General features: G+C 53.8%; 107 protein-coding genes, 2 tRNA genes, 1 other RNA gene and 1 pseudogene (1 of these 111 running past the window's edge). 46 read left to right on the plus strand and 65 right to left on the minus strand.

The window, feature by feature from the left end; translation table 11 throughout:
• Window positions 1-56: 56 nt before the first annotated feature.
• The 10 genes from pflB to F3J30_RS17160 form a co-directional block, all read right to left on the minus strand.
• On the minus strand, window positions 57-2,351 hold the full coding sequence (pflB, locus tag F3J30_RS17115; RefSeq protein WP_014071858.1) for a formate C-acetyltransferase: 2,295 nt from the start codon (window positions 2,349-2,351) through the stop codon (window positions 57-59).
• A 15-nt stretch (window positions 2,352-2,366) separates the two neighbouring features.
• Window positions 2,367-3,575, minus strand: a complete 1,209-nt coding sequence (tdcD, locus tag F3J30_RS17120; protein ID WP_166718009.1) for a propionate kinase — start codon at window positions 3,573-3,575, stop codon at window positions 2,367-2,369.
• Between the two features lie 30 nt (window positions 3,576-3,605).
• Complete coding sequence (gene tdcC / locus F3J30_RS17125) at window positions 3,606-4,937, minus strand: threonine/serine transporter TdcC (RefSeq protein ID WP_166718010.1); 1,332 nt, start codon at window positions 4,935-4,937, stop codon at window positions 3,606-3,608.
• Between the two features lie 11 nt (window positions 4,938-4,948).
• Entirely contained in the window at window positions 4,949-5,938 is a 990-nt protein-coding gene (gene tdcB / locus F3J30_RS17130; RefSeq protein WP_014071861.1) for a bifunctional threonine ammonia-lyase/L-serine ammonia-lyase TdcB, read from the minus strand.
• Between the two features lie 122 nt (window positions 5,939-6,060).
• Entirely contained in the window at window positions 6,061-6,981 is a 921-nt protein-coding gene (gene tdcA, locus F3J30_RS17135) for a transcriptional regulator TdcA (protein WP_014071862.1), read from the minus strand.
• Between the two features lie 689 nt (window positions 6,982-7,670).
• Window positions 7,671-8,050, minus strand: an RNA gene (rnpB, locus tag F3J30_RS17140) — RNase P RNA component class A.
• A gap of 32 nt (window positions 8,051-8,082) precedes the next feature.
• The gene (garK, locus tag F3J30_RS17145; protein ID WP_166718011.1) at window positions 8,083-9,228 is read right to left on the minus strand and encodes a glycerate 2-kinase; all 1,146 of its coding nucleotides are present in this window, start codon (window positions 9,226-9,228) and stop codon (window positions 8,083-8,085) included.
• Window positions 9,229-9,289: 61 nt separating this feature from the next.
• Window positions 9,290-10,180: a 2-hydroxy-3-oxopropionate reductase gene (garR, locus tag F3J30_RS17150; protein ID WP_014071866.1), complete on the minus strand. Its 891-nt coding sequence runs from the start codon at window positions 10,178-10,180 to the stop codon at window positions 9,290-9,292.
• A gap of 31 nt (window positions 10,181-10,211) precedes the next feature.
• Window positions 10,212-10,982: a 2-dehydro-3-deoxyglucarate aldolase gene (gene garL, locus F3J30_RS17155; protein ID WP_166718012.1), complete on the minus strand. Its 771-nt coding sequence runs from the start codon at window positions 10,980-10,982 to the stop codon at window positions 10,212-10,214.
• A gap of 15 nt (window positions 10,983-10,997) precedes the next feature.
• A complete protein-coding gene (locus F3J30_RS17160; RefSeq protein WP_166718013.1) occupies window positions 10,998-12,332 on the minus strand; it encodes an MFS transporter in 1,335 nt (444 codons plus the stop codon).
• A 414-nt stretch (window positions 12,333-12,746) separates the two neighbouring features.
• Between F3J30_RS17160 and garD the strand changes: the two genes are divergently transcribed.
• Entirely contained in the window at window positions 12,747-14,318 is a 1,572-nt protein-coding gene (garD, locus tag F3J30_RS17165; protein ID WP_014071869.1) for a galactarate dehydratase, read from the plus strand.
• Window positions 14,319-14,363: 45 nt separating this feature from the next.
• Here the strand turns inward: garD and F3J30_RS17170 are convergent, their stop codons facing one another.
• Window positions 14,364-15,167: a DeoR family transcriptional regulator gene (locus F3J30_RS17170; RefSeq protein ID WP_014071870.1), complete on the minus strand. Its 804-nt coding sequence runs from the start codon at window positions 15,165-15,167 to the stop codon at window positions 14,364-14,366.
• A 251-nt stretch (window positions 15,168-15,418) separates the two neighbouring features.
• Between F3J30_RS17170 and kbaZ the strand changes: the two genes are divergently transcribed.
• From kbaZ to F3J30_RS17225, 11 genes are all read left to right on the plus strand, one after another.
• Window positions 15,419-16,714 carry a tagatose-bisphosphate aldolase subunit KbaZ gene (kbaZ, locus tag F3J30_RS17175; protein ID WP_166718014.1) on the plus strand — a complete coding sequence of 432 codons (1,296 nt, stop codon included), beginning with the start codon at window positions 15,419-15,421 and terminating at the stop codon, window positions 16,712-16,714.
• 20 nt (window positions 16,715-16,734) lie between these two features.
• Window positions 16,735-17,208 carry a PTS N-acetylgalactosamine transporter subunit IIB gene (agaV, locus tag F3J30_RS17180; RefSeq protein WP_014071872.1) on the plus strand — a complete coding sequence of 158 codons (474 nt, stop codon included), beginning with the start codon at window positions 16,735-16,737 and terminating at the stop codon, window positions 17,206-17,208.
• 10 nt (window positions 17,209-17,218) lie between these two features.
• Window positions 17,219-17,998: a PTS N-acetylgalactosamine transporter subunit IIC gene (gene agaW, locus F3J30_RS17185; RefSeq protein ID WP_166718015.1), complete on the plus strand. Its 780-nt coding sequence runs from the start codon at window positions 17,219-17,221 to the stop codon at window positions 17,996-17,998.
• Window positions 17,988-18,866 carry a PTS N-acetylgalactosamine transporter subunit IID gene (gene agaE, locus F3J30_RS17190; RefSeq protein WP_024906386.1) on the plus strand — a complete coding sequence of 293 codons (879 nt, stop codon included), beginning with the start codon at window positions 17,988-17,990 and terminating at the stop codon, window positions 18,864-18,866. The genes agaW and agaE overlap by 11 nt, the downstream gene beginning before the upstream one ends.
• Window positions 18,867-18,882: 16 nt before the next feature.
• Entirely contained in the window at window positions 18,883-19,317 is a 435-nt protein-coding gene (gene agaF, locus F3J30_RS17195; RefSeq protein ID WP_166718016.1) for a PTS galactosamine/N-acetylgalactosamine transporter subunit IIA, read from the plus strand.
• Window positions 19,314-20,447 (plus strand): N-acetylglucosamine-6-phosphate deacetylase, encoded by a 1,134-nt coding sequence (gene nagA, locus F3J30_RS17200; RefSeq protein ID WP_166718017.1) that lies wholly within the window; start codon window positions 19,314-19,316, stop codon window positions 20,445-20,447. Before agaF ends, nagA begins: the two co-directional genes overlap by 4 nt.
• A gap of 247 nt (window positions 20,448-20,694) precedes the next feature.
• The gene (locus F3J30_RS17205; protein ID WP_166718018.1) at window positions 20,695-21,849 is read left to right on the plus strand and encodes an SIS domain-containing protein; all 1,155 of its coding nucleotides are present in this window, start codon (window positions 20,695-20,697) and stop codon (window positions 21,847-21,849) included.
• 13 nt (window positions 21,850-21,862) lie between these two features.
• A complete protein-coding gene (gene kbaY / locus F3J30_RS17210; protein WP_148243359.1) occupies window positions 21,863-22,735 on the plus strand; it encodes a tagatose-bisphosphate aldolase subunit KbaY in 873 nt (290 codons plus the stop codon).
• Between the two features lie 116 nt (window positions 22,736-22,851).
• Complete coding sequence (gene malX, locus F3J30_RS17215) at window positions 22,852-24,423, plus strand: maltose/glucose-specific PTS transporter subunit IIBC (protein WP_014071879.1); 1,572 nt, start codon at window positions 22,852-22,854, stop codon at window positions 24,421-24,423.
• A gap of 12 nt (window positions 24,424-24,435) precedes the next feature.
• Window positions 24,436-25,608, plus strand: a complete 1,173-nt coding sequence (locus F3J30_RS17220; RefSeq protein WP_166718019.1) for a PatB family C-S lyase — start codon at window positions 24,436-24,438, stop codon at window positions 25,606-25,608.
• A gap of 17 nt (window positions 25,609-25,625) precedes the next feature.
• Window positions 25,626-27,515, plus strand: coding sequence for an enterotoxin (locus tag F3J30_RS17225; RefSeq protein WP_166718020.1), 1,890 nt, complete (start codon window positions 25,626-25,628; stop codon window positions 27,513-27,515).
• Window positions 27,516-27,581: 66 nt separating this feature from the next.
• Here F3J30_RS17225 and rsmI read toward each other — a convergent pair whose 3' ends face one another.
• Complete coding sequence (rsmI, locus tag F3J30_RS17230) at window positions 27,582-28,445, minus strand: 16S rRNA (cytidine(1402)-2'-O)-methyltransferase (RefSeq protein WP_014071882.1); 864 nt, start codon at window positions 28,443-28,445, stop codon at window positions 27,582-27,584.
• A gap of 62 nt (window positions 28,446-28,507) precedes the next feature.
• Between rsmI and F3J30_RS17235 the strand changes: the two genes are divergently transcribed.
• The 4 genes from F3J30_RS17235 to dolP are packed head-to-tail and all read left to right on the plus strand — an operon-like array spanning window position 28,508 to window position 32,225.
• Window positions 28,508-30,676, plus strand: a complete 2,169-nt coding sequence (locus tag F3J30_RS17235) for a penicillin-binding protein activator (RefSeq protein ID WP_166718021.1) — start codon at window positions 28,508-28,510, stop codon at window positions 30,674-30,676.
• A complete protein-coding gene (locus F3J30_RS17240; protein ID WP_166718022.1) occupies window positions 30,634-31,029 on the plus strand; it encodes a YraN family protein in 396 nt (131 codons plus the stop codon). The genes F3J30_RS17235 and F3J30_RS17240 overlap by 43 nt, the downstream gene beginning before the upstream one ends.
• A 20-nt stretch (window positions 31,030-31,049) precedes the next feature.
• Window positions 31,050-31,640 carry a DnaA initiator-associating protein DiaA gene (gene diaA, locus F3J30_RS17245; protein ID WP_003861754.1) on the plus strand — a complete coding sequence of 197 codons (591 nt, stop codon included), beginning with the start codon at window positions 31,050-31,052 and terminating at the stop codon, window positions 31,638-31,640.
• Between the two features lie 9 nt (window positions 31,641-31,649).
• On the plus strand, window positions 31,650-32,225 hold the full coding sequence (gene dolP / locus F3J30_RS17250; RefSeq protein ID WP_014071885.1) for a division/outer membrane stress-associated lipid-binding lipoprotein: 576 nt from the start codon (window positions 31,650-31,652) through the stop codon (window positions 32,223-32,225).
• Between the two features lie 48 nt (window positions 32,226-32,273).
• Here the strand turns inward: dolP and F3J30_RS17255 are convergent, their stop codons facing one another.
• Genes F3J30_RS17255 through F3J30_RS17265 form a run of 3 tightly spaced genes read right to left on the minus strand, consistent with a single transcriptional unit; the run spans window position 32,274 to window position 34,424 of the window.
• A complete protein-coding gene (locus tag F3J30_RS17255) occupies window positions 32,274-33,311 on the minus strand; it encodes a permease (RefSeq protein ID WP_166718023.1) in 1,038 nt (345 codons plus the stop codon).
• 36 nt (window positions 33,312-33,347) lie between these two features.
• Window positions 33,348-33,992 (minus strand): NAD(P)H-binding protein, encoded by a 645-nt coding sequence (locus tag F3J30_RS17260; RefSeq protein ID WP_014071887.1) that lies wholly within the window; start codon window positions 33,990-33,992, stop codon window positions 33,348-33,350.
• Window positions 33,993-33,995: 3 nt separating this feature from the next.
• Window positions 33,996-34,424, minus strand: coding sequence for a YhbP family protein (locus F3J30_RS17265; protein WP_166718024.1), 429 nt, complete (start codon window positions 34,422-34,424; stop codon window positions 33,996-33,998).
• 14 nt (window positions 34,425-34,438) lie between these two features.
• Here F3J30_RS17265 and F3J30_RS17270 point away from each other — a divergent pair, with 14 nt between their 5' ends.
• On the plus strand, window positions 34,439-34,768 hold the full coding sequence (locus tag F3J30_RS17270) for a GIY-YIG nuclease family protein (RefSeq protein ID WP_166718025.1): 330 nt from the start codon (window positions 34,439-34,441) through the stop codon (window positions 34,766-34,768).
• On the opposite strand, the gene F3J30_RS17275 is transcribed toward F3J30_RS17270, so the two are convergent.
• Together F3J30_RS17275 and F3J30_RS17280 are read right to left on the minus strand one after the other, a co-directional pair.
• Entirely contained in the window at window positions 34,755-35,258 is a 504-nt protein-coding gene (locus F3J30_RS17275) for an N-acetyltransferase (protein WP_166718026.1), read from the minus strand. The two genes, F3J30_RS17270 and F3J30_RS17275, sit on opposite strands and share 14 nt — an antisense overlap.
• Complete coding sequence (locus F3J30_RS17280) at window positions 35,252-35,776, minus strand: SCP2 domain-containing protein (RefSeq protein WP_014071891.1); 525 nt, start codon at window positions 35,774-35,776, stop codon at window positions 35,252-35,254. The genes F3J30_RS17275 and F3J30_RS17280 overlap by 7 nt, the downstream gene beginning before the upstream one ends.
• Before the next feature lie 220 nt (window positions 35,777-35,996).
• Between F3J30_RS17280 and F3J30_RS17285 the strand changes: the two genes are divergently transcribed.
• The 3 genes from F3J30_RS17285 (at window position 35,997) to F3J30_RS17295 (ending at window position 39,083) form a co-directional block, all read left to right on the plus strand.
• Window positions 35,997-36,992 carry a peptidase U32 family protein gene (locus F3J30_RS17285; RefSeq protein WP_014071892.1) on the plus strand — a complete coding sequence of 332 codons (996 nt, stop codon included), beginning with the start codon at window positions 35,997-35,999 and terminating at the stop codon, window positions 36,990-36,992.
• Window positions 36,993-36,999: 7 nt separating this feature from the next.
• The gene (locus tag F3J30_RS17290; RefSeq protein WP_014071893.1) at window positions 37,000-37,878 is read left to right on the plus strand and encodes a U32 family peptidase; all 879 of its coding nucleotides are present in this window, start codon (window positions 37,000-37,002) and stop codon (window positions 37,876-37,878) included.
• Between the two features lie 203 nt (window positions 37,879-38,081).
• Window positions 38,082-39,083 carry a luciferase-like monooxygenase gene (locus tag F3J30_RS17295; RefSeq protein ID WP_166718027.1) on the plus strand — a complete coding sequence of 334 codons (1,002 nt, stop codon included), beginning with the start codon at window positions 38,082-38,084 and terminating at the stop codon, window positions 39,081-39,083.
• 63 nt (window positions 39,084-39,146) lie between these two features.
• Here the strand turns inward: F3J30_RS17295 and mtr are convergent, their stop codons facing one another.
• The 12 genes and pseudogenes from mtr to F3J30_RS17355 form a co-directional block, all read right to left on the minus strand.
• Entirely contained in the window at window positions 39,147-40,391 is a 1,245-nt protein-coding gene (gene mtr / locus F3J30_RS17300; RefSeq protein WP_166718028.1) for a tryptophan permease, read from the minus strand.
• A gap of 143 nt (window positions 40,392-40,534) precedes the next feature.
• On the minus strand, window positions 40,535-42,448 hold the full coding sequence (locus F3J30_RS17305; protein ID WP_014071896.1) for a DEAD/DEAH family ATP-dependent RNA helicase: 1,914 nt from the start codon (window positions 42,446-42,448) through the stop codon (window positions 40,535-40,537).
• On the minus strand, window positions 42,441-42,521 hold the full coding sequence (gene yrbN / locus F3J30_RS17310) for a protein YrbN (protein WP_128738939.1): 81 nt from the start codon (window positions 42,519-42,521) through the stop codon (window positions 42,441-42,443). The genes F3J30_RS17305 and yrbN overlap by 8 nt, the downstream gene beginning before the upstream one ends.
• A gap of 107 nt (window positions 42,522-42,628) precedes the next feature.
• Window positions 42,629-43,513 (minus strand): lipoprotein NlpI, encoded by an 885-nt coding sequence (nlpI, locus tag F3J30_RS17315; RefSeq protein ID WP_014071897.1) that lies wholly within the window; start codon window positions 43,511-43,513, stop codon window positions 42,629-42,631.
• 50 nt (window positions 43,514-43,563) lie between these two features.
• Window positions 43,564-45,761, minus strand: a pseudogene (gene pnp, locus F3J30_RS17320) (polyribonucleotide nucleotidyltransferase).
• 242 nt (window positions 45,762-46,003) lie between these two features.
• Window positions 46,004-46,273 carry a 30S ribosomal protein S15 gene (rpsO, locus tag F3J30_RS17325; RefSeq protein ID WP_003861789.1) on the minus strand — a complete coding sequence of 90 codons (270 nt, stop codon included), beginning with the start codon at window positions 46,271-46,273 and terminating at the stop codon, window positions 46,004-46,006.
• Between the two features lie 155 nt (window positions 46,274-46,428).
• On the minus strand, window positions 46,429-47,379 hold the full coding sequence (gene truB / locus F3J30_RS17330) for a tRNA pseudouridine(55) synthase TruB (RefSeq protein ID WP_014071899.1): 951 nt from the start codon (window positions 47,377-47,379) through the stop codon (window positions 46,429-46,431).
• Window positions 47,379-47,783, minus strand: a complete 405-nt coding sequence (gene rbfA, locus F3J30_RS17335; protein ID WP_003024988.1) for a 30S ribosome-binding factor RbfA — start codon at window positions 47,781-47,783, stop codon at window positions 47,379-47,381. Before rbfA ends, truB begins: the two co-directional genes overlap by 1 nt.
• 89 nt (window positions 47,784-47,872) lie before the next feature.
• Window positions 47,873-50,563: a translation initiation factor IF-2 gene (gene infB / locus F3J30_RS17340; RefSeq protein WP_166718030.1), complete on the minus strand. Its 2,691-nt coding sequence runs from the start codon at window positions 50,561-50,563 to the stop codon at window positions 47,873-47,875.
• A 24-nt stretch (window positions 50,564-50,587) separates the two neighbouring features.
• Complete coding sequence (gene nusA / locus F3J30_RS17345) at window positions 50,588-52,090, minus strand: transcription termination factor NusA (RefSeq protein WP_014071902.1); 1,503 nt, start codon at window positions 52,088-52,090, stop codon at window positions 50,588-50,590.
• Window positions 52,091-52,118: 28 nt separating this feature from the next.
• Window positions 52,119-52,571 carry a ribosome maturation factor RimP gene (gene rimP, locus F3J30_RS17350; protein ID WP_166718031.1) on the minus strand — a complete coding sequence of 151 codons (453 nt, stop codon included), beginning with the start codon at window positions 52,569-52,571 and terminating at the stop codon, window positions 52,119-52,121.
• A gap of 207 nt (window positions 52,572-52,778) precedes the next feature.
• Window positions 52,779-52,855: transfer RNA gene (locus F3J30_RS17355), tRNA-Met, on the minus strand.
• A 343-nt stretch (window positions 52,856-53,198) separates the two neighbouring features.
• Here F3J30_RS17355 and argG point away from each other — a divergent pair.
• A complete protein-coding gene (argG, locus tag F3J30_RS17360) occupies window positions 53,199-54,545 on the plus strand; it encodes an argininosuccinate synthase (protein ID WP_166718032.1) in 1,347 nt (448 codons plus the stop codon).
• A gap of 136 nt (window positions 54,546-54,681) precedes the next feature.
• Here the strand turns inward: argG and F3J30_RS17365 are convergent.
• The 6 genes from F3J30_RS17365 to rlmE form a co-directional block, all read right to left on the minus strand.
• Window positions 54,682-54,768, minus strand: a tRNA-Leu gene (locus F3J30_RS17365).
• Window positions 54,769-54,781: 13 nt separating this feature from the next.
• Window positions 54,782-55,117: a preprotein translocase subunit SecG gene (gene secG / locus F3J30_RS17370; RefSeq protein ID WP_014071905.1), complete on the minus strand. Its 336-nt coding sequence runs from the start codon at window positions 55,115-55,117 to the stop codon at window positions 54,782-54,784.
• Between the two features lie 222 nt (window positions 55,118-55,339).
• Window positions 55,340-56,677, minus strand: coding sequence for a phosphoglucosamine mutase (glmM, locus tag F3J30_RS17375; RefSeq protein ID WP_166718033.1), 1,338 nt, complete (start codon window positions 56,675-56,677; stop codon window positions 55,340-55,342).
• Window positions 56,670-57,518, minus strand: coding sequence for a dihydropteroate synthase (gene folP, locus F3J30_RS17380; protein ID WP_014071929.1), 849 nt, complete (start codon window positions 57,516-57,518; stop codon window positions 56,670-56,672). The genes glmM and folP overlap by 8 nt, the downstream gene beginning before the upstream one ends.
• A 98-nt stretch (window positions 57,519-57,616) precedes the next feature.
• A complete protein-coding gene (ftsH, locus tag F3J30_RS17385) occupies window positions 57,617-59,551 on the minus strand; it encodes an ATP-dependent zinc metalloprotease FtsH (protein WP_041162135.1) in 1,935 nt (644 codons plus the stop codon).
• A 102-nt stretch (window positions 59,552-59,653) separates the two neighbouring features.
• The gene (gene rlmE / locus F3J30_RS17390) at window positions 59,654-60,280 is read right to left on the minus strand and encodes a 23S rRNA (uridine(2552)-2'-O)-methyltransferase RlmE (RefSeq protein ID WP_014071931.1); all 627 of its coding nucleotides are present in this window, start codon (window positions 60,278-60,280) and stop codon (window positions 59,654-59,656) included.
• A 127-nt stretch (window positions 60,281-60,407) separates the two neighbouring features.
• On the opposite strand from rlmE, the gene yhbY reads away from it, so the two are divergent.
• Window positions 60,408-60,701, plus strand: a complete 294-nt coding sequence (gene yhbY, locus F3J30_RS17395) for a ribosome assembly RNA-binding protein YhbY (RefSeq protein WP_003861814.1) — start codon at window positions 60,408-60,410, stop codon at window positions 60,699-60,701.
• Between the two features lie 151 nt (window positions 60,702-60,852).
• Here the strand turns inward: yhbY and greA are convergent, their stop codons facing one another.
• Window positions 60,853-61,329 carry a transcription elongation factor GreA gene (gene greA, locus F3J30_RS17400; protein WP_014071932.1) on the minus strand — a complete coding sequence of 159 codons (477 nt, stop codon included), beginning with the start codon at window positions 61,327-61,329 and terminating at the stop codon, window positions 60,853-60,855.
• A 247-nt stretch (window positions 61,330-61,576) separates the two neighbouring features.
• Between greA and dacB the strand changes: the two genes are divergently transcribed.
• From dacB to pmrB, 3 genes are read left to right on the plus strand one after another with little or no spacing between them, the layout of a single operon-like run.
• Window positions 61,577-63,010 carry a serine-type D-Ala-D-Ala carboxypeptidase gene (dacB, locus tag F3J30_RS17405; RefSeq protein WP_014071933.1) on the plus strand — a complete coding sequence of 478 codons (1,434 nt, stop codon included), beginning with the start codon at window positions 61,577-61,579 and terminating at the stop codon, window positions 63,008-63,010.
• 2 nt (window positions 63,011-63,012) lie between these two features.
• Window positions 63,013-63,675, plus strand: a complete 663-nt coding sequence (gene pmrA / locus F3J30_RS17410) for a two-component system response regulator PmrA (RefSeq protein WP_166718034.1) — start codon at window positions 63,013-63,015, stop codon at window positions 63,673-63,675.
• Window positions 63,672-64,715 carry a two-component system sensor histidine kinase PmrB gene (gene pmrB, locus F3J30_RS17415; protein ID WP_166718035.1) on the plus strand — a complete coding sequence of 348 codons (1,044 nt, stop codon included), beginning with the start codon at window positions 63,672-63,674 and terminating at the stop codon, window positions 64,713-64,715. The genes pmrA and pmrB overlap by 4 nt, the downstream gene beginning before the upstream one ends.
• Before the next feature lie 36 nt (window positions 64,716-64,751).
• Here the strand turns inward: pmrB and cgtA are convergent, their stop codons facing one another.
• From cgtA to rplU, 4 genes are all read right to left on the minus strand, one after another.
• Complete coding sequence (cgtA, locus tag F3J30_RS17420; RefSeq protein WP_014071936.1) at window positions 64,752-65,927, minus strand: Obg family GTPase CgtA; 1,176 nt, start codon at window positions 65,925-65,927, stop codon at window positions 64,752-64,754.
• Between the two features lie 15 nt (window positions 65,928-65,942).
• A complete protein-coding gene (locus tag F3J30_RS17425) occupies window positions 65,943-66,911 on the minus strand; it encodes a DMT family transporter (RefSeq protein WP_166718036.1) in 969 nt (322 codons plus the stop codon).
• A gap of 95 nt (window positions 66,912-67,006) precedes the next feature.
• Entirely contained in the window at window positions 67,007-67,264 is a 258-nt protein-coding gene (rpmA, locus tag F3J30_RS17430) for a 50S ribosomal protein L27 (protein WP_004385076.1), read from the minus strand.
• Window positions 67,265-67,283: 19 nt separating this feature from the next.
• The gene (gene rplU / locus F3J30_RS17435) at window positions 67,284-67,595 is read right to left on the minus strand and encodes a 50S ribosomal protein L21 (protein ID WP_003025032.1); all 312 of its coding nucleotides are present in this window, start codon (window positions 67,593-67,595) and stop codon (window positions 67,284-67,286) included.
• 257 nt (window positions 67,596-67,852) lie between these two features.
• Between rplU and ispB the strand changes: the two genes are divergently transcribed.
• Together ispB and sfsB are read left to right on the plus strand one after the other, a co-directional pair.
• Window positions 67,853-68,824, plus strand: a complete 972-nt coding sequence (ispB, locus tag F3J30_RS17440) for an octaprenyl diphosphate synthase (protein WP_166718037.1) — start codon at window positions 67,853-67,855, stop codon at window positions 68,822-68,824.
• Between the two features lie 228 nt (window positions 68,825-69,052).
• Complete coding sequence (gene sfsB, locus F3J30_RS17445; protein ID WP_014071939.1) at window positions 69,053-69,340, plus strand: DNA-binding transcriptional regulator SfsB; 288 nt, start codon at window positions 69,053-69,055, stop codon at window positions 69,338-69,340.
• A 63-nt stretch (window positions 69,341-69,403) separates the two neighbouring features.
• Here sfsB and murA read toward each other — a convergent pair whose 3' ends face one another.
• The 7 genes from murA to mlaF form a co-directional block, all read right to left on the minus strand.
• Complete coding sequence (gene murA / locus F3J30_RS17450; RefSeq protein WP_014071940.1) at window positions 69,404-70,663, minus strand: UDP-N-acetylglucosamine 1-carboxyvinyltransferase; 1,260 nt, start codon at window positions 70,661-70,663, stop codon at window positions 69,404-69,406.
• A 51-nt stretch (window positions 70,664-70,714) separates the two neighbouring features.
• The gene (ibaG, locus tag F3J30_RS17455; protein WP_014071941.1) at window positions 70,715-70,969 is read right to left on the minus strand and encodes a BolA family iron metabolism protein IbaG; all 255 of its coding nucleotides are present in this window, start codon (window positions 70,967-70,969) and stop codon (window positions 70,715-70,717) included.
• Between the two features lie 126 nt (window positions 70,970-71,095).
• Window positions 71,096-71,389 carry a lipid asymmetry maintenance protein MlaB gene (mlaB, locus tag F3J30_RS17460; protein WP_014071942.1) on the minus strand — a complete coding sequence of 98 codons (294 nt, stop codon included), beginning with the start codon at window positions 71,387-71,389 and terminating at the stop codon, window positions 71,096-71,098.
• The gene (mlaC, locus tag F3J30_RS17465; RefSeq protein ID WP_014071943.1) at window positions 71,389-72,024 is read right to left on the minus strand and encodes a phospholipid-binding protein MlaC; all 636 of its coding nucleotides are present in this window, start codon (window positions 72,022-72,024) and stop codon (window positions 71,389-71,391) included. The genes mlaB and mlaC overlap by 1 nt, the downstream gene beginning before the upstream one ends.
• A 3-nt stretch (window positions 72,025-72,027) precedes the next feature.
• Window positions 72,028-72,594: an outer membrane lipid asymmetry maintenance protein MlaD gene (mlaD, locus tag F3J30_RS17470; RefSeq protein WP_014071944.1), complete on the minus strand. Its 567-nt coding sequence runs from the start codon at window positions 72,592-72,594 to the stop codon at window positions 72,028-72,030.
• Between the two features lie 4 nt (window positions 72,595-72,598).
• Window positions 72,599-73,381 carry a lipid asymmetry maintenance ABC transporter permease subunit MlaE gene (gene mlaE, locus F3J30_RS17475; RefSeq protein ID WP_014071945.1) on the minus strand — a complete coding sequence of 261 codons (783 nt, stop codon included), beginning with the start codon at window positions 73,379-73,381 and terminating at the stop codon, window positions 72,599-72,601.
• A 7-nt stretch (window positions 73,382-73,388) separates the two neighbouring features.
• The gene (mlaF, locus tag F3J30_RS17480) at window positions 73,389-74,201 is read right to left on the minus strand and encodes a phospholipid ABC transporter ATP-binding protein MlaF (RefSeq protein ID WP_014071946.1); all 813 of its coding nucleotides are present in this window, start codon (window positions 74,199-74,201) and stop codon (window positions 73,389-73,391) included.
• A 227-nt stretch (window positions 74,202-74,428) separates the two neighbouring features.
• Between mlaF and F3J30_RS17485 the strand changes: the two genes are divergently transcribed.
• The 11 genes from F3J30_RS17485 to npr all read left to right on the plus strand — a co-directional run bounded on the left by F3J30_RS17485 (window position 74,429) and on the right by npr (window position 82,348).
• Window positions 74,429-75,406 carry a calcium/sodium antiporter gene (locus F3J30_RS17485; protein WP_014071947.1) on the plus strand — a complete coding sequence of 326 codons (978 nt, stop codon included), beginning with the start codon at window positions 74,429-74,431 and terminating at the stop codon, window positions 75,404-75,406.
• 13 nt (window positions 75,407-75,419) lie between these two features.
• Complete coding sequence (kdsD, locus tag F3J30_RS17490) at window positions 75,420-76,406, plus strand: arabinose-5-phosphate isomerase KdsD (RefSeq protein ID WP_014071948.1); 987 nt, start codon at window positions 75,420-75,422, stop codon at window positions 76,404-76,406.
• Between the two features lie 14 nt (window positions 76,407-76,420).
• On the plus strand, window positions 76,421-76,987 hold the full coding sequence (kdsC, locus tag F3J30_RS17495; protein WP_014071949.1) for a 3-deoxy-manno-octulosonate-8-phosphatase KdsC: 567 nt from the start codon (window positions 76,421-76,423) through the stop codon (window positions 76,985-76,987).
• Window positions 76,984-77,559, plus strand: a complete 576-nt coding sequence (lptC, locus tag F3J30_RS17500; RefSeq protein WP_014071950.1) for an LPS export ABC transporter periplasmic protein LptC — start codon at window positions 76,984-76,986, stop codon at window positions 77,557-77,559. Before kdsC ends, lptC begins: the two co-directional genes overlap by 4 nt.
• Complete coding sequence (gene lptA, locus F3J30_RS17505; RefSeq protein WP_014071951.1) at window positions 77,528-78,082, plus strand: lipopolysaccharide ABC transporter substrate-binding protein LptA; 555 nt, start codon at window positions 77,528-77,530, stop codon at window positions 78,080-78,082. The genes lptC and lptA overlap by 32 nt, the downstream gene beginning before the upstream one ends.
• A 6-nt stretch (window positions 78,083-78,088) precedes the next feature.
• Complete coding sequence (lptB, locus tag F3J30_RS17510) at window positions 78,089-78,814, plus strand: LPS export ABC transporter ATP-binding protein (protein ID WP_014071952.1); 726 nt, start codon at window positions 78,089-78,091, stop codon at window positions 78,812-78,814.
• Window positions 78,815-78,861: 47 nt separating this feature from the next.
• Window positions 78,862-80,295 carry an RNA polymerase factor sigma-54 gene (rpoN, locus tag F3J30_RS17515; protein WP_014071953.1) on the plus strand — a complete coding sequence of 478 codons (1,434 nt, stop codon included), beginning with the start codon at window positions 78,862-78,864 and terminating at the stop codon, window positions 80,293-80,295.
• 22 nt (window positions 80,296-80,317) lie between these two features.
• Entirely contained in the window at window positions 80,318-80,605 is a 288-nt protein-coding gene (hpf, locus tag F3J30_RS17520) for a ribosome hibernation promoting factor (RefSeq protein WP_166718038.1), read from the plus strand.
• Window positions 80,606-80,687: 82 nt separating this feature from the next.
• Window positions 80,688-81,179: a PTS IIA-like nitrogen regulatory protein PtsN gene (gene ptsN, locus F3J30_RS17525; protein ID WP_014071955.1), complete on the plus strand. Its 492-nt coding sequence runs from the start codon at window positions 80,688-80,690 to the stop codon at window positions 81,177-81,179.
• 45 nt (window positions 81,180-81,224) lie between these two features.
• Entirely contained in the window at window positions 81,225-82,079 is an 855-nt protein-coding gene (gene rapZ, locus F3J30_RS17530) for an RNase adapter RapZ (RefSeq protein ID WP_014071956.1), read from the plus strand.
• The gene (npr, locus tag F3J30_RS17535) at window positions 82,076-82,348 is read left to right on the plus strand and encodes a PTS phosphocarrier protein NPr (protein ID WP_003861872.1); all 273 of its coding nucleotides are present in this window, start codon (window positions 82,076-82,078) and stop codon (window positions 82,346-82,348) included. Before rapZ ends, npr begins: the two co-directional genes overlap by 4 nt.
• Before the next feature lie 32 nt (window positions 82,349-82,380).
• On the opposite strand, the gene mtgA is transcribed toward npr, so the two are convergent.
• The 5 genes from mtgA to lptF all read right to left on the minus strand — a co-directional run bounded on the left by mtgA (window position 82,381) and on the right by lptF (window position 88,641).
• Window positions 82,381-83,106, minus strand: coding sequence for a monofunctional biosynthetic peptidoglycan transglycosylase (gene mtgA / locus F3J30_RS17540; RefSeq protein WP_166718039.1), 726 nt, complete (start codon window positions 83,104-83,106; stop codon window positions 82,381-82,383).
• Window positions 83,103-83,756 (minus strand): isoprenoid biosynthesis glyoxalase ElbB, encoded by a 654-nt coding sequence (gene elbB / locus F3J30_RS17545; protein ID WP_166718077.1) that lies wholly within the window; start codon window positions 83,754-83,756, stop codon window positions 83,103-83,105. The genes mtgA and elbB overlap by 4 nt, the downstream gene beginning before the upstream one ends.
• A 231-nt stretch (window positions 83,757-83,987) precedes the next feature.
• Window positions 83,988-86,321 carry an aerobic respiration two-component sensor histidine kinase ArcB gene (gene arcB, locus F3J30_RS17550; RefSeq protein ID WP_166718040.1) on the minus strand — a complete coding sequence of 778 codons (2,334 nt, stop codon included), beginning with the start codon at window positions 86,319-86,321 and terminating at the stop codon, window positions 83,988-83,990.
• A 137-nt stretch (window positions 86,322-86,458) separates the two neighbouring features.
• Entirely contained in the window at window positions 86,459-87,541 is a 1,083-nt protein-coding gene (gene lptG, locus F3J30_RS17555) for an LPS export ABC transporter permease LptG (protein ID WP_014071960.1), read from the minus strand.
• A complete protein-coding gene (gene lptF / locus F3J30_RS17560; protein ID WP_014071961.1) occupies window positions 87,541-88,641 on the minus strand; it encodes an LPS export ABC transporter permease LptF in 1,101 nt (366 codons plus the stop codon). The genes lptG and lptF overlap by 1 nt, the downstream gene beginning before the upstream one ends.
• A 266-nt stretch (window positions 88,642-88,907) precedes the next feature.
• Here lptF and pepA point away from each other — a divergent pair, with 266 nt between their 5' ends.
• From pepA to F3J30_RS17575, 3 genes are all read left to right on the plus strand, one after another.
• The gene (gene pepA, locus F3J30_RS17565) at window positions 88,908-90,419 is read left to right on the plus strand and encodes a leucyl aminopeptidase (protein ID WP_166718041.1); all 1,512 of its coding nucleotides are present in this window, start codon (window positions 88,908-88,910) and stop codon (window positions 90,417-90,419) included.
• A gap of 118 nt (window positions 90,420-90,537) precedes the next feature.
• A complete protein-coding gene (gene holC, locus F3J30_RS17570; protein ID WP_166718042.1) occupies window positions 90,538-90,981 on the plus strand; it encodes a DNA polymerase III subunit chi in 444 nt (147 codons plus the stop codon).
• On the plus strand, window positions 90,981-93,836 hold the full coding sequence (locus F3J30_RS17575; protein WP_166718043.1) for a valine--tRNA ligase: 2,856 nt from the start codon (window positions 90,981-90,983) through the stop codon (window positions 93,834-93,836). The genes holC and F3J30_RS17575 overlap by 1 nt, the downstream gene beginning before the upstream one ends.
• A 39-nt stretch (window positions 93,837-93,875) precedes the next feature.
• On the opposite strand, the gene F3J30_RS17580 is transcribed toward F3J30_RS17575, so the two are convergent.
• Both F3J30_RS17580 and F3J30_RS17585 read right to left on the minus strand, forming a co-directional pair.
• Entirely contained in the window at window positions 93,876-94,403 is a 528-nt protein-coding gene (locus F3J30_RS17580; protein WP_166718044.1) for a DUF943 family protein, read from the minus strand.
• Window positions 94,400-95,251 carry a DUF3289 family protein gene (locus tag F3J30_RS17585; RefSeq protein WP_166718045.1) on the minus strand — a complete coding sequence of 284 codons (852 nt, stop codon included), beginning with the start codon at window positions 95,249-95,251 and terminating at the stop codon, window positions 94,400-94,402. The genes F3J30_RS17580 and F3J30_RS17585 overlap by 4 nt, the downstream gene beginning before the upstream one ends.
• Window positions 95,252-95,460: 209 nt before the next feature.
• On the opposite strand from F3J30_RS17585, the gene F3J30_RS17590 reads away from it, so the two are divergent.
• Together F3J30_RS17590 and F3J30_RS17595 are read left to right on the plus strand one after the other, a co-directional pair.
• Complete coding sequence (locus F3J30_RS17590; protein WP_166718046.1) at window positions 95,461-95,961, plus strand: GNAT family N-acetyltransferase; 501 nt, start codon at window positions 95,461-95,463, stop codon at window positions 95,959-95,961.
• An 83-nt stretch (window positions 95,962-96,044) separates the two neighbouring features.
• Window positions 96,045-97,064 (plus strand): NAD(P)-dependent alcohol dehydrogenase, encoded by a 1,020-nt coding sequence (locus F3J30_RS17595; protein ID WP_014071966.1) that lies wholly within the window; start codon window positions 96,045-96,047, stop codon window positions 97,062-97,064.
• A gap of 92 nt (window positions 97,065-97,156) precedes the next feature.
• Here F3J30_RS17595 and F3J30_RS17600 read toward each other — a convergent pair whose 3' ends face one another.
• Complete coding sequence (locus F3J30_RS17600; protein ID WP_166718047.1) at window positions 97,157-98,803, minus strand: dihydroxyacetone kinase subunit DhaK; 1,647 nt, start codon at window positions 98,801-98,803, stop codon at window positions 97,157-97,159.
• A 137-nt stretch (window positions 98,804-98,940) separates the two neighbouring features.
• On the opposite strand from F3J30_RS17600, the gene F3J30_RS17605 reads away from it, so the two are divergent.
• Entirely contained in the window at window positions 98,941-100,446 is a 1,506-nt protein-coding gene (locus F3J30_RS17605) for a helicase HerA-like C-terminal domain-containing protein (RefSeq protein ID WP_166718048.1), read from the plus strand.
• Here the strand turns inward: F3J30_RS17605 and F3J30_RS17610 are convergent.
• Window positions 100,426-101,367, minus strand: a complete 942-nt coding sequence (locus tag F3J30_RS17610) for a TIGR01212 family radical SAM protein (RefSeq protein WP_166718078.1) — start codon at window positions 101,365-101,367, stop codon at window positions 100,426-100,428. The genes F3J30_RS17605 and F3J30_RS17610 overlap by 21 nt on opposite strands.
• A gap of 686 nt (window positions 101,368-102,053) precedes the next feature.
• Between F3J30_RS17610 and gltB the strand changes: the two genes are divergently transcribed.
• A complete protein-coding gene (gene gltB, locus F3J30_RS17615; protein WP_041162137.1) occupies window positions 102,054-106,514 on the plus strand; it encodes a glutamate synthase large subunit in 4,461 nt (1,486 codons plus the stop codon).
• A gap of 9 nt (window positions 106,515-106,523) precedes the next feature.
• Window positions 106,524-107,942 carry a glutamate synthase small subunit gene (locus tag F3J30_RS17620; RefSeq protein WP_014071970.1) on the plus strand — a complete coding sequence of 473 codons (1,419 nt, stop codon included), beginning with the start codon at window positions 106,524-106,526 and terminating at the stop codon, window positions 107,940-107,942.
• Window positions 107,943-107,977: 35 nt separating this feature from the next.
• Here the strand turns inward: F3J30_RS17620 and nanQ are convergent, their stop codons facing one another.
• The 9 genes from nanQ to rpsI all read right to left on the minus strand — a co-directional run.
• Window positions 107,978-108,445 (minus strand): N-acetylneuraminate anomerase, encoded by a 468-nt coding sequence (nanQ, locus tag F3J30_RS17625; protein ID WP_166718049.1) that lies wholly within the window; start codon window positions 108,443-108,445, stop codon window positions 107,978-107,980.
• Window positions 108,442-109,311: an N-acetylmannosamine kinase gene (locus F3J30_RS17630; protein WP_166718050.1), complete on the minus strand. Its 870-nt coding sequence runs from the start codon at window positions 109,309-109,311 to the stop codon at window positions 108,442-108,444. The genes nanQ and F3J30_RS17630 overlap by 4 nt, the downstream gene beginning before the upstream one ends.
• The gene (locus tag F3J30_RS17635; protein WP_166718051.1) at window positions 109,292-109,996 is read right to left on the minus strand and encodes an N-acetylmannosamine-6-phosphate 2-epimerase; all 705 of its coding nucleotides are present in this window, start codon (window positions 109,994-109,996) and stop codon (window positions 109,292-109,294) included. Before F3J30_RS17635 ends, F3J30_RS17630 begins: the two co-directional genes overlap by 20 nt.
• Before the next feature lie 4 nt (window positions 109,997-110,000).
• Window positions 110,001-111,491, minus strand: a complete 1,491-nt coding sequence (locus tag F3J30_RS17640) for an MFS transporter (RefSeq protein ID WP_166718052.1) — start codon at window positions 111,489-111,491, stop codon at window positions 110,001-110,003.
• Window positions 111,492-111,583: 92 nt separating this feature from the next.
• On the minus strand, window positions 111,584-112,477 hold the full coding sequence (gene nanA / locus F3J30_RS17645; protein ID WP_166718053.1) for an N-acetylneuraminate lyase: 894 nt from the start codon (window positions 112,475-112,477) through the stop codon (window positions 111,584-111,586).
• 122 nt (window positions 112,478-112,599) lie between these two features.
• A complete protein-coding gene (gene nanR, locus F3J30_RS17650; RefSeq protein WP_166718054.1) occupies window positions 112,600-113,382 on the minus strand; it encodes a transcriptional regulator NanR in 783 nt (260 codons plus the stop codon).
• A gap of 102 nt (window positions 113,383-113,484) precedes the next feature.
• Window positions 113,485-113,982, minus strand: a complete 498-nt coding sequence (sspB, locus tag F3J30_RS17655; RefSeq protein WP_041162289.1) for a ClpXP protease specificity-enhancing factor — start codon at window positions 113,980-113,982, stop codon at window positions 113,485-113,487.
• A gap of 5 nt (window positions 113,983-113,987) precedes the next feature.
• Window positions 113,988-114,626, minus strand: a complete 639-nt coding sequence (sspA, locus tag F3J30_RS17660; protein ID WP_014071978.1) for a stringent starvation protein SspA — start codon at window positions 114,624-114,626, stop codon at window positions 113,988-113,990.
• 308 nt (window positions 114,627-114,934) lie between these two features.
• On the minus strand, window positions 114,935-114,996 hold the end of the coding sequence (gene rpsI, locus F3J30_RS17665; protein WP_003860436.1) for a 30S ribosomal protein S9. Its footprint extends 331 nt past the window's final position; the window shows 62 of its 393 coding nt (coding positions 332-393); its start codon lies beyond the right edge, outside the window; its stop codon occupies window positions 114,935-114,937.

Raw genomic sequence — 114,996 nt, forward strand, 5'->3', positions numbered from 1 at the left:
GTTCAGCGGGCAAAAAAATGCCCCCTGAAGAAAGGGGGCATGGAGGCTGGATTACGTCAGATCGCCTGCGTAAACGTCCTTGAAATCACATCCTGCTGCTGCTCACGCGTCAGGGCATTAAAACGCACTGCATAGCCTGAAACGCGGATCGTGAGGTTCGGATAATTCTCTGGATGTTCGATAGCATCCATCAGCATTTCCCGGTTCATGACGTTCACGTTCAGGTGCTGCCCGCCTTCGATGGCGGCTTCGTGGTGGAAGTATCCGTCCAGCAGCCCTACCAGGTTGGTTTTGCGCACCATCTCATCTTTACCCAGTGCCTGCGGCACAATCGAGAAGGTATAAGAGATGCCATCTTTCGCGTAGGTGAACGGCAGCTTCGCCACTGAGGTCAATGATGCCACTGCACCTTTCCGGTCGCGGCCGTGCATCGGGTTTGCGCCCGGGGCGAACGGCGTGCCGCCGCGGCGTCCGTCCGGTGTGTTACCGGTCTTCTGGCCGTAAACCACGTTAGAGGTAATGGTCAGAATAGACTGGGTCGGCACCGCGTTGCGGTAGGTTGGCAACGCCTGAATTTTCTTCATAAAACGTTCAACCAGGTCGCAGGCAATGCTGTCCACACGGTCATCATTGTTGCCGTACTGCGGGTAATCGCCTTCTATTACGAAATCGACCGCCAGGCCGGTGTGGTCACGCACCGGTTTCACCGTGGCGTATTTAATGGCCGACAAGGAATCTGCCGCGACCGACAGCCCCGCAATCCCGCACGCCATCGTGCGATGTACATCCCGGTCATGCAGCGCCATCAGCGAGGCTTCATAGCTGTACTTGTCATGCATGTAGTGAATAAGATTCAGCGCGCTGATGTACTGCACCGCCAGCCAGTCCATAAAGTGATCAAGGCTCGCCATCACGGTGTCGTATTCCAGCACGTCATCCAACAGCGGCTCGGTTTTCGGCCCAACCTGGATTTTCAGCTTCTCATCCACCCCGCCGTTGATTGCGTACAGCAGCGTTTTGGCAAGGTTGGCGCGCGCACCAAAGAACTGCATCTGCTTGCCGATCACCATCGGGCTAACGCAGCAGGCAATGGCGTAGTCATCGCTGTTGAAGTCGGCACGCATCAGATCGTCGTTCTCATACTGAAGTGATGAGGTAACAATCGACACCTGCGCGGCATATTTTTTGAAAGCAATCGGGAGTTGTTCAGACCAGAGAATGGTCAGGTTTGGCTCTGGCGCAGGCCCCATGGTGTGCAGCGTGTGCAGATAGCGGAAGCTGTTTTTGGTTACCAGAGTGCGGCCATCCAGCCCCATACCGCCGATCACTTCTGTGGCCCAGATAGGATCGCCTGAGAAGAGAGTGTCGAATTCCGGGGTGCGCAGGAAGCGTACCATACGGATCTTCATGATGAAGTGATCAATCAACTCCTGCGCCTGCACCTCATTTATCCGCCCGGCATGCATATCACGTTCAATATAGATATCGAGGAAGCTGGCCGTACGCCCGAGCGACATCGCCCCGCCGTTCTGCGATTTCACTGCCGCCAGGTAGGCAAAATAGACCCACTGCACTGCTTCCTGCGCATTCATCGCCGGACGAGAAATATCAAAGCCATAGTTCGACGCCATCTGCTGAATTTGCAGCAATGCGCGCTTATGTTCAGCCAGCTCTTCGCGCAGACGGATCGTGGCTTCCAGATCTTCGCCACGCTCCAGTTTTGGCTGAAGATCCGCAAACTGGAGTTCACGTTCGCGCACCAGATAGCTAATGCCGTACAGTGCCACACGGCGATAGTCACCAATGATGCGCCCGCGTCCGTAACCGTCCGGCAGGCCCGTCAGCACGCCCGATTTGCGACAACGCATCATCTCCGGTGAGTAAACATCAAACACGCCCTGGTTATGGGTTTTACGCAGGTCGGTAAACAGGTATTCAAACTGCGGATCCATCTCGCGACCGTAGGCCTCGAAGGAACTGCGGATCATGTTGATCCCGCCATACGGATGCAGTGCGCGCTTGAGCGGTTTATCGGTTTGCAGGCCGACGATCGTCTCCAGATCTTCGTCGATGTAGCCCGGCCCGTGGGCGGTAATAGTGGTGGCAATATTGGTATCAAAATCCACCGGGGCGTGGGTGGTATTCTCCTGACGAATACCGACCATCACCTTCTGCCACAGCGCCGTCGTTGCAGGCGTCGCCTGCGCGAGGAAAGCTTCATCGCCTTCATAAGGGGTGTAGTTATGCTGAATAAAATCGCGCACGTTAACGGCGTCTTTCCATTCTTCACCGCGAAACCCGGCCCATGCATCACTGTAGGGTGCAACGCTCGTATCGATTGTTACTTTCATGACATTCTCGCTTTATCAGGCGTAAGCCGCAGCCGGAGTCACCTTTCCAAGACGGAGGGCGTCCAGCGCGATCATTTTTTCTTCATTAGTTGGGATCACCGCGCAGGCCACGCGGGATAAATCTGTAGAAATCACGCGCTCACCCGCACTGCCCGGCAGCGCGTTTTTGGCTTCATCCAGGATGATGCCGAAGACCTTCAGGTGCTCAGCCACCAGGGCACGAATGAGGGTTGAGTTCTCGCCAATGCCTCCGGTAAAGACCACGCCATCCAGACGATGCAGCGACGCGGCGTGGCCAGCGATATGCCGCGCGATGCGATGAACAAAGGTGTTTATCGCCAGCTGTGCGCGCTGATGTCCGTTATGCCAGGCCTTTTCCAGGGTGCGTAAATCGGACGACAACCCGGAGATCCCCAGCAGGCCAGATTCCTTATTCACAACGCGCTCCAGATCCTCGAAGGATTGCCCCGTTTGCTGGCCAATCCACGCCATCGCGCCAAAATCGACATCACCGCAGCGCGTGCCCATCACCAGCCCTTCCAGCGGCGTCATCCCCATGGAGGTATCCACGCTTTCGCCGTTACACACCGCGCAGATGGAGGCGCCATTGCCGAGATGAGCGATGACCAGGCCGCTGTCATTTTCTGATAACGCCAGCAACTGATGCGCCTGCCCGGAAACATAGCGGTGGGAGGTGCCATGGAAACCGTAGCGACGCACGCCCAGCTCTTCGAAATAGTGATAAGGCAAACCGTACAGATACGCCTGCGGCGGCAGGGTCTGGTGGAAGCTGGTATCAAACACAGCCACCTGCTGCACGCCCGGGAATAACTGCTGTGCGGCTTCCACGCCGCTTAAGTTGGCGTAGTTATGCAGGGGCGCGAGTGGGGAAACCTGGCGGATCTGCTCAATAACCTGTTCGGTGATAAGGGTCGACTCGCTGAAGAGTTCGCCACCGTGAGCAATGCGGTGGCCAATTAAGGCCACGCTGCTCATCAGGTCGCGTTTTTCCAGCTCGAGGGCGATGGCAGCCAGCGCCCCTTCGTAGTCATGGTGAGCCAGTCTGGCTGGCTCCCCCCCATTCACGGAAATAAAGGCTTTTTCAGTATTGATACCATCTGCAATGCCCGTCACCAGGGCATCGCAGCTGTTGGCGTCCAGTACTGAAAACTTAACAGAGGACGATCCGCAGTTAATAACCAGTACAACCGGAAATTCAATCATGGTGTGGCTCCGCTCATCCTGAGCTTTGATTTAGAACAGTTTGTAAACGATATTCAGAATGGTCAGCAGGCCGACAACGGTGACGAAAATGTTCTCCGTTCTGCCTTTGTATTTCGCCAGCGCCGGAGTCTTGCGGATGGCATACATCGGCAGCAGACACAGCAGAGAGGCGATGATCGGCGCACCCATAGCTTCGATAAGGTCGAGAATGTTCGGGTTGGCGTAGGCCACAATCCAGGTAGAGCCCATGATGAAGACCATGCTGATGGTGTTCAGTTTGCCCACCGAGACTTTCTTCTTATCGCCCTTATAACCAAACTTCAGAACAAGGCCGTTCAGCCCTTCCAGCGTGCCGAGGTAGTGGCCGAAGAAGGATTTGAAGATAGCGACCAGCGCAATGATTGACGCACCGTATTCCAGAACCGTTGCAAAGGTGGATTTGGTTCCGGACAGTGAAGCAAAGTGGTTTGCCAGGTAAGAAAGCACCGGAATGTTCTGCGCTTTGGCTTCCGCCATGTTCTGCGGAGAGAGCGTGAACAGGCAGCTAAAGGCGAAGAACATCACCACGGCCACCATCAGCAGGCTGGCGCGGCCGATGATTTTGGAACATTTCTGCTCGGTGAATTCTTTGCCGAACTCCGGTTCGTACTCTTCGCGTTTCGACACCACGAACGAAGAGACAATCGGTGAGAAGTTAAAGGAGAAGACCATGATGGAAATCCCCAGCCAGACGGTAACCAGAATGCCGTCATGCCCGGTAAAGGCGATATCGCTCAGGTTGACCTGGTCGATAACAGCAGAGTTCCAGTAAGGGATCAGCGACAGGGAAATCAGCACCAGGCTTGCGATAAACGGGAACACCAGGAAGCTCATTACCTTCACCATCAGGTCTTTACCAAACCAGATAACAAAGGCCATCAGCAGCAACAGGAACAGCGCCACAAAGCCGCGGTTCAGCGCAGGCAGCTGGAGCTGGTTTTCCCAGAAAGTCATGAATGTGTTGGTAATGGTGACGCCGTAAATCCACAGCAGCGGGCAAATGGCAAAGAAGTAGAGGAAGGTGATCACCACCCCGCCGGTTTTGCCGAAGTGCTCTTCCACCGTCTCGGTGATGTTGCCGGAGACATTGCTGCCGGACAGGCATAAACGCGCCAACGCACGGTGGCAATAAAACGCAATCGGGAAGGCGAGAAGCAGCATGAGCAGGATAGGGATCAGGCCGCCAAAGCCTGCGCGGATTGGGAAGAACAGCACGCCTGCGCCGATTGCGGTGCCAAACAGGCCGAGCGTCCAGGTGGTATCAGACTTACGCCAGGTGGACGTTTTTGTCTGGCCAACGATAATGCTTTCAGTGTTGCTCATAGGTCATCCTTTTATGCGTCAACAAAGCCGGTAATTTGGGAAACGCGGGAGAGGTCAATATTGCCGCCGGAAATAATGCTCACGGTTTTACGGCCCTGAATATAATGATCAAGCTTGCCGCTTAATAACGCCGCACACGCCAGTGCGCCAGCACCTTCAGTGACCACTTTATTTCGCTGGATGAGGGCAATCATGCTGTTGCGAATATCGTCTTCACTGACCAGCACAATGTCATCAACTAATTCACGAACAATTTCGAAGGTTAAATTACCCGGACGAGAAACATCACAACCGTCGGCTAATGTACCGGTGACACGGTGATTCATTATTTCTCCGGCATAATAGGATGCCGCCATACCGTGAACATTTTCAGACTGTACGCCAATAATATTAATGGTTGGGTTAATGGATTTAATGGCTGTTGCAATCCCGGCAATTAAACCACCGCCGCCAATCGGTACAATCACATTATCGACATCGTATAAATCTTCGAGGATTTCCAGACCAATGGTGCCCTGTCCGGCAATGACTTTAGGGTCATCATAAGGCGGGATAAAAATGCGCCCTTCCATCTCAACAATTTCACTCACTTTGGCAATGGTGTCGTTGAAGTTCTCACCGTGCAGCACCACTTCAGCCGAGTAGTCGCGTGTTGCTGCGACTTTGGATTTAGGGGCGCCCATCGGCATCACTACCTTGCCGTCGATCCCGAGCATAGCGCAGGATAGCGACACGCCTTGCGCATGGTTGCCCGCTGAACATGCCACCACGCCTTTACGTTTTTCGGCATCGGTCAACGAGCTTAATTTATTAAACGCACCGCGAATTTTAAAGGAGCCGGTACGCTGCATGTTTTCAAACTTCAGAAATATCTCACCTTTACAACGTTCACTGAGATAGTTTGAGCGTGGCATTCCGGTTTTATATATTTTTCCTGCCAGTCGTTTTCTGGCGTCCTGAATATCTTCAATTGTCACCGGGAGATCGTAGGTAATGTGCATAATATCCTCGTTATAATAATTCATTTTCTTCAGGCAAGATCAGGGTGTCAGAGTTTTAACAAGATAAACTCTGGGTGTTTTTAAAAAGGGTTAAACGTATTGTTGTTAACGTTATTAATGAATCATCGTCGTCGTTCACTGTTCAGCGAAGAATACTGTTTTGCCAGTTCGACTAATACTGACGCCGATTTTTTAATACTGTAATTTTTCGACCACACCGCGGCATAACGCGCTACGGGTAATTCATCTTCAACCGGCAGCACAATAAACTGGTCTGAACCAAAAGGCGCAATCATGTCGCGCGGGATTACCGTCAGGTAATCGGCATTCAGTACCAGGTTGTAGATGGTGACGACGGAATCGGTCTGGACGATGTTTTCAATGCTGATGTGGTTGTCTTGCAGGGTGGTCAGGAGTTCTTTGTAGTAGCCCATGTCGGTTTGCGGCATCACCCACTGTTCATCCGTGAGCGATGCCAGTGTAGTCGATCCGGTGCACGTTCGGGATTTGCTGGCCACCAGCACAAATTCGGATTCAAACAGCGGCTCAACATGCAGATCCTGGAGCAACATTTCATCGCTCAGCGTACCAATCGCGAAATCGAGGCGCCCATCGCGGATAGCTGGCAGGAAAGAGGAGAGCTGCGCTTCATACATAGAGACTCGCGCTTTTGGGAACACTTCCTTGAATTTTTTGATCATTTCCGACAGGAAGGTGAAACCAATCAGCGACGGGTAGCCAAAGGAAACATCCATAACGGTGCTGAAACTGAGGCTGTTAATTTCGCTCACCATGTTTTTCATTTCGCGGGTGATCGACTCAGAGTAGGACAGCAGCACCTGGCCTGCGGCAGTCAGTTTTACGCCGGTATTTTTGCGAACCATCACTTCAACACCGAAGTAGGACTCGATATCGCTGATAATTTTGCTGACAGCGGGTTGCGTCAGGCCCAGTTGTCTTGCAGCAGAACCTATGGAGCCACTTTTAATGACTTCCTGAAATACCACGAGGTGCTGTGTTTTCGGTAGAATAATAGTGTTCATAATATTCTGCGCTTATTTCCCTATGACGGGGAAGGATTCTACTCAATATCAATAAGAAGGGTATGTGCTGTTACTCACAATTTGCCTTTTCACACCATTACCACCGGCTGTAAAAACCCATTAAAAAACTTTAAAATCAACTAGTTACCAAATTAAAAACACACCATTCCGCTGATATTGATCAACAAAACAGGGAGTAATAACTTTATTTTATGCCAATAACCGAGGTGGATTTTGTCTATTTTTAAATATCAATAAAGACTATCTTTCAAGCAATTAAAGGCGAATAAATAGCCATTATTTCTTTCAAACATTTTTGTGACTTATCAAATATATTAATAATCATTTTTCTGACTTACCGGAAAGAGTGGAACACATCACACATTCACGGGGTAAATGTTTTTAGATTCAATATCTGCATATCAAATAAGAAAAAAATGAGCACCATCACGACAACAACTATAACAATTTGCCAACACTGGAAAATGACGGTTTTTTAGCGTGAAATTTTGCGCACCAGGCCATCCACGGATGATGAATGTAAGCATTGCTCACAGAAATAGTGAAATGTGCTTATGGTCGCAAATTTGAGAATTGATGTCGTTTGCAGGCATTGCCGGATAGCGCTGCGCTTACCCGCTGGCATCCAACCAAAAGCAAAAACCCCGCCGAAGCGGGGTTTTTTAAGAAGTTGAAGCTGACCGATAAGCCGGGTTCTGTCGTTGGACAGTCATTCATCTAGGCCAGCAATCGCTCACTGGCTCAAGCAGCCTACCCGGGTTCAGTACGGGCCGTACCATGTGAACCCCTATTTGGCCTTGCTCCGGGTGGAGTTTACCGTGCCACGGACTGTTACCAGCCGCGCGGTGCGCTCTTACCGCACCCTTTCACCCTTACCTGATCCCACTTGCGTGGGCCATCGGCGGTTTGCTCTCTGTTGCACTGGTCGTGGGTTTCCCCCCCAGGCGTTACCTGGCACCCTGCCCTATGGAGCCCGGACTTTCCTCCCCTTCGCCCGTCTCCACCCGAAGGAGGACGACGACGAAGCGGCGACTGTCTGGTCAGCTTCGGCGCGCAGTATAGAGGGTTTGCACGCCGCTGTCACCCTTGCGTGCGCATCCCCATCTGCAAAGTCGCCGCGATATTGCGTGATGCGCGGTAAATGTTGTCGAATGCTCCCCGGAACGCCTCTTCCAGAGAGCCAATGCTGGTCAGTACGCTGAACACCGCATCGATACCGTACTGGTGCACAACGCCCACGTCTTTGGTCAGGCTACCGGCGATACCAATCACCGGCTTGTGGTATTTTTTGGCAACATTCGCTACGCCGACAGGGACTTTGCCATGAATACTCTGGCTGTCGAGCCGCCCTTCTCCCGTCACAACCCAGGTGCAGTCGTGAATATGTTCTTCCAGGTTAAGCGCCTGCGTGACTATCTCAATACCGCTACGCAGCTCTGCACCGAGAAATGCCATCAGCGCCGCCCCCATCCCACCTGCCGCCCCCGCACCCGGAACATGCTTCACGTCGATGCGCAGAGACGTTCTAATCACGTCCGCATAGTGGCTAAGATTGGCATCCAGCTCCAGGATCATCCCTTCATCCGCCCCTTTCTGCGGGCCAAAGATACGGGATGCGCCCTTTTCCCCCACCAGCGGATTTGTCACATCACACGCCACGCGAAGAGTGCAACTCTTCAGGCGCGGATCAAGACCCGATAAATCAATGCTGTTGAGTGCCATCAGGCTCCCACCACCGTAACCAATCTCTTTGCCGTTGGCATCGCAGAGTTTTGCACCCAGCGCCTGCACCATGCCAGCACCACCGTCGTTCGTTGAGCTACCGCCAATACCGATAATGATATTGCGCGCACCTTTATCCAGCGCGCTGAGGATAAGCTCTCCGGTGCCGCGCGATGTAGTGACAAGTGGGTTACGCAACGCGGGAGGCACAAGAGCCAGGCCACTTGCCGCCGCCATCTCAATAAATGCAGTTTTACCGTCACCGGACATGCCCCAGCAGGCATTCACCTTTTCGCCCAGTGGCCCGGTCACCACGGCATGATGCTCCGTGCCCTGGGTTGCGGCAATCATCGCTTCGACTGTACCTTCCCCGCCATCGGCAACAGGAACAGAAACATAAAGTGCATCGGGGAAGATCTCCCGAAATCCTTTTTCTATCGCCTGAGCTACCTCGGTGGCAGAAAGGCTTTCTTTATAAGAGTCTGGAGCGATTACGATTTTCATAGTTGTAGCCTGTTACTGCACTCGGCAAAAATACCGGGCGCGTTCCCGCGCCCGTTTTTTATTAGCGAGAGACTTCTACCTTCGCCAGTTTTTCGTAGTAGCACGCAATCGCGCTGTGGTCGGCGGTGCCCAGACCATCGGCACGCAGCGCCTGCATCATTTCCATTACCGCCGCGGTCAGCGGCAGCTGCGCACCCACGCCGTGAGAGGTATCCAGCGCATTCGCCAGATCTTTAATGTGCAGGTCGATACGGAAACCTGGCTTGAAGTTACGATCCATCACCATTGGCGCTTTCGCATCCAGCACGGTGCTGCCTGCCAGGCCACCACGGATTGCCTGATACACCAGATCCGGGTTGACCCCTGCTTTGGTCGCCAGCGTCAGCGCTTCGGACATGGCGGCAATGTTCAGCGCCACAATCACCTGGTTTGCCAGCTTGGTCACGTTACCTGCACCGATTTCACCGGTGTGGACAACAGAGCCCGCCATCGCTTTCAGCAGGTCATAGTATTTGTCGAAAATCGCTTTATCGCCGCCCACCATCACTGACAGCGTGCCGTCTATCGCTTTAGGTTCACCGCCGCTGACCGGAGCATCCAGCATATCCACGCCTTTCACTTTCAGCGCTTCACTGATTTCACGGCTCGCCAGCGGGGCGATAGAACTCATATCAATCACTACCAGGCCCGGTTTCGCGCCTTCAATAATGCCGTTCTCACCCAGAGCCACCTCTTTCACATGCGGTGAGTTTGGCAGCATGGTGATGATCACGTCGCACTGCTCGGCAATAGCTTTGGCGGTAGTTGCCGTTTCTGCCCCTGCGGCAATCACTTCAGCAACCGCCTCTGGATTACGGTCAGAAACCACCAGTGAGTAACCTGCTTTAATGAGGTTTTTACTCATTGGTTTACCCATGATACCCAGGCCAATAAAACCAACTTTCAGTGTCATAATTGCGTCTCTCTCTTTCTCTCAGGGGTGGTTATTTCTTAAAGGAATCAGCCAGTTTTTGCGTGGCAGAGCGGAATACGCCGAGGTCACTGCCGACAGCGACAAACGTCGCGCCCCATTCCAGGTAGCGGCGGGCATCGGCTTCAACCGGGGCCAGAATGCCGCATGGTTTGCCGTGTGCTTTGGCGCGGGCAAAAATATGCTGGATAGCGCGTTGTACTTCCGGGTGAGACGCATTGCCAAGGTGTCCGAAGGCGGCAGCCAGATCGCTTGGGCCAACGAAGATACCGTCAACACCCTCGGTCGCTGCGATGGCATCGACGTTATCGACACCCTGCTGGCTCTCAATCTGCACCAGGATGGTGATGTTCTTGTTGGACTGCGCAAAGTAGTCCGGCACGGTGCCAAACATGTTGGCACGGTGAGAAACAGACACGCCGCGAATACCTTCTGGCGGATAGCGTGTAGACGCCACGGCCTGTACCGCTTCCTCAACGTTCTCCACAAACGGGATCAGGAAATTGTAGAAACCGATATCCAGCAAACGCTTGATGATCACCGGCTCGTTAGTCGGGACGCGAACGACCGGCGCGCTGCTACTGCCTTTCAGCGCCATCAGCTGCGGGATAAAGGTGCTGATATCGTTCGGCGCATGTTCGCCGTCCAGTACCAGCCAGTCAAACCCCGCCAGGCCGAGCACTTCCGTGCTGATTGGGCTTGCCAGAGCTGACCAGCAGCCAATCTGAATCTGGTGTGCCGCGAGGGCCGCTTTAAACTTATTCGGGAAGATATCGTTACTCATCGCTTATACCTTTGCTTATTTCTGCAATTCCATACGTTTGATGTCGCCGACTACGAACAGGTAGCAGACCATCGCCATCAACGCTGAACAGCCAACGAATACCAGTGCCGCGTTGAACGAATGCAGTTCACTGACCAGATAACCAATTACCAGTGGAGTCACGATGGACGCCACGTTACCAAAGACGTTAAACACACCACCGCACAGGCCCACAATCTCTTTTGGTGCCGTGTCGGAAATTACCGGCCAGCCCAGCGCACCAAACCCTTTGCCGAAGAACGCCAGCGCCATCAGGGCCACCACCAGCGCGGTGTTATTGGTGTAGTTGCACAGGATGATTGAAGAGGCCAGCAGCATTCCCAGTACAATCGGCAGCTTACGCGCCAGGGTAATCGACTTGCCTTGCTTAATCAGACGATCCGAGAACACCCCGCCGAGCACGCCACCGGCAAACCCGCACAGCGCCGGAATAGAGGCCACCAGACCCACCTTCAGAATCGACATGCCCTTTTCCTGCACCAGATAAATCGGGAACCAGGTGAGGAAGAACCAGGTGATGGTGTTGATAAAGTATTGACCAAAAAATACGCCCAGCATCATGCGGTTAGTCAATAACTGTTTGATGTAATGGAGCTTAGGCCCGCTCGCTGCCTGTGCGCCCGGCTTTTTATGGTCCATATCAACCACTGCGCCGCCTTCGGAGATAAACTTCAGCTCCTGCTCAGACATCCGTGGATGATCGGTTGGATTATGGATGAACTTCACCCACATACCGGTCAGCACGAAGCCAATCACACCCATTACGGTAAAGACATGTTCCCAGCCCCAGGCGAAGGTTAGCCAGCCGAGCAGCGGTGAGAAGATCGCCAGCGAGAAATACTGCGCGGCGTTAAAGATGGCAGACGCCGTGCCGCGCTCTTTGGTCGGGAACCAGGCGGCCACAATACGGGCGTTTGCCGGGAAAGACGGTGCTTCCGAGAAGCCAAGCATAAAACGCATGATAAACATCGACACGCCTGCCCAGGCCAGCGGGAAGACATCGACAAAACCTTGCAGGAAGGTGAACAGCGACCAGAAAAACAGGCTATAGGTATAGACCTTTTTGGAGCCAAACTTATCCAGCAGCCAGCCGCCGGGGATTTGCATCAGCAGGTACGCCCAGCCAAACGCAGAGAAGATGTATCCCATTGATACGGCACTCAGTTGCAGCTCCTTCGCCACTTCAGTACCAGCAATTGACAGCGTCGCACGGTCAGCGTAGTTGATGGCCGTAACGATAAATATAATCAGTAGAATTAAATAGCGGGTGGGCACACCCTTTTTAGCTTCTACAGTAGTATCCAGTATCATGTTTATTTCCTCGGGCACATCGATAGATTTATATTTATAATTTTTAGAAAGAATATTTCCTGATTATTTATCGATAGCAGGCAATATCAGGTAATTAACCAGATGCAATGAAATCGTGATTCAGTATAATCATCACCCGGTGGCTGCACATTGTTTTAATGCTCAATTATCACTTCCCATTTCAACAATATATTGAGCATATGCACAAAGCACTGGGCGCTGATGCACAGAATCACGCATTACTGACCAGGACGCGCTATCTCTGGTTTTGTTGAGTGATCTGGATCACATTCTTATCCCTTAAGTCCTGACATTCTTTATTTAAGAAAGCAGCGTCTTTATTTCGATAATAAGAAAATAAATACCCAATCTGCTGCATTTATTATCAGACACTTTGCTGGAGAATACTGAACAATGGCCGACATTGAAATTCGACAAGCGTCGCCGACGGCGTTCTATATAAAAGTACACGACACAGATAATGTGGCGATTATTGTCAACGACAACGGTTTAAAAGCCGGAACCCGATTCCCGGACGGGCTGGAACTGATTGAGCATATTCCACAAGGACATAAAGTTGCCCTGGTGGATATCCCTGTTCATGGCGAAATCGTTCGTTATGGCGAAGTCATTGGCTACGCGGTTCGTGCTATCCCGCAAGGAAGCTGGATTGAAGAATCTCTGGTTGAGCTGCCAAAAGCGCCGCCGCTGAACACGCTGCCGCTGGCGACCCGCGTTCCTGAACCGCTGCCACCGCTGGAAGGTTATACTTTCGAAGGTTATCGCAATGCAGACGGCAGCGTTGGCACCAAAAACCTGCTCGGCATTACCACCAGCGTACACTGCGTGGCGGGCGTGGTGGACTATGTGGTGAAAATCATCGAACGCGATCTGCTGCCAAAATACCCGAACGTAGACGGCGTGGTGGGCCTGAACCATCTTTACGGTTGCGGTGTGGCCATCAACGCACCGGCGGCTGTTGTGCCTATCCGTACCATTCACAATATCGCCCTGAACCCGAACTTTGGCGGCGAAGTGATGGTGATTGGTCTGGGCTGCGAGAAGCTGCAACCCGAGCGCCTGCTGCAAGGCACTGAAGACGTAAAAGCCATTCCGGTGGACGATGCCAGTATTGTGCGTTTGCAGGATGAGCACCATGTCGGTTTCAAATCGATGGTCGACGATATTCTTCAGGTTGCAGAACGCCATCTGGATAAACTGAACAATCGCCAGCGTGAAACCTGCCCGGCCTCTGAGCTGGTAGTCGGCACGCAGTGCGGCGGCAGCGATGCGTTTTCCGGCGTAACCGCGAACCCGGCGGTCGGCTATGCCTCTGACCTGTTTGTACGCTGTGGCGCAACGGTGATGTTCTCTGAAGTCACCGAAGTACGTGACGCCATCCATCTGCTGACGCCACGCGCCATCAACGAGGAGGTGGGCAAACGCCTGCTGGAAGAGATGGCCTGGTACGATAATTATCTTGATATGGGCCAAACCGACCGCAGCGCCAACCCGTCTCCGGGTAACAAAAAAGGCGGCCTGGCGAACGTGGTGGAAAAAGCCCTGGGGTCGATTGCTAAATCCGGCCAGAGCGCCATTGTGGAAGTGCTCTCTCCGGGCCAGCGCCCAACTAAACGCGGCCTGATCTACGCCGCAACACCGGCCAGCGATTTTGTCTGCGGCACGCAGCAGGTGGCATCCGGCATTACGGTGCAGGTCTTTACCACCGGGCGCGGCACGCCGTACGGCCTGATGGCAGTGCCTGTCATTAAAATGGCGACCCGTACCGAGCTGGCTAATCGTTGGTATGACTTAATGGACATTAACGCCGGGACCATCGCCACCGGGGAAGAGAGTATTGAGGATGTGGGCTGGAAGCTGTTCCATTTCATTCTGGATGTGGCGAGTGGTCGCAAGAAAACCTTCTCTGACCAATGGGGATTACATAACCAGCTGGCGGTGTTTAACCCGGCGCCGGTGACCTGATAAACTCAAATCCTCTCCCTCACGGGAGAGGATTACCCTAACCCCTTAAACCAGCACCACGTCAATCCCGCTTTTACGCAACCCTTCCAGACTTTCCGCCGGAATACCTTCATCGACAATAATCATATCAATCCGTTGTGTATCAATGATTTTATGCAGGCTTGAGCGGTTAAATTTGCTGGAGTCAGTGACAACGATAATGCGCTCGGCGACCTCACACATTTTGCGATTCAGACGGGCTTCGTCTTCATTATGCGTGCTCACACCGCGGTCGAGATCGATGGCGTCTACGCCCAGAAACAGCAGGTCAAAATGGTAATTCTGTAAGGACTGCTCCGCCTGGTCGCCATAAAATGACTGCGACTGACGCCGCAGATGCCCACCGGTCATCAGCAGTTCCACCCCTTCCGCTTCCAGAAGCGCATTCGCCACGTTCATCCCGTTGGTCATGGCAATCACGTCCGTGTGCTGACGCAACATCCGCGCGATCTCAAACGTCGTGGTACCGGAATCCAGAATGATGCGATGCCCAGGCTTCACCAGCGCAGCAGCGGCCTGCGCGATACTGCGCTTCACCGCCGTATTCAGCGAGCTTTTATCCTCCACGGAAGGTTCAACGCCCGGGATATTGCCTTCGCAAATCAACGCGCCGCCATAAGCGCGAACAGCAATGCCCTGCTTCTCAAGAAAAGCCAGGTCGTTGCGGATCGTCACCGTCGAAACGCCGTAAAGATGAGAAAGATCGTTAACCTGCACGCTACCCTGCGCCCGCAACCGCTGAATGATCTGCTCTCGCCTTTCACTGGTGCCGGTGACACGCTTTTCCGCGGATGAATCGGTGCTGCTCATACGAGCTCCTTAATAAATAAACTTTCGTTTCATTTCGTTTTGACTATTAAGGCCTTTCTTTTACGGGAATGCAAGCCCTGTCAGGCGCGTAGACGCAAGATAGCCTGGCGCTGAAACCTTTCATTATGTTTCTTTTGTGAAACAGATCGGAAAACTATTATCTTTCGTTTTATTTTTATACCACCATGATGCAGGATTAAATGAAACAAAACGAAAGACAAGAACCATAAACATCCGAAACGGAGAGGAAAGTGAAACATCTGACAGAAATGGTGGAACAACATAAACGGGGGAATGCAAACGGGATCTATGCCGTCTGTTCCGCACATCCACTGGTACTTGAAGCTGCAATTCGTTATGCGCATTCGCATCAAACACCACTTCTGATTGAAGCCACCTCCAACCAGGTGGATCAGTTTGGTGGTTATACCGGCATGACACCTGCTGATTTTCACGGGTTTGTCTGCAAGCTGGCAGAATCTCTTGGTTTCCCGACGTCACACCTCATCCTCGGTGGAGACCATTTGGGTCCCAACCGCTGGCAAAATTTGCCTGCGCAGCAGGCGATGGTAAATGCCGACGCTCTGATCAAAAGCTATGTTTCAGCCGGATTCAAAAAGATCCATCTCGACTGCAGCATGTCCTGCGAGGACGATCCGGTTCCCCTGACCGATGCGATCGTCGCCGGGCGCGCCGCACGTCTGGCGAAAATTGCCGAAGAGACCTGCCGTGCACAGTTTGGTGTAGCCGATCTGGTTTACGTTATCGGCACAGAAGTTCCGGTTCCAGGAGGCGCCCATGAAACGCTCACCGAGCTTGAAGTCACCACGCCGGACGCGGCACGCGCGACGCTTGAAGCGCATCGTCACGCCTTCGAAAAGGAAGGATTAAACGACATCTGGCCACGCATTATTGGTCTGGTGGTTCAGCCTGGCGTGGAATTCGATCATGCGCACGTCTGCGACTATCAACCGCAGAAAGCCGTCGCGCTAAGCAAAATGGTTGAAACCTACGACACGCTGGTATTTGAAGCGCACTCCACTGACTACCAGACCCCGCAGGCGCTGCGCCAGCTGGTAAACGATCACTTCGCGATTTTGAAAGTTGGCCCAGCCCTCACCTTCGCCCTGCGTGAAGCCCTCTTCTCTCTGGCCGCGATTGAAGAGGAACTGCTGCCAGCAAAAGCCAGCTCTGGCCTGCGCCATGTTCTGGAAAACGTGATGCTAGACCGGCCGGAATACTGGCAGAGCCATTACCACGGTGACAGCAACGCCCGACGCCTGGCGCGCGGCTATAGCTACTCTGACCGCGTGCGCTATTACTGGCCTGACAGCCAAATTGACGTCGCTTTTGAACAACTGGTGCGCAACCTTGCAGACGACCCCATACCGCTGCCGCTCATCAGCCAGTACCTGCCGTTGCAGTACAGCAAAGTTCGCGAGGGTGCTCTCAAGTCGACACCGCGGGAACTCATCATCAACCACATTCAGGACATACTTCAGCAGTACCACGCCGCCTGCGAAGGCGTAACAACTCAAAACGCATAAATAAAAATGAGGAAAACGCTATGCCAAACATTGTCTTATGCCGCATCGATGAACGCCTGATCCACGGTCAGGTAGGCGTGCAATGGGTGGGGTTTGCGGGGGCGAACCTGGTGCTGGTGGCAAATAACGAGGTGGCTGAAGATCCGGTTCAGCAAAACCTGATGGAAATGGTGCTCGCGGAAGGGATTGCCGTGCGTTTCTGGTCGCTGCAAAAAGTGATCGACAACATTCACCGTGCCGCCGAGCGCCAGAAAATTCTGCTGGTCTGTAAATCACCCGCCGACTTTTTGACGCTGGTTGAGGGCGGCGTGCCTATCACCCGTATCAATGTTGGAAACATGCACTACGCCAATGGCAAACAACAAATTGCCAAAACGGTATCTGTCGACGCAAGCGATATCACTGCGTTCAACGGCCTGAAAGCGGCCGGAGTGGAGTGCTTCGTTCAGGGCGTTCCAACAGAAACTGCTTTGGATCTCTTTAAACTGCTCTGAGGGATTCACAATGGAAATCAGTTTATTGCAGGCTCTGGCGCTTGGTGTTCTCGCCTTTATCGCCGGTCTGGATATGTTTAACGGCTTAACGCATATGCACCGCCCAGTGGTGCTTGGGCCGCTGATTGGCCTGATTCTCGGCGATTTGCACACCGGCATTCTAACCGGCGGTACGCTGGAACTGGTCTGGATGGGGCTGGCCCCACTGGCGGGCGCACAGCCACCTAACGTAATTATCGGCACGATCGTGGGCACCGCGTTTGCCATTAGCACCGGCGTGAAGCCAGAAGTCGCCGTTGGCGTTGCCGTCCCGTTTGCCGTCGCGGTACAGATGGGGATCACCTTCCTGTTTTCCGTTATGTCCGGCGTGATGTCCCGCTGCGATCGCATGGCAGCAAACGCCGACACCAACGGCATTGAACGGGTCAACTATCTGGCGTTGCTGGCTCTCGGTATCTTCTACTTTCTGTGTGCTTTCCTGCCGATCTACTTCGGCGCGGAACATGCAAAAACCGCCATTGACGTTCTGCCAGCTCGATTGATTGACGGCCTCGGCGTGGCGGGCGGCATCATGCCAGCGATCGGCTTCGCCGTGCTGCTGAAGATCATGATGAAAAACGTCTACATCCCTTACTTCATCATCGGCTTTGTGGCTGCGGCCTGGCTCAAGCTTCCGGTACTGGCGATCGCGGCTGCGGCCCTGGCAATGGCGCTGATCGATCTTATGCGTAAATCACCTGAACCGACGGCACCTGCTGCCCAGAAAGAGGAATTCGAAGATGGCATCTAATCAAACAACGTTACCGGGCGTGTCTGAAAGTGAAGAGACCCTGCTGACTGGCGTTAACGAAAACGTCTACGAAGACCAAAGCATCGGTGCTGAACTGACGAAAAAGGATATTAACCGCGTGGCCTGGCGTTCCATGCTGCTGCAAGCCTCGTTCAACTATGAACGTATGCAGGCATCCGGCTGGCTGTACGGGTTGCTCCCAGCGCTGAAAAAGATCCATACCAACAAACGGGATCTGGCGCGCGCCATGAAAGGGCACATGGGCTTCTTCAACACCCATCCGTTCCTGGTCACCTTTGTTATCGGCATCATCCTGGCGATGGAACGCTCCAAGCAGGATGTGAACAGCATTCAGAGCACCAAAATTGCCGTCGGTGCACCGCTCGGCGGCATTGGTGACGCCATGTTCTGGTTAACCCTTCTGCCCATCTGCGGCGGTATTGGTGCCAGCCTGGCGCTACAAGGATCTATTCTGGGTGCAGTGGTCTTTATCGTGCTGTTTAACGTTGTACACCTCGGCCTGCGTTTTGGCCTGGCACATTACGCATATCGAATGGGTGTAGCGGCAATACCGCTGATCAAAGCCAACACCAAAAAGGTTGGCCATGCTGCCTCCATTGTCGGGATGACGGTGATTGGCGCGCTGGTGGCAACCTATGTCCGCCTCAATACGACGCTCGAAATCAAGGCGGGTGATGCCGTTGTCAAACTACAGGCTGACGTTATCGACAAGCTCATGCCCGCGTTCCTGCCGCTGGTCTACACCCTGACCATGTTCTGGCTGGTACGCCGCGGCTGGAGTCCACTGCGTCTGATTGGTATCACCGTGCTGCTGGGCGTTGTGGGTAAATTCTGTCACTTCCTGTAAAAGCAAAGAGGTTGCGATGTTAGGCATTATTTTGACGGGTCACGGTGGTTTTGCCAGCGGGCTTGAGCAGGCGATGAAGCAGATCCTTGGCGAGCAACCGCAGTTTATCGCCATCGATTTTCCTGAAACCTCCACCACCGCTCGACTGACTGAGCAGCTGGAACAGGCGGTAAACGGGCTCGACGAGCAGCACGATATTGTGTTTCTCACTGACCTGCTGGGCGGCACGCCGTTCCGCGTGGCTTCAATTCTGGCCATGCAGAAACCGGGCCGCGAAGTGATAACCGGCACTAACCTGCAACTCCTTCTGGAGATGGTGCTGGAGCGTGACGGATTAAGCAGTGAAGCGTTTCGTTTACAGGCGCTGGAGTGTGGGCACCGCGGGCTGACCAGCCTGGTAGATGAGCTTGGACGCTGCCGCGAAGAAGCCCCGGCAGAGGAAGGGATATGAGCCAGCTGTTACGCGCTCGTCGTGTGCTCACCGAGCAGGGCTGGCTCGACGACCACCAGCTACGCATTAACGATGGCGTCATCACCATGATTGAGCCCATCCCTACGGGCATAGCGGTGCGGGATGCCGAACTGCTTTGCCCCGCGTATATCGATATTCACGTTCACGGCGGCGCGGGCGTGGACGTGATGGATGATGCACCTGACGTACTGGATACCCTGGCGAAGCATAAAGCGCGTGAAGGGGTGGGCGCATTTCTGCCCACAACCGTCACCGCGCCGCTTGAGGCTATCCATGGCGCACTCCGGCGAATTGCCCGGCGCACTCTGTCCGGAGGGCCTGGCGCGGAAGTACTGGGCAGCTATCTGGAAGGCCCGTATTTTACGCCGCTAAACAAAGGGGCGCACCCGCCGGCGCTATTTCGGGAACTGGATATTGCTGAGCTGAACGCCCTGTCCGACGTTTCGCAAAACACGCTACGCGTGGTGGCGCTTGCGCCAGAAAAACCCGGCGCGTTGCAGGCAATTCAGCACCTGAAACAACGCGGTATACGCGTCATGTTAGGTCACAGTGGGGCCACCTACGCGGAAACTCTTGCGGCTTTTGACGCGGGCGCGGATGGCCTGGTGCACTGTTATAACGGCATGACCGGGCTACATCACCGGGAGCCCGGGATGGTTGGCGCAGGGCTTACGGACACACGAGCCTGGCTGGAGCTTATAGGCGACGGACATCACGTCCATCCGGGTGCCATGCGCCTGTGCTGCTGCTGTGCAAAAGATCGAATAGTGCTGATTACTGATGCGATGCAGGCTGCAGGAATGCCGGACGGGCACTACACCCTGTGTGGGGAAGAGGTCAGCATGCAAAACGGTGTCGTGCGTACTGCCGCCGGTGGCCTGGCGGGGAGTACGCTCTCGCTGGATGCTGCCGTACGCAATATGGTGGAACACGCGGACATCACTGCTGAAAATGCTATCCATATGGCATCGCTGCACCCTGCCCGGCTTCTGGGTATCGCTAACCAGCTCGGATCGCTAGCACCGGGTAAACGTGCAAATCTTATTGCTCTGGACGGTGGTTTACACCTTCAGCAGATCTGGATTCAGGGTCAGGCTCTTCCCCTTTAGCCCTTTCATTGTGTCTCCTGTTGGCCTTACGAAACCCAATCGTAAGGCCTTTCTTTTCCTTTCCTTCTATTCAGCCTTTTCTTTCACGATCACACTTTTCGGTTTATTTCTTTTCTTTCATTGAACTTTCGATTTCTTTTCTATAGATTTTATTTAACTGCTTAAGTGAACAAGTGAAACGAAACGAAAGATAGCGACATATTTGCCAGGCATCTGATGTGGAATTCACGCGACTAAGGACTGAGTTATGCAAGAAACGTACACCCCCACCTCCGCCACAACAGGCACATGGACTGAAGAAGAGATCCGTCAACAGCCCTCCTGCTGGATCCGCTCCCTCACGAATATCGATAGCCTGCGTTCAGCGATCGACAGCTTCCTGACGCCGCTGCTAAACAAGAACGATCTGCGGATCGTCCTGACCGGCGCAGGCACTTCGGCCTTTATCGGCGACATCATTGCACCGTGGCTCGCAAGCCAAACCGGGAAAAACATCACCGCCGTACCCACAACCGATCTGGTCACGAACCCGATGGATTACCTTAGCGCGACGCATCCGCTGCTGCTGGTCTCTTTTGCGCGCTCCGGTAACAGCCCGGAAAGCGTGGCGGCGGTTGAGCTGGCAAACCAGTTTGTGCCGGAGTGCTACCACCTGTCGATCACCTGCAATGAGGCGGGCAACCTGTACCAGAACGCCGTCGACAGCGAGAACGCGTTTGCCCTGCTGATGCCTGCCGAAACGCACGATCGCGGGTTTGCCATGACCAGCAGCATAACCACCATGATGGCGAGCTGTCTGGCGGTCTTCGCGCCGGAAACGATCAACAGCAAAACCTTCCGCGACGTCGCCGATCGCTGCCAGGCGATCCTCGTCTCGCTCGGCGATTTTAGCCACGGCGTCTTTGGCAACGAGCCCTGGAAAAGGATCGTTTATCTGGGAAGCGGAGGATTACAAGGTGCTGCGCGCGAATCAGCGCTGAAGGTGCTGGAGCTGACTGCAGGCAAGCTGGCGGCATTCTACGACTCCCCAACCGGCTTCCGTCACGGGCCTAAGTCGCTGGTAGACCACGAAACGCTGGTGGTGGTGTATGTCTCCAGCCATCCGTACACGCGTCAGTACGATCTGGATCTGCTGGCCGAACTGCGTCGCGATCGCCAGGCCATGCGCGTCGTGGCCATTGCCGCCGTTACGGATCCAGTGATTGAAGCGGGCCCCCATATCCTGCTGCCACCTTCCCGTCCGTTTATCGATATGGAACAGGCGTTCTGCTTCCTGATGTACGCCCAGGTCTTTGCGCTCACGCAGTCGCTCAGCGTAGGCAACACGCCAGATACACCATCCGCCAGCGGTACGGTTAACCGTGTGGTGCAGGGCGTTGTTATTCATCCATGGCAGGCTTAATGAGGATCTGATTATGAGTATCATCTCGACGAAATATCTTCTGCAGGATGCACAGGCAAAAGGCTATGCCGTTCCGGCGTTCAATATTCATAACGCAGAGACGATCCAGGCGATCCTCGAAGTGTGCAGCGAAATGCGATCTCCAGTGATCCTCGCGGGCACGCCGGGCACCTTTAAGCATATTGCGCTCGAAGAGATCTACGCCCTGTGCAGCGCTTACTCCCTCACTTACGACATGCCGCTGGCGTTGCATCTCGACCATCACGAATCGCTGGACGATATTCGTCGCAAGGTCAACGCCGGTGTGCGCAGCGCGATGATCGACGGTAGCCACTATCCGTTTGAACAGAACGTGAAGCTGGTGAAATCCGTCGTCGATTTCTGCCATCTCAACGACTGTAGCGTCGAAGCCGAACTGGGCCGTCTGGGCGGTGTGGAAGATGACATGAGCGTGGACGCTGAAAGCGCCTTCCTGACCGACCCGCAGGAAGCGAAACGCTTTGTCGAACTGACCGGTGTAGATAGCCTTGCCGTTGCCATCGGCACCGCGCACGGCCTCTATACCAAACGCCCAAAAATCGACTTTCAGCGGCTGGCTGAAATCCGCGAAGTCGTCACTGTGCCGCTGGTGCTGCACGGCGCGAGCGATGTCCCCGATGAGTTTGTTCGCCGCACCATCGAGTTGGGCGTTTGCAAAGTCAACGTAGCAACCGAGCTGAAAATCGCCTTCTCTGACGCGGTCAAAGCCTGGTTTGCCGAAAATCCGCAGGGCAACGATCCACGCTTCTACATGCGGGTTGGCATGGACGCCATGAAAGAAGTGGTCAGAAGCAAAATCACCGTTTGTGGTTCCGCAAACCGGTTACTGCTTCCGGCTGAAGCCTGATCCCATCGCCCATTACATCAATACCTAAAAAATAACTATAAGCCTCGCAAATATGAAGGCGCCTCCTTAAGCCGGACAGCGCCTTCCTTTATCCTAAAAATCCGAGGAGTCCCTACATGACACAGGAAAAGTCGTTTAAATCGAAAGCGTGGGAGTTTTTTCAAAGCCTGGGAAAGACCTTTATGTTCCCGGTCTCCCTGCTGGCCTTTATGGGTCTGCTGTTAGGTATCGGTAGCTCTGTTACCAGCCCTTCCACCATCAAGAGTTTTCCCTTTCTGGGCGGCGAATTAACGCAGCTCACCTTTGGTTTTATTGCCATGGTCGGCGGCTTTGCCTTTACCTACCTGCCGCTAATGTTTGCCATGGCGATTCCGATGGGCCTTGCGAAACGCAACAAGGCCGTGGGCGCGTTTGCCGGGTTTGTTGGCTATATGCTGATGAACATGAGCATCAACTATTACCTGACCGCAACCCACCAACTTGCTGATGCCGCGACAATGAGACAGGTTGGGCAATCGATCGTTTTGGGGATCCAAACCCTGGAGATGGGCGTGCTGGGCGGCATCGTGGTTGGCGTCATCACCTATTTCTTGCACGAGCGTTTTCAGGATACGGTCTTACACGATGCTTTCGCTTTCTTTAGCGGCATTCGCTTCGTGCCAATTATCACCGCCCTCACCCTTTCGTTAGTCGGTCTGGCCATTCCCCTGTTGTGGGAATACGTGGCGCTGGGGATTGCCGGAATCGGTCATGTCATCCAAAGCACCAGCGTTTTTGGGCCATTTCTGTATGGCGTCGGCGTGCTGTTGCTTAAACCTTTTGGCCTGCACCACATCCTGCTGGCGATGGTGCGTTTCACCCCGGCGGGCGGCATTGAGATGGTGAATGGTCATGAGGTCGCCGGTGCGCTGAATATCTTCTACGCCGAGTTGAAAGCCGGTCTGCCGTTTAGCCCGCACGTCACCGCATTCCTGTCGCAGGGCTTTATGCCGACCTTTATCTTCGGCTTACCAGCGGTGGCTTACGCCATCTATCGCACCGCTCGTCCGGAGAACCGCCCAGTGATTAAAGGGCTGCTGCTTTCCGGCGTGCTGGTTTCCGTCGTCACCGGTATTTCTGAACCGATTGAATTCCTGTTCCTGTTTATTGCCCCTGCGCTGTACGCCTTCCACATCGTGATGTCTGGCCTGGCCCTGATGGTGATGGCCCTGTTGGGCGTCACCATCGGCAACACCGACGGTGGAATTCTGGATCTGCTGATCTTCGGCGTGATGCAGGGAATGTCGACCAAATGGTACCTGCTGTTCCCGGTCGGTATTGCCTGGTTTGCCATCTACTTCTTCGTCTTCCGCTGGTACATCCTCAAGCACGATATCAAAACGCCTGGTCGTGAAGTGGATACTCAGGGCGCGCTACAGGCCGTGGAGGCTAACACCCGCGCGCGCGGAAAATCGAAATACGATCATGGGCTTATTCTGCGTGCGCTCGGTGGCAAAGAGAACATTGAGTCGCTCGATAACTGCATCACCCGGTTGCGTCTGGTGGTGAAAGAGATGGGCCTTCTCGACCAGCAGGCATTGAAAGAGGCTGGTGCGCTGTCGGTGGTGGTGCTTGATGCCCATAGCGTTCAGGTGATCATCGGCCCGCAGGTCCAGAGCGTCAAAACCGGCATTGAAGCCTTAATTTAACAGGGGGTAGTTGTGTTTGATTTCGACAAAATCATCGAGCGTAAAAGCGATAAGTGCCGCAAGTGGGATCATGCGTTTGTCTGCTCGCGCTTCGGTGACGTCCCGGAGGGATTTATCCCGCTGTGGATCGCAGACATGGATTTCACCTCACCGCCCACCGTCATTGAGGGTTTCCAGCGCATCGTGGAACATGGCACCTTCGGCTATACCTGGTGCTTCGACGAATTCTACGACGCGGTTATCGCCTTCCAGCGTACCCGCCATCAGGTTGAGGTGGAGAAGTCGTGGATCACGCTGACCTACGGCACCGTTTCCACGCTGCACTACACGGTGCAGGCGTTCTGTGAGCCTGGCGACAGCGTGATGATGAACACGCCGGTCTACGATCCTTTTGCAATGGCGACGCAGCGCCAGGGCGTGCAGGTACTTGCTAACCCGCTTAGTGTGGAGGAAAACCGCTACCAGCTCGATTTTAATCTGGTCGAAGCGCAGCTCAAAACCCACCGTCCAAAGCTGTGGCTCTTCTGCTCGCCGCATAATCCTTCGGGCCGGATCTGGCGTGCGGATGAGATACGCCAGGTATCCGATCTCTGTAAGCGCTACGGCACCATTCTGGTAGTCGACGAAGTTCATGCCGAGCACCTGCTCGACGGCAAATTCGTCAGCTGTCTGACCCCTGGCTGTGCCGCACAGGACAACCTAATTGTACTGACGTCCCCTAACAAAGCGTTCAATCTCGGCGGGCTGAAAACCTCCTACTCGATGATCCCGGATGCTTCGCTGCGCCAGCGTTTCCGCAAACAGCTTGAGAGGAATTCCATTACCTCACCCAACATGTTTGGCGTGTGGGGAATTATCCTGGCTTACCAGCACGGTCTGCCGTGGCTCGACGCGCTAAACGGGTATCTGCGCGGTAACGCCCGCTACCTTGCGGATGCCATACAGACCCACTTCCCGGCCTGGAAAATGATGAACCCGGAATCCTCGTATCTGGCCTGGATAGACGTCAGCGCAGACGACCGTAGCGCCACAGAGTTGACCCAACATTTTGCCCAACAGGCCGGTGTCGTCATTGAAGACGGCAGCCACTACGTGCAAAACGGCGAGAACTACCTGCGTATCAACTTCGGCACTCAGCGCTACTGGCTGGAACAATCCATCAACCGAATGCTGAAGCATTACTAATAAGGAATCTTACCCTAATGAAAAAAGTGCTCACACTCTCGATGCTTGCCCTGTGTGTTTCTCATGGCGCGCTGGCGGCGAACTACGCGCTGGATAATGACAACATCGCCCTCTCATTTGATGACTCCAGTTCAGTGGTAGTGGTGAAAGACAAAAACACCCATCACCAGCTCTCGCCACAGGAGCTATTCTTTTTAACGTTGCCGGATGAGACCAAAATCCACACCGCGGATTTTAAAATCAAGCACGTAGAGAAACAGGACAATGCGATTGTCATCGACTTTACCCATCCGGATTTTAACGTAACGGTGAAGCTGAATCTGGTGAAGGGAAAATATGCCAGCATCGACTACACCATTGCGGCAGTCGGTCAGCCGCGAGACGTGGCGAAAATCACCTTCTTCCCTACCAAAAAGCAGTCGCAGGCACCTTACGTTGACGGGGGAATCAACAGCTCGCCGATCGTTGCTGATTCATTCTTTATCCTGCCGGATAAGCCCATTGTGAATACCTACGCCTATGAAGCGACGACCAATCTCAACGTCGAGTTGAAAACGCCAATTCAGCCGGAGACGCCGGTCAGTTACACCACCTACTTCGGTACTTTCCCGGAAACCACCCAGCTGCGCCGCAGCGTAAACCTGTTTATCGATGCAGTGCGTCCCCGTCCGTACAAACCTTACCTGCACTACAACAGCTGGATGGATATAGGTTTCTTTAATCCGTACACGGAGCAGGATGTGCTGGGCCGCATGAACGAGTGGAATAAAGAATTCATTACCGGTCGCGGCGTGAAGCTGGATGCGTTCCTGCTGGATGACGGCTGGGACGACCGCACCGGACGCTGGCTTTTTGGCCCGGCGTTCAGCCACGGCTTTGGCAAAGTCCGGGAAAAAGCCGATAGCCTGCACAGCTCAATCGGACTGTGGCTTTCACCGTGGGGCGGCTACAACAAACCACGCGACATTCGCGTTTCACATGCGAAGGAATACGGCTTCGAAACCGTGGACGGGAAACTGGCCTTGTCAGGCCCGAACTACTATAAAAATTTCAACGAGCAGATCATTAAGCTGATTAAAAACGAGCACATTACCTCGTTTAAGCTCGACGGAATGGGCAACGCTAACTCGCATATCAAGGGCAGCCAGTTCGCCTCAGATTTTGATGCCTCAATCGCCCTGCTGCATAATATGCGCAGTGCGAACCCGAATCTGTTTATCAACCTGACCACCGGCACTGACGCCAGCCCGTCCTGGCTGTTATACGCTGACTCCATCTGGCGTCAGGGCGATGACATCAACCTGTATGGCCCCGGCACACCTGTTCAGCAGTGGATGACCTATCGCGATGCCGAAACCTACCGCTCCATTGTGCGCAAAGGTCCGCTGTTCCCGCTCAACTCGCTGATGTATCACGGCATCGTCAGTGCGGAGAATGCCTATTACGGCCTTGAGAAAGTGCAAACGGACAGCGATTTTGCCGACCAGGTCTGGAGCTACTTCGCCACCGGAACCCAGCTACAGGAGCTGTATATCACCCCATCAATGCTGAACAAGGTGAAGTGGGATACCCTTGCGCAGGCAGCGAAATGGTCACGTGATAACGCCAGCGTGCTGGTGGATACGCACTGGATTGGCGGGGATCCAACAGCGCTTCAGGCTTACGGCTGGGCATCCTGGAGCAAAGCCAAAGCGATCCTGGGTTTGCGTAACCCGTCGGATAAACCGCAAAGCTACTATCTGGATCTGGCAAAAGACTTTGAAATCCCGGCAGGCAGTGCAACACAGTTTACGTTGAAAGCGGTTTACGGCAGTAACGCTACCGTACCGGGTGAGTATAAGAATGCGGTGGTGATTACGCTGCAGCCGCTGGAAACGCTGGTGTTTGAGGCGACGCCAGGGAACTAAAACAGGGATGTCGGTTTGCATGCCGGGTCAACATAGCGTCACCCGGCGAAAACAGGCGCAGGGGCCTTACTCCCCCTGCTGCTCCAGCGCGTACTTATACAACGCATTTTTCTTCACGCCGTGAATTTCCGCCGCCAGCGCAGCCGCTTTCTTGAGTGGCAACTCGCTTTGCAGCAGCGTCAGGGTGCGGATGGCATCGGCAGGCAGTGCGTCTTCTTCCGCTTTGTGGCCTTCAACAATCAGTACCATCTCACCTTTACGACGGTTTTCGTCTTCTTTTACCCATGCCAGCAGTTCGCCGACCGGCGCGCCGTGGATGGTTTCCCAGGTTTTCGTCAGCTCACGCGCCAGCACCACGTAGCGGGCTTCACCCCAGACGGTGACCATATCTTCCAGGCTTTCCAGCAAACGGTGGGTTGATTCATAGAAAATCAGCGTACGCGGTTCGGTTTCCAGGTCTTTTAATACGTCGCGGCGGCCTTTTGATTTCGCCGGCAGGAAGCCTTCATAGCAGAAACGATCGGACGGCAACCCCGCCGCGCTCAATGCGGCAATCGCGGCGCACGGCCCCGGCAATGGCACAACGCGAATGCCTGCCTCGCGGCAGGTACGCACCAGATGGTAGCCAGGATCGTTAATCAGCGGCGTTCCGGCATCGGACACCAGGGCGATGTTCTGCCCTTCCTTCAATTTCGCCACCAGCGTGTCAGCTTTTTGTTGCTCATTGTGATCGTGCAGGGCAAACATTCGGGCGTTAATGGCGAAGTGTTGCAGCAGTAAACCGGTATGGCGGGTATCTTCAGCAGCAATTAAATCAACGGCTTGCAATACAGTGAGGGCACGTTGGGTAATATCAGACAAATTCCCGATAGGAGTAGGTACAATATAAAGCTGGCCTTGAGAATTATCTGCCGTTTCGTGTTGTTTCATTGTTTAGTCCGTATTGCCGATTTAATATTGAGCATTGCGTAAAAAAAATCACTGGATACAGTATGGTACCGTTAACGTTTCTTCGAACAAAAGCCGCGCGCAGCGTGCCTCTGCTGCTGGCAGCCCTGATCTTTGCCGGCTGTGGCACCCAGGCGCCCGATCAAAGCGCTGCCCATATGCAGGGATCCGCGCAGGCTGATTCTGGCTTTTATCTGCAACAAATGTCGCAGAGCTCAAATGATACCAAGACCAACTGGCAATTACTCGCCATTCGTGCACTGCTGAAAGAAGGTAAAACCCAGCAGGCAGCCGAACTGTTCAACCAGCTTCCGCAAGATCTTAACGACACACAGCGTCGTGAACAGGTATTGCTTTCAGCTGAGCTGAAAGTGGCGCTGAAAGATTATGCGGCCGCCAAAAAGATCCTCGGCGACATTGACGTCAGCGCGCTGGATAAAAACCAGCAGGCGCGTTTCTGGCAGGCCGGTATCACCGCTGAACAGGGGCGTGCTTCCCTGCCGCTGCTGCGCGCTCTGATCGCCCAGGAGCCGCTGCTGAGCGGTGCCGACAAGCAGAAAAATATCGATGCCACCTGGCTGGCGCTCTCCTCAATGACGCAGGAACAAGCGCAACAGCTAGTGATCAACGCGGACGAAAACGTCTTGCAGGGCTGGCTGGATCTGCAACAAATGTGGTTTAACAACCGCAACGATCCAAACATGCTGAAAGCCGGTATTACCGACTGGCAAACCCGCTACCCGCAAAACCCTGGCGCGAAAATGCTGCCAACCCAGCTGGTTAACGTGCAGAACTTTAAACCTGCTTCCACCAGCAAAATCGCCTTGCTGCTGCCGTTAAACGGCCAGGCAGCGGTGTTTAGTCGTGCGATCCAGCAGGGTTTTGAAGCGGCGAAAAACGGCACAACGGCCGTTGCAGGCAATGCCGTGCCAGAGCAGGCTGCTCAGGCCGCTAACGTCAACACCGTGGTCAGCCCTTCAGCTGCGGAAACCAGCGACCTGACAACGGCACAAACGCCTGCCCAGGGTACGATGCAAAACCCAGTCACGGCGCCAACAACGCCAGCCGCGACTGCACCAGCAGCGGCCCCGGTACAGACACCAGCGGCAACGCCGGCTGCACCTGCAACCCAGGCAGCACCTGCGACAACTACACAGCCGCAGGTGACTGAACAACCTCAGACCCCGGCGCAACAACCGGCAGCACAGCCTCAGGCTGTGGCGACAACCGGTGCGAACCCGGGTGCAGAGCTGAAAATCTACGACACCAGCTCACAGCCGCTCGATCAGGTTCTGGCGCAGGTTCAGCAGGACGGCGCCAGCATCGTGGTTGGCCCACTGCTGAAAAACAACGTCGATGAGCTGATGAAAAGCAACACCACCCTGAACGTCCTGGCGCTTAACCAGCCAGAGCAAGTTCAGAACCGCGCGAATATCTGCTACTTCGCACTCTCCCCGGAAGATGAAGCCCGCGACGCGGCGCGCCATATCCACGAGCAGGGTAAACAAGCGCCACTGCTGCTCATTCCGCGCAGCACGCTGGGTGACCGCGTGGCGACAGCATTTGCACAAGAGTGGCAGAAGCTGGGCGGCGGCATTGTTTTACAGCAGAAATTTGGCTCAGTGTCTGAGCTGAGAGGCGGTGTCAACGGCGGCGCGGGCATTTCGCTCAGCGGCAGCCCGGTTTCAGCAAGCCTGCCACAACAACAGGGTGTCACCATTGGCGGCCTGAATATCCCTGCCCCACCGACCGACGCCCAAATCAGCGGTGGCGGTAAAGTTGATGCCGCTTACATCGTCGCAACCCCGGAAGAGATCGCGTTCATCAAACCGATGATCGCCATGCGTAACGGTAGCCAGAGCGGTGCAACACTGTACGCCAGCTCTCGCAGCGCGCAAGGCACGGCTGGCCCGGATTTCCGTCTGGAAATGGAAGGCCTGCAATACAGCGAAATTCCAATGCTGGCGGGCAGCAACCCGGCACTGATGCAGCAGGCGCTGGGCGCCGTGCGTAACGACTACTCTCTGGCTCGCTTGTATGCCATGGGTGTTGATGCATGGGCGCTGGCAAACCACTTTACTCAGATGCGCCAGGTGCCAGGGTTCGAACTCAACGGCAACACCGGTGATTTGACCGCCACTCAGGACTGCGTGATTAACAGGAAGTTATCATGGCTCAAATACCAGCAGGGGCAGATCGTCCCGGCCAGTTAAGCCGTAAACAAACCGGTGACGCGTGGGAAGTTAAAGCGCGTCGCTGGCTTGAAGGCAAGGGACTGCGCTTTATCGCCGCCAACGTTCGTGGACGAGGCGGCGAAATCGATCTCATTATGAAAGACGGTCAAACGACCGTGTTTGTCGAAGTACGCTTCAGGCAGTCATCGCAATTTGGTGGCGCTGCCGCCAGCGTGACGCCCGCCAAACAACAAAAATTATTACAGACAGCCCTCTTGTGGCTTGCCCGCCATAATGGGAGCTTTGATACTGTGGATTGCCGGTTCGATGTGGTAGCCTTCACCGGAAACAACATTGAGTGGCTGAAAAACGCGTTTGGCGAAGACACCTGAATACGATTTAAAGGGATAACGTGCTCGAAAGAATTAAAGTGTGCTTCACAGAAAGCATTCAGACTCAGATTGCAGCGGCGGAAGCCCTCCCGGACGCGATTTCTCGCGCAGCGATGACGCTGGTGCAGTCCCTGCTTAATGGCAACAAAATCCTCTGTTGTGGCAATGGCACCTCGGCCGCCAACGCACAGCATTTTGCTGCCAGCATGATAAATCGCTTTGAAACAGAACGACCTAGTTTACCTGCCATTGCACTAAACACCGATAATGTGGTCTTAACAGCGATTGCTAACGATCGTCTGCATGACGAGATTTACGCGAAGCAAGTGCGCGCCCTGGGTCACGCAGGAGATGTTCTGTTGGCTATCTCCACGCGGGGTAACAGTCGCGACATCGTCAAAGCCGTTGAAGCGGCCGTCACCCGCGATATGACTATCGTGGCGTTAACGGGTTATGACGGCGGTGAGCTGGCGGGCCTTCTGGGGCCGCAGGATGTGGAAATTCGCATTCCTTCTCATCGCAGCGCACGCATTCAGGAAATGCACATGCTTACGGTGAATTGCTTATGCGATCTGATCGATAACACGCTTTTCCCTCACCAGGATGATTAAGGAGTATTCATGAAGGCTTTATCGACCCTCGCAGTCCTGATGTCTGCACTGCTACTTCAGGGATGTATTGCTGCGGCCGTTGTGGGTACCGCAGCCGTTGGTACAAAAGCAGCAACCGATCCTCGCTCCGTGGGCACTCAGGTTGATGACGGTACACTGGAACTGCGCGTAAACAGCGCACTGTCGAAAGACGAACAAATTAAGAAAGAAGCGCGCATCAACGTAACGGCGTATCAGGGCAAAGTGCTGCTGGCAGGCCAGGCGCCAAATATGGAGCTCGCCTCCCGCGCCAAACAAATTGCGATGGGTGTAGAGGGCACGACGGAAGTCTTTAACGAAGTACGTCAGGGTCAGCCGATTGGTCTGGGAGACGCATCGTCCGATACCTGGATCACCACCAAAGTTCGCTCTCAGTTACTGGGCAGTGACCAGGTGAAATCCTCTAACGTGAAAGTCACCACCGAGAACGGCGAAGTGTTCCTGCTGGGCCTGGTCACCGACCGTGAAGGGAAAGCCGCTGCCGATATTGCCAGCCGGGTAAGCGGCGTGAAACACGTCACCACCGCGTTTACTTACATCAAGTAACCCAAACCTGACTGTAAGCCCGGTAAGCGCTTGCGCCACCGGGCTTTTTTATATCAGCGCAATACTCCCCACAATCACGCCACTCAACGTCACCAGACCCGCAGTCAGCCACAGCGCTTTTGCCGGGAATGACTTACGCAGCATGATAAGTGACGGCAGGCTGATCGCAGGCAAGGTGATAAGCAGCGCCAGCGCCGGAGCCGTTCCCATGCCAGCCAGCATCATCGTCTGAACAATCGGGATTTCAGCGGCCGTCGGGATAACGAACAGGCAGCCTGCAACCGCCATCGCAATGACCCACAGCATCGAGTTATCGATAGCGCCATCCGCATGAGGGAACAGCCATACGCGCGCAGCCCCAAGCACCAGGACCGCCAGGATATACACCGGGATAGTGCTCCAGAAAAGCTGCCAAAGCGCTTTACCCCAACGCGCAAAGAAACTGCCCTGTGGCTCGGCGAACGTCACGTCCACAGACACAGGTTCGACCGTTTTGTCTTTCACCAGGTTCTGCACAAGCGTTGCGACCACCAGCACCGTCAATAACCCAGCAACAAGGCGGATGAACGCAAAATGCCAGCCGAGGACAAACCCCATGAACACCAGTGTGGCCGGGTTCAGCAGTGGGTTGCCCATCCAGAATGCCAACGCACCGCCCATTGAAACGCTTTGACGGCGCATTCCGGCGGCAACAGGTGCTGCACAGCAAGAGCACATCATGCCTGGCAAAGAGAATATCGTTCCCAGAAGCGTGCCCTGAAAACGGGGCTGCCCTAAGGTTTTCACCAGCCAGTTACGCGGAATAAGCACCTGAATCAGCGAGCCTAACAGCACACCCAACACGGCAGCTTTCCAGACGGCAAGGAAATAGACCATCGCATAATCCCACGCCGCCTGAAGCGGGCTGGAATCAGCCTGAGCAAGAATGGATTTGCCGATACTGTGCGTTTCGGCGGCAGTGAAGGCTTTTCCGTAATAGGGCTGCCACTTCACATACCAAAGACCAACGATAACAACGAGAAAGAAGAGAGCGGGTTTCCACCATTGAAATGGCGTTGCCGCCTGAGATGAAGACTGACCAGTCATAGCATTCCCCAGGGAGTGTTAATAAGCCCGAAGATACTACGCCTCACCTCGCGCAAGTTCACGTAATTTTGCCGATGGGATGATGTTAACGCCCTCCTGCGATGGCGACAGCGCCTCTTTCAGCATTGCACGCGCGACATCACGCGCATGAATTGATTTCCAGTTACCGGGAAAAATGCGAAACAACGGCGCAAAAATCGATTCGTTAAAACGGCGTTTATCACGGTGCCCCAGCAGCATAGAGGGGCGAACAATCGTCAGATGTTCCCATTTCTGCGCAATCAGCGCGGCCTCCATCTTTCCTTTCACTTTGTTGTAAAAGAACGGCGAGCTTGCGTTTGCCCCCATCGAACTGACCACCACCAGATGTTTGGCCCCGAGCTTTTTCGCCCTGAGCGCGGTATCCACAACCAGCGCGTAGTCGGCGTGGACAAACGCCTCCTTACTGCCCGCTTCGCGGCGGGTCGTACCCAGACAACAAAAGACGATATCAATGGGGTCGCACACCTGAGCCAGGGCATCGCTCAGTTTCGGCGCATGAGGATTAAACACACCAGGCATGGAGGCAAGGGGGCGACGCGTGGGGGCAGCGATGTAGTTCACCTTTCGCTCCTGAATCAGCATACGCAGCAGATACCCACCCACCAGCCCGGTCGCACCTGTAATTAGTACCTGACTCATACCCTACTCCTGACGCAGCCAGTGGATCTTTTTACCAAACCCCAGTGTGTTATCTGTAAATTTTAGTTCATCGAGGCGGATTTCCCACACCGGCGCTTTAAGCGCAATGGCAACCGGAAAACGGCGATTGTAGTGTCTGCGTTGTGCGTCACTCTCTTCACCGTCCAGACGGCGGATCTCACCTTTGAACTGGACGCCCCGGATCAAGGCGACCGTTTTCGGCTGGCCGTTAACCGTACCGGCCACCTTCGCCTGCTGGCCTGTCATCTGCGCATGACGTGTTTTATCTTCACTTAAGACGTAGAACGCCACGCGCTCAGGATCGTAGTAATAGAACGCGTTCGCACACCACATTTCACCTTCATCATAAACACACCAGGTGACGACATGTTGTTTCGCCAGCCAGCGGTTAATGGCCGTCAGTGTTTCCATTTTTCTTGTCTCTCATGCTAAGGTGCGTTCACCTTAACATACTGAATCTGTTTACCGTGTCCTGGTTTCTTTATCTTGTCCGTACCGCTGATAATGCACTCTATACCGGGATTACCACCGATGTGGAGCGGCGTTTCGTGGAACATCAAACGGGGAAAGGAGCAAAAGCGCTACGCGGGAAAGGGGAATTGCGGCTGGCCTTTTCGGCTCACGTGGGCGACCGTTCGCTGGCGCTCAGGCTGGAATACCGCATCAAACAACTGACGAAGCGCCAGAAAGAGCGCCTCGTCGCCGGAGACGGGTCGTTTGAGGCGCTACGCGAGAGCCTGATTAAAAGCGATTGAAGTGGTCGTGGTATTCCACCAAACCGTTTACGCCGTTCAGGGCATCATCTGCCAGGCGATGCAACTGGAAGGCAGACTCGGTGCCCGGCCAGCGACAGCGCAGATCGTAATGTGCCGCCTGTTCAAAGCCTAAACGGCCGTAGAACGCAGGATCACCCAGCGTAACAACGGCGGCATAACCGAACTCATTCAGCGAATCCAGTCCTTCATAGACCAGCTGACGGGCAACGCCCTGGCCACGGTAGCTTTCGTCTACCGCCAGCGGCGCCATTCCCACCCACTGAAGCTCCTCACCCTGAACCGTCACCGGGCTGAACGCCACATAACCGACAACCTGACCTTCGTCATCGGTGGCAACCAGACCCAGGGTGATCAGGCCATCTTCGCGGAGATCGTGGACCAGTTCGGCTTCGGCATCGCTCGCAAAAGAACGGCGTAATAATGCATCGATACCCGGTGCATCAATCCCAATTTCAACTCGAATCAGCATGGCTCACCTACTGAAGTGTGTTTACTTTCAGGCGGGGTTTTCAGCCCAGCCTCTACAAAATCAGCCATTTGCAGCAGAACCACGCGCAGCGCTTTCGGCATCTGCTCCAGCTCAATGGCATCCATCAAATTTTTCACGTACAAGCCAAGCTCCGTGTCCCCTTCGATAACCAGACGACGCTGGAAGAAGAGTGTGTCGGGATCTTGCTTACGCGCGGCGATCATCAGCAGATCGCTGGCATTAGCGCTAAAGCTTACGTCTGCCTCAGCAGATTCACGAACAATCAGCTGATCATTCTCTACCGAAGTAAACCAGCGCAGCCCGATATCGCGGACTTCAATACTCAGCCAGCGGCCATCAAGGAATTCCAGCTCACCTTCCTGTAACGCCTGGCGGAATTGCCAGCTCAGCACTTGCTCCAGAACCTGGCGTTTCAGCGCGAAAGGCGTCAGTTTTACCGGCACGCTCAGCATTGATGGACCAAATTGTACGAGTCGTGAACGCAGTTTATCCAGCACGAGCTTTACTCCCTGATATCTATAGTCCTGTTATTTTGCCATAACCTGAGGCCAACATAGCGGCGTAAATCAACAAACCGTCGTCCGGTGTGACCCATTATTGGTGCCATCAATACGCCATTAGCTGCCTTAAATCAAAAATTGTCGCGTATGGGTTAATTAAAATCCCAGTTCGTTAACAATTTTGCGATCGCTGAGATCGAGATTATCAGGATAAATTATGGAGCTGCTCTGCCCTGCCGGAAACCTTCCGGCGCTTAAGGCGGCCATCGAAAATGGTGCCGATGCGGTATATATCGGGCTGAAAGATGATACCAACGCCCGCCATTTTGCTGGCCTCAACTTTACGGAGAAAAAGCTTCAGGAAGCCGTTAACTTCGTCCACCAGCACCGCCGCAAGCTGCATATTGCTATCAATACCTTCGCCCATCCTGATGGCTACGCCCGCTGGCAACGCGCGGTGGACATGGCGGCACAGCTGGGGGCCGATGCGCTGATCCTGGCCGACCTCGCCATGCTTGAGTATGCAGCAGAACGTTATCCGCATATTGAGCGTCATGTCTCTGTTCAGGCATCCGCCACCAACGAAGAAGCCGTTCGCTTCTACCATCGCCACTTTGACGTGGCCCGCGTGGTGCTGCCGCGCGTGCTCTCTATTCATCAGGTTAAGCAACTCGCCCGCGTCACGCCAGTTCCGCTGGAAGTTTTTGCGTTCGGCAGCCTGTGCATCATGGCGGAAGGGCGTTGCTATCTCTCCTCTTATTTAACCGGTGAATCCCCGAACACCGTGGGGGCCTGTTCCCCTGCCCGCTTTGTGCGCTGGCAGCAAACGCCGCAAGGGCTGGAATCCCGCCTGAATGAAGTGCTGATCGACCGTTACCAGGATGGCGAAAACGCCGGCTACCCGACGCTGTGCAAAGGCCGCTATCTGGTCGATGGCGAGCGCTATCATGCGCTGGAAGAGCCCACCAGCCTCAACACCCTGGAGCTGCTGCCAGAATTACTGGCGGCGAACATTGCGTCCGTGAAAATCGAAGGTCGCCAGCGTAGCCCTGCCTATGTGAGCCAGGTGGCGAAAGTCTGGCGTCAGGCCATCGACCGCTGCATGGCAGACCCACAAAACTATGCGCCGCAAGCCGCCTGGATGGACACGCTCGGTTCAATGTCCGAAGGCACGCAAACCACGCTTGGCGCGTATCACCGTAAATGGCAGTGAGAAGACCATGAAATATTCATTAGGGCCAGTGCTGTACTACTGGTCAAAAGAGACGCTGGAAGATTTCTACCAGCAGGCGGCGACAAGCAGCGCCGATGTGATTTATCTCGGTGAGGCGGTATGCAGCAAGCGCCGGGCAACAAAAGTAGGTGACTGGCTGGATATGGCCAAAAACCTGGCGGGAAGCGGCAAGCAGGTTGTGCTCTCTACCCTGGCGCTGGTTCAGGCTTCATCCGAACTGGGCGAGCTGAAACGCTATGTGGAAAACGGTGATTTTCTGATAGAGGCAAGCGATCTTGGCGTAGTGAACATGTGCGCCGAACGTAAACTGCCGTTTGTCGCCGGACATGCCCTGAACTGCTATAACGCCGTCACGCTACGTCTGCTGCTGAAACAAGGTATGACGCGCTGGTGTATGCCGGTCGAACTCTCCCGCGACTGGCTGGTGAATCTGCTGAACCAGTGTGAAGAACTGGGCATCCGTAACCAGTTCGACGTGGAAGTGTTGAGCTATGGCCACCTGCCGCTGGCCTACTCCGCGCGCTGTTTTACCGCTCGCTCTGAAGACCGCCCGAAAGACGAATGCGAAACCTGCTGCATCAAATATCCAAACGGACGCAGTATGCTGTCGCAGGAAAATCAGCAGGTCTTTGTCCTCAACGGTATTCAGACCATGAGTGGCTATGTCTACAACCTCGGCAACGAACTGGCGTCGATGCAAGGGCTGGTAGACGTGGTGCGCCTGTCACCGCTGGATACGGACGTCTTCGCAATGCTGGATGCCTTCCGTGCCAATGAAAACGGTGCCTCTCCGCTGGCGCTGACGGCAAACAGCGACTGTAACGGCTACTGGAAACGCCTCGCCGGGCTGGAGCTTCAGGCGTAAATTTACACTACATCATTCACGTTGCATCAAGGCGGCAAGTCTGAGAATCCCCAGGAGCTTACTCAAGTAAGTGACTGGGGTGAACAGACGCAGCCAACACAGAGGCAGCGTGAAGGATGAAGTGTAAAAGCTCACTTTGTTAACAACGGTTAGTAATATTTAATGCACTATTAAAAGATTCACCGTCGACAAAGTGAGCTGTTATGACTAATAAAACCATTCCGTTTTCGGTGCTGGATCTGGCACCGATCCCACAAGGCGCCTCAGCAAGAGAAGCCTTTTCGCACTCGCTCGATCTTGCTCAATTAGCCGAAAAGCGTGGTTACCACCGCTACTGGCTGGCTGAACACCACAACATGGTAGGCATCGCCAGCGCTGCGACATCGGTACTGATTGGCTACCTGGCGGCAAACACCACCACGCTGCACCTGGGCTCTGGCGGCGTTATGTTGCCAAACCATGCCCCACTGGTGATAGCCGAGCAGTTTGGCACATTGAATACTCTCTATCCGGGTCGTATTGATTTGGGTCTTGGCCGGGCACCGGGTAGCGATCAGCCGACAATGCGCGCCCTGCGCCGCCATATGAGTGGCGATATCGATAACTTCCCTCGCGATGTGGCTGAACTGGTGGACTGGTTCGATGCGCGCGATCCAAACCCGCACGTGCGCCCTGTGCCGGGATACGGTGAGAAGATCCCCGTTTGGCTGCTGGGTTCGAGCCTGTATAGCGCTCAGTTGGCCGCGCAGCTCGGCCTGCCGTTTGCATTTGCCTCGCACTTTGCGCCAGACATGCTGCATCAGGCGCTGCATCTTTACCGCACGAATTTCAAACCGTCCGAACGGCTGGAAAAACCATACGCGATGGTATGTATCAACATCATTGCCGCCGACAGCAATCGCGATGCGGAATTCCTGTTTACCTCTATGCAGCAGGCGTTTGTGAAACTGCGTCGCGGCGAAACGGGCCAGTTGCCGCCACCGGTGGAGAATATGCACCAGCTGTGGTCTGCTTCCGAGCAGTATGGCGTGCAGCAAGCGCTGAGCATGTCTCTGGTGGGTGATAAAGCGAAGGTGCGTCACGGTCTGGAAGCCGTGCTGCGCGAGACGCAGGCGGATGAGATTATGGTTAACGGGCAGATTTTCGACCACCAGGCACGTTTGCACTCGTTTGAGCTGGCAATGCAGGTGAAAGAGGAGTTGTAGTGTAGTGCGGTTTGCTGCCCTCACCCCAGCCCTCTCCCACAGGGAGAGGGTGAAAAGAGGCGTTTACTGATACACCGGCAACAGATTAAAGCTCGACAACACATGCACCAGCGCGTTGCCAACACCGAACACCAGAATCAGCGCAATCATCGGCTTGCCGCCCCAGACGCGGAATTTCGGGCTTCCAAAACGCTTACGTGATTTACGCGCCAGCAGAGCCGGCACAATCGCCGCCCAGATGGTAGCTGCCAGTCCTGCATAGCCAATGGCGTACAGGAAACCGTTCGGCCACAGCAGGCCACCTACAATCGGCGGCAGGAAGGTCAGCAATGCGGTTTTGAAGCGCCCCATCGCAGAATCATCAAAGCCAAACAGATCCGCCAGATAATCGAACAGGCCTAACGTCACGCCGAGGAAAGAGCTCGCTACCGCAAAGTTGGAGAACACCACCAGCAGCAGATCCAGACTGCGACTGTTCAGTACACCGCTCAGCGCTTGCACCAGCACATCAATGTTACCGCCCTTCTGCGCGATACCAACAAATTCCGGACGCGGGATGTTCCCCATCGTCCCCAGCAGCCAAATCACATACAGCCCCAGCGCCAGCAGCGTGCCGTAGACCAGGCACTTCACAATGGTGCGCGGATCTTTACCGTAGTACTTCATCAGGCTCGGCACGTTACCGTGGTAGCCAAACGATGCCAGACAGAACGGCAGGGTCATCAGCAGGTACGGCGTATAGGAGGTATTCGCTTCCGCCACGTTAAAGAGCGTGGTCGGGGTAACGTGCCCCAGCAGGCTGCCGAAGGTCAGGAAGAAGGTAATCACCTTGGCGCCCAGCACAATCGCCGTCATACGGCTGACCGCTTTGGTGCTTAACCAGACAATAAACGCCACGCCCAGTGCAAAGCACAGCCCTACCAGACGTGCAGGGACGTTCAGGGACATCTCCGAGAAGGTGTGATGCAGAATCGAACCACTGGCAGAGATGTACGCGTAAGTCAGGATATAGAGCACGAACGCAATGGAAATACCATTCACCACGTTCCAGCCTTTCCCGAGCAGGTCTTTGGTGATGGTATCGAAGCTGGAGCCAATACGGTAATTCAGGTTGGCTTCGAGGATCATCAGCCCGGAGTGCAACATACAGAACCAGGTGAAGACCAGCGCCGCCAGCGACCAGAAGAACCACGCACCGGACATGACCACCGGCAGGGAGAACATCCCCGCACCAATGATGGTTCCGCCGATGATCACCACGCCGCCTAACAGCGAAGGTGATGTTTGTGTGGTGGTTAGTGTCGCCATACAGCCATGTCTCCAGTTAAAAATATTGGTCCTGCATTTTAATGTGCTGCACTGTACCAGTACAGGAGTACAAAGGGAATAAAAAAAGCCCCGATAGATGTTATCGGGGCTGTATATATTACTTTACGTCAGAAACGTAAGGTTTACGCGTCACGGCGACGGCTTGAGCCTTCATCGCGACGTGGACCACGGCTTTCACGACGTTCGCCGCTGAAGCGACCTGCGCCTGGCGCGCCGCCTTCACGACGAGGACCACGACCGCCTTCACGACGCTCACCGCCACCGAAGCTACGACGTTCGCCAGATGGACGATCGCCACCACGACGTTCGCTGCGCTCACGCGGCTGAGCATCACCCAGCAGCTGCATGTTCATCGGCTTGTTCAGGATGCGAGTGCGAGTAAAGTGCTGCAATACTTCGCCCGGCATACCTTTTGGCAGCTCGATAGTAGAGTGAGAACCGAACAGCTTGATGTTACCGATGTAACGGCTGCTGATGTCGCCTTCGTTCGCGATCGCGCCAACGATGTGACGAACTTCAACACCGTCATCACGGCCCACTTCAATGCGGTACAGTTCCATTTCGCCAGCGTCACGACGCTCACGACGTGGACGGTCTTCGCCGCCACGCTCTGGACGGTCACCACGTGGACCACGGTCATTGCGATCGCCACGACGTTCGAAACGATCGTCACGGTCACGGAATTCACGCTTAGGACGCATCGGTGCATCTGGTGGCACGATCAGGCTACGTTCGCCCTGAGCCATTTTCAGCAGTGCTGCGGCCAGAGTTTCCATATCCAGCTCTTCGCCTTCAGCGGTAGGCTGGATCTGCGCCAGCAGCGCACGGTACTGATCCAGATCGCTGCTTTCCAGCTGCTGCTGTACTTTCGCGGCGAATTTTTCCAGGCGGCGTTTGCCCAGCAGGTCTGCGTTTGGCAGATCAGCTTCTGGAATGGTCAGCTTCATGGTGCGTTCGATGTTACGCAGCAGACGACGCTCACGGTTCTCAACGAACAGCAGCGCACGACCCGCACGACCTGCACGACCGGTACGGCCGATACGGTGAACGTAAGACTCGGAATCCATTGGGATATCGTAGTTTACAACCAGGCTGATACGCTCAACGTCCAGACCACGTGCTGCCACGTCGGTTGCAATCAGGATATCCAGACGACCGTCTTTCAGACGCTCCAGAGTCTGCTCACGCAGAGCCTGGTTCATGTCGCCGTTCAGCGCTGCGCTGTTGTAGCCGCTACGCTCCAGGGCTTCAGCCACTTCCAGGGTCGCGTTTTTGGTACGAACGAAGATAATCGCCGCATCAAAATCTTCTGCTTCCAGGAAACGAACCAGCGCTTCGTTTTTACGCATCCCGTACACAGACCAGTAGCTCTGGCTGATGTCAGGACGAGTGGTGACGCTGGACTGAATACGCACTTCCTGCGGCTCTTTCATAAAGCGACGGGTAATGCGACGAATAGCTTCTGGCATGGTTGCAGAGAACAGAGCGGTCTGATGACCTTCCGGGATCTGCGCCATAATGGTTTCTACGTCTTCGATGAAGCCCATACGCAGCATTTCATCTGCTTCATCCAGTACCAGGCCGCTCAGTTTAGAGAGGTCCAGAGTACCGCGCTTCAGGTGATCCAGCAGACGGCCCGGCGTACCGACAACAATCTGTGGACCCTGGCGCAGGGCACGTAACTGCACGTCATAACGCTGGCCGCCGTACAGGGCAACCACGTTCACGCCGCGCATATGTTTAGAGAATTCAGTCATCGCTTCCGCCACCTGAACAGCCAGTTCACGGGTCGGAGCCAGGACGAGGATCTGCGGTGCACGCAGGTCCGGATCGATGTTGTTCAGCAGCGGCAGCGAGAACGCCGCAGTTTTACCGCTACCAGTCTGGGCCATGCCCAGCACGTCACGACCAGAGAGCAGATGTGGGATACACTCTGCCTGGATCGGAGATGGTTTTTCGTAACCCAGATCGGTAAGGGCTTCAAGGATAGGAGCCTTCAGGCCCAGATCTGCAAAAGTGGTTTCGAATTCAGCCATGTAGTACAAGTGCCTCGATATTAATGGCGGCCAGTCTACTTAGCTCATCGTGAAAATGATCTGCAATTTTCATTGAAAAGTGTGAACCGGCTCAAATTAGGTGTATTGACGAACAACAACGCCCTCACCAGTGAAGGTGATGGCAATCAAAAGATTACGGGCTGATGTTTATGTCGTCAGCTATTGCTGGTCCGATTCTGCCAGGTCGTCTTGCTCCTGGCCCAAGAGCGATAATTCCAACAATGCATAACGGTGCTCAACGAAGTTGTGTACGTTGTTAGCAACCGCTAATTTGAACAGTGCCGTAGCGCTGTCCTTATCCCCCAGACTTAGGTAGTACTTACCTAAATAGAAGTTGGTTTCACTGAGATGCTCAGCGAGCGAGGTGTTATCCGTTGCGTCTGCCTTGAGTCTTTCCATCAGCGTTGCTTCGCTAATGTTACCCAGGTAGAACTCGACAATATTCCATCCCCATTGTTCCTTGTCCGATTTGTCGAAGCGTTGTTGTAACGCATCTTTTGCCTGCTTCTCATTGAGCTTCAGCTCAACGATATAAAGCCACAGGCTGCGGAAAGGATCATTAGGATCGTCATGATAAAACGCCAGCAGATCATCTTGCGCTAACTTATCACGACCGCCGTAGTACAATGCGATACCGCGATTCAAGTGCGCGTAGTTGTAAGTTGGATCAAGCTCAAGTACAGAATCAAACGCTTCATAGGCAGCATCAAAATTGCCTGCCTGCGTTAAATAAATGCCTAAGTAATTGAATACTTCAGGCATATCAGGTCGGATTGCCAGCGCTTGTGAAAAATCATTTCGCGCTAATGCCCTCAGACCGAGACTATCATACAACACTCCGCGCTCATATAAAAGCTGTGCGCGTTCGTCATCGGTTAAAGCCCGACTGGCAAGAATTTGTTCCATGCGTGCCAGAATCACTTCCTGTTGCAAAGTCGGTTGCAATGGCACTGCGAGGACTTCGCTCTTACGCCAGGCAGAGTTGCTGCATCCTGCCAGCGTTAAAGCTGTCGCAACGAAACACCAGCGCAAAAAAGGCTTCATTTCCCACTCCCGAAGACAACTATTGGATGAACGTCCTGTCCCCCGGCGGCTCAACAAGGCGTCCTGCCTGATAATAGGCCCTCCGCTAAGCGGAGGGCAAATGGCAACCTTACTCGCCTTGCTGTTCTGCGGCCGGTGCTTCCGGCGCGGCAGCTGGCTGAGACTGCTCGGTTGCTTCTTTAATGCTCAGACGGATACGGCCCTGGCGGTCAACTTCCAGAACTTTAACCGGTACTTCCTGACCCATTTGCAGGTAATCAGTCACTTTCTCAACGCGCTTGTCAGCGATCTGAGAGATGTGAACCAGACCTTCTTTACCGCCACCGATGGCAACGAATGCGCCAAAGTCAACGATACGGGTCACTTTACCAGCGTAGATACGGCCCACTTCGATTTCGGCGGTGATCTCTTCGATACGACGAATCGCGAATTTCGCTTTCTCGCCGTCGGTTGCTGCGATCTTCACAGTACCGTCATCTTCGATTTCGATGGTGGTGCCAGTTTCTTCGGTCAGAGCGCGGATAACAGAACCGCCCTTACCGATAACATCTTTGATCTTGTCTGGATTGATCTTGATAGTGTGGATACGTGGAGCGAACTGAGAAATGTCGCCACGTGGCGCGTTGATCGCCTGTTCCATCACGCCCAGGATGTGCAGACGTGCACCTTTAGCCTGGTTCAGAGCAACCTGCATGATCTCTTTGGTGATACCTTCAATTTTGATATCCATCTGCAATGCAGAGATACCTTCGCGGGAACCCGCTACTTTGAAGTCCATATCGCCCAGGTGGTCTTCGTCGCCCAGAATGTCAGACAGAACAACAAAGTTGTCGCCTTCTTTCACCAGACCCATTGCGATACCCGCAACAGCGGCTTTGATTGGCACGCCTGCATCCATCAGCGCCAGAGATGCGCCACACACGGAAGCCATGGAAGAAGAACCGTTAGATTCGGTGATTTCAGAAACCACACGAACGGTGTACGGGAATTTATCAGCTTCTGGCATCACAGCCAGCACGCCGCGCTTCGCCAGACGACCGTGACCAATTTCACGACGCTTAGGCGAGCCAACCATACCAGTTTCACCTACGGAGTACGGAGGGAAGTTGTAGTGGAACAGGAAGCTGTCAGTACGCTCGCCCATCAGTTCATCGATGTTCTGAGCATCACGGGCAGTACCCAGAGTCGCGGTAACCAGCGCCTGAGTTTCACCACGGGTGAACAGTGCAGAACCGTGAGTACGTGGCAGAACGCCAGTACGAACGTCCAGACCACGGATCATGTCTTTTTCACGGCCATCGATACGCGGCTCGCCTGCCAGTACGCGGCTACGAACAACGTTTTTCTCGATAGCGTGCAGAATTTCACCCAGTTCGTTAGCGTCCAGGGTTTCGTCTTCTGCAACCAGAGTCGCGATAGTTTCAGACTTGATCACGTCAACCTGAGCATAACGCTCTTGTTTGTCAGTGATGCGGTAAGCATCGCTCAGACGAGATTCTGCCAGTGCAGCAACGCGCGCATTCAGCACATCGTTAACCGCTTCTGGCTGCCAGTCCCAACGTGGTTTACCGGCTTCTTTCACCAGGTCGTTGATGTTCTGGATAACAACCTGCTGCTGGTCGTGGCCAAATACCACAGCACCCAGCATCTGGTCTTCGCTCAGCAGTTCAGCTTCGGATTCAACCATCAGAACCGCCGCTTCAGTACCTGCAACAACCAGGTCCAGCTTACTTTCTTTCAGCTCTTCCTGAGTTGGGTTCAGTACGTACTGGTCGTTGATGTAACCTACGCGCGCAGCACCGATTGGACCATTGAATGGAATACCAGACAGAGACAGTGCAGCAGAAGCACCGATCATCGCAACGATATCCGGGTTAACCTGTGGGTTAACGGAAACAACGGTCGCAATAACCTGAACTTCGTTTACGAAGCCTTCCGGGAACAGCGGACGAACCGGGCGGTCAATCAGACGCGCAATCAGGGTTTCGCCTTCGCTTGGACGGCCTTCACGACGGAAGAAACCGCCTGGGATTTTACCGGCAGCGTAAGTACGCTCCTGGTAGTTAACAGTCAGTGGGAAGAAGTCCTGACCTGGTTTTGCTTTTTTCTGGCCAACTACGGTCACGAATACCGCAGTGTCATCCATGCTTACCATTACGGCAGCAGTAGCCTGACGTGCCATCATGCCGGTTTCCAGCGTGACGGTATGCTGACCATACTGGAACTTACGAACGATCGGATTCAGCAAAATTCTGTCCTTTCTCAAATGTTTGACAGCACACCCACGGCGTGCTGTCGATTTAACCGGACCTTCTTCGCATCCTCGCGACTAATGACAACCGACACCCTCATGGGTGAAGCCTCTCATTAGCCGCGCGAACCTCTGCAATGAAGATCATTTATAGCAACAATACAATAGTTTCCAGTCAATTGCTGCCGTCTGGTTGAAAAAAGGGGCCATCAGGCCCCCTTTTCTGAAACTCGCAAGACTTAGCGACGCAGACCCAGACGCTCGATCAGCGCGGTGTAGCGTGCAACATCTTTACGTTTCAGGTAGTCGAGCAGTTTACGACGCTGAGAAACCATGCGCAGCAGACCACGACGGCTGTGGTGATCTTTTTTGTGCTCTGCAAAGTGACCCTGCAGGTGGTTAATCTGTGCAGTCAGCAGTGCAACCTGAACTTCGGTAGAACCGCTGTCGTTAGTACCACGACCAAACTCAGAAACGATTTTAGCTTTAGCTTCAACGCTTAGAGACATTTTCAAACTCCAGAATATAAAGAATGTAAGGATGCCGATCTCTAATTCAGCAATCCCAGTATACGTCCCGCAGATTGTTAAACAATTTGCAGGACGTTAAGCGGCGATATTCTACTCGTCTCCCCTGTTTATCGCAAGGTGAGACATTATCGCCGTTAGCCTTCGACCGGGTATTCAACCACCAGACGGCGCGGCGCAACGCGCCCTTCGCCATCCATTTCGCCCATGCCGATAAACTTACCGTCATCGCCTTCGGTCACACGGACCAGGCCTTCCAGTGGTGCATCGGTGGTGCGAACCGGATTTCCGTTTTTAAAGTAAACGGACGATGTTAAAGGAAGATTAACGATCGGGAAGTCAGCCGCCGGGCTGTCCATCGGCATTAACAGTGGATCAAGCAACTCCGCAGGAGAAATTCCCTGCGCTTGTGCCTGCTCAACCAGTGCATGAAGATGCTCAAGGGTCACCATCCGCTCAACAGGGTATTTGCTGACGGCCAGACGGCGCAGGTAAATCACGTGCGCGCCACAACCCAGTTTTTCGCCCAGATCGTCGATGATGGTACGAATATAGGTGCCTTTCGAGCAGTGAACTTCCAGCTCCAGTTCGTCACCTTCGTGGCGAATGAAGAGCAGTTCATACACGGTAATCGGGCGAGCTTCACGCGGAACGTCAATGCCCTGGCGCGCATATTCGTAGAGCTTCTTGCCCTGATACTTCAGCGCCGAATACATCGACGGCACCTGCATCGTATCACCACGGAAACTCTCCAGCGCGGCATCGAGTTGCTCTGCGCTGAAGGTCACAGGACGCTCTTCAACAACCTGACCATCCGCATCGGATGTGTCCGTACGCTGGCCAAGCTTTGCAATCACGCGATAGCGCTTATCGGAATCAAGCAGGTACTGGGAAAACTTGGTTGCTTCTCCCAGGCAAACCGGCAGCATTCCGGTCGCCAGAGGATCTAGCGCACCGGTGTGCCCTGCACGGTTAGCGTTAAAAATACGCTTCACCTTTTGCAATACGTCGTTGCTGGAGGCACCTTGCGGTTTATCCAGCAGTAACACACCATGCACATCGCGACCGCGACGACGAGGACGACTCATCAGTCCTCCTTGCTGTCGTCCGCAGGGTTCACACGACGTTCATCGTCATGCTTCACCACGCTGGTCACCAGGTTGGACATACGCATCCCTTCGACCAGTGAGTTGTCGTAGAAGAAGGTCAGTTCCGGCACGATGCGCAGGCGCATTGCTTTGCCGAGCAGAGAGCGGATGAAACCAGAAGCTTCCTGTAGCGCTTTAATGCCGTTTTTAACTGCGGCTTCGTCCTGGTCGTTCAGGAAGGTCACGAACACCTTGGCGTAGGCCAGGTCGCGAGACATTTCCACACCAGAAACGGTGGTCATCATACCCACGCGTGGGTCTTTAATTTCACGTTGCAGAATGAGTGCGATCTCTTTCTGCATTTCTTGCGCGACGCGCTGTGGGCGACCAAATTCTTTCGCCATAATAAATTCTCCAGACAAAAAAGGGGCTAAAGCCCCTTTTTAAAATTATTGCCGGGTGGCGCGAGGCGATCCCGGCTTACTCTCGATCGTTACGCAATGGTACGCTGAATTTCGATGATCTCGAACACTTCGATCATATCGCCAACGCGAACGTCGTTGTAGTTCTTCACGCCGATACCACATTCCATACCGTTACGGACTTCGTTAACGTCATCTTTGAAGCGGCGCAGGGATTCCAGCTCGCCTTCATAGATAACCACGTTGTCACGCAGAACGCGGATTGGGTTGTGACGCTTGATGTTACCTTCGGTAACCATACAGCCCGCGATCGCACCGAATTTCGGCGATTTGAACACGTCACGTACTTCAGCCAAACCAATGATCTGCTGTTTCAGCTCTGGCGACAACATGCCGCTCATTGCTGCTTTCACTTCGTCGATCAGGTTATAGATGACGGAGTAGTAGCGCAGATCCAGGCTTTCAGATTCAATCACTTTACGTGCAGATGCATCAGCACGAACGTTGAAGCCAACCAGAATCGCGTTGGACGCAGCAGCCAGGGTCGCGTCGGTTTCGGTGATACCACCTACGCCAGAACCGATGATCTTCACTTTCACTTCGTCGGTAGACAGTTTCAGCAAGGAATCGGAGATCGCTTCCACAGAACCCTGAACGTCTGCTTTCAGAACGATGTTCACTTCGTGAACTTCGCCTTCGGTCATGTTAGCAAACATGTTCTCGAGTTTAGATTTCTGCTGACGAGCCAGTTTAACTTCACGGAATTTACCCTGACGGTACAGTGCAACTTCACGCGCTTTCTTCTCGTCACGAACCACGGTCACTTCGTCACCGGCAGCCGGAACACCGGACAGACCCAGGATTTCCACTGGAATGGATGGACCCGCTTCCAGCACTTCCTGACCCAGTTCGTTACGCATCGCACGCACACGGCCGTATTCGAAGCCGCACAGAACGATGTCGCCTTTGTTCAGGGTACCTTCGCGAACCAGAACAGTCGCAACCGGACCACGACCTTTATCCAGGAAGGATTCGATTACCGCGCCGCTTGCCATGCCTTTACGCACCGCTTTCAGCTCCAGAACTTCAGCCTGCAGCAGGATAGCGTTCAGCAGGTCGTCGATACCGGTACCCGCTTTTGCCGATACAGGAATGAACTGCGCTTCACCGCCCCACTCTTCTGGCATAACACCGTACTGAGACAGTTCGTTCTTAACGCGGTCCAGGTCGGCTTCTGGCTTATCAATTTTGTTCACTGCAACAACCAGAGGCACCTGCGCCGCTTTCGCGTGCTGGATAGCTTCAATGGTCTGTGGCATCACGCCATCGTCTGCTGCAACAACCAGAACAACGATATCCGTTGCCTGAGCACCACGAGCACGCATTGAGGTAAACGCGGCGTGGCCTGGGGTATCCAGGAAGGTGATCATGCCGTTTTCGGTTTCTACGTGGTATGCACCGATGTGCTGGGTAATACCACCCGCTTCACCAGAGGCAACCTTCGTAGAACGAATGTAGTCGAGCAGAGAGGTTTTACCGTGGTCAACGTGACCCATGATGGTCACAACCGGTGCACGCGGTTCAGCCGCTGCGCCAGTGTCACGGTCGCTCATTACTGCTTCTTCCAGCTCGTTTTCACGACGCAGGATAACTTTGTGGCCCATCTCTTCGGCAACCAGCTGTGCAGTTTCCTGGTCGATAACCTGGTTGATGGTAGCCATGGCGCCCAGTTTCATCATCGCTTTGATGACCTGAGAACCTTTAACCGCCATTTTGTTAGCCAGATCGCCAACAGTGATGGTTTCACCAATCACAACGTCGCGGTTAACAGCCTGCGCTGGCTTCTGGAAGCCCTGTTGCAGAGTGGAACCTTTACGCTGCTTGCCGCCTTTACCACCGCGAACGGCGGCACGAGCTTCTTCACGGTCAGCTTTGGATTCTGCGTGTTTGTTGCCTTTTTTCGCCGGACGCGCAGCTTTAGTGCTACGACCACGGCCACGACCACCTTCAACTTCACGGTCGTTGTCGTCTTCAGCCTGACGCGCGTGCTGAGAAGTGGTCACGTGATAATCGCTGTTGTCTTCAGTAGGTTCAGCGGTATTCACACCGTTCTTCTCATTTTCTTCTGCCATGCGGCGCGCTTCTTCAGCCACGCGACGAGCTTCTTCTTCCAGCTTACGGCGTGCTTCTTCTTCCGCTTTACGCTTCAGATCGGCTGCTTCATTTTCACGGCGGGCTTTTTCAGCCTGGGCAGTTTTGGTCATTTCGTCGGTCTGTTGATTGCTCACTTTGTCTTTTTCCGCAGCGTCACGCTTCACTTTATCACTTGCGTCGCGTTTCGCTTTTTCTGCGGCCTCACGTTCAGCTTTTAATTCTGCCTCGCGTTTGGCAGTTGCTTCTGCCTCACGCTGAGCTTGTTCTTCCGCTTCACGCTGTGCCTGCTCTTCCGCGGCAAGGCGTTCTGCCTCTTGCGGATCACGTTTTACAAAGGTGCGCGTCTTGCGGACTTCAATTTGTACCGATTTGCTTTTACCACCGGTACCAGGGATATTCAACGTGCTGCGCGTTTTGCGCTGCAACGTCAGCTTGTCAGGCGTAGAACCGTGTTCACGGTTCAAATGCGCTAACAAGGTTTGTTTTTCAGTCGCAGTCACCGAGTCATCAGCGGACTTTGGGATCCCTGCATCAGCAAATTGCTGTACCAGGCGGTCCACAGAGGTCTGAATCTCGGCAGCCAGCGATTTTACAGTTACATCAGTCATGCTGTTCCTTCCTGCTACAGTTTATTACGCTTCGTCGCCGAACCAGCAAATATTACGTGCGGCCATGATGAGTTCGCCGGCTTTCTCGTCGGTTAAACCTTCGATATCAGCCAGGTCATCAACGCCTTGCTCAGCGAGATCTTCCAGCGTACAAACACCACGGGCAGCCAGCTTGAACGCAATCGCACGATCAAGACCTTCCAGATTCAGCAGGTCATCAGCCGGCTTGTTATCACCAAGGCTTTCTTCCTGAGCCAGTGCCAGGGTGGTCAGTGCGTTTTTAGCGCGTTCACGCAGGGCTTCAACGGTTGGCTCATCCAGACCGTCAATTTCCAGCAGCTCTTTCATTGGCACATAGGCCAGTTCTTCAAGCGTTGAGAAGCCTTCTTCAACCAGAACGGTGGCGAAATCTTCGTCAATGTCCAGGTATTTAGTGAAGGTATCAATCGCTGCATGGGCTTCAGCCTGATGCTTAGCTTGCAGGTCATCAACGGTCATCACGTTGAGTTCCCAGCCGCTCAGCTGTGAAGCCAGACGAACGTTCTGACCATTACGACCGATAGCCTGCGCCAGGTTACCCGCTTCAACGGCGATATCCATGGTGTGCTTGTCTTCGTCAACAACGATAGACGCCACATCAGCCGGTGCCATTGCGTTGATAACGAACTGCGCCGGGTTGTCGTCCCACAGAACGATATCGATACGCTCGCCGCCCAGCTCAGTAGAAACTGCCTGAACACGCGCACCGCGCATACCCACACATGCACCCACAGGGTCGATACGCTTGTCGTTGGTTTTCACAGCGATTTTCGCGCGAGAACCCGGATCACGTGCAGCGGCTTTAATTTCGATAACTTCTTCGCCGATTTCCGGCACTTCGATACGGAACAGTTCAACCAGCATTTCTGGTTTAGAACGGGTCACGAACAGCTGCGCACCACGTGCTTCAGGGCGAACGGCATACAGAACGCCACGGATACGGTCGCCAGGACGGAAGTTTTCACGCGGCAGCATGTCTTCACGCATGATAACGGCTTCAGCGTTACCCGCCAGCCCTTCGGATTTGACTTCCAGAGAGATGTTATCGCGGTTAACTTTCTTCACCACGCCAGTAATGATTTCACCTTCCTGGTCGCGGAACTGATCGACAACCATTGCGCGCTCAGCTTCACGTACTTTCTGTACGATAACCTGTTTCGCGGTCTGAGTAGTGATACGGTCAAAGGTCACAGATTCAATCTGATCTTCAACGTACTCGCCAACGTTCAGGCTTTCGTCTTCGAAACGCGCAGCTTCCAGCGTGATTTCTTTGGTCGGCTGGGTCACTTCTTCAACAATCACCCAACGACGGAATGTATCGAAGTCACCGCTTTTACGATCGATTTCTACGCGAACATCGATCTCTTGTTCGTATTTTTTCTTGGTTGCTGTAGCCAGTGCACTTTCCAGCGCTTCGAAAATTTTCTCACGCGGCAGTGATTTCTCGTTGGAAACGGCTTCAACAACAGCCAAAATTTCTTTGTTCATCGCGGGCTTTTCACCTCAATCCAGACTGTTAAAAGTGGGGAACCAGGTTCGCCTTCTGGATATTACTCAGCGCGAACACTTCATCTTTGCCTTCGACTGTCACCGTGATCATTTCACCATCAACGGCTTTGATAATACCCTGCCATTTGCGGCGGTTCTGTACGGCCATACGCAGAACGAGAGCCACTTCTTCACCGGTAAAGCGCACGTAGTGCTCGGACGTGAACATCGGGCGATCGAGGCCAGGTGAGGAAACTTCCAGGTTGTATGCGACGGTAATCGGGTCTTCAACATCCATCACCGCACTGACCTGGTGGCTAACATCAGCACAATCATCAACATTGATGCCATCTTCACTATCAATATAGATGCGCAGCGTCGATGTACGGCCGCGAACGAATTCGATGCCGACCAGTTCGTAGCCCAGTGCTTCGACCGGTGCAGTAATCATCTCTGTTAATTTTTGCTCTAATGTGGACAAGCCCACCCCCAAGACATAAAAAAAGGGCGTAAAGCCCAGTTATTCTGTAGTCAGATAACAAAAAACCCCGATAAATCGGGGTTTTAGATAACTGAACCCTATAGCCGCAACTGCGGCCTGGAGCACTTTCTGAAAGAATTTTTTCAAATCCAGCTACGAAGGCTCTAAGTCTTCACAGTATATTTGAAAAAGGACTTTATGGGAAAGTGGTTGCGGGGGCCGGATTTGAACCGACGACCTTCGGGTTATGAGCCCGACGAGCTACCAGGCTGCTCCACCCCGCGCCTGAAACGTGGCAAATTCTACGCGTTTTAGGTAGAAAATGCAAATAATGCTGGGATTTGGTACCGAAGACGGGACGTAAAATCGGCGTTCAGTATATTGATAGTTAACCCTGCCTGTCAACCCTGCTCGCTATGCGTTTTGCTGAATACGCCATTGCGCACTATTCTGTTCTGGCATCCTAGCGACAACTGGCTTGCAGCGAGGGAAATTTTTACAAAAAGCACATGAATCTCTTCCGGTCATCGGCAAAAGATGATTAAATGAAAACTCACTTATTTTGCATAATCATGCAATGAGAGCGAAAGCGGTCTCTAATCAGTCAATCAAGCAGGGTTTTATTTTATGACGACGATTCTCAAGCATCTTCCGGTAGGACAACGTATAGGCATCGCCTTCTCCGGCGGTCTGGATACCAGCGCTGCACTGCTGTGGATGCGCCAAAAGGGAGCGGTTCCTTATGCATATACTGCGAACCTCGGTCAGCCAGATGAGGAAGATTATGATGCGATCCCTCGTCGTGCCATGGAGTATGGCGCAGAGAACGCACGTCTGATTGACTGCCGTAAGCAACTGGTCGCTGAAGGTATTGCAGCTATTCAGTGCGGCGCATTCCATAACACCACTGGCGGCCTGACCTATTTCAACACCACTCCGCTGGGTCGTGCTGTTACCGGCACCATGCTGGTTGCGGCGATGAAAGAAGATGGCGTGAACATCTGGGGTGATGGCAGCACCTATAAAGGCAACGATATTGAGCGTTTCTATCGTTATGGCCTGCTGACCAACGCCGAACTGCAAATTTATAAGCCGTGGCTGGATACTGACTTTATCGATGAACTGGGCGGTCGTCATGAAATGTCCGAGTTTATGATCGCCTGCGGCTTTGACTACAAAATGTCTGTCGAGAAAGCCTACTCCACCGACTCCAACATGCTGGGCGCGACGCACGAAGCGAAAGACCTGGAATTCCTGAACTCCAGCGTAAAAATCGTTAACCCAATCATGGGCGTGAAATTCTGGGATGAGAATGTAAAAATCCAGTCAGAAGAAGTGACCGTACGCTTTGAGCGCGGCCACCCGGTAGCGCTGAACGGCCAGACCTTTGCTGATGATGTGGAACTGATGCTGGAAGCTAACCGCATTGGCGGCCGTCACGGTCTGGGTATGAGCGATCAGATTGAAAACCGTATCATTGAAGCGAAAAGCCGTGGCATCTACGAAGCCCCGGGAATGGCGCTGTTGCATATCGCTTACGAACGTCTGCTTACCGGTATTCATAACGAAGATACCATCGAGCAGTATCACTCTCATGGCCGTCAGCTGGGTAAACTGCTGTATCAGGGTCGCTGGTTCGATCCACAGGCACTGATGCTGCGTGATTCCCTGCAACGTTGGGTGGCAAGCGCAATCACCGGTGAAGTTACGCTGGAACTGCGTCGTGGTAACGACTACTCAATCCTGAACACCGTGTCTGACAACCTGACTTACAAAGCTGAACGTCTGACCATGGAAAAAGGCGAGTCTGTGTTCTCTCCTGATGACCGTATTGGCCAGCTGACCATGCGTAATCTGGACATTACAGATACCCGCGAGAAGCTGTTCAACTATATTGAAAATGGCCTGCTTTCCGCAAACTCCGGTAACGGCCTGCCGCAGGTTGAGAACCTGGAACACAGCGACAAGAAGTAATCGCTGACCAGAATTGCAAAAGGCGCCCGATGGGCGCCTTTTTTATGGCCTTCGCTTACCCGCCCTACAAAAGATCGGAGACACAGAATGTACAGACGAAAAAAAGACGTCTTTCGACGTCTTTCTTCTGGAATATTGGTACCGAGGATGGGACTCGAACCCACAAGCCCGTTAGGGCACTACCACCTCAAGGTAGCGTGTCTACCAATTCCACCACCTCGGTACGGATACTGCTGTTAGTGCGGGATATCGCTGGTCGGCTTAGCCGGTTCAGCTGGCTGAGTAGTCTGCTCAGTTTTCGCTGGCGCACTCAGATTTTCCCACTCGCTTCCTTTACTGGTCTTGTTGCTGTTGATATTGCCCAGCGCCAGACTGATGATGAAGAACAGCGTAGCCAGAATCGCCGTTGTACGGGTCATGAAGTTCGCAGAACCACTTGAACCAAACAGCGTACCGGAAGCGCCTGCTCCGAAGGAGGCTCCCATATCAGCGCCTTTACCTTGCTGCAGCATGATCAGCGCTACGAGAGCGATGGCTACAATAAGGAAAATAACTAAAAGAGCTTCGTACATAATCAACCTGTTCCTTGCGGATTTGCCGCATACCAATGCTTCGACCAATTAGCAGGATTTTGTTTCCCACTGAAGCGGGTGTGAATACTAACCAAAGCGAATGACCTTCGCAAGGGCATTTTCGACGCATTGTATCAACTGCGGAAAAAAACAGCAAAACACCATTAATTGCACAAAACAAGGGCGGCAAGCGCCGCCTTTTTAAACACTTAACATGATAGGCTATGCAGCTTTTACGGCATCCGCAATACGGTGCGCAAATTCGGTCACCTGCGCTTCGTCCTCACCTTCTACCATCACGCGAATCAAAGGTTCAGTTCCGGACTTACGCAGCAGTACGCGTCCACGGCTGCCCAGAGCCGCTTCAACATCCGCCATCACCGCTTTCACATTTTCATTTTCCAGCGGGTCGCCTTTGCCAGCAGTGAAACGTACGTTTACCAGGATCTGCGGGAACATTTTCATACCGCTGCACAGATCGTGCAGGCTCATATGGTTACGCACCATTGCCGCAACAATCTGGAGCCCCGCGACAATACCGTCACCGGTCGTTGTTTTGTCGAGCAGAATAACGTGACCTGAGTTTTCAGCCCCGATACGCCAGCCTTTCTCCTGGAGTTTTTCCAGCACATAGCGGTCGCCCACTTTGGCGCGAACAAACGGAATACCCAGCTGTTTCAGTGCCAGCTCAAGGCCCATGTTGCTCATCAGCGTTCCTACTGCGCCACCGCGTAACTGGCCCTGACGCAGCGCTTCACGCGCAATGATATAGAGGATCTGATCGCCATCGACCTTATTCCCTTCGTGGTCGACCATAATGACACGGTCGCCATCACCGTCCAGCGCGATACCGAGATCCGCTTTTTCTGCCAGAACACGAGCCTGGAGGGCGCGAACATCCGTTGCACCGACTTCTTCGTTAATATTCAGACCATCGGGTTCACAACCAATGGTGATCACTTTCGCACCCAGCTCGCGGAAAACATTCGGCGCAATGTGGTAGGTCGCACCGTTTGCGCAGTCCACAACAATCTTCAGATGGCCCAGGCTCAGTTCATTCGGAAATGTGCCTTTGCAGAACTCAATATAGCGACCGGCAGCATCAACGATGCGGCTGGCTTTACCCAGCTCAGCAGAGTCGACGCAGGTGATCTCTTTTTCCATTTCAGCTTCGATCGCTTCTTCAACTTCGTCCGGGAGCTTAGTGCCGTCGATGGAGAAGAATTTGATGCCGTTGTCATAAAACGGATTGTGGGAGGCAGAAATAACAATTCCGGCTTCAGCACGGAAGGCGCGCGTCAGGTATGCAACGGCAGGCGTTGGCATTGGCCCCGTGAAAGACGCGGACAACCCCGCAGCAGCCAGGCCGGCTTCCAGGGCTGATTCCAGCATGTAGCCTGAAATACGGGTATCTTTACCGATAATGATTTTACGGGAACCATGACGCGCCAGCACCTTGCCTGCCGCCCAGCCCAGTTTCAGAACAAAGTCGGGAGTGATTGGAGCATCGCCTACGCGCCCACGGATGCCATCGGTACCAAAATATTTACGATTACTCATAGCGTTTATTTTCCTTCGCCGCCAGTGTGGCTTCAACCACACGCATGGCTTCTACTGTCTCTTTGACGTCATGGACGCGAATAATGTGCGCGCCTTGCATCGCTGCAATCACCGCGCAAGCCAGGCTGCCACTCAGACGTTCGCTCGGCCCTACATTCAGTAACTGCCCAATCATCGATTTTCTCGACATTCCGACCAGCAGCGGCAGTCCGTACTGATGAAACGCGGATAAGCGTGAAAGCAGCTCATAATTATGGGAGAGATTTTTACCGAAACCGAAGCCCGGGTCGAGTATCAATTTCTCTTTTGCGATACCCGCACGTTCACACCGTGCAATATGTTCAATAAAGAAGCGATTCACATCAGCAAACACATCATCGTATTTAGGTGCTTCCTGCATGGTTTTCGGCTGCCCCTGCATATGCATCAGGCAAACCGGTAGGCCGGTTTCTGCGGCGGCTTCCAGCGCACCTGGTTCTGTGAGCGAACGAATATCATTAATAATGTGAGCACCCACTCTCGCCACTTCACGGATAACCTCCGGTTTAGAGGTATCGACAGAGATCCACACTTCAAAACGCTGCGCAATGGCTTCAACCACAGGGACTACGCGCGCCAGCTCTTCTTCAACCGAAACATCTGCCGCACCAGGACGTGTAGACTCCCCACCGACATCAATGATGGTCGCACCCGCATTAATCATCAAGTTAGCGTGTTTAACGGCCTCGATAAGCGTGTTATGCGTGCCACCGTCAGAGAAGGAATCAGGGGTGACATTCAGGATCCCCATCACATGCGGATGTGAAAGATCGAGATGCGAGTCCTGGGCGAAAAGTTTCATGGCGAAATCCCTGGTATTAAAATGGTTTAACAAAAAAGAAAAACCCCGGAGCAAGCTCCAGGGTTTCAGGTACAAACAATATCATCAACAGCAGAGGCTTACTTGTCGCCCAACTGTTCTGACATGGTGTTGCCCGGGTTCGGCGTACGCGGTTCATCAACCGGACGCGGAGCACGTGGGGTGCCATTGTTGTCAGAATTGTTGGAAGCGCCTGGGTCTTCCCAGCCTGCTGGCGGACGCACTTCGCGGCGAGCCATCAGGTCGTCAATCTGCGGAGCATCGATAGTCTCATATTTCATGAGCGCGTCTTTCATCGAATGCAGAATATCCAGATTGTCGTTCAGGATTTCACGAGCACGACCGTAGTTGCGTTCAATCAGTGCTTTCACTTCCTGATCGATGATACGTGCAGTCTCATCGGACATATGTTTCGCTTTCGCAACCGAGCGGCCCAGGAATACTTCACCCTCTTCCTCTGCATACAGCAGCGGACCGAGTTTGTCGGAGAAGCCCCACTGAGTCACCATGTTACGCGCCAGGTTAGTCGCGACTTTAATGTCGTTAGACGCACCGGTAGAAACATGTTCTGCACCGTAGATAATCTCTTCTGCCAGACGACCGCCGTACAGGGTCGAAATCTGGCTTTCCAGTTTCTGACGGCTGGCGCTGATCGCATCACCTTCCGGCAGGAAGAATGTTACGCCCAGAGCGCGACCACGAGGAATAATCGTCACTTTATGCACCGGATCGTGTTCCGGTACCAGGCGACCGATAATCGCATGGCCTGCTTCGTGGTATGCCGTGGACTCTTTCTGCGCTTCCGTCATCACCATGGAGCGGCGTTCCGCACCCATCATGATTTTGTCTTTCGCTTTTTCGAATTCCACCATGGACACCACGCGCTTGTTGCCGCGAGCAGCAAACAGTGCAGCTTCGTTGACCAGGTTCGCCAGATCCGCACCGGAGAAGCCCGGAGTACCACGCGCAATGATTGCTGCGTCGATATCTGGCGCCAGCGGTACGCGACGCATGTGAACTTTCAGAATCTGTTCACGGCCGCGAACATCCGGCAGACCAACCACAACCTGACGGTCGAAACGGCCTGGACGCAGCAGCGCTGGGTCAAGTACGTCTGGGCGGTTAGTTGCTGCGATAACGATAATACCTTCGTTACCTTCAAAGCCGTCCATCTCAACCAGCATCTGGTTCAGCGTCTGTTCACGTTCATCGTGACCGCCACCCAGGCCTGCGCCACGCTGGCGGCCTACGGCGTCGATTTCATCGATGAAGATAATGCACGGCGCTGCCTTCTTGGCCTGCTCGAACATGTCACGCACACGAGATGCACCAACACCCACGAACATTTCAACGAAGTCAGAACCTGAAATAGTAAAGAACGGCACCTTCGCTTCACCCGCAATGGCTTTTGCCAGCAGGGTTTTACCGGTACCAGGAGGCCCCACCATCAGAACGCCTTTCGGGATCTTACCGCCCAGTTTCTGGAAACGGCTCGGCTCACGAAGGTATTCTACCAGCTCACCCACCTCTTCTTTCGCTTCGTCACAACCAGCGACATCCGCAAACGTGGTCTTGATCTGGTCTTCCGTTAGCATACGCGCCTTGCTCTTACCGAACGACATGGCACCTTTGCCACCGCCGCCCTGCATCTGGCGCATAAAGAAGATCCAGACGCCAATAAGAAGCAGCATCGGGAACCAGGAGATGAAGATAGAAGCCAGCAGGCTTGGTTCTTCTGGCGGCTCGCCTACCACCTTGACGTTTTTGGTCAGAAGGTTATCAAGCAGCTTAGGATCGTTCACCGGGATGTAGGTCGTGTAACGGTTACTATCTTTCTTGGTAACGTTGATCTCACGTCCGTTGATACGCGCTTCGCGAACCTGGTCCTGATTGACCTCTTGCAGGAAGGTAGAATAATCCACCTTGCGGCCATTCGACTCGCTGGGCCCAAAGCTCTGGAATACTGACATCAGCACAACGGCAATGACCAGCCAGAGTATTAGGTTTTTCGCCATGTCACTCAAGGGATTAACCTCACATTACAACTGTGTTAAAAACAGCGTCAGGATACTCAATATTCAGCTTCATTCAAACTTTCGTTTGAAATCCACCGGTTATCATTTTCGCCCGGTCGCTACAATATACACTTCTCGGGAGCGAGCCCGGGAAGAGTCCGGCTTACGAACTTTGACCTTCGCAAACAGGGAGCGAATTTCCTTAAGGTACTCCTCGAAACCTTCGCCCTGAAACACCTTCACAACAAAACTACCACCAGGCGCTAGAACATCACGACACATTTCTAACGCTAGCTCCACCAGATACATGGCACGGGGGATATCCACCGCCGGTGTTCCGCACATATTTGGTGCCATATCGGACATGACAACCTGGACCTTACTATCACCTACACGATCAAGTAACGCTTTCAGCACTAATTCATCACGAAAGTCGCCCTGAAGGAAGTCCACACCGACAATTGGATCCATTGGTAAAAGATCACATGCGATGATTCGGCCCGTACCGCCTATCTGCGTTACCGCATACTGGGACCATCCGCCAGGTGCCGCACCGAGGTCGACAACCGTCATTCCCGGTTTAAAAAGTTTGTCACTTTGCTGTATTTCATCAAGTTTAAACCAGGCGCGGGATCGCAACCCCTTTTTCTGCGCCTGAAGAACATATTTATCGCTAAAGTGTTCCTGAAGCCAGCGGCTGGAACTGGCAGAACGCTTTTTACCTGTCATTTAACATTTCCGTCTTGGTTCATCGTTGCTTGCCTGTGACGTAAATTTCTACGCAGCTATTTGGCGATATTAGGGAGATGGCGGTAGAATGAACCGTTTTCAATCCCAACGTAAGCAAAAATATACGATGAATCTGAGTACTAAACAAAAACAGCACCTTAAAGGTCTGGCACATCCGCTCAAGCCTGTAGTCATGCTTGGCAACAATGGTTTGACCGAAGGGGTGCTTGCCGAGATTGAACAAGCGCTGGAACACCACGAGCTGATCAAGGTGAAAATCGCCTCTGAAGACAGAGACACTAAAAACCTGATCGTGGAAGCCATCGTGCGCGAAACCGGCGCCTGTAATGTACAGGTCATCGGTAAAACGCTGGTGCTCTATCGCCCATCTAAAGAGCGTAAAATCTCGCTGCCACGCTAAGAATATCCTGAATCGAACACATTTTCTGTGTAAAACGAGGGATTTCTGTCAGCAGGTGAGCAAAATGCCACGCTCCTTGAGTTGATAAAAGGCCGCTATGCGGCCTTTTTCCTTTCTTTACAATGTATCAACATCTTAGCGGAGATGCGAATTACAGGTACTCAACCTTGATAATTTCGTATTCCACTTCGCCACCCGGCGTACGGATGTTAACAACATCATCCTGCTCTTTACCGATCAGGCCACGCGCAATCGGCGAGTTCACAGAGATCAGGTTCTGTTTAAAATCAGCCTCATCATCACCCACTATGCGATAAGTCTGTTCTTCTTCGGTGTCCAGGTTCAGTACATTGACGGTAGCACCAAAGATAACGCGGCCATTGTTTGGCATCTTAGTGATATCGATAACCTGCGCATTAGACAGCTTAGCTTCGATATCTTTAATACGCCCTTCACAGAAGCCCTGCTGCTCACGCGCGGCGTGGTATTCAGCATTCTCTTTCAGGTCGCCATGCTCACGCGCATCCGCGATAGCGGCGATGATTTCAGGGCGACGGACAGATTTCAGGAAATCCAGCTCTTCGCGCAGTTTTTCGGCACCACGTAAGGTCATCGGAATAGCTTGCATTTGTTATACCTCTTAAACATTCCTGTTGGGAGCGACATTACCCGCCCCGCCCCTGTGCCCACGTTAGTCATGACCATGAGCGGGCCAGAAGCAAAAAGAAAACCGACCCGGAAGCAAAGCCCAGGTCAGCAGCAATTTTTCAATTTGATACGTATTTTACCGCGAAGTTCACTATGGGTCATCGTTTACTTTGCAGGGGGTTGCGCCGTAGTATGGCGGTTTGTTTCCGGGTTGTTAGCGCGAGATTATGCGATTTTCCAGATTTATCATCGGATTGACTACCAGTTTAACGTTCGCCGTCCAGGCCGCGAATGTTGATGAGTACATTAATCAGCTGCCCGCAGGTGCTAACCTTGCACTGATCGTGCAAAAGGTCGGGGCTCAGACGCCTGATATTGACTATCACAGTCAGCAAATGGCGCTGCCTGCCAGTACCCAGAAGGTTATCACTGGACTTGCCGCCCTACTTCAGCTTGGCCCTGACTTTCGCTTTACCACAACGCTTGAAAGCAAAGGTAATGTCGATGGCGGCGTGCTGAAAGGTGACCTGATCGCCCGATTTGGCGGCGATCCTACGCTGAAACGCCAGGATATTCGCAACATGGTTGCGGTGCTCAAGAAATCCGGCGTCCAGAAGATTGAAGGCAACGTACTGATCGACACCTCCATTTTTGCCAGCCATGATAAAGCCCCAGGCTGGCCCTGGAACGACATGACGCAGTGCTTTAGCGCCCCGCCAGCGGCGGCCATTGTTGATCGTAACTGCTTCTCTGTGTCGCTCTATAGCGCCCCAAAACCAGACGATTTAGCGTTTATCCGCGTGGCGTCATATTACCCGGTGACAATGTTTAGCCAGGTTCGCACGCTGGCAAAAGGCTCGCCGGATGCGCAGTATTGCGAGCTCGACGTTGTACCAGGGGATCTTAACCGCTTCACGCTTACCGGCTGCCTGACGCAACGTGCAGACCCTCTTCCGCTGGCTTTCGCGATTCAGGATGGTGCCAGCTATGCCGGAGCCATTATCAAAGACGAGCTGAAGCAGGCAGGAATTACCTACACCGGAACGCTGCTGCGCCAGACGCAGGTCAATCAGCCCGGCACGGTGATCGCCAGCAAGCAGTCTGCGCCGCTTCACGACTTACTGAAAATCATGCTGAAAAAATCAGACAACATGATTGCTGATACCGTTTTCAGAATGATTGGTCATGCCCGTTTCGGCGTTCCAGGCACCTGGCGTGCGGGTTCCGATGCGGTTCGTCAGATCTTGCGTCAACAGGCCGGTGTTGATCTGGGTAATACCATCGCCGTCGACGGTTCCGGGTTATCACGCCATAACTTGATCTCCCCTGCAACAATGATGCAAGTACTTCAGTACATTGCACAACATGACTCTGAGCTAAACTTTATTTCGATGCTGCCCCTCGCCGGGCACGATGGTTCACTTCAGTACCGCGCCGGGCTTCACGCCGCTGGCGTAGATGGCAAAGTCTCAGCCAAAACAGGTTCACTGCAAGGGGTATACAACCTTGCCGGTTTTATCACCACCGCCAGCGGACAACGCATGGCATTCGTGCAGTACCTCTCCGGCTACGCTGTTGAACCGGCCGATCAGCGCAATCGTCGTATTCCGCTGGTTCGGTTTGAGAGCCGGCTTTACAAAGACATCTACCAGAATAATTAGTGATGAAATTACTTATTGTTGAAGACGATCTGTTATTGCAGGAAGGACTGTCACTGGCGCTGGCTAACGAAGGCTATGCGCTGGACTGCGCAGCGACCGCAGCTGAAGCGGATTCCTTGATCCAAAGTGGTGAATACAGCCTGGTGATCCTCGATTTAGGGTTACCCGATAAAGACGGCGCAACGCTGCTGAGTCAGTGGCGCCGCCGGGGTATTTCAAACCCGGTCCTGATCCTCACCGCCCGTGATTCCCTGGAAGACAGGATCAACGGTCTCGACTCTGGCGCAGATGATTATCTGGTTAAACCTTTTGCCCTCGCCGAACTTCAGGCGCGGGCGCGGGCGCTTATCCGCCGCTATCAGGGTCACAGCGATAACCTGCTGACGGATGGCGACATAACGCTGAACCTGCAAACACAACAGGTACTGCGTAGTGCACAGCCCGTTGAGGTCACGCCTAAAGAGTTTGCGCTGCTGACGCGCCTTATTATGCGAAGCGGCCAGACAGTACACCGGGAAACGCTCCAGCAAGACATCTACTCCTGGCAGGATGATCCTGGTTCAAACACGCTTGAAGTGCATATCCATAATTTGCGCCGTAAGCTTGGTAAAGACAGGATCAAAACCGTGCGCGGCGTGGGCTATCGGCTGGAGAGCCAGAAATGAACAGTATGCGTCGGCGACTGATGATACTGCTGGCGGTTATTTTGTTATTTTTCCAGCTGATAAGCGTGGTCTGGCTGTGGCATGAGAGCCGTGAACAGATTAGCTTTCTGGTCAGTGAGACGTTATCTGCTAAAGCGCGAAACAACCATGTTGAAAAAGAGATCCGTGAAGCCATTGCCTCGCTGCTGGTGCCATCTCTGGTCATGGTCAGCTTTACTCTGCTTTTCTCTTTCTGGGCAGTGACCTGGATAACACGGCCGCTGAATCAGCTGCGCGACAGCCTGGCCAACCGCTCGGCGGATAATCTCACACCACTGCCTATGTATTCCGATATGGAAGAGATTGGCGCGGTCACCACATCACTCAATCAACTGCTCGCCCGTCTGGACCATACCATTCAGCAGGAGCGGCTATTCACCGCAGACGCGGCCCATGAGTTACGTACCCCGCTTGCAGGGATAAGGTTGCACCTGGAGCTGATGGCTCAGGCGGGCTCTGCACAGGCGAAGACCTTAATTAGCCGCATCGATCAACTGATGCACACGGTAGAGCAATTGCTGATGCTGGCCCGGGCCGGGCAGGCGATGGCCAGTGGACACTACGACACCCTCGTCTGGACGGAGAATATAATCGCGCCACTCGGGCTTGAGCATGAAGCCAAAGAACATAAGGTGATTTGGCCGGAGAAAAGTCCTCTGACCGTGCAGGGCGATGCCGTTCTGTTGCGTCTGATGCTCAGAAACCTGCTGGAGAATGCTGCGCGCTATAGCCCAACAGGAACGACGATTACGGTCAGAGTCACGCAGCAAGACGATGGTACTGAGGTAAGCGTTATCGATCAGGGACCGGGTATCGATGAGGCACACCGGCAATCGATCACCGAACCTTTCCGCCGTCTTGATCAGCGTTACGGAGGAAGTGGCCTGGGGCTGAGCATCGTCCAGCGTATTGTTCAGCTCCACCACGGCAAACTGACGCTTGAGAATGGTCCGGAAGGCGGCTTGATCGCCAGCTGCTGGTTACCTTCAGTGCTGAGCTAAAAAAAAGCCCCCTTTGCAGGGGGCTTGTTACAGAGATTAGTGCTTGTAGATGAACTCGACGCCTTCTTCGTCGTCTTCATCCCAGTCATCGTCCCAGTCTTCATCATCGTCTTCCGCTTCCAGCTCTTCGAGCTGTTGACGGTGGTAGTCATCCCACATGAATTCGACTTTTTCAGGCTGCTTCATTTCTTCCGCAGGAGCAATTGGGTTTTCGATGATAAAGGTCATCACATCCCAGCAGAGATCTTTCACGCCAACCTGGCTTGCAGCAGAGATCAGGTAGTATTTATCTTCCCAACCCATCGCTTCTGCGATCGCTTTGGCTTTCGCTTCAGCTTCCGCTTTATCCATCAGGTCGACCTTGTTGAAGACCAGCCAGCGCGGCTTACCTGCGAGTTTTTCGCTGTATTTTTCCAGTTCGCCGACGATGATACGGGCGTTTTCAACCGGATCGGATTCATCGATAGGGTTAATATCAACAATGTGCAGCAGTACACGGCAGCGCTCAAGGTGTTTCAGGAAGCGAATGCCCAGTCCAGCGCCTTCTGCAGCACCCTCAATCAACCCCGGGATATCGGCAACCACGAAGCTCTTCTCGTGGTCCATGCGGACAACGCCCAGGCTTGGTACCAGCGTGGTAAACGGATAATCCGCCACTTTTGGCTTGGCGGCAGACACCGCACGGATGAAGGTCGATTTACCGGCGTTCGGCATCCCCAGCATCCCTACGTCTGCCAGCAGCATCAGTTCCAGCTGCAGTTCACGCGTATCACCCGGTGTACCCATGGTTTTCTGACGTGGCGCACGGTTAACAGATGATTTAAAACGGCTGTTACCCAGACCGTGCCAACCACCTTTCGCAACCAGCAGGCGCTGACCGTGTTTGGTCATGTCGCCCATGGTTTCACCCGTGCCCTGATCGATAACACGCGTACCGACTGGAACCTTAATGTTGACGTCTTTACCACGCTTACCGGTACAGTCACGGCTCTGGCCATTCTGGCCACGCTCTGCGCGGAAAGATTTTTCGAAACGGTAGTCGATCAGCGTGTTGAGGTTCTCATCTGCCTCTAACCACACGTCACCACCATCACCACCGTCGCCGCCATCAGGGCCGCCACGTGGAATATATTTTTCACGGCGGAAGCTTACACAACCGTTACCGCCATCACCTGCCACGACCAGAATCGTAGCTTCATCAACAAACTTCATTTTACTCTCCGTAACTCATTCGCCTGAGCGGGGGACTTCTACTACTACCGCTTCATTTTTGCGCCAACGTCCCCAAAGACGATGACCAATGGCGGAATACATCGCGCCCGCAACCACGACAAACGCACCGAGATAACCCAACAAGTTGAGCATCGGCTTGACGAAGACATCGGGCCAGGCCATTGATAACAAATCTGAAAATAACAGCGTAAACAGCGGGGTCAGCGTGATCAACGCGCTCACCTGTGCTGCCTGCCAACGCGCCATCGCTTCGGCGAGCGCGCCATAACCGACCAGCGTATTCAAGCCACAAAAAATGAGGCACGCCAGTTGCCAGTCACTAAGCTGGGTGATCACACCCGGCTTTGCTAACGGCAGCAATGCTATTGTACACAAAGTGTACAGCAAAAGGAGGATCTGCTGTGAGGCAAGACGACGCAATAACACCTTTTGCGCGACGCCGTAGCTCACCCAGACCGTTGCTGCACCCACGCCAAAAATGACACCCCAGGTGTAATCCGTCAGCCGGGTAAAAATCTCAATCAGGTTGGTGTTGAAAAACATCACCAGACCGCACAGCAGCATACTCGCCCCGATAATCTGCGTACCACGCATCTTCTCTTTCAGGATAAAGACGCTGGCGACCATCATGCCTACCGGTGAAAGTTGACCAATCACCTGCGATGCCGTGGGGCTAAGATATTGCAGAGAAGAGCTGAACAGGATGAAGTTACCGAACAAGCCTCCCGTCGCGATAGCCAGCAACACCAACCAACGCGGTTTACGGAAGATGCGCAGAGGCGGGAGTTTACCTTTAATCGCAAGGATTGCACCAAGGCCAATGCTTGCCATCAGGAAGCGATAGAACACCACCGTGGGCGGTTCCATGACCTCCAGTACCTGCTTCATTGCAATTGGCAATGCACCCCAACACATTGCGGTGGTGAGCGCCAAAAGAATACCAATGCCGGCCTGCTGCTTCATGCCCGTTTTCCCTACAGAAAAATTACCGGGTTTCCAATGTAAAAAGCCCCGCAACAGGGTGCGGGGCTTTAATCCGTTACCGGACCGAGAAAACCTTACTCAGCAACGATGCTGATGTATTTACGGTTGTTCGGGCCTTTAACTTCAAATTTCACTTTACCGTCTGCTTTAGCAAACAGAGTGTGGTCACGACCGCAACCTACGTTGTTGCCAGCGTGGAATTTGGTACCACGTTGACGAACGATGATGCTACCCGCCAGAACGGATTCGCCACCGAAACGCTTAACGCCCAGGCGTTTAGCTTCTGAATCGCGACCGTTACGTGTGGAGCCGCCAGCCTTTTTATGTGCCATTTAAATCTCTCCTCAGGTCTTAGGCGCTGATGCCAGTAATTTTCACATCAGTGAACCACTGACGGTGGCCCTGCTGCTTACGGTAGTGCTTACGACGACGAAACTTAACGATTTTAACTTTCTCGCCACGACCGTGTGCAACAACTTCAGCTTTGATAACGCCGCCATCAACGAAAGGAACGCCGATTTTGACTTCTTCACCGTTTGCGATCATCAGAACTTCAGCGAATTCAACAGATTCGCCAGTTGCGATGTCCAGCTTTTCCAGGCGAACGGTCTGACCTTCGCTTACTCGGTGTTGTTTACCACCACTTTGGAAAACCGCGTACATATAAACTCCGCTTCCGCGCACGTCCTCGTATGAATCAGAGTGCGCTATAAATATTCACAATAGGGCGCGAATATTACGCAAAACGCGAGCCTTTGACAAGTGCTACCGTCAATACATGAAGAAAAAAAACACAACACGTACGGTAACGTTTATCTGAGCCGTTTTTTCAGTACAATCAGCATTACTTTTGATAAACCGAAACCCTTCGTTAACCCATTTGATGTGGGATAAACAGGATAAAAAGCCCGGCTTTTGCGATGAATTTAGAAAAAATCAATGAGTTAACCGCGCAAGATATGGCGGGTGTGAATGCAGCAATCCTGGAGCAACTCAACTCTGACGTTCAGCTGATCAATCAGTTGGGCTATTACATCGTCAGTGGCGGCGGCAAACGTATTCGCCCGATGATAGCCATTCTGGCGGCGAGAGCCGTTGGCTATCAGGGAAATGCGCACGTCTCCATCGCGGCACTGATCGAGTTTATTCACACTGCGACCCTACTTCATGACGACGTCGTGGACGAATCAGACATGCGTCGTGGTAAAGCCACGGCAAACGCCGCATTTGGTAACGCTGCCAGCGTTCTGGTGGGGGATTTTATCTATACCCGCGCCTTCCAGATGATGACCCACCTGGGATCGCTGAAAGTGCTGGAAGTGATGTCTGAAGCCGTGAACGTCATTGCCGAAGGTGAAGTGCTGCAACTGATGAACGTCAACGATCCTGACATCACCGAAGAAAACTACATGCGCGTGATTTACAGTAAAACGGCGCGTTTGTTTGAAGCGGCAGCACAGTGTTCTGGCATTCTGGCAGGATGTTCAGAGGCTCAGGAGCGCGGATTACAGGACTATGGCCGCTATCTTGGCACTGCATTTCAGCTGATTGACGATTTACTGGACTACAGCGCAGATGGCGAAACGCTCGGTAAAAATGTCGGCGATGACCTGAACGAAGGCAAACCAACCCTGCCGCTGCTCCATGCTATGCGCAATGGTTCTCCGGAGCAGGCCCAAATGATCCGTGAAGCGATCGAGCAGGGAAATGGTCGACATCTTCTGGAACCTGTACTGGAAACAATGGCTATCTGCGGTTCCCTTGACTGGACGCGCCAGCGTGCAGAGGAAGAGGCGGATAAAGCCATTGAAGCGCTTCAGGTCATCCCAGACAGCCCATGGCGTGATGCCCTAATCGGCCTTGCCCACATCGCTGTCCAGCGCGATCGTTAATACGTCATCTTTCCCCGTGCACTTCACGGGGATATTCCAATAAGCGCCTGTAAACTCCATGTTCATGTTAAAAAACCAGCTTACAGGCCGCATGAATAAAGCTATGTCTTATTCTGAATGTTGCTTCCGGTAATGCGAACCTTTTAGAACGAATGTTTGAAGAAGGTATAGTAACGCAGTCATTTCAAGAGAACTGACTCGGACGAATACGCATACAAGGACAGCACTATGGATATGAAATTTATCGACTGGCACTCGGCCGATATTATTGCGGCACTCCGCAAAAAAGGGACATCGCTGGCAGCAGAATCGCGTCGCAGCGGATTGAGCTCCTCTACGCTGGCAAATGCACTGACCCGCCCATGGCCAAAGGGGGAGTTAATCATTGCAACCGCTCTGGAAACCGATCCGTGGATAATCTGGCCATCGCGTTACCACGATCCCATCACACACGAATTTATCGACAGAACACGCATGATGCGCCAGAAAAAATGCAAGCAAGAGGATCAGAACTGACGCTCTGGTTTTGACAGGAACAGCAACCCCCCGGCCATCTCTGGCAGGGGGCTGCCGGAACGATTACTCGCCCTTCACACGCTCGATGTTGGCACCCAGCGCGCGCAGTTTGTCTTCGATACGCTCATAGCCACGATCGATGTGATAAATACGATCGACAACCGTTGTACCTTCAGCAATACAACCCGCCAGAACCAGGCTCGCAGACGCGCGAAGATCGGTTGCCATCACCTGTGCACCAGACAGTTTCTCAACGCCATGGCAAATCACGGTGTTGCTTTCGATTTCTGCATGTGCGCCCATACGGATCAGTTCCGGTACGTGCATAAAGCGGTTTTCGAAGATAGTTTCGGTGATAACACCTGTCCCTTCAGCCACCAGGTTCAGCAGGGTGAACTGCGCCTGCATATCGGTCGGGAATGCCGGATGTGGAGCAGTGCGAACGGTAACGGCTTTAGGACGCTTACCGTGCATGTCCAGGCTAATCCAGTCTTCACCCACTTCGATGTCAGCACCTGCTTCACGCAGCTTCGCCAGCACGGCATCCAGCGTATCAGGCTGAGCGTTACGGCAAACAATTTTGCCGCCAGAAATGGCTGCTGCGACCAGGAAAGTACCTGTTTCGATACGGTCTGGCAGCACGCGGTAAACACCGCCGCCCAGACGCTCAACGCCTTCGATGGTGATGCGGTCAGTACCCTGCCCCGTGATTTTCGCACCCAGTGCGACGAGGAAGTTTGCGGTATCAACGATTTCCGGCTCACGCGCGGCGTTTTCGATGATAGTGGTGCCTTCTGCCAGCGTGGCCGCAGACATAATGGTCACCGTTGCGCCGACACTCACTTTGTCCATGACAATGTGCGCGCCCTTCAGGCGACCGTTTACAGAAGCTTTGACGTAACCTTCTTCCAGCTTGATCTCTGCACCCAGTTTTTCCAGGCCAAAGATGTGCAGGTCAACCGGACGTGCGCCGATTGCGCAACCACCCGGCAGAGAAACCTGACCCTGACCAAAACGCGCCACCAGCGGGCCTAACGCCCAGATGGATGCACGCATGGTTTTTACCAGGTCGTACGGTGCAGAAAAGTTATTTACGTTGCTGGCATCAATCCAGACGGAGCCGTTACGCTCAACTTTAGTGCCCAGCTGGCCGAGCAGCTTCATGGTCGTGTCGATATCTTTCAGCTTCGGTACGTTCTGGATCTCTACCGGCTCTTCTGCGAGCAGCGCTGCAAAGAGGATTGGCAGTGCAGCGTTTTTTGCGCCAGAAATTGTGACTTCGCCCTGGAGGCGCGTCGGCCCCTGCACACGAAATTTATCCATGATTTTGCTCTCTTATAAATTCAACCGTGCCGCGGGCCTGTGGCCCTCAGCTCAAAAACCGTTTAGTTTGCGATCGCGAGCCCACTCTTGTGGGGTGAACGCTTTAATCGACAGGGCGTGGATGCGGTTATCCGCAATGTATTCCATCAGCGGCGCGTACACAGCCTGCTGTTTCTTCACGCGGCTCATTCCGTCGAAGATCTCACCCACAGCAATAACCTGGAAGTGACTGCCATCGCCAGAGACGTGGGCTTCCTGAAGGGAGAGTGCATTCATCAGCACTGCCTGGATTTCATTATTTTCCATGGGTTCTACATCATCTGATAGTGAAAACAAGCCCAACATCTTAGAGCAAAGTGACGTTGTCTTAAACAAGCAAAAAGCCCCAACGATGAAACAGTCGGGGCTTTCAGAATTAACGCTTTGAAAATATTAACGAGGTAATACGTCTTCCGGCAAATTGTAGAGCTGCGCAAGGGTCATCACATTATCGCTGGCACCCGCCAGTGCAACCGTGTTCCCCTGCTTTTTGCCTGCCGCGACAAGATGCACTAACAGGGCGATACCTGCCGTATCCACGCGTGAAACTCCGCTCAAATCAATCAGCGTCACACCTTTCATGGCCTCGTTGCGAGCATCCCATAACGGGTTCAGCAAATCCTGATCAAGCTCGCCAGACAACAACAACGTCTCACCTTCGCGCGACCAGCTCAGTTGCTGTTGCATTACTTTTTCTCGTCCAGGGAAATTTTCTGACGCGAGATGGACTGCAACTGCGCAGTCAGGCCATCGATGCCTTTGGTACGCAGCAGGTCGCTCCATTCGTTTTGCTTGGTGGTGATCATGCTCACCCCTTCCGCAATCATGTCATACGCCTGCCAGTTACCTGTCTGGGAGTTTTTACGCCACTGGAAGTCCAGGCGAACCGGTGGGCGACCATTAGGATCAAGAATGGTCACACGAATTGGCACAATGGTCGCATCGCCCAGAGGCTGTTCTGGCGCGATTTGATAGGTTTGGCCGTGATACATTGCCAGCGCCTGACCGTAAGCCTGTTTCAGGTACTCACGGAAGGCAGCAAAGTACGCATCACGCTGCGCAGGCGTCGCATCTTTGTAGTAACGACCCAGCACAAGGGCGCCCGCATATTTAATCTGCACATAAGGCAGCAGTTCCTGATCAACCACGTCACGCAGATAATCCGGGTTAGCACGAATTTTAGATTGTTCGTTTTTAAGACGATCGAAGGTCTTTTTCGCGGCCTCATCCATCTGTTTGTACGGATTACTCATATCGGCAGCATGTGCTGCGGTCAGAGGGGCAATCACCAGCATGGCAACCATTAACAGTCGTTTAAACATGAATTACTTCTCCTGAGATGAATTCGTCGCGTCTGGGGCTGGCGCGGCGTCAGTATGGCCTTCACTCTGTGCTGGCGCACCGTCAGTTTTCTTATCGTCACCGCCTTTACTGCTGTAAAGGAACTGACCAATCATATCTTCCAGCACCATGGCTGATTTCGTATCCTGAATTACGCTACCGTCTTTAAGGATAGTCGTTCCCAGCTCAGGATCTTCAAAGCCAATGTTAAGTGCCAGGTATTGTTCACCTAACAGGCCGGAGGTGCGAATCGACAGTGAACTGGTATCCGGGATATGGTTGTAACGCTCTTCGATATCCATCGCGACACGCGGCAGATAGGTTTTCTCGTCCAGAGTGATATCCGCCACGCGGCCAATAACCACACCGCCAACACGCACCGGTGAGCGCGCTTTCAGGCCACCGATGTTATCGAAGGTTGCATAGATGCGATATGTCGGTTCGGTGCGGATAGAGGTGATATCCGCAGCTCTCAGACAGATGAACAGCGCAGCCAGCAGTGCCAGCAACAGAAACACGCCGACCCAAATTTCATTTTTTCTCGTTTGCATGAACTCAATTCCCAAACATCAGTGCGGTGAGCACAAAATCCAGACCCAGTACGGCCAGCGACGAATGTACGACAGTACGTGTAGTTGCACGGCTAATGCCCGCCGACGTCGGGATGGCATCGTAACCGTTGAACAACGCAATCCAGGTGACCGTAATAGCAAATACCACGCTCTTAATCAGACAGTTAACCAGGTCCATCCGCAGGTCGATAGCATCCTGCATGGCAGACCAAAAGAACCCGGCATCAATCCCTTTCCAGTGTACGCCCACCAGCGAGCCCCCCCAGATCCCGACCGCGACGAACAGGATAGTGAGCAGCGGCAGTGAAATCACGCCCGCCCAGAAACGTGGGGAAATCACACGGCGCAGAGGATCGACCGCCATCATCTCCATACTGGATAACTGCTCGGTGGCACGCATCAGGCCAATTTCAGCGGTTAACGCTGACCCGGCACGCCCGGCAAACAGGAGCGCGGCAACAACCGGGCCCAATTCGCGCAGCAGCGAGAGCGCCACCAGCATCCCGAGACTGGTTTCTGCACTGTAGGTTGTGAGCACAAGATAGCCCTGCAACCCAAGCACCATGCCAATAAACAGGCCAGAAACGATGATAATGACCATCGACAAAACGCCGACATTATAGAGCTGTCGCACCAGCAAAGGTGCGTGCTTACGGAATTCCGGTTTGCCAACCAGCGCATTGAATAACATCAATCCGGCACGCCCGAACGTCCTGATGGTTTTTACGCCACGGTGTCCCAGAGCGGCCAACGCATTTAACAGCATGAGTGGCTTAACTCCCTATTCCCAATAAATCGTCACGATAGTCGCCCGATGGATAGCGGAACGGCACCGGGCCGTCTGCGATACCATCCAGGAACTGCCGTACTCGCGGATCGCAATTATCCTGTAGTGCCTGAGCACCACCGTGCGCGACGATCCTTTTGTCTGCCACAATATAGGCGTAATCAGCGATGCTCAGCACTTCTGGAACATCGTGAGAAACCACGATACAGGTGACGCCGAGCGCACTGTTCAGTTCAGAGATTAACTTCACCAGAACGCCCATGGTGATAGGGTCCTGCCCGACAAAGGGTTCGTCGAACATGATTAAATCGGGTTCTAACGCAATGGCACGTGCCAGTGCGGCACGGCGCGCCATCCCACCAGAAAGCTCTGACGGCATCAATTTAGCCGCCCCACGAAGGCCAACGGCCTCGAGTTTCATCATGACCGTACTTTTCAATAATTCATACGGCAAATGGGTGTGCTCGCGCAGCGGGTAGGCCACGTTATCAAAGACATTCATATCGGTGAATAATGCCCCTGACTGAAAGAGCATACTCATGCGCTTGCGGACAGTATACAAGCGCGAACGCGACATCTCCGGGACGTTCTCTCCGTCAAAGAGGATTTCGCCGCTATCCGGCGGAATTTGCCCACCGATAAGACGCAACAGGGTCGTTTTACCAATTCCCGACGGCCCCATAATGGCAGTGATCTTACCACGGGGTACGGTCAGTGAAATATCATCAAATATCAATCGGTTGCCGCGAGAAAAGCTGACACCACGGACATCGACTAAATTCGCCAAATTGGGGCTCATTTATGTTTCCTTTCTTACCCTGATTCACATTAAGCATGACGCTTAAATCAGCCCTAAACTCAACATTTTTACAGAATAATAGCCGTTGAGGTTAGCGAAAGCTGGCATTTGTTTTACTTTTCCGGCGCATAAAGTCAAAATTAGGAATTCGTTACGTCTTAGACTGTATGCAGCACCAAAATTCACGCGCAGTGGACCGGCGAGTATACCTGAAGAAAGGACTTTTGATGCTTTTAGCAACAGCACTGTTAATAATTGGTTTACTTTTGGTGGTCTACAGTGCTGACCGTTTGGTATTCGCTGCATCAATATTGTGCCGACTGATTGGCGTGCCGCCTATCATCATCGGGATGACGGTCGTCAGCGTCGGGACTTCTCTTCCTGAAATAATCGTGTCTGTCTCGGCATCGCTTCATGGCCAGGTCGATCTCGCTATTGGCACGGCCATAGGTTCCAACATCGTCAATATCCTGCTGATTCTTGGCCTGGCTGCACTGTTGCACCCATTTCGCGTGCATTCTGATGTTCTGCGCCGTGAATTGCCGCTAATGTTAATCGTAAGCCTGTTGGCGGGCTGTGTGCTCTATGATGGGGTGCTGAGCTACAGCGACGGCATTTTCTTACTGGCGCTGGCGGTAATTTGGCTGCTGTTTATCGTTAAAATCGCCCGTCAGGCAGAAAAACAGGGCAATGATAGCCTCACGCGTGAGCAGGTGGCAGAACTGCCGCGGGAAGGAACGTTACCGGTCGCGCTTCTTTGGCTTGGCGTGGCGCTCATTATTATGCCAATGGCTACCCGCATGGTAGTGGACAATGCCACCGTGCTGGCGAACGCCTTCGCCATGAGCGAATTAACCATCGGCCTGACCGTGATTGCCATCGGTACCAGCCTGCCGGAACTGGCTACCGCCATTGCGGGCGCGCGTAAGGGTGAGGATGATATCGCGATTGGCAATATCATCGGCTCGAACATTTTCAATATCGCGATCGTGACCGGCTTGCCGGCATTGATATCGCCAGGGCCGTTTAATCCGCTGGCATTTTCGCGCGATTACGGTGTGATGTTGCTGGTCAGCGTTATTTTCGCCCTGCTCTGCTGGCGGCGAAAACGTCAGATTGGCAAAGGCGCAGGCGCGCTGCTGACAGGTGGATTTATCGTATGGATGGCGATGCTGTACTGGCTTTCGCCTCTTCTCTCTGGGTAAACGGAAACGCATTATGTCGCAAATAGAATTGCAGCCGGGTTTTGACTTTCAGAAAGCAGGCAAAGAAGTTCTGGAGATTGAACGTGAAGGTCTGGCGCAGTTAGATCAGTACATTAATCAGGATTTTAGTCTGGCATGTGAGAAGATGTTCTACTGTGCCGGCAAAGTCGTTGTGATGGGGATGGGCAAGTCTGGACATATCGGGCGCAAAATGGCCGCCACGTTCGCCAGTACCGGGACCTCTTCATTCTTTGTTCACCCAGGTGAAGCGGCACACGGCGACCTGGGCATGGTCACGCCGCAGGATGTGGTCATTGCGCTGTCAAATTCCGGTGAATCGAACGAGATCCTGGCGCTGATCCCGGTGTTGAAACGGCTGCACGTCCCGCTGATTTGCATGACCAGCCGCCCGGAAAGCAGCATGGCCCGCGCCGCGGATATTCACCTGTGCGTCAAAGTGCCAAAAGAAGCGTGCCCGTTAGGCCTTGCTCCGACGTCCAGCACCACTGCTGCGCTGGTCATGGGCGATGCGCTTGCAGTGGCATTGCTTGAAGCCCGTGGTTTTACGCCGGAGGATTTCGCGCTTTCTCATCCTGGCGGTGCGCTGGGGCGCAAGTTGCTGCTTCGGGTAAACGACATTATGCATACGGGCGATGAGATCCCGCACGTAAGCAAAGCTGCGTCGCTGCGCGATGCATTACTGGAAATCACCCGCAAAAATCTTGGCATGACGGTCGTTTGCGACGATCTGATGAAGATTCAGGGGATCTTCACCGACGGCGACTTACGTCGCGTATTCGATATGGGCGTGGATGTCCGCACATTAGGCATCGCCGATGTCATGACGCCTGGCGGGATCCGCGTTCGTCCCGGCACCCTGGCGGTGGATGTGCTGAACCTGATGCAGTCCCGCCACATAACCTCAGTGATGGTTGCCGATGGCGACCAACTGCTGGGTGTGGTACATATGCATGATCTTCTACGCGCTGGCGTAGTGTAATGAAGGATAAGACAATGAGTAATGCGGGTGCATCCCTTGCAACCTGTTATGGTCCGGTGAGTACAGCCATGATGGCGAAGGCGGAAAACATCCGTCTGCTGATCCTGGATGTAGATGGCGTACTCTCCGATGGCCTGATTTACATGGGCAATAATGGCGAAGAACTAAAAGCATTCAATGTTCGCGACGGTTACGGCATTCGCTGCGCGCTCACATCCGGCATCGAAGTTGCTATCATCACCGGGCGAAAAGCTAAACTTGTAGAAGACCGCTGCGAAACGTTGGGCATTACCCATCTGTATCAGGGACAATCCGACAAGATGTTGGCATTCAACGATTTGCTTGCGAAACTGTCCATCGCGCCCGAGCATGTTGCCTATGTGGGCGACGATCTGATCGACTGGCCGGTGATGGCCGAAGTGGGCCTGAGCATCGCGGTAGCCGATGCCCATCCGCTGTTGATACCGCGTGCTGACTATGTCACCCACATCAACGGCGGTCGCGGTGCCGTACGTGAAGTCTGCGATCTGCTTCTGCTGGCGCAGGGCAAGCTTGAAGAGGCCAAAGGGCAATCAATATGAGTAAAACCAGACGTTGGGTTATCATTCTGCTAACGCTTGTCGCACTGGTACTGATTGGCGTAAACCTCGCTGACCGTGACGATACCCAAACGGAAGTGATCAACAATAGCGATCCAACATACAAAAGCGATCATAGTGACACGGTGGTTTACAGCCCGGAAGGCGCGCTGAACTATCGCCTGATCGCAAAGCATGTTGAGTATTTTTCAGATGATGGTATCTCGTGGTTTACCCAACCGGTAATGACCACATTTGATACCGATAAAGTGCCAACATGGTCGATCAAGTCTGACAGAGCAAAATTAACAAATGACCGTATGCTTTATCTGTATGGTCATGTTGAAGTCAACGCCCTGACCGCTGACTCTCAACTGCGTAAAATTACAACAGATAATGCCCAGATTAACCTGGTGACCCAGGATGTGACTTCGCAGGATCTGGTTACACTGTATGGCACAACATTTAATTCCAGCGGTCTGAGAATGCGCGGGAACTTACGCAGCAAAAACGCCGAGCTGATTGAAAAGGTTAGATCCTCTTATGAAATTCAAAACAAACAAACTCAGCCTTAATTTTGTTATCGCCAGCGCGCTGCTGGCAGCCAGTCTTCCCGCACTTGCTGTGACTGGCGATACAGAACAGCCGATTCATATTGAATCTGACACCCAGTCTCTCGATATGCAGGGTAATGTCGTCACCTTTACCGGCAACGTCGTCATGACTCAGGGCACCATCAAAATTAACGCCGACAAAGTTGTCGTTACCCGTCCGGGCGGCGAGCAAGGCAAAGAAATTATTGATGGCTATGGCAACCCGGCAACCTTCTACCAGATGCAGGACAACGGTAAACCGGTTAAAGGCCACGCCACCCATATGCACTATGAACTGGCGAAGGATCTTGTCATCCTGACTGGTAATGCCTACCTGGAACAGCTGGACAGCAATATCACCGGCGACAAGATCACCTATCTGGTGAAAGAGCAGAAAATGCAGGCTTCCAGCGAGAAAGGCAAACGCGTCACCACCGTGCTTGTTCCTTCACAGCTGCAAGATAAAGGCAAAGGCCAGGCCCCGGCACAGAAGAAGAGTAACTAATTCGTTATGGCAACATTAACTGCAAAAAATCTCGCTAAGGCCTATAAAGGCCGCCGCGTCGTGGAAGATGTCAGTCTGACCGTCAACTCCGGCGAAATTGTTGGCCTTTTAGGCCCTAACGGTGCGGGTAAAACTACTACCTTCTACATGGTGGTAGGTATTGTGCCGCGCGATGCAGGCAACATTGTCATTGATGATGAAGACATCAGCCTGCTGCCGCTGCACGCCCGTGCGCGCCGTGGTATCGGCTATCTTCCACAGGAAGCGTCCATTTTCCGCCGTTTAAGCGTTTTCGATAACCTGATGGCCGTGTTGCAGATCCGTGACGATCTGTCGAGCGAGCAGCGTCAGGATCGCGCTAACGAACTGATGGAAGAGTTCCATATTGAACACCTGCGCGATAGCTTAGGCCAGGCGCTGTCAGGCGGTGAACGTCGTCGTGTCGAGATTGCACGCGCGCTGGCTGCAAACCCGAAATTCATCCTGCTGGATGAACCCTTCGCGGGCGTTGACCCTATTTCCGTCATCGATATCAAACGTATTATTGAGCATCTGCGTGACAGCGGGCTTGGCGTACTGATCACTGACCACAACGTCCGTGAAACGCTGGCCGTGTGTGAACGCGCCTATATTGTGAGCCAGGGCCATCTGATTGCCCACGGTACGCCGCAGCAGATCCTCGAAGATGAGCATGTTAAGCGCGTGTACCTTGGGGAAGACTTCAGACTCTGATAGGGTAGAGGTAACGTAACGCCGAACCGGAGAAAAATGCTCTGAACATGAAGCAAGGTTTGCAATTAAGGCTCAGCCAACAACTGGCGATGACGCCGCAGCTACAACAAGCTATCCGCCTGTTGCAGCTGTCCACGTTAGAACTCCAGCAGGAACTCCAGCAAGCGCTGGACAGCAACCCGTTGCTGGAGCAAACCGATCTTCATGACGAGGTAGACACTCAGCAAACGCAAGACACCGAAACGCTCGACACCGTTGATGCTCTCGAACAAAAAGAGATGCCGGACGAGCTGCCTCTGGATGCCAGCTGGGATGAAATCTACACCGCAGGAACCCCATCCGGGACGCGTGCAGACTACCAGGACGATGAGCTACCGGTCTATCAGGGTGAAACCACCCAGTCGCTTCAGGATTACCTGATGTGGCAGGTGGAGTTAACGCCCTTCACTGATACCGATCGTGCGATTGCAACCTCCATTGTCGATGCCGTTGATGACACCGGGTATTTGACCGTTTCCCTGGACGATATTCTTGAAAGCATCGGCGATGATGAGATCGAACTTGAGGAAATTGAAGCGGTTCTGAAGCGTATTCAGCGCTTCGACCCGGTTGGCGTGGCCGCGAAAGATCTGCGAGACTGCCTGCTGATCCAGCTTTCTCAGTTCGCCAAAGAGACACCGTGGATTGAAGAAGCCCGGTTAATCATCAGCGATCATCTGGATCTGCTGGCGAACCATGACTTCCGTACCCTGATGCGCGTCACCCGCCTCAAAGAAGAGGTGTTGAAAGAAGCCGTCAACCTGATCCAGTCGCTCGATCCTCGCCCTGGCCAATCCATCCAGACCAGCGAACCCGAATACGTTATCCCGGATGTGCTGGTCAGAAAGCATAACGGCCGCTGGGTTGTCGAACTGAACTCTGACAGCATTCCTCGCCTGCAAATCAACCAGCAGTACGCCTCCATGTGCACCAACGCACGCAACGACTCCGACAACCAGTACATTCGTAGCAATCTTCAGGAAGCGCGATGGCTGATCAAAAGTCTGGAGAGCAGAAATGATACGCTGCTCCGTGTAAGCCGCTGTATTGTCGAGCAGCAGCAGGCGTTCTTTGAGCAGGGCGAAGAGTATATGAAACCGATGGTGCTGGCAGATATCGCCCAGGCCGTCGAAATGCATGAATCAACCATTTCCCGCGTAACAACGCAGAAGTATCTGCACAGTCCGCGCGGTATTTTTGAGCTTAAGTATTTCTTCTCCAGCCATGTGAATACCGAAGGCGGCGGCGAAGCCTCGTCGACGGCCATTCGTGCACTGGTGAAGAAGTTGATCGCCGCGGAGAATCCCGCGAAGCCACTGAGTGACAGTAAGTTAACCACCATGCTGTCCGATCAGGGTATCATGGTGGCACGCCGTACTGTTGCAAAGTATCGAGAGTCTTTATCCATTCCGCCGTCTAACCAGCGTAAACAACTGGTCTGACACAACCGATAAGGAAGACACTATGCAGCTCAACATCACAGGACACAACGTCGAAATTACTGAGGCTTTACGCGATTTTGTGAACGCTAAGTTCGCGAAACTTGAGCAGTATTTCGAAAGGATCAACCAGGTCTATATTGTGTTGAAAGTGGAGAAAGTGACTCATATCTCGGATGCAACCCTGCACGTGAACGGGGGTGAACTCCATGCCAGTGCGGAAGGGCAAGACATGTATGCTGCTATCGACGGCTTGATTGACAAGCTTGCACGACAGCTCAATAAACATAAAGATAAACTGAAACAACACTAATTGTCCGGGCAGTTAACGGGTGCAGGAAGGCCTGTTGTGAAACACAACAGGCCATTTGTACAGTTAGCGCTTAGGTGAAATTATGATGAACAACGATTCCGCTCTTCAACTGAGCAATGTCCTTAACCAGGAATGTACCCGCAGTGGCGTTCACTGCCAGAGCAAAAAACGTGCGCTGGAAATCATCAGTGAACTGGCCGCAAAACAGCTGGGCCTGCCGTCTCAGGTGGTGTTCGAAGCTATTCTGACCCGCGAAAAAATGGGCAGTACTGGCATTGGCAACGGCATTGCTATCCCGCATGGCAAGCTGGAAGAAGACACCCTGCGTGCCGTTGGTGTTTTTGTGCAGCTCGAAACGCCGATCGCCTTCGACGCCATCGATAATCAGCCAGTCGATCTCCTCTTCGCGCTGCTGGTTCCTGCTGACCAGACCAAAACCCACCTGCATACGCTTTCGCTGGTCGCCAAACGTCTGGCCGATAAAACCATTTGCCGTCGACTGCGCTCAGCCCAAAGTGATGAAGAGTTATATCAAATTATCACTGAAGCAGAAGGCAATCAGGATGATGCATAACCGGGAGATGGCCTTCACATCTGTTGTCCTGAGGAGAAACGGAACATGGTGCTGATGATCGTCAGCGGTCGTTCAGGGTCGGGGAAATCCGTCGCCCTCCGCGCGCTTGAAGATATGGGCTTTTACTGTGTCGATAACCTGCCGGTTGTGCTGCTGCCCGACCTGGCCCGGACGCTTGCAGACCGACAAACGTCTGCTGCCGTCAGTATCGACGTCCGTAACATGCCAGAATCACCGGAAGTCTTTGAACAGGCGATGAACAACCTGCCTGACTCGTTTTCGCCTCAGCTGCTGTTCCTTGATGCTGACCGTAACACGCTGATTCGTCGTTACAGCGATACCCGCCGTTTGCATCCGCTCTCCAGCAAGAATCTCTCTCTGGAAAGCGCCATCGACGAAGAGAGCGACCTGCTGGAGCCGCTGCGCTCCCGTGCAGACCTCATTGTCGACACCTCTGAAATGTCCGTTCACGAGCTGGCTGAAATGTTGCGCACCCGTCTGCTGGGTAAACGCGAGCGCGAACTGACCATGGTGTTCGAATCCTTCGGCTTTAAGCACGGCATTCCTATCGATGCGGATTATGTTTTCGACGTGCGCTTCCTGCCGAACCCCCACTGGGATCCAAAACTGCGTCCAATGACCGGTCTTGATAAACCCGTGGCGGCGTTCCTCGACAGGCACACAGAAGTTCACAATTTTATCTACCAGACGCGCAGCTACCTTGAGCTATGGTTACCTATGCTGGAAACAAACAATCGCAGCTACCTGACGGTGGCAATTGGCTGTACCGGTGGTAAACATCGTTCGGTGTACATTGCCGAACAACTGGCCGATTACTTCCGCTCACGCGGGAAGAACGTTCAGTCCCGTCATCGCACGCTGGAAAAACGTAAAACATGACCGTAAAACAAACTGTTGAAATCACGAATAAGCTGGGTATGCACGCCCGCCCGGCGATGAAACTGTTTGAACTGATGCAGGGTTTTGATGCGGAGGTTCTGCTGCGTAACGATGAAGGTACAGAGGCTGAAGCCAATAGCGTCATCGCGCTACTGATGCTGGATTCTGCCAAAGGCAGACAAATTGAAGTTGAGGCAACAGGCCCACAGGAAGAAGAAGCTCTGGCAGCAGTGATTGCACTGTTTAATGCCGGATTTGATGAAGACTGATGCACCCGCCCTCTCCTTCCCGGAGAGGGTCATTAATACAGCTTATTCCCCGTCATAAACCCTTCCCCGCCTAGTTGGCGCATTTGCCGCATAATCCACGCCTGACGACCACGAACATACCCCGACGGGGCACTGGCCTTAAAGCGTACAGGATTGGGCAATACGGCTGCTAACAGAGCGGCTTCTGACATCGTCAGACGACTGGCAGGTTTATGGAAATAACGCTGTGCAGCGGCTTCGACACCAAACACCCCCTCACCAAACTCAGCGATATTCAGATAGACGGTCAGAATACGTTTTTTGCTCCAGACCGTTTCCATGCCAAGCGTCAGACCCGCTTCAAGACCTTTTCGCAGCCAGCTGCGTCCATCCCATAAAAACAGGTTTTTTGCCGTCTGCTGAGAAAGCGTGGATGCACCACGGACACGATCTTCATGTCTCTCGTTATGCGCCAGCGCTTTCTGGATAGCCGCCACGTCAAACCCCCAATGATCCGGGAATTTCTGATCTTCTGCGGCAATCACCGCCAGCCCCATAAACGGAGAGATCTGATCCATGCTCACCCAGTCAGAGTGTGCCACGTAGCCGAAATCACCGGATAACCAGGCGCTAATCTGGCGCTCAACCATCACGGCAGAAAAAGGGACAGGCATGATGCTAAACAGAGCGATACCACCGCCCCAGAAAACAGCCAGGACGATGACAATACGCAACAGGATCCGTTTAACCCATGCGCCAGCCTTAAATTTTCGGATCATTCAGTCAAAACCAACACTCTGTCCACCAGCTTCTCGATACCGGCAGCCGCCTCAGCGATGTTTTGCGCCAGCATGTAGGCAGGTGTTGTGACAATCTTATTGTCCTCATCCACCACGATGTCATCGACCGGGCAAGGCACATGTTCGCCCCCCATATCTTCAATCACTTCTGCGGTATCGATATCTGTCCCGATGGTCAGGCGAAGCGGGAAATCGAAAATTTTTGGCAGCATGGCAGGGGCAATACAGATAAAGCCCAGCGGCTTACCGGCGGAATGCATCGCCTGGGCCAGTACGCTAAGATCCCTGTCGACCAGGCATTCACTGCCCTGTGCTGCAAAGGTGCTTAAATTTTTGGCCGCGCCAAAGCCCCCCGGAACAATAAGCGCGTCAAGTTCAGCGGCATTGGCCTGCGCCAGGGGATGAATGTCACCCCGCGCAATTCTGGCCGCCTCAATCAGCACGTTACGGGTTTCCGGCATGGCTTCGCCAGTCAGATGATTTACCACGTCCACCTGATTTTTATCCGGGGCGAAGCAGATAACTTCAGCGCCACGTCTGGCTAATGCCAGCAGCGTTATTACCGATTCGTGTATCTCAGAACCGTCGTAAACACCACATCCACTGAGCACGACACCAATCTTTTTCATCATGACGTTCCTTCTTTGCAAATCGCTGAAGCATATTAATAATTCTGATTAAAACGCTATGCTTCACACATTTCACTGATTCATGTAACAAACTATTTAAGATTTGCTATCTTATCTGCGTGCGGCCTAAATTTTCAGGCGGCGTCCATGCGAAAACAACACAAAAAATCAGGCGCAGCCACGATTTCCCTGGTGTTGGCGCAGTATTCGCGCACCCCGGTTAAGCCGGGGTCATTTTTTTCTGGCGTCCACCCAGGCTTTCAGTACCGCCACATCGTTCTGCCACTCTTGTTTCATCTCTTCAACCCATTCACCCACGTTATCTTCCCATGCAGGTAAATCCGGGGATTGAATCTGTTGACCGAGCTGTTGCAGGTGACGCAAACCAACCGAACCGGCTGCGCCTTTAATTTTATGGCCCTCTTCAACGATCCCTTTTTGATCGCGCGCGGTCAGGTTCGATTCCAGCACACTTAAATATCCCGGCATCATTTTTTCAAATACGGCCAGACCATCGGTAATCAGTTTCGGGCCAACCAAATCGATGTATTGCTCAAGCATGGCAGTATCCAGAATCGCTTGTGTCTTCGCGCTATCAACAGACGTCATGGTGCTCTCCTCTTCATCACAGGTATCCCAGAACTTCTTAATCATGGCGGTTAATGCAGGAACCGCCAGCGGCTTGCTGAGCACATCGTCCATACCGGCATCGAGATACTCTTTTTTGTCCTTCAGCACGTTCGCTGTCAACGCTACCAGCGGCGGCAGCTCATCGGCGGCGTATTTACGCGTCAGCTCACGGGAGATATCCAGCCCGGTCATGTCCGGGAGCTGAATGTCCAGCAGCACCAGGTCGTACTCGCCTGGCGTGAACATATCCAGAGCGGCCTGGCCGGTCATCGCCACATCCACGCTGTTACCCAATTTTTCCAGCACTGAGCGCGCCACAATCACGTTCAGCTCAATGTCTTCCACCAGCAGAACATGCAGTGCAGGCAGCGGCATTTCGTCGTTATCAAAGGTGTCTTCAACCTCTTCTGCAACGGCCGGAGCATGAACTGTCAGCGTAAAGACAGAACCTTTTCCCGGCTGGCTGGCGACGGTAATATCCCCACCCATGCTTCTGGCCAGACGCTTAGAGACGGCCAGGCCAATCCCGGTACCCGTTGCCGGTTTACCGCCGTGGCTGTCTTTCACCTGGTAATACATTGCGAAGATTTTATCCTGCTCTTCCTGCGGAATGCCGATACCGGAATCTTCAACCTCGAAATGCAGCATGTCCCCTTCGTCATAGCGGATACGCACTGCCACCCGGCCTTTCTGGGTAAATTTCACCGCGTTGCTGATCAGGTTCCACAGGATCTGGCGCAGACGCGTGCCGTCAGTGGTCACTTTATGCGGCAGCGGCAACGTTGGCTCCATCACAAAGCTCAGCCCCTTTTGCTGAGCCTGTAAGCCGGACAGGTTTTCCAGGTCGGCCAGGAAGCTGGTAAAATCCACCGGCTGGTTGTCGAGCTGAACTTTACGGCGCTCCATCTTATCCATGTCGATAATATCGTTGAAGATATTGCCCAGCGTCACCGCAGAGACATGGATCGTTTTCAGGTATTTTTCCTGTTCACCCGTTAATTCCGTATCCAGCAGAATGCGGCTCAGGCCAACAATCCCGTTCAACGGCGTGCGCAGTTCATGGCTGATGGTGGAGATAAAGGTGGTTTTGTCTCGGCTGGCGCGCTCCAGAGCATCCTGATAACGCTTACGCTCGGTGATATCACGGCCAAAGCCCATCAGGCCGTGGCGTTTCCCCACGCGGTCGTAGTAAGGCACCTTACGGATTTCAAAGCAGGCTTTCCGTCCGTCCGGGTAGTCCAGCCACTGCTCATAGGTGAGAGAAACATTATGACGGAAGACCTTTTCATCCGTTTCCATTACCTTCGCCGCCGCCTCTTCAGAATAGACATCCTGTGGCTTAAGGTTAACGAGCTGTTTCTCACTCTTACCGGTGAGCAACTCCATCGCCCGGTTACAGCCGGAAAACTCTTTATCTTCGTTACGGTAGAAAACCAAATCCGGTGAGGCATCAAGGAAGGAGCGCAGGAAAGAGGATTGCTGCTCGAGCTGGATTTGCGTCACCTCACGCTCTTTCATTTCAATTTTCAGCTGCTCAAGCGTGGCCTGACGTTCGGCTTCAGCTTTCTCACGATCTGAAATCTCCTGGTTGAGCTGAGCAATATTGTCCTTGAGCTGGACGTTAAGTTTGAGATCGCGCTCGCGCATCTCTTCCAGCTTATCAACCAGTTTTGATAAACGCTGACGGGACTCTTCAAGCTGCTCCACCACCACGGAGAGGAAATAGACCGCCCAGGGCGTAATCAGCAATCCGAAGAAGATAGAGCGGATCACGTCGATACTTTCGACCTGACCATGCAAGACCATGGTGACAGCCATCTGCACAACAATCGCCAGAACCACCAGCGCCAGAGCCAGCAGCATGGAGAAACGTACCAGGCCGAGCTTCATCATCAGGTCGACATAGTACTGGGCCAGCATTCGAATTTGCTTCATAGAGGATCCCTTCACGACTTTATCGCCCAATAATACTCAAATTCAGGGCGTGGCGGTGGAGGTTGTGAGAAAAAGTGCGGGGTGAAACAGGAGATTAGCCTCGCTCCCGACGGGCCGGGAGCGAGGAAAAGGATTTATCAGGAACGTTTCAGAAGCAGCCAGAGGCTGATCAGCAGGAAACTGGCGCTTGGCAACAGCGCACCGATAATCGGCGGGATGCCATAAACCAACGTCAGCGGACCAAAAATCTGGTCGAGAACGTAGAACACGAACCCGCAGCTGATACCGGTTACGACGCGAACCCCCATCGGCACGCTACGCAACGGCCCGAAGATAAACGACAGCGCCATCAGCATCATGACCGCAACGGACATCGGCTGGAAAATCTTGCTCCACATATTGAGCTGATAACGCCCGGCGTCCTGGCCGCTCGATTTCAGATATTTCACGTAGTTATGCAGACCGCTAATGGACAGCGCATCAGGATCTAACGCCACCACACCCAGTTTGTCCGGGGTAAGGTTGGTCTTCCATGTACCAGAAACCGTCTGAGAGCCGGTGATCTGTTTCGGGTCTTTGAGGTCTGATTCATCAACCTGTGATAAGCGCCATTGCTTATGCTCGGGATCAAACTTCGCAGAGGACGCGTGACGCACAGACTGTAAACGACGCTGGTCGTTGAAAGCGTAAATACTCACGCCCCCCAGTTCATCATCGCCTTTCACCCGTTCAATGTAGACAAAGTTATTGCCATCTTTTGCCCACAGTCCTTGCTGGGTCGAGAGCAATGAGCCACCGTACATGGCCTGCGCACGATAGTTACGCGCCATCTGCTCACCCTGTGGCGCCACCCACTCGCCGATCGCCATGGTCAGCAGTACCAGCGGAATAGCGGTTTTCATCACAGAGAGGGCAACCTGCAAACGGGTAAACCCGGAGGCTTGCATTACCACCAGCTCACTGCGCTGCGCCAGCATTCCCAGGCCAAGCAGTGCGCCTAACAAAGCGGCCATAGGGAAGAAGATCTGGACATCTTTTGGCACGCTGAGAAGGGTATACATCCCGGCGCCCAACGCGTCGTAGCTACCCTGCCCGGCTTTTTTCAACTGGTCGACAAATTTAATAATGCCGGAGAGCGACACCAGCATGAACAACGTCATCATGATGGTGGAGAAAATGGTTTTACCGATGTAGCGGTCGAGAACGCCAAACGCCTGCATTACAACGCTCCTTTACGCGAGAATCGGGCACGAATGCGGCGCACCGGCACCGTATCCCACAGGTTTAATCCCAGCGCCAGCAGGATATACAAACTGTTAACCGCCCACGTCCAGACCATTGGATCAAGTTTACCCTTCGCACCATTCGAACGAATCGAGGTTTGCAGCAGGAAGTAGACCAGATACAGCAGCATCGCCGGCAGCATTGAGAGCACGCGGCCCTGACGCGGGTTAACCACGCTCAGCGGAACGACAATCAGCGCCATCATAAACACGGTGAATACGAGAGTAATACGCCAGTGGAACTCTGCGCGCGCCCTGTCGGTATCGGTATTCCAGAGCGTGCGCATATCCATCTGTTCGGTATCGCCTGGATCAAGCGCAACCGCCTGGTGACCAATAATGGCCTGGTAGTTCTCGAAGTCCGTAATACGGAAATCGCGAAGCATCGCGGTGCCTTCAAAACGGGTGCCTTTATTCAGCGTAACAATCTGGGAACCATCTTTACGCTGCGCCAGCTGGCCTGAATCAGCCACCACAACTGACGGGCGAGCATTGCCCTTCGTGCGCAGCTGCGCGAGGAATACGTCATTGAATTTGCTGCCATCAACGCTTTCGATGAACAGCACAGAGTTACCGTCGGTGGCCTGCTGGAACTGCCCTTGCGCTAACGCCGCCATACCCGGGTTGGCTTTGGCTTCGGCCAGCACTTCATCCTGATGACGAGAGGACATCGGGCCCGCCCACATGACATTCACCGCAGCAACAATCCCGGTAAACAGCGCCAGTATCATGGCGGCCTTCACCAGCACGGCTTTACTCAGGCCGCAGGCGTGCATGACCGTGATTTCACTTTCGGTATAGAGTCTGCCCAGCGTCATGAGCAAACCGAGGAAAAGACTCAGCGGCAGAATGAGCTGCGCCATCTCCGGGATCCCCAGCCCTAGCAGGGAAAGCACCAGATTTGTTGGGATTTCGCCGTCAACGGCCGCGCCGAGGATCTTCACCAGCTTCTGACAGAAGAAGATCAGCAGCAGGATGAACAGGATCGCCAGTTGGCTTTTGAGCGTTTCCCGCACCAGATATCTTATGATTATCACTTTAAATACGCCCGTAAAAACCCGTCTTTTTGCTGGAAAATCGCTTGTTTCATGGCTTAAACGTCATTTATTCTCTTGAGTCGTCGAAATCATCGCTAAGATTAAAAAACCCGGCGGATTCACGCTTCAGGATATTTTCTGACGTGTCGAAACCGTAATAACGTAAGATTAACACGAAGTCACCACAACAGCGGACATGAGTTACGAAAGGTTTCAATTCTATCCGTAGCAGCCGCCGTTGTCTTTAAGATTCAGGAGCGTAGTGCATGGAGTTCAGTGTAAAAAGCGGTAGCCCGGAGAAACAGCGGAGTGCCTGCATCGTTGTGGGCGTCTTTGAACCACGCCGACTCTCCCCGATCGCCGAACAACTCGATAAAATCAGTGACGGCTATATCAGCGCCCTGCTGCGCCGTGGCGAACTGGAAGGCAAACCTGGGCAGACGCTGTTACTGCACCATGTTCCGAACGTGCTGTCCGAGCGCATTTTGCTGATTGGTTGTGGCAAAGAGCGCGAACTGGATGAACGCCAGTACAAGCAGGTTATTCAGAAAACCATTAACACGCTGAATGATACCGGCTCAATGGAAGCGGTATGCTTCCTGACCGAACTGCACGTCAAAGGGCGTAACACCTACTGGAAAGTGCGTCAGGCCGTTGAGACGGCCAAAGAGAGCCTGTACAGCTTTGATCAGCTGAAGACCAACAAGAGCGAGCCACGTCGCCCGCTGCGTAAAATGGTCTTTAACGTCCCTACCCGTCGCGAACTGACCAGCGGCGAGCGCGCCATCCAGCACGGTCTGGCGATTGCCGCGGGGATTAAAGCCGCAAAAGATCTTGGCAACATGCCACCGAACATCTGTAACGCGGCATACCTGGCTTCCCAGGCACGCCAGCTGGCGGACTCGTACAGCAAGAACGTCATCACCCGCGTGATTGGCGAACAGCAGATGAAAGAGCTGGGGATGCACTCTTACCTCGCGGTCGGCAACGGTTCTCAGAACGAATCGCTGATGTCGGTCATCGAGTACAAGGGCAACCCGTCCGAAGAAACACGTCCGATTGTGCTGGTCGGTAAAGGCCTGACCTTCGACTCTGGCGGTATCTCCATCAAGCCTGCCGAAGGCATGGACGAGATGAAGTACGACATGTGCGGCGCGGCAGCAGTGTACGGCGTGATGCGAATGGTCGCTGAGCTTCAGCTGCCCATTAACGTCATTGGCGTGCTGGCTGGCTGTGAAAACATGCCTGGCGGTCGCGCGTACCGTCCGGGTGACGTACTGACCACCATGTCTGGCCAGACTGTTGAAGTGCTAAATACCGATGCAGAAGGCCGTCTGGTGCTGTGCGATGTGCTGACCTACGTTGAGCGCTTCGAGCCAGAAGCTGTTATCGACGTCGCGACGCTGACCGGCGCCTGCGTGATTGCACTGGGTCACCACATTACCGGCCTGATGTCGAACCACAACCCGCTGGCACACGAGCTTATCGGCGCGTCCGAACAAGCCGGTGACCGCGCGTGGCGTCTGCCACTGGGTGATGAGTACCAGGAACAGCTGGAGTCCAACTTTGCGGATATGGCGAACATCGGCGGTCGTCCTGGTGGTGCTATCACCGCAGGCTGCTTCCTGTCGCGCTTTACTCGCAAGTATAACTGGGCACATCTCGATATCGCGGGCACCGCATGGCGCTCCGGTAAAGCCAAAGGCGCAACCGGCCGTCCGGTCGCTCTGCTGTCGCAGTTCCTGCTCAATCGTGCGGGTTTTAACGGCGAAGAGTGATGTAAAACGCCGGGTGGCGGTTTCGCCTTACCCGGCCTACAACGTCACTCAACCGTAGGCCGGGTAAGCGTAGCGCCACCCGGCTTTGCATTTAAATCCACGACAAGAAACCCCATATATGAAGAATGCAACGTTCTACCTTCTGGACAACGACACCCATCAGGATGGCCTGAACGCCGTTGAACAACTGGTGTGTGAAATTGCCGCAGAACGTTGGCGCGCGGGCAAACGTGTTCTGATTGCCTGCGAAGATGAGCAGCAGGCGATCCGCCTTGATGAAGCGCTATGGGCGCGCCCGCCGGAGAGTTTTGTTCCGCATAATTTGTCTGGCGAAGGGCCGCGCGGTGGCGCACCGGTCGAAATTGCCTGGCCGCAGAAGCGCAACAGTAGCGCGCGTGATGTGCTGATTAGCTTGCGCATCGATTTTGCAGATTTTGCCACCGCTTTCACAGAAGTGGTAGACTTTGTCCCCTACGAAGAAACTTTGAAACAACTTGCCCGCGAACGCTACAAAGCGTACCGCCTGGCTGGTTTTAACCTGAATACGGCAACCTGGAAATAATGGAAAAGACATATAACCCACGCGATATCGAACAGCCGCTTTACGAGCACTGGGAACAGCAGGGCTATTTCAAGCCTAACGGCGATGAAAGCAAAGAGTCCTTCTGCATCATGATCCCGCCGCCGAACGTCACCGGCAGTTTGCATATGGGTCATGCTTTCCAGCAGACCATCATGGACACCATGATCCGCTACCAGCGTATGCAGGGTAAAAACACCCTGTGGCAGGCGGGGACTGACCACGCGGGTATCGCGACCCAGATGGTTGTTGAACGTAAAATTGCCGCTGAAGAAGGTAAAACTCGCCATGACTACGGTCGCGATGCCTTCATCGACAAAATCTGGCAGTGGAAAGCGGAATCTGGCGGCACCATCACCCGTCAGATGCGCCGTCTCGGCAACTCCGTGGACTGGGAGCGCGAGCGCTTCACCATGGACGAAGGTCTTTCCAACGCCGTTAAAGAAGTGTTCGTCCGTCTGTACAAAGAAGACCTGATTTACCGTGGCAAACGCCTGGTAAACTGGGACCCGAAACTGCGCACCGCAATCTCTGACCTGGAAGTGGAAAACCGCGAGTCTAAAGGCTCCATGTGGCATATCCGCTATCCGCTGGCTGACGGCGCGAAAACCGCAGACGGTAAAGACTACCTGGTTGTGGCAACGACCCGTCCGGAAACCCTGCTGGGCGATACCGGCGTGGCCGTTAACCCGGAAGATCCGCGCTATAAAGATCTGATCGGTAAATTCGTGGTGCTGCCGCTGGTTAACCGCCGTATTCCGATTGTGGGCGACGAACACGCCGACATGGAAAAAGGCACCGGCTGCGTAAAAATCACCCCGGCGCACGACTTTAACGACTATGAAGTCGGTCGTCGTCACGCCCTGCCAATGATCAACATTCTGACCTTCGACGGTGATATCCGTGAAAGCGCAGAAGTGTACGATACCAAAGGCGAAGAAACTGACGTTTACTCAAGCGATATCCCGGCAGAGTTCCAGAAACTGGAACGTTTTGCTGCACGTAAAGCCATCGTTGCTGCTGTTGACGCACTGGGCCTGCTGGAAGAAATCAAACCTCACGATCTGACCGTGCCGTACGGCGACCGTGGTGGTGTGGTTATCGAGCCAATGCTGACCGACCAGTGGTACGTGCGTGCCGACGTGCTGGCGAAACCGGCTGTTGAAGCGGTTGAAAACGGCAGCATCCAGTTCGTGCCGAAGCAATACGAAAACATGTACTTCTCCTGGATGCGTGATATTCAGGACTGGTGTATCTCCCGTCAGCTGTGGTGGGGTCATCGTATCCCGGCCTGGTATGACAACGAAGGCAATGTCTACGTTGGCCGTACTGAAGACGAAGTGCGTCAGGAAAACAACCTGAGTGCCGACGTTGCCCTGCGTCAGGACGAAGACGTGCTGGATACCTGGTTCTCCTCCGCGCTGTGGACCTTCTCCACGCTCGGCTGGCCAGAAAACACCGATGCGCTGCGTCAGTTCCACCCAACCAGCGTGATGGTTTCCGGCTTCGACATCATCTTCTTCTGGATTGCCCGCATGATCATGATGACCATGCACTTCATCAAAGACGAAGATGGCAAACCTCAGGTTCCGTTCCATACCGTCTACATGACCGGTCTGATTCGTGACGATGAAGGCCAGAAAATGTCCAAATCCAAGGGTAACGTTATTGATCCGCTGGATATGGTTGACGGTATCTCTCTGGAAGACCTGCTGGAAAAACGTACCGGCAACATGATGCAGCCACAGCTGGCTGAGAAAATCCGCAAGCGCACCGAGAAGCAATTCCCGAACGGGATTGAACCTCACGGTACTGACGCCCTGCGTTTCACCCTGGCGGCACTGGCCTCAACCGGCCGTGACATTAACTGGGACATGAAGCGTCTGGAAGGTTACCGTAACTTCTGTAACAAGCTGTGGAACGCCAGCCGCTTCGTGCTGATGAACACCGAAGATCAGGATTGCGGTTTCAACGGCGGCGAGATGACTCTGTCTCTGGCCGATCGCTGGATCCTGGCCGAGTTCAACCAGACGGTGAAAGCGTTCCGCGACGCGCTGGACAGCTATCGCTTCGATATTGCTGCGGGCATCCTGTACGAATTCACCTGGAACCAGTTCTGTGACTGGTATCTGGAACTGGCTAAGCCGGTCATGAACGGCGGTTCAGAAGCGGAACTGCGCGGTACGCGTAATACGCTGATTACCGTGCTGGAAGGTCTGCTGCGTCTTGCGCATCCGGTCATTCCATTCATCACCGAAACCATCTGGCAGCGTGTGAAGGTTATTGCGGGCATCAACGCAGACACCATCATGCTCCAGCCATTCCCGGAATTCGATGCAGCCCGTGTTGATGAAGCCGCAGCGGCCGATACCGAATGGCTGAAACAGGCGATCGTTGCAGTGCGTAACATCCGTGCAGAAATGAACATCGCGCCAGGTAAACCGCTTGAGCTGCTGCTGCGCGGTTGCAGCGAAGCTGCCGTTCGTCGTGTCACCGAGAACAACACCTTCCTGCAAACCATGGCACGTCTGGAGAACATCACCGTGCTGCCTGCTGATGACAAAGGTCCGGTATCCGTGACCAAAATCATCGATGGCGCAGAACTGCTGATCCCGATGGCTGGCCTTATCGACAAAGACGCTGAGCTGGCCCGTCTGGCGAAAGAAGTGGCAAAAGTCGATGTGGAAATTGGCAAAATCGAAAGCAAACTGGCGAACGAAGGCTTTGTGGCCCGCGCGCCGGAAGCGGTCATCGCCAAAGAGCGTGAACGTCTGGTTGCCTTTGCTGATGCGAAGACCAAGCTGATTGAGCAGCAGGCTATTATCGCAGCGCTGTAATATTATGAAAACGCCGGAGGCCCTCTTCGGCGTTTTCTTTTATAAGGCATTTTTTATTCGTACCGGCTTCCCGTCTGGCATAGTTATCCAGTAATACTCTATATTGCTGAAAGAAAATCTTTCGTAAGATCCCGCATCGAATTCCACGACTAGCAGTACATTTTTTTCAATACAATTTTCTTTTGTGTTTTTTTGTGGCGGAAAACAAAACAGATCACCATCTCCCGATTTCTCACCATCAATAAACCCGCCACCAACATCCCAAAAAACAATATAGTAAGAGGCACTTGTTGGTATATGGTATTTTACCTTCAGCTCATTTTTGTGCTGCAGATACCAGTGTATCCGCCCCCACTCGGTTAATGCAAAATGGTTAACTGCAATATCATAGGCCTCAAAATCAATAAAACCACGTTTACTACTGGGATAAAGCCCATGAAAAAAGGTAGGATCATACTCAAATCTCTCACCAGCCCGAAGGATTGTCACAGGTCGTTGAGCCCAGAGGAGATAACCGCATATCAGCAACACCAGGCCACCGATAATGACATTACGTTTCGGCTTCATACGCTCCCTTGAATATGCACATGGGCAGTTAAATTAGTCATAAAGGGTTTGTATGCATAATCACGATGCCTCTGCAGGAAAAACCAGATGCGGAAGAAGCGAAAATTTTTATAGAGTTCGTTAGCAATATCCTCTCTGCCCAAGCCAAAATGATCCTGCCCTTGAAAAGAAAGTAATCCCTCCCATGACATGGCATAGCGCTGGAAACGCACCAGTTTGATTTGTTGCGCATAAATATCATGTACGCTTACCCCCAAACCATTTACTCTGTCGATATAACGGTTGAATTTTGGCAGTTTAGAATTTTTCATTTCTGAGTTAAGTTTTACAAAGAAGAAATCATCCAGGCGCGCGTCCCGTTTAGTATGCAATTGTTTATTGACCTCATCCCGAATTTTCATCAACATATCATTCGTTCCAACGCCCCTTATGACCTCCTTATACGCACAATTCAGAAGTCCACCAGACCATGGTAGCCCATTACCGTAATGAAAATGATCAATCAATTCCCCAATAATAGGGGAATATAACCCTTTCGCGAATTGTGCTGACAGTTCTTTCATCTCATCAAACATGATATCTGCACAATGTTGGCGACTAATCAGCCTCCCTTGCGGTTGTTGATGGCCAAAACTCAAAGCATGGATGTTAAAAGTAGCTTCCATATCAAATTGCAAAAACCTGAATGGGTCGACACGAGCAGAAATATCCTGCAGCCCCAGTTGTTGAAAGTCCCAATCGTTCAAATCACCATACTTCATATCATCAATATGATAATCCTCAAAGCGATGGAGTGTGGAAAATATCTCTCGTGGCAGAGACATAACTAAATGCATATCCCTATTCATAATTCATCACCCTGACAAATAATATAATGAAGCTTAAAATCAAGGTGGAAAAATTAATCTAAATACAATTAATAAAAATTGAGCCACACGACGAAATTCGCCAATTAATGATGAAAAAAATTCTCAGTGGTAATATCTACCTTGCATGATAGAAAAGAGGGTGGTATCAAATATCACTATGATGAATTGTTTTTCGATTGAGTAACAAAATGAGTTCCAAGCAGTCCCTCCCTACACTCCGCCGGATATCCGCCAACGACAACCCGGCTATCGCCTCCGTCATCCGTACGGTTTCAGCAGAGTATGGCCTCTCGGCCGATAAAGGCTATACGGTTGCCGACCCCAACCTGGATGAGCTGTTCCAGCTATACAGCCAGCCGGGCCATGCCTACTGGGTTATCGAGCAGGACGGCAAGGTCGTGGGCGGTGGCGGTGTTGCGCCACTCAGCTGTAGTGAACCGGATATTTGCGAACTCCAGAAAATGTATTTTCTGCCTACGGTTCGTGGGCAAGGCCTGGCGAAGAAACTGGCGCTGCTGGCCTTTGAACACGCGCGTGCTCAAGGTTTTAAACGCTGCTACCTCGAAACAACCGCCTTCCTCAAAGAAGCTATCGCCCTGTATGAACATCTGGGCTTCGAGCATATTGATGCGCCGCTTGGCTGTACCGGCCATGTTGATTGCGAAGTCAGAATGCTGAAAAATCTGTAAATTTCGTTCCTGCCGTCTTCTGTTAAGCGACTGTAAACTGAATGCTCTACACTCTCAGTTCACACCATAACGGGGGAAAAACGATGTCGAAGATAAAAAGCTACGCCGCACCGCAGGCGGGTGCAGAACTTGAACTGTACGAGTACGATGCGGGCGATTTAAAAGCTGAAGACGTCGAAGTGCAGGTTGATTACTGCGGGATCTGCCATTCAGATCTCTCCATGATCGACAATGAATGGGGCTTCTCCAGCTATCCGCTGGTTGCCGGACACGAAGTGATCGGACGCGTCGTCGCCCTCGGAACCGCTGCGCAGGATAAAGGCCTGAAGATCGGCCAGCGCGTGGGAATCGGCTGGACGGCACGCAGCTGTGGTCACTGTGATGCCTGCATCAGCGGCAATCAGATCAACTGCCTGGAAGGCGCTACGCCGACTATCCTGAACAAAGGCGGTTTCGCCGATAAACTGCGTGCCGACTGGCAATGGGTTATTCCGCTGCCGGACAGCATCGATATCGAATCCGCAGGCCCGCTGCTGTGCGGCGGTATTACGGTGTTCAAACCACTGCTGATGCACCATATCACCGCCACCAGCCGCGTTGGCGTGATCGGTATTGGCGGTCTGGGCCATATCGCCATCAAGCTGCTGCACGCAATGGGCTGCGAGGTTACGGCATTTAGCTCTAATCCGGCGAAAGAGAAAGAAGTGCTGGCGATGGGTGCGGATAAAGTGGTGAACAGCCGCGATCCGGAAGCATTGAACGCGCTCGCGGGTCAGTTTGATTTGATCATCAACACCGTCAACGTCGATCTTGACTGGCAGCCGTACTTTGAAGCGCTGGCCTACGGCGGTAACTTCCACACCGTCGGCGCCGTGATGAAGCCACTGCCAGTTCCGGCGTTTACGCTGATCGGCGGGGATCGTAGCGTGTCTGGCTCGGCCACCGGCACACCATTCGAGTTGCGCAAGCTGATGAAGTTTGCCGGACGCACCAAAGTAGCGCCAACAACCGAGCTGTATCCGATGTCGAAAATCAATGAAGCTATCCAGCACGTTCGTGACGGCAAAGCCCGTTACCGTGTGGTGTTGAAAGCGGATTTCTGATGTGACAATGCCGGGGAATGTGCGGCCTGATGCCCTCACCCCAACCCTCTCCCACGGGGAGAGGGCGCAAACACTAAAAACGGTAACGGTTGTTACCGTTTTGCTTCTACCATGGCCTTAAACACTTCTGCCACTGCAACCGCCCCCGGATCGGTCACTCCGTCCAGATTCTCTTTATTCACGTACGACGAACGCCCAGCTCCCGCTTTTACCATCTTCGCCGTCACGTCAGCACCTGCCTGTGCCGCCTGTGCCGCAGCCTTAAGATCGCCTTTTTGCAGCGCCTCAAGCGCCGGCTGCAGCGCGTCGATCAGCGTGCGATCGCCGAGGTCGGCCCCGCCGTACTGCTTCATCTGCGCCAGCCCGCTGAGCAATGCCTCGGGTAGCGGCTGACCATCGTGAAGCTTTTGCCCGGCGGCCGTGAAGAAGATCGACATTAATACGCCACTCGATCCGCCCATTACCGTTGCCAGCCGCTCCCCCACCAGCAACAACAGCGTCGGTAGATCGTTAAGCGGGAGTTTCCCCGCCTCCAGATACTGCGCAATATCCCGCGCGCCTTGCGCAAAGGTCGAACCGGTATCACCATCACCGACTTTTGCATCGAGGGCATTCAGCCGGTTTTCCAGCCCGGAAAGCGTGTCCGTAGCCGCCGACACATAGCCCGCCACCTGCGGATTTTCCGACGGGGTATATTCCACGCGGTCATGAATGGCGCTGTGCGCAACGGTACGCAATGGCGCAAACGCCACCGGCTTCTGCCAGCCCAGCGTCTCGACGTCTTCATGGAGCGCTTTTTCGAACAGGTCGTTAAGCTTCAACAACGACAGAGAAAAACCTTTCATATCCAGCGAGCTCACCAGCAGCGCCGGGCCAATCAGCCAGGCTATCTGCTCTTTCAGCGCGGAATGCGCCAGCTCTTTGGTCAGCAGCGCCATCTCCAGTGCCGACACGCCACCGAGGTTATTGATCAGTACCGCAAATCGCCCCTCACCAGCCTGCGCTTTTAGCGCATTGACCAGCGTGTCGATAATCTCTTTGCTGTTTTGCGTATCAACAACCGTTGCCCCCGGTTCACCGTGAATACCCAGCCCCAGCTCAACATGCCCTTTTCTGATGCGCCCCTCTTCATCGTCGCTGCCCGGCAGGTTGCAGGTCTGCATTGCCACCCCCAGACTCCAGAGGTTGTCACAGGCCTGTTGCGCAATGTCCCGCACCTCACCCAGCGATTTGCCGTGCTCGGCGGCGTAACCCGCAATCTTGTGAACCAGCGCCGTGCCCGCAATGCCGCGTGGCTGCTTGTTATCCGGCAGGGCGATGTCATCTGCGACAATAACCATTTCGACCTTCAGGCCATAGCGTTTGGCTTTTTCCGCTGCCAGGCCAAAGTTAAGGCGATCCCCGGTGTAGTTTTTGACAATCAGCAGGCAGCCCCGGTCGCCCGTCACTGCCACAATAGCATTCAGCACCGCATCCACGCTGGGTGAAGCAAACAGGTCGCCACAAACCGCCGCCGTCAGCATCCCTTTTCCGACAAACCCGGCATGAGCCGGTTCATGCCCTGAACCGCCGCCAGAAATAACCGCCACACGGCTCTTATCCCAGTCACTGCGTGCCACCACACGGATGGCCGGGTCGATATCGAGTTTGACGAGGTTGCCGTGCGGAGCAGAAATCAAAATGCCTTCAATGGCGTCGTTGACCAGCTGTTTGCGGTCGTTAAAGAAGAATCTGGACATAATTTCCTGAAATGTTGTGAACCGTATGCAAAAGCATAGTCCGCACTGGATAATACGCCGCAAAGTAAGGAATTTACTGAGTCATAGTGCCGCCAGGTTGCCTATACTCCACCCAGGACAAAGAGAGGACGTTCATCATGAGTACACCACTGTTAATTGCCCGGACGCTGGATAACGAGCTGTTTTTGCTGCCTGCAATGGCGAACCGCCACGGCTTGATCACCGGCGCCACCGGGACGGGTAAAACCGTTACCCTGCAAAAGCTGGCTGAGTCCCTTTCAGACATTGGCGTTCCGGTCTTTATGGCCGATGTAAAAGGCGATTTAACCGGGGTAGCTCAGGAAGGTACGGCGTCAGAAAAGCTCATCGAGCGGCTGAAAAATATTGGCATCACTGACTGGGAGCCACATAAAAACCCGGTCGTCGTGTGGGACATCTTCGGCGAGAAAGGCCATCCGGTAAGGGCGACGGTATCCGACCTTGGCCCTTTACTGCTGGCTCGCCTGCTTAATCTGAACGATGTGCAGTCTGGTGTACTGAATATCATCTTCCGTATTGCCGATGACCAGGGGCTGCTGCTTCTTGATTTCAAAGACCTGCGCGCCATTACCCAGTACATCGGCGACAACGCCAAATCGTTCCAGAACCAGTACGGTAATATCAGCAGCGCTTCCGTCGGAGCCATCCAGCGCGGGTTACTGACCCTTGAGCAACAGGGCGCTGAGCATTTCTTCGGAGAGCCAATGCTGGATATCAAAGACTGGATGCGTACCGACAGCAACGGCAAAGGCATCATCAATATTCTGAGTGCAGAAAAGCTGTATCAGATGCCGAAACTCTATGCCGCCAGCCTGCTGTGGATGCTTTCAGAGCTTTACGAGCAACTGCCGGAAGCGGGCGATCTCGACAAGCCAAAACTGGTGTTCTTCTTCGACGAGGCGCACCTGCTGTTTAACGATGCGCCGCAGGTGCTGCTGGACAAAATTGAGCAGGTCATCCGCCTGATCCGTTCTAAAGGCGTTGGCGTGTGGTTTGTTTCGCAAAACCCGTCCGATATCCCCGATAACGTGCTTGGACAGCTTGGTAACCGCGTCCAGCACGCTCTGCGCGCCTTTACGCCGAAAGACCAGAAAGCGGTCAAAGCGGCTGCCCAGACCATGCGGGCCAATCCGGCATTTGATACTGAGGCCGCGATTCAGGCATTAGGTACCGGCGAAGCGTTAATCTCATTTCTGGATGCAAAAGGCAGCCCGTCGGTGGTGGAGCGCGCGATGGTGATCGCTCCTTGCTCACGCATGGGGCCAGTCACCGACGATGAGCGCAACGGCCTGATTAACAACTCGCCGGTTTACGGCAAGTATGAAGACGAAGTGGATCGTGAATCAGCGTTCGAAATGCTGCAAAAAGGGGTACAGGCAACCACGCAGGCGCAGAATGCCCCCACGACCACCAGCGGCCAGCCTTCTGCCGTGGATGACGGTATTTTGGGTGGGCTGAAGGATATTCTGTTTGGCAGCACCGGGCCGCGTGGGGGTAAACGTGATGGCGTAGTCCAGACGATGGCAAAAAGCGCCGCGCGACAGGTCACCAACCAGATTGTCCGCGGCATGTTAGGGAGCTTGTTAGGCGGTCGCCGCCGGTAGACGGGGAATCCACGGGCGGCCAAGTGCCGATCCCTGTACACCCTGCTCATGCAGATAGCGGTCGATTTCCACCATCCCCGTCCAGCGGTTCTCACACCAGAGCGGTGCCAGAAGCGTTGGACGGCGGGCGCTGGCGGAAATGCGGTGATAAATAATTTCCGGCGGCGTGTGGCGGATCATCTCCCCTGCAGTGACCGTATATTCCTCCAGCTCGATGCCGTTTAACCGCCCCGCTTCCCAGGCTTTCGCCATAATACTGCCCTTCACGATATGCAGTGGATGCAGTTTGATACCGTCCACGCCCGTCTCAACCACCTTTTCCAGCGTCTCCAGCCCGTGCTGCTGCCCTTCCCCTGGTAAACCGACAATCAGATGCGAGCAGACTTTCAGCCCGCGCTCGCGGGCAAGGCGCGTGGTTTTTTGATAGCAGGCGAAATCATGCCCGCGATTAATCCGGTGCAGCGTTTTATCATTTGCGGTTTGTAACCCCAGCTCCAGCCAGATTTCATAACCCTGATCTTTGTATTCGCAGAGCAAATCGAGCACGGCTTCCGGTACGCAGTCCGGACGCGTCCCCACACACAACCCCACAATGCTGGCCTGGCTTACGGCCTGCTGATACATCGAGCGTAACACCTGCACTTCCGCCCAGGTGCTGGTGTAGGCCTGGAAATAGGCCAGATATTGCTTTGCGCGGTTCACCAGGCTTGCCTGATGTGAAAGCTGCTCGGCAATGGATTGATGCTGCTGGGCTTCGTCGGCAAAGGAGGCCACGTTACAGAACGTGCAGCCACCACGCCCAATGGTGCCATCGCGATTCGGGCAGCTAAAACCCCCGTGCAGCGTCAGCTTATGAACCTTTTGCCCATAGCGTTGCAAAAGATCCCCACCAAACATATTGACTAATTTCTGTAACTGCATAATCTGATAGACCGTCCCGGAGAAAGGGGACAAGCCTGCCATTTTTAGCCTCTGTCGGCGATGACCTGGATCAATCGCCCTGGACGGCCTTTATCTATTTGAATAAATAATCAAGATTACTGCAATTTCATTCACGGATGACGTAATTACTTTTCCTTATGTTCTGACTGTTTTTTTCATTAATGCTATCAACACTGAAAAACAGTGGCTTTATGCGGGTTTAAAGCCAGTACCAGATTAAAATCCTGCCAAAAAACCGCTATTCAGCACGCTGCATTGATAATACCGCTTTCATATAGTGAGTCAGATCACACTCCGCAGTGACTTCCCAGGACGTTTAGCAGATGTAAAAATAGTTAAATATCTTTTATATTCAATTGATTAACACCTCTTTAGCACATTTTTGTATAAATAAGATTGCCATTTGACCTGTGTACCAATTCCCGATAAGTTGGAAATCCGCTGGAAGCTTTCTGGATGAGCGGCCTGCTCATCATATTTATGCAGTAATTGAGATTCCCTCTGAAGCAAGTCCTCAAACTTGTTTACCTGCGCGAAAGGATGAAAAGAGGGCGAATGCGAGGTACGCGTATGAAACGCAAACCCCGTCGCCATGCTCTTTCTGTGCCTGTGCGCCACGGTAAAGTTCAGTGGGAAGCCCGACGAGCCTGGGGAGGTTCACTGATATGTTGTACGATAAATCCCTTGAGAAGGATAACTGTGGTTTCGGCCTGATCGCCCACATAGAAGGCGAACCTAGCCACAAGGTAGTGCGTACTGCCATTCACGCACTGGCCCGGATGCAGCACCGTGGTGCAATCCTTGCCGATGGTAAAACCGGTGATGGTTGCGGCCTGCTGCTGCAAAAACCCGATCGTTTCTTCCGTATCGTTGCGGAAGAACGCGGCTGGCGTTTAGCCAAAAACTACGCTGTCGGGATGCTGTTCCTGAATCAGGATCCTGAAAAAGCGGCTGCCTCACGCCGCATCGTCGAAGAAGAACTTCAACGTGAAACCCTGTCGATTGTCGGCTGGCGCAATGTGCCAACCAACGAAGGGGTGCTCGGTGAAATCGCCCTCTCCTCGCTGCCTCGTATCGAACAGATTTTTGTTAACGCGCCTGCGGGCTGGCGTCCACGTGATATGGAACGCCGTCTGTTTATCGCCCGTCGCCGCATTGAAAAGCGTCTCCAGGAAGATAAAGAGTTTTACGTCTGTAGCCTCTCTAACCTGGTGAACATCTATAAAGGTCTGTGTATGCCGGCTGACCTGCCGCGCTTCTACCTGGACCTGGCGGACCTGCGTCTGGAATCGGCCATTTGCCTGTTCCACCAGCGCTTCTCCACCAACACCGTTCCACGCTGGCCGCTGGCTCAGCCGTTCCGCTATCTGGCGCACAACGGCGAGATCAACACCATTACCGGTAACCGCCAGTGGGCACGCGCCCGTACCTATAAGTTCCAGACCCCGCTGATCCCTGACCTGCACGATGCAGCGCCGTTCGTCAACGAAACCGGCTCCGACTCCAGCTCAATGGATAACATGCTGGAACTGCTGCTGGCAGGCGGGATGGATATCGTTCGCGCCATGCGTCTGCTTGTGCCACCAGCCTGGCAGAACAACCCGGATATGGATCCGGAGCTGCGCGCATTCTTTGACTTTAACTCCATGCACATGGAGCCGTGGGATGGCCCGGCGGGCATCGTCATGTCCGACGGTCGTTTTGCTGCCTGTAACCTGGACCGTAACGGTCTGCGTCCGGCGCGCTACGTCATCACCAAAGACAAACTCATCACCTGTGCTTCTGAAGTCGGTATCTGGGATTACCAGCCTGACGAAGTGGTCGAAAAAGGCCGCGTTGGCCCGGGTGAGCTGATGGTTATCGACACCCGCGGTGGGCGTATCCTGCACTCCGCTGAAACCGATCACGACCTGAAAAGCCGCCATCCGTACAAAGAGTGGATGGAGAAAAACGTGCGTCGCCTTGTGCCATTCGAAGACCTGTCTGATGAAGATGTCGGCAGTCGCGAAATGGACGACGATACGCTGGCAAGCTTCCAGAAACAGTTTAACTACAGCGCTGAAGAGCTGGATTCCGTTATCCGCGTGCTGGGTGAAAACGGCCAGGAAGCCGTTGGCTCCATGGGCGATGACACCCCGTTTGCCGTGCTCTCCAGCCAGCCACGTATCATTTACGATTACTTCCGTCAGCAGTTTGCACAGGTAACCAACCCGCCAATCGATCCGCTGCGTGAAGCACACGTCATGTCACTGGCCACCAGCATCGGCCGCGAGATGAACGTCTTCTGCGAAGCCGAAGGCCAGGCGCACCGTCTGACCTTTAAATCGCCGATCCTGCTGTACTCCGATTTCAAACAGCTCACCACCATGAAAGAGGAGCACTACCGCGCCGACACGCTCGATATCACGTTCGACGTGACCAAAGCGAGCCTCGAAGAGACGGTGAATGCGCTGTGTGACAAAGCCGAACAGATGGTGCGCAATGGTACCGTTCTGCTGGTGTTGTCCGACCGTAATATCGCGAAAGACCGCCTGCCGGTACCTGCGCCAATGGCCGTGGGTGCTATCCAGACGCGTCTGGTCGACAAGAGCCTGCGCTGCGACGCCAACATTATTGTTGAAACCGCAAGCGCACGCGACCCGCACCACTTTGCCGTGCTGTTAGGCTTCGGTGCGACCGCAATCTATCCGTACCTGGCCTACGAAACGCTGGCGCGTCTGGTTGATACCCGCGCTATCGACAAAGAGTACCGTGCTGTGATGCTGAACTACCGTAACGGCATCAACAAAGGCCTGTACAAGATCATGTCCAAAATGGGCATCTCGACGATTGCCTCTTACCGCTGCTCGAAGCTGTTCGAAGCCGTTGGCCTGCACGATGACGTGGCGTCACTGTGCTTCCAGGGCGTGATCAGCCGTATCGGCGGGGCCGGTTTCACCGACTTCGAACAGGACCTGGTGAACCTGTCAAAACGCGCCTGGCTGGCACGTAAGCCGCTGGATCAGGGTGGCCTGCTGAAATACGTCCACGGTGGTGAATATCACGCCTACAACCCGGACGTGGTGCGCACCCTGCAACAGGCCGTACAGAGCGGCGAGTACAGTGATTATCAGCAGTACGCTGAGCTGGTTAACAACCGCCCTGCGGCGACGCTTCGCGACCTGCTGGCAGTGAATCCAGGTGATGAAGCCGTCAGCATCAACGAGGTTGAGCCTGCGACTGAGCTGTTCAAGCGCTTTGATACCGCAGCAATGTCTATCGGTGCTCTCAGCCCGGAAGCCCACGAAGCCCTGGCGGAAGCCATGAACAGCATCGGCGGGAACTCAAACTCCGGCGAAGGTGGTGAAGATCCTGCCCGTTACGGCACCAACAAAGTGTCCCGTATTAAGCAGGTGGCATCCGGTCGCTTTGGCGTTACGCCAGCGTATCTGGTCAACGCCGACGTCATTCAGATTAAAGTCGCTCAAGGCGCTAAACCGGGCGAAGGCGGTCAGTTACCGGGTGATAAAGTCACGCCGTACATCGCCAAACTGCGCTATTCCGTGCCGGGCGTGACGCTGATCTCCCCGCCACCGCACCACGATATTTACTCTATCGAGGACTTAGCGCAGCTGATTTTCGACCTGAAACAGGTTAACCCGAAAGCGATGATCTCCGTGAAGCTGGTTTCCGAACCGGGCGTCGGCACCATCGCTACCGGTGTGGCAAAAGCCTATGCCGACCTGATTACCATTGCCGGTTACGACGGTGGTACAGGCGCAAGCCCACTCTCCTCCGTGAAATATGCGGGTTGCCCGTGGGAACTGGGTCTGGTGGAAACCCAACAGGCTCTGGTGGCAAACGGCCTGCGTCACAAGATCCGTCTGCAAGTGGATGGCGGTCTGAAAACCGGTCTGGATATCATCAAAGCGGCGATTCTGGGCGCTGAAAGCTTCGGCTTCGGTACCGGTCCAATGGTCGCGCTGGGCTGTAAATATCTGCGAATTTGTCACCTGAACAACTGCGCAACCGGTGTTGCGACTCAGGACGAGAAGCTGCGTAAGAACCATTACCATGGTCTGCCGTTCAAAGTGACCAACTACTTTGACTTTATCGCCCGCGAAACCCGCGAGCTGATGGCGCAGCTGGGCGTGAAACGCCTGGTCGACCTGATTGGCCGTACCGACCTGCTGAAAGAGCTGGAAGGTTTCACTGCCAAACAGCAGAAACTGGAGCTGTCTAAGCTTCTGGAAACGGCCGAGCCACATCCAGGTAAAGCGGTGTACTGCACCGAGAACAACCCGCCGTTCGATAACGGTGTGCTGAACGCGCAGCTGCTGCAACAGGCAAAAGCCTACGTGGATGACAAACAGAGCAAAACGTTCTGGTTCGATATCCGCAACACCGACCGTTCTGTTGGCGCATCACTCTCTGGTTACATCGCGCAAACGCATGGCGACCAGGGTCTGGCTGCCGATCCAATTACCGCTCACTTCAGCGGTACTGCGGGTCAGAGCTTCGGTGTGTGGAACGCAGGCGGCGTTGAGCTGTACCTGACCGGCGATGCTAACGACTATGTGGGTAAAGGCATGGCGGGTGGTCTGCTGGCGGTTCGTCCTCCGGTGGGTTCAGCCTTCCGCAGCTGTGATGCGAGCATCATCGGTAACACCTGTCTGTACGGGGCAACCGGTGGTCGTCTGTTCGCAGCAGGCCGTGCAGGTGAACGTTTTGCCGTGCGTAACTCCGGTGCTATCACCGTCGTGGAAGGCATTGGCGATAACGGATGTGAATACATGACAGGCGGGATTGTTTGCGTACTGGGTAAAACCGGCGTGAACTTCGGCGCAGGCATGACGGGCGGTTTTGCTTACGTCCTGGATGAAGACGGTGAGTTCCGCAAACGCGTGAACCCGGAACTGGTGGAAGTGCTGGACGTTGATACGCTGGCCATCCACGAAGAACACCTGCGCGGTTTGATTACCGAACACGTGCAGCATACCGGTTCTTCGCGCGGCGAAGAGATCCTGGCGAACTGGCCGGCGTTCTCTGCGAAATTCGCGCTGGTTAAACCGAAGTCCAGCGATGTTAAAGCACTGTTGGGTCACCGTAGTCGTAGCGCAGCAGAGCTGCGTGTGCAGGCGCAGTAAGGAATTCAGATGAGCCAGAACGTATACCAGTTTATCGACTTGCAGCGTGTTGATCCGCCAAAGAAACCGCTGAAGATCCGTAAAATTGAATTTGTTGAAATCTATGAGCCATTTTCAGAAGGCCAGGCCAAAGCACAGGCAGACCGCTGCCTGTCCTGCGGTAACCCTTACTGCGAATGGAAATGTCCGGTACACAACTACATCCCGAACTGGCTGAAACTGGCCAACGAGGGGCGTATTTTTGAAGCCGCCGAGCTGTCTCACCAGACTAACACCCTGCCGGAAGTCTGCGGCCGCGTGTGTCCTCAGGACCGTCTGTGTGAAGGTTCCTGTACGCTGAACGACGAGTTTGGTGCGGTGACCATCGGTAACATCGAGCGCTATATCAACGATAAAGCGTTCGAGATGGGCTGGCGCCCGGATATGACCGGCGTGAAGCAAACCGACAAACGCGTGGCGATCATCGGTGCAGGTCCGGCGGGCCTCGCCTGTGCGGACGTCCTGACCCGTAACGGCGTGAAGGCGGTGGTCTTTGACCGTCACCCGGAAATCGGTGGTCTGCTGACCTTCGGTATCCCGGCCTTCAAGCTGGAAAAAGAGGTGATGACCCGCCGCCGTGAAATCTTCACCGGCATGGGTATCGAGTTCAAACTGAATGTGGAAGTGGGTCGCGATGTGCAGCTCGACGATCTGCTGAAAGATTACGATGCCGTGTTCCTGGGCGTGGGCACTTATCAGTCTATGCGCGGTGGTCTGGAGAACGAAGAAGCGCCAGGCGTTTACGACGCCCTGCCGTTCCTGATTGCTAACACCAAGCAGATTATGGGTTACGGCGAAACGGCCGATGAGCCTTACGTCAGCATGGAAGGCAAACGCGTGGTCGTACTGGGCGGTGGTGATACCGCGATGGACTGCGTGCGTACCTCCATTCGTCAGAATGCGACTCACGTTATCTGTGCTTATCGCCGTGACGAAGAGAACATGCCAGGCTCCAAACGCGAAGTGAAAAACGCGCGTGAAGAGGGCGTGGAGTTCCAGTTCAACATCCAGCCTCTGGGTGTTGAAGTGAATGCCAACGGTAAAGTGAGCGGGGTGAAAATGGCGCGCACTGAAATGGGCGCACCGGATGCAAAAGGCCGTCGTCGCGCTGAAATCGTGGCAGGCTCCGAGCATGTGATCCCGGCAGACGCGGTAGTGATGGCGTTTGGTTTCCGTCCTCACAGCATGGAGTGGCTGGCGAAGCACAGCGTGGAGCTGGATTCTCAGGGCCGCGTGATTGCACCGGAAGGCAGCGATAACGCATTCCAGACCAGCAACCCGAAAATCTTCGCCGGTGGTGATATCGTGCGCGGCTCTGACCTGGTGGTCACCGCGATTGCCGAAGGTCGTAAAGCGGCAGACGGTATTCTGAACTACCTGGAAGTGTAAGACATAAGCCGGATGGCAACACCATCCGGCTTTTTTTATGCTGCCAACAGGCTGGCGCGAACTTTTACCACCACCTTTTTAATCTCTCCTGTTGTGCCCACCACACATCCCGGTTTATGCGGCTCTCCGGGCATAAACACCACAAACATTCCCGGTTTTAGTACCAGTGATTGTTCCTCTTCAATGTGGCAACAAAGCTGATAATCTTCAGCGACATGCTTTTCCTCGCACTCCCGCGCAGAGCCCTCCGTGCCAAACAGAATGCGTTCTTCTCCGGCTAACAGAAGCTGGATATCAATATATTGCTCGTGCAGCTCTGCCTTCTTTTGTTCCGGCCGTTGCGTGGCAAATTGCATGACGTTCATAAAGACGTCATCCCCCTGAAGTGCATAGTGTCCGGGTGCTTTCTCCTGCGGACGTGCGCTAAGCGCCAGCGTTAACGCATTGACCCAGGCAGAAGGCAGGCCTGATGAAGTCAGTGACGACAATGTTCCCAGAATCATGACGCGTATCCTTGTGCTAATAACGCCGCGCCCAATAGCCCGGCATCATGACGATAATGTGCGGCCCGGAGCGCGACCTGATAAATCTCCGGCTCTTGCGACAGATATTCCGCAACCTGCGGTAAATACCCGTCGGCCAGACCGACGCTGCCCCCGATGACAACATTCCGGCAATCGGTGACAGCTTTAACATCAGCAATGAGCCGTGCCAGCGTTTGTGCAGAGCGTGCAACCAGACTTCGCGCCTGGGGAACGCCCTGCGCGGCCTGCACGAATATCGCTTTTGCGTCCAGCCCAGCAAGTTCCGCCTGCGCCTGAGCCGCAATCCCGCGCCCCGACGCAATGGCCTCGACGCAGCCTCTGCGCCCGCAACCGCAAAGCGGCCCGCCGGGATCGGCCAGCGTGTGTCCGAGATGCCCCGCCAGCCCACCGCTGCCCGTCTGCAATTTCCCATTGAGAACCACACCGCCGCCCACGCCGGTTGAAACCGTCAGGAACACCATATCGTCACCGCCAGGTAACGTGCAGAACTCTGCCCAGGCAGCGGCCTGCGCATCGTTGATTGCCATTACCGGGAGATCGGAGATCCCCGAAAGAAACCCAACCAGCGGAAACTGCGCCAGCCCGCCCAGGTTCGCCGGATTGATGGACGTCAGAACACCATTGTGGATGATCCCGGTCGAGGCCACCGCCACCCGCTCTGCCGATATGAGTAAGGGTGCGATTAGCACCTGGAGTGCCTCCTGCAACGCCTGCGGTGTCTGGCTGGCAGGTGTCGGCCGTTCCCGACGTGCGGTAATGGTTTGCCCATCCACAAGCGCGGCGGCGAGCTTGGTGCCGCCGATATCAATGGCCAGTGTCGACATTTCGCACCTCGCGCATGGCGTCATTAAACCACTGGCAGATATGCTCAAGACGGGTGATTGCCGAGCCAACCGTCACCGCCCACGCCCCGTGCTGCATCGCCTGCGCCGCAAGCTCCGGTGAGTTATAGCGCCCTTCGGCAATCACCCGGCAACCCGCATCGCTTAGCGCGCGAACCAGCGCAAGATCGGGGTCTTTTGGCGTGTCCGGCGTCAGGTAGCCCGAGAGTGTCGAGCCAATCAATTCAGCGCCAAGTTGCTGGCAATAACGCCCATCCTCCAGTGATGCGCAGTCGGCCATCGCCAGCCGTTCGTGGTGGTGGATCCTCTCCACGATGGCTTCACGTGTGGCGGGGCGCAGGCGATCGGTGCCGTCAAAAGCAATGATGTCAGCACCCGCCTGCGCCAGGGCATCCACATCCTCAAGAAAGGGTGTGATGCGCACCGGAGAATCAGGCAGGTCGCGTTTAACAATGCCAATCACCGGGATTGAGAGCAGCGGACGCGCAGCACGCAGATTCGCAATACCCTCAATTCGCACAGCCACAGCGCTGGCATGTTCTGCCGCCAGCGCCATTGCCGCGACGATGTCTGGCCTGTCCAGCGGGCTTTCCGGGACGGGCTGGCAGGAGACAATTAACCCGCCGGTTGCGGCTATCTTCTGATTAAGCTTTTCAATCAATGACATCACGTTATCCCTTGTGTTTAATCAGGCTGCTTTTATCCGCCCCGAAAGGCACTGCACCGCTTAACGGTTTACCATCAATGGCATCGTGGGTACGCAGAGCTTCCGGTCTTACCCAGCGCTGAACGCGAGAAGGCATATCCAGACCGATGAGCAAGATAACCACAAACGTCAGGCCGAAGGAGAGCGAGCCCAGCGCCGTACCCAGTTCCATATTCTGCGCCAGCAAGGCACCAATCACCGGCGCGATAGCCCCGCCCAGCGCCCCCACGTTGTAGGTAAAGCCCAGCCCGGCGGCACGTTGGTCGGTATCAAAATAGCCGCCGATGAGTTTAGGTAAGATCCCTGAAATCCCCTGCCCCAGCATCTGCTGGAAAAAGAGTAGCAAGCCCAGAACCCAGACATTTGCGCCACCGATCGCAAATACCGGGATAATCAGCAGCTGTGAGGCCAGCAGGCTACAGACGTAGGCCTTGCGCGTGCCCAGCCAGTCACCGAGGAAGCCGCCCACGCAGCACCCCACCGCCGCACCGAATCCACTAAAGAACAACACGCGCGCCACTGTCGACGGGTCATACGCCAGCTCGGTTTTCAGGTAAGTGGGCAACAACGCCTGAATCGGCCAGGAATAGAGAAAAGCGAACAGAACAACGACCATCAGCGTGACGCCAGTAGGCCAGCGCTTACCGCTGCTTTGCACCATAAAGCTGATAAACACCGTGGCACATAGCAGGCCGAGAATGACCACCAGACCCGCATTGTTGAGCTCTCCGGCAAAACAGAACCACAGCGCTGTACCGGCAAACAGGGTCATCAGGATGTTGATCGCGCGATATTTGCCGCGATACAGGATATCGACCATCGTACGTACCGGCGCTTTATCCTGGTACTTCGCTTTCCAGTCTTCGGCTTCCGGGATATTTTTCCGCAGCCACAAAGCAAACACGATGGGCAAGATGCCAATAAAGAACAGCGCCCGCCAGCCCCAAACAGGTACCACGAGGCTATAGACCTGGGCCGCAATCACCGCGCCAACAGAAAAGCCGGAGATAAGAAAACCGCTCGCCTTATTACGCAGATGCTTCGGCCAGCTTTCAATGACATAGGTGGCGCTGGAACCGTATTCGCCCGCCATGCCCATACCAATCACCATACGAGCGATAAACATGGTGACGTAACCCGGTGCGAAACCACACGCCAGTGTGCCGCAAGAGAAGAGAACGATACTGGTGATCATCGCCAGTTTACGCCCATAGCGATCGCCCATGGCACCCAGCAGTAACCCGCCGAACCAGCGTGAAATAAAGGCTGCCGAAATCAGGCTGGCCGCTTCCACCGTGGTTAATCCAAATTCACTTTTTACTTCTGTCAGAACTAAGGCAATTAACACAAAATCGAAGCCATCAAGCAGATATCCCAGCCAGGCGGCAGAGAATGCGCGCCACTGGGGGCGACTAAGATGGCGGTACCACGGGATGCTTTGGGTAGACATACTCATAACACTCTCCCGATAACGGTTTACGTAGCCGGATGGCGGCTACGTAGCGTGTTTTTGTGGGCCGGATACGCGAAGCGCCATCCGGCAATGGATTAGCGCTTCTCTGCCATCAATTGTTCTGCCAGGGCTTTCAGCTCAGGCACGTATTGTTCGTCCACTGGTGCAAACGGTTTTCGGCACAGCGGCACAGAAAGCACGTCCATGTAGTGCAACACGGTTTTCAGACCGCGGAAGACACCCGCTTTTATCAGCAGGTCGATGACCTTGTTACACTCGCTTTGTAGCCTTTGAGCGGTCACGTTATCCCCTTCGCGGATCGCTTTGGCGATCGCCTGGTAACGCCAGCCCATGATGTTGTAGGTGCTGCCGATCCCGCCGTCAGCACCAGCCAGTAAGCCTGATGCAAAGATCTCATCGTAACCGTTGTAAAGCACCAGATCGGGATGCGCGCGGCGGATCTGTTCCATCTGGAAGAGATCGCCTGAGGTTTGTTTCAGTGCGCCAACACCCGGCAGGGTGACCAGCGTGTCTATCTGATCCAGCGTCAACCTCACGCCGCTGAGCGCAGGGATGTTGTACACCACCATCGGCAAACCATCAGCCGAATCAATAATTGCACGGTAATGGTCGCAATGTTCTTCAAAGCTGAAGGGATAGTAAAACGGTGTGACGGCGGACACGGCATCAAAGCCAAAACGGGCCGCTGCGCTGGCGAGTTGCTGGCTTTCTGCCGTGCTGATACAGCCGACATGGGCAATTAAGGTGATTTTTCCTTTCGCCTCTTCCGCCACAATTTCCATAACCTGTTCACGTTCAGACAGGCTTTGTACAAAGGCCTCCCCCGTCGAACCACCAACATAGAGCCCGTCGATCCCCTGCTGAATATTGAACTGCACCAGACGGCGCAGACTCTCTTTATCCAGTGCCTGCTGGGCGTTAAACGGGGTCAGGAGTGCGGCCATTACGCCACGTAATTGCGTTGCCATAGATACCTCAATGAATGACTGGTTTGTTTTAACGATATACCTTTATACCTGTTATACCAGATCAATTTAGCAGCAGTGGCATACAGAACGCTTATATTGCGATCTGCTTCACTAAAGGATCGTTATTTTTTGGCTTTGGAATTCTGCCCGAAGGCATGCCAGGTGGCCGATACGCTGTTGAGGTGGGTCTGTAGCGCACGATCGGCTTCATCAGGATCGCGACGGCGGATCGCATCAACGATCGCAATATGCTGCCGATAGCTGATTTCATTGTGTTGATAGAGTTCGGAATCTGCGACTTTAGGCCGCGCGGCAATCAGCCAGTCGAGCAACGCAACGTGGATCGCCATGAAGATGGGGTTGCCGGGGATTTCGGCCAGCACTCGGTGGAAATCGACATCGGACCGAATAAACAGGGTGTTGTCGTCCAGCGACTCGCTGTTGATTTCCAGCGCTTTTGTCAGTCGTTCCAGTTGCTCGTCTGTGGCATATTCCGCAGCAAAGCGCACAAGACTGGATTCAAAGAACAAGCGTAATTGTTCAAAGTGAGCAATGCCGCCTGGCTGGGTCAGGAAATCTTTCGCCATACCGGAAAGCTCGCCGATGATGGTATCGGCAGAAGGCATGGAGACGCGGGCGCGTTCTCCGTTGTTGATTTGCACCAGTCCTTTCCGCTTTAGCGCGGCAAGCGCCTCACGCACGGACGGGCGCCCAACGTTAAAAAACTCCATCAGCTCGCGTTCGGAGGGCAACTGTTCTCCCTGAGCGAACTCCTTGCGGCGGATCATCTGCTCCAGCTCTTCTTCCACCATATCGGACAGCTTTTTGCGCGCCAGCGGACGACGTCGCAGGCTGCGGCCAATGGATTCATCAGAGTTTTCAGCTTTAAGATCAGTCGGTTTCATTGCAGTCCGGTGCCGGAAAGGGAGAAAAATTCATCATAACACAGGAAATTACAGGTGGCGAAAAGGGGCAGAAAGCAAAACAGGCCCGATGGGCCTGTTTGATTATTTCACAACGCGCAGCGCCGGACGGCCACCGCGCGGCGGCGGATCGTCATCAGGATCGTGGTCGTTGTGATGGTCAGGTTTGTCACCGTCAATGATAGACATCACCGTATCGCTTTCGCGATCGTCAGAAACGTCGTCATCATTCAGGCTGGCACCGTCTTCATCATAAGCCGCTTCCGGCTCGAACATGGTACCTGCACCGTTTTCACGCGCATAGATAGCCAGTACAGCAGCGAGCGGCACAGAAACCTGACGCGGTACACCGCCGAAGCGCGCGTTAAAACGCACTTCGTCGTTGGCCAGTTCCAGATTACCTACCGCACGCGGTGCGATGTTCAGCACTATCTGTCCGTCGCGTGCGTATTCCATTGGCACCAGCACACCCGGCAACGTCACATCCACAACCAGGTGCGGCGTGAGCTGGTTATCCAGCAGCCATTCATAGAAGGCGCGCAGCAGATAAGGACGGCGTGGAGAAAGTTGTGACATTTCCACAGTCATTAGCCTCGGCCGAGACGCATTTCACGTTCCGGCTCTGTCAGAGAAGCCAGGAAAGAGTCGCGTTCGAATACGCGAGTCATGTAGCCTTTCAGCTCTTTCGCACCCGGGCCGCTGAACTCTACACCCAGCGTAGGCAGGCGCCACAGCAACGGAGCCAGATAGCAGTCTACCAGGCTGAACTCGTCGCTCAGGAAGAAAGGTTTCTGACCAAACACTGGCGCAATCGCCAGCAGCTCTTCACGCAGTTGTTTACGTGCAGCATCCGCTTCAGACGAGGAACCGTTAACGATAACGTTCATCAGCGTGTACCAGTCTTTCTCGATACGCTGCATGTACAGGCGGCTTTCACCACGCGCAACAGGGTATACCGGCATCAGTGGCGGATGCGGGAAACGCTCATCAAGATATTCCATAATGATGCGGGATTCCCACAGGGTCAGCTCACGATCTACCAGCGTCGGCACGCTTTGGCTCGGGTTGAGATCGATCAGATCCTGAGGCGGGTTATCCTTTTCCACATGCTCGATCTCAAAACTGACACCCTTCTCGGCCAGCACGATACGAACCTGATGGCTATAAATGTCAGTAGGACCAGAAAACAGCGTCATTACCGAACGTTTGTTGGCAGCGACAGCCATGAAAACCTCCAGGTATATTCAGAATTTTTACTGCTACCAGCCCACCAGGGCCAGCCAGATGAAATATCGCCCATCCCAGAGAAGACACATTGTTCAAGAATCGAACAAAAATCGAGTATTCACCGATATTTGGGCAGAAAATTGGATGATAGTTTACCAGATTTTACGACCATTGTGGTGAGGGGATTCTGGAAATGTGGAAAAAGAGGACATATATGCATTGAATTTGTGGATAACCTGAGCATTATCCATAAAAAAACCCGCCGAAGCGGGTTTTTCGCCAATCGTTCTGCGTGAGCAGAAAATGATTAACGTTTGGAGAACTGTGGACGACGACGTGCTTTACGCAGACCCACTTTCTTACGTTCAA

Origin of the sequence: Enterobacter sp. Tr-810 (assembly GCF_011752765.1) — a bacterium.
GTDB classification, from domain to species: Bacteria; Pseudomonadota; Gammaproteobacteria; order Enterobacterales; family Enterobacteriaceae; genus Enterobacter; species Enterobacter soli.

What these genes read in the sequence shown, in the direction of transcription:
- pepA (WP_166718041.1), top strand. Translation starts at nt 88,908, where the DNA reads ATGGAGTTCAGTGTAAAAAGCGGTAGCCCGGAGAAACAGCGGAGTGCC.
- tdcC (WP_166718010.1), bottom strand. Translation starts at nt 4,937, where the DNA reads ATGAGCAACACTGAAAGCATTATCGTTGGCCAGACAAAAACGTCCACC.
- ibaG (WP_014071941.1), bottom strand. Translation starts at nt 70,969, where the DNA reads ATGGAAAATAATGAAATCCAGGCAGTGCTGATGAATGCACTCTCCCTT.
- elbB (WP_166718077.1), bottom strand. Translation starts at nt 83,756, where the DNA reads ATGAAAAAGATTGGTGTCGTGCTCAGTGGATGTGGTGTTTACGACGGT.
- F3J30_RS17590 (WP_166718046.1), top strand. Translation starts at nt 95,461, where the DNA reads ATGAGTTCCAAGCAGTCCCTCCCTACACTCCGCCGGATATCCGCCAAC.
- F3J30_RS17635 (WP_166718051.1), bottom strand. Translation starts at nt 109,996, where the DNA reads ATGTCATTGATTGAAAAGCTTAATCAGAAGATAGCCGCAACCGGCGGG.
- F3J30_RS17160 (WP_166718013.1), bottom strand. Translation starts at nt 12,332, where the DNA reads ATGATACTGGATACTACTGTAGAAGCTAAAAAGGGTGTGCCCACCCGC.
- lptC (WP_014071950.1), top strand. Translation starts at nt 76,984, where the DNA reads ATGAGTAAAACCAGACGTTGGGTTATCATTCTGCTAACGCTTGTCGCA.
- mlaC (WP_014071943.1), bottom strand. Translation starts at nt 72,024, where the DNA reads ATGTTTAAACGACTGTTAATGGTTGCCATGCTGGTGATTGCCCCTCTG.
- F3J30_RS17610 (WP_166718078.1), bottom strand. Translation starts at nt 101,367, where the DNA reads ATGCAGTTACAGAAATTAGTCAATATGTTTGGTGGGGATCTTTTGCAA.
- kdsC (WP_014071949.1), top strand. Translation starts at nt 76,421, where the DNA reads ATGAGTAATGCGGGTGCATCCCTTGCAACCTGTTATGGTCCGGTGAGT.
- garR (WP_014071866.1), bottom strand. Translation starts at nt 10,180, where the DNA reads ATGACACTGAAAGTTGGTTTTATTGGCCTGGGTATCATGGGTAAACCA.
- infB (WP_166718030.1), bottom strand. Translation starts at nt 50,563, where the DNA reads ATGACTGATGTAACTGTAAAATCGCTGGCTGCCGAGATTCAGACCTCT.
- tdcA (WP_014071862.1), bottom strand. Translation starts at nt 6,981, where the DNA reads ATGAACACTATTATTCTACCGAAAACACAGCACCTCGTGGTATTTCAG.
- rapZ (WP_014071956.1), top strand. Translation starts at nt 81,225, where the DNA reads ATGGTGCTGATGATCGTCAGCGGTCGTTCAGGGTCGGGGAAATCCGTC.
- F3J30_RS17485 (WP_014071947.1), top strand. Translation starts at nt 74,429, where the DNA reads ATGCTTTTAGCAACAGCACTGTTAATAATTGGTTTACTTTTGGTGGTC.
- ftsH (WP_041162135.1), bottom strand. Translation starts at nt 59,551, where the DNA reads ATGGCGAAAAACCTAATACTCTGGCTGGTCATTGCCGTTGTGCTGATG.
- F3J30_RS17605 (WP_166718048.1), top strand. Translation starts at nt 98,941, where the DNA reads ATGAGTACACCACTGTTAATTGCCCGGACGCTGGATAACGAGCTGTTT.
- argG (WP_166718032.1), top strand. Translation starts at nt 53,199, where the DNA reads ATGACGACGATTCTCAAGCATCTTCCGGTAGGACAACGTATAGGCATC.
- rpoN (WP_014071953.1), top strand. Translation starts at nt 78,862, where the DNA reads ATGAAGCAAGGTTTGCAATTAAGGCTCAGCCAACAACTGGCGATGACG.
- folP (WP_014071929.1), bottom strand. Translation starts at nt 57,518, where the DNA reads ATGAAACTTTTCGCCCAGGACTCGCATCTCGATCTTTCACATCCGCAT.
- mlaB (WP_014071942.1), bottom strand. Translation starts at nt 71,389, where the DNA reads ATGCAACAGCAACTGAGCTGGTCGCGCGAAGGTGAGACGTTGTTGTTG.
- rlmE (WP_014071931.1), bottom strand. Translation starts at nt 60,280, where the DNA reads ATGACAGGTAAAAAGCGTTCTGCCAGTTCCAGCCGCTGGCTTCAGGAA.
- pmrA (WP_166718034.1), top strand. Translation starts at nt 63,013, where the DNA reads ATGAAATTACTTATTGTTGAAGACGATCTGTTATTGCAGGAAGGACTG.
- cgtA (WP_014071936.1), bottom strand. Translation starts at nt 65,927, where the DNA reads ATGAAGTTTGTTGATGAAGCTACGATTCTGGTCGTGGCAGGTGATGGC.
- yrbN (WP_128738939.1), bottom strand. Translation starts at nt 42,521, where the DNA reads ATGAAAATTGCAGATCATTTTCACGATGAGCTAAGTAGACTGGCCGCC.
- lptG (WP_014071960.1), bottom strand. Translation starts at nt 87,541, where the DNA reads ATGCAGGCGTTTGGCGTTCTCGACCGCTACATCGGTAAAACCATTTTC.
- F3J30_RS17265 (WP_166718024.1), bottom strand. Translation starts at nt 34,424, where the DNA reads ATGGAAACACTGACGGCCATTAACCGCTGGCTGGCGAAACAACATGTC.
- F3J30_RS17305 (WP_014071896.1), bottom strand. Translation starts at nt 42,448, where the DNA reads ATGGCTGAATTCGAAACCACTTTTGCAGATCTGGGCCTGAAGGCTCCT.
- F3J30_RS17205 (WP_166718018.1), top strand. Translation starts at nt 20,695, where the DNA reads ATGCAAGAAACGTACACCCCCACCTCCGCCACAACAGGCACATGGACT.
- ispB (WP_166718037.1), top strand. Translation starts at nt 67,853, where the DNA reads ATGAATTTAGAAAAAATCAATGAGTTAACCGCGCAAGATATGGCGGGT.
- F3J30_RS17240 (WP_166718022.1), top strand. Translation starts at nt 30,634, where the DNA reads ATGGCTCAAATACCAGCAGGGGCAGATCGTCCCGGCCAGTTAAGCCGT.
- nusA (WP_014071902.1), bottom strand. Translation starts at nt 52,090, where the DNA reads ATGAACAAAGAAATTTTGGCTGTTGTTGAAGCCGTTTCCAACGAGAAA.
- garK (WP_166718011.1), bottom strand. Translation starts at nt 9,228, where the DNA reads ATGAAAATCGTAATCGCTCCAGACTCTTATAAAGAAAGCCTTTCTGCC.
- rsmI (WP_014071882.1), bottom strand. Translation starts at nt 28,445, where the DNA reads ATGAAACAACACGAAACGGCAGATAATTCTCAAGGCCAGCTTTATATT.
- rbfA (WP_003024988.1), bottom strand. Translation starts at nt 47,783, where the DNA reads ATGGCGAAAGAATTTGGTCGCCCACAGCGCGTCGCGCAAGAAATGCAG.
- agaW (WP_166718015.1), top strand. Translation starts at nt 17,219, where the DNA reads ATGGAAATCAGTTTATTGCAGGCTCTGGCGCTTGGTGTTCTCGCCTTT.
- sspA (WP_014071978.1), bottom strand. Translation starts at nt 114,626, where the DNA reads ATGGCTGTCGCTGCCAACAAACGTTCGGTAATGACGCTGTTTTCTGGT.
- mtr (WP_166718028.1), bottom strand. Translation starts at nt 40,391, where the DNA reads ATGGCGACACTAACCACCACACAAACATCACCTTCGCTGTTAGGCGGC.
- tdcB (WP_014071861.1), bottom strand. Translation starts at nt 5,938, where the DNA reads ATGCACATTACCTACGATCTCCCGGTGACAATTGAAGATATTCAGGAC.
- F3J30_RS17630 (WP_166718050.1), bottom strand. Translation starts at nt 109,311, where the DNA reads ATGTCGACACTGGCCATTGATATCGGCGGCACCAAGCTCGCCGCCGCG.
- nlpI (WP_014071897.1), bottom strand. Translation starts at nt 43,513, where the DNA reads ATGAAGCCTTTTTTGCGCTGGTGTTTCGTTGCGACAGCTTTAACGCTG.
- nanQ (WP_166718049.1), bottom strand. Translation starts at nt 108,445, where the DNA reads ATGATTCTGGGAACATTGTCGTCACTGACTTCATCAGGCCTGCCTTCT.
- sfsB (WP_014071939.1), top strand. Translation starts at nt 69,053, where the DNA reads ATGGATATGAAATTTATCGACTGGCACTCGGCCGATATTATTGCGGCA.
- mlaE (WP_014071945.1), bottom strand. Translation starts at nt 73,381, where the DNA reads ATGCTGTTAAATGCGTTGGCCGCTCTGGGACACCGTGGCGTAAAAACC.
- F3J30_RS17290 (WP_014071893.1), top strand. Translation starts at nt 37,000, where the DNA reads ATGAAATATTCATTAGGGCCAGTGCTGTACTACTGGTCAAAAGAGACG.
- dacB (WP_014071933.1), top strand. Translation starts at nt 61,577, where the DNA reads ATGCGATTTTCCAGATTTATCATCGGATTGACTACCAGTTTAACGTTC.
- nanR (WP_166718054.1), bottom strand. Translation starts at nt 113,382, where the DNA reads ATGAAACCGACTGATCTTAAAGCTGAAAACTCTGATGAATCCATTGGC.
- ptsN (WP_014071955.1), top strand. Translation starts at nt 80,688, where the DNA reads ATGATGAACAACGATTCCGCTCTTCAACTGAGCAATGTCCTTAACCAG.
- kbaY (WP_148243359.1), top strand. Translation starts at nt 21,863, where the DNA reads ATGAGTATCATCTCGACGAAATATCTTCTGCAGGATGCACAGGCAAAA.
- yhbY (WP_003861814.1), top strand. Translation starts at nt 60,408, where the DNA reads ATGAATCTGAGTACTAAACAAAAACAGCACCTTAAAGGTCTGGCACAT.
- rplU (WP_003025032.1), bottom strand. Translation starts at nt 67,595, where the DNA reads ATGTACGCGGTTTTCCAAAGTGGTGGTAAACAACACCGAGTAAGCGAA.
- F3J30_RS17170 (WP_014071870.1), bottom strand. Translation starts at nt 15,167, where the DNA reads ATGAGCAGCACCGATTCATCCGCGGAAAAGCGTGTCACCGGCACCAGT.
- murA (WP_014071940.1), bottom strand. Translation starts at nt 70,663, where the DNA reads ATGGATAAATTTCGTGTGCAGGGGCCGACGCGCCTCCAGGGCGAAGTC.
- F3J30_RS17640 (WP_166718052.1), bottom strand. Translation starts at nt 111,491, where the DNA reads ATGAGTATGTCTACCCAAAGCATCCCGTGGTACCGCCATCTTAGTCGC.
- npr (WP_003861872.1), top strand. Translation starts at nt 82,076, where the DNA reads ATGACCGTAAAACAAACTGTTGAAATCACGAATAAGCTGGGTATGCAC.
- malX (WP_014071879.1), top strand. Translation starts at nt 22,852, where the DNA reads ATGACACAGGAAAAGTCGTTTAAATCGAAAGCGTGGGAGTTTTTTCAA.
- F3J30_RS17575 (WP_166718043.1), top strand. Translation starts at nt 90,981, where the DNA reads ATGGAAAAGACATATAACCCACGCGATATCGAACAGCCGCTTTACGAG.
- F3J30_RS17225 (WP_166718020.1), top strand. Translation starts at nt 25,626, where the DNA reads ATGAAAAAAGTGCTCACACTCTCGATGCTTGCCCTGTGTGTTTCTCAT.
- hpf (WP_166718038.1), top strand. Translation starts at nt 80,318, where the DNA reads ATGCAGCTCAACATCACAGGACACAACGTCGAAATTACTGAGGCTTTA.
- F3J30_RS17620 (WP_014071970.1), top strand. Translation starts at nt 106,524, where the DNA reads ATGAGCCAGAACGTATACCAGTTTATCGACTTGCAGCGTGTTGATCCG.
- agaF (WP_166718016.1), top strand. Translation starts at nt 18,883, where the DNA reads ATGTTAGGCATTATTTTGACGGGTCACGGTGGTTTTGCCAGCGGGCTT.
- agaV (WP_014071872.1), top strand. Translation starts at nt 16,735, where the DNA reads ATGCCAAACATTGTCTTATGCCGCATCGATGAACGCCTGATCCACGGT.
- garD (WP_014071869.1), top strand. Translation starts at nt 12,747, where the DNA reads ATGGCCGACATTGAAATTCGACAAGCGTCGCCGACGGCGTTCTATATA.
- F3J30_RS17585 (WP_166718045.1), bottom strand. Translation starts at nt 95,251, where the DNA reads ATGAATAGGGATATGCATTTAGTTATGTCTCTGCCACGAGAGATATTT.
- secG (WP_014071905.1), bottom strand. Translation starts at nt 55,117, where the DNA reads ATGTACGAAGCTCTTTTAGTTATTTTCCTTATTGTAGCCATCGCTCTC.
- gltB (WP_041162137.1), top strand. Translation starts at nt 102,054, where the DNA reads ATGTTGTACGATAAATCCCTTGAGAAGGATAACTGTGGTTTCGGCCTG.
- F3J30_RS17235 (WP_166718021.1), top strand. Translation starts at nt 28,508, where the DNA reads ATGGTACCGTTAACGTTTCTTCGAACAAAAGCCGCGCGCAGCGTGCCT.
- F3J30_RS17295 (WP_166718027.1), top strand. Translation starts at nt 38,082, where the DNA reads ATGACTAATAAAACCATTCCGTTTTCGGTGCTGGATCTGGCACCGATC.
- F3J30_RS17285 (WP_014071892.1), top strand. Translation starts at nt 35,997, where the DNA reads ATGGAGCTGCTCTGCCCTGCCGGAAACCTTCCGGCGCTTAAGGCGGCC.
- F3J30_RS17260 (WP_014071887.1), bottom strand. Translation starts at nt 33,992, where the DNA reads ATGAGTCAGGTACTAATTACAGGTGCGACCGGGCTGGTGGGTGGGTAT.
- tdcD (WP_166718009.1), bottom strand. Translation starts at nt 3,575, where the DNA reads ATGATTGAATTTCCGGTTGTACTGGTTATTAACTGCGGATCGTCCTCT.
- garL (WP_166718012.1), bottom strand. Translation starts at nt 10,982, where the DNA reads ATGAGTAACGATATCTTCCCGAATAAGTTTAAAGCGGCCCTCGCGGCA.
- glmM (WP_166718033.1), bottom strand. Translation starts at nt 56,677, where the DNA reads ATGAGTAATCGTAAATATTTTGGTACCGATGGCATCCGTGGGCGCGTA.
- greA (WP_014071932.1), bottom strand. Translation starts at nt 61,329, where the DNA reads ATGCAAGCTATTCCGATGACCTTACGTGGTGCCGAAAAACTGCGCGAA.
- F3J30_RS17255 (WP_166718023.1), bottom strand. Translation starts at nt 33,311, where the DNA reads ATGACTGGTCAGTCTTCATCTCAGGCGGCAACGCCATTTCAATGGTGG.
- mlaD (WP_014071944.1), bottom strand. Translation starts at nt 72,594, where the DNA reads ATGCAAACGAGAAAAAATGAAATTTGGGTCGGCGTGTTTCTGTTGCTG.
- pmrB (WP_166718035.1), top strand. Translation starts at nt 63,672, where the DNA reads ATGAACAGTATGCGTCGGCGACTGATGATACTGCTGGCGGTTATTTTG.
- F3J30_RS17270 (WP_166718025.1), top strand. Translation starts at nt 34,439, where the DNA reads ATGCTAAGGTGCGTTCACCTTAACATACTGAATCTGTTTACCGTGTCC.
- rpsO (WP_003861789.1), bottom strand. Translation starts at nt 46,273, where the DNA reads ATGTCTCTAAGCGTTGAAGCTAAAGCTAAAATCGTTTCTGAGTTTGGT.
- lptB (WP_014071952.1), top strand. Translation starts at nt 78,089, where the DNA reads ATGGCAACATTAACTGCAAAAAATCTCGCTAAGGCCTATAAAGGCCGC.
- mtgA (WP_166718039.1), bottom strand. Translation starts at nt 83,106, where the DNA reads ATGATCCGAAAATTTAAGGCTGGCGCATGGGTTAAACGGATCCTGTTG.
- truB (WP_014071899.1), bottom strand. Translation starts at nt 47,379, where the DNA reads ATGAGTCGTCCTCGTCGTCGCGGTCGCGATGTGCATGGTGTGTTACTG.
- mlaF (WP_014071946.1), bottom strand. Translation starts at nt 74,201, where the DNA reads ATGAGCCCCAATTTGGCGAATTTAGTCGATGTCCGTGGTGTCAGCTTT.
- agaE (WP_024906386.1), top strand. Translation starts at nt 17,988, where the DNA reads ATGGCATCTAATCAAACAACGTTACCGGGCGTGTCTGAAAGTGAAGAG.
- holC (WP_166718042.1), top strand. Translation starts at nt 90,538, where the DNA reads ATGAAGAATGCAACGTTCTACCTTCTGGACAACGACACCCATCAGGAT.
- F3J30_RS17425 (WP_166718036.1), bottom strand. Translation starts at nt 66,911, where the DNA reads ATGAAGCAGCAGGCCGGCATTGGTATTCTTTTGGCGCTCACCACCGCA.
- dolP (WP_014071885.1), top strand. Translation starts at nt 31,650, where the DNA reads ATGAAGGCTTTATCGACCCTCGCAGTCCTGATGTCTGCACTGCTACTT.
- nagA (WP_166718017.1), top strand. Translation starts at nt 19,314, where the DNA reads ATGAGCCAGCTGTTACGCGCTCGTCGTGTGCTCACCGAGCAGGGCTGG.
- F3J30_RS17600 (WP_166718047.1), bottom strand. Translation starts at nt 98,803, where the DNA reads ATGTCCAGATTCTTCTTTAACGACCGCAAACAGCTGGTCAACGACGCC.
- F3J30_RS17595 (WP_014071966.1), top strand. Translation starts at nt 96,045, where the DNA reads ATGTCGAAGATAAAAAGCTACGCCGCACCGCAGGCGGGTGCAGAACTT.
- lptA (WP_014071951.1), top strand. Translation starts at nt 77,528, where the DNA reads ATGAAATTCAAAACAAACAAACTCAGCCTTAATTTTGTTATCGCCAGC.
- rpmA (WP_004385076.1), bottom strand. Translation starts at nt 67,264, where the DNA reads ATGGCACATAAAAAGGCTGGCGGCTCCACACGTAACGGTCGCGATTCA.
- pflB (WP_014071858.1), bottom strand. Translation starts at nt 2,351, where the DNA reads ATGAAAGTAACAATCGATACGAGCGTTGCACCCTACAGTGATGCATGG.
- F3J30_RS17580 (WP_166718044.1), bottom strand. Translation starts at nt 94,403, where the DNA reads ATGAAGCCGAAACGTAATGTCATTATCGGTGGCCTGGTGTTGCTGATA.
- arcB (WP_166718040.1), bottom strand. Translation starts at nt 86,321, where the DNA reads ATGAAGCAAATTCGAATGCTGGCCCAGTACTATGTCGACCTGATGATG.
- kdsD (WP_014071948.1), top strand. Translation starts at nt 75,420, where the DNA reads ATGTCGCAAATAGAATTGCAGCCGGGTTTTGACTTTCAGAAAGCAGGC.
- F3J30_RS17275 (WP_166718026.1), bottom strand. Translation starts at nt 35,258, where the DNA reads ATGCTGATTCGAGTTGAAATTGGGATTGATGCACCGGGTATCGATGCA.
- nanA (WP_166718053.1), bottom strand. Translation starts at nt 112,477, where the DNA reads ATGGCAACGCAATTACGTGGCGTAATGGCCGCACTCCTGACCCCGTTT.